Annotated in this window: 96 protein-coding genes, 6 tRNA genes and 2 pseudogenes (1 of these 104 only partly in view); 50 read left to right on the top strand and 54 right to left on the bottom strand. The window is 71.4% G+C overall.

Going from position 1 to position 114549, the window contains the following annotated elements:
- Together AC2CHG_RS00005 and AC2CHG_RS00010 are read right to left on the bottom strand one after the other, a co-directional pair.
- Window positions 1-650, bottom strand: a 650-nt coding sequence (locus AC2CHG_RS00005; protein WP_484523894.1) for a cytochrome P450 family protein, incomplete at its 3' end; no start/stop codon positions are given.
- Window positions 651-659: 9 nt separating this feature from the next.
- Window positions 660-1328, bottom strand: coding sequence for a class I SAM-dependent methyltransferase (locus AC2CHG_RS00010; RefSeq protein WP_135239016.1), 669 nt, complete (start codon window positions 1326-1328; stop codon window positions 660-662).
- 189 nt (window positions 1329-1517) lie between these two features.
- Here AC2CHG_RS00010 and AC2CHG_RS00015 point away from each other — a divergent pair, with 189 nt between their 5' ends.
- Window positions 1518-2360, top strand: a complete 843-nt coding sequence (locus tag AC2CHG_RS00015) for a hypothetical protein (protein WP_484523895.1) — start codon at window positions 1518-1520, stop codon at window positions 2358-2360.
- Between the two features lie 17 nt (window positions 2361-2377).
- Here AC2CHG_RS00015 and AC2CHG_RS00020 read toward each other — a convergent pair whose 3' ends face one another.
- A complete protein-coding gene (locus AC2CHG_RS00020; RefSeq protein WP_194803241.1) occupies window positions 2378-2980 on the bottom strand; it encodes a TetR/AcrR family transcriptional regulator in 603 nt (200 codons plus the stop codon).
- 274 nt (window positions 2981-3254) lie between these two features.
- Between AC2CHG_RS00020 and AC2CHG_RS00025 the strand changes: the two genes are divergently transcribed.
- The 6 genes from AC2CHG_RS00025 to AC2CHG_RS00050 all read left to right on the top strand — a co-directional run bounded on the left by AC2CHG_RS00025 (window position 3255) and on the right by AC2CHG_RS00050 (window position 6796).
- A tRNA-Gly gene (locus AC2CHG_RS00025) sits at window positions 3255-3327 on the top strand.
- A 34-nt stretch (window positions 3328-3361) separates the two neighbouring features.
- Window positions 3362-3432, top strand: a tRNA-Cys gene (locus AC2CHG_RS00030).
- 12 nt (window positions 3433-3444) lie between these two features.
- Window positions 3445-3519, top strand: a tRNA-Val gene (locus AC2CHG_RS00035).
- Between the two features lie 112 nt (window positions 3520-3631).
- Entirely contained in the window at window positions 3632-4450 is an 819-nt protein-coding gene (locus tag AC2CHG_RS00040) for an isocitrate lyase/PEP mutase family protein (RefSeq protein WP_484523896.1), read from the top strand.
- Between the two features lie 177 nt (window positions 4451-4627).
- The gene (locus AC2CHG_RS00045; protein ID WP_484523897.1) at window positions 4628-5971 is read left to right on the top strand and encodes a response regulator transcription factor; all 1344 of its coding nucleotides are present in this window, start codon (window positions 4628-4630) and stop codon (window positions 5969-5971) included.
- Between the two features lie 96 nt (window positions 5972-6067).
- A complete protein-coding gene (locus AC2CHG_RS00050) occupies window positions 6068-6796 on the top strand; it encodes a hypothetical protein (RefSeq protein ID WP_484523898.1) in 729 nt (242 codons plus the stop codon).
- A 76-nt stretch (window positions 6797-6872) separates the two neighbouring features.
- Here AC2CHG_RS00050 and AC2CHG_RS00055 read toward each other — a convergent pair whose 3' ends face one another.
- Window positions 6873-7118, bottom strand: a complete 246-nt coding sequence (locus tag AC2CHG_RS00055; protein ID WP_013284878.1) for a DUF6458 family protein — start codon at window positions 7116-7118, stop codon at window positions 6873-6875.
- Between the two features lie 159 nt (window positions 7119-7277).
- Here AC2CHG_RS00055 and AC2CHG_RS00060 point away from each other — a divergent pair.
- The 3 genes from AC2CHG_RS00060 to AC2CHG_RS00070 all read left to right on the top strand — a co-directional run bounded on the left by AC2CHG_RS00060 (window position 7278) and on the right by AC2CHG_RS00070 (window position 9251).
- Window positions 7278-7350: transfer RNA gene (locus AC2CHG_RS00060), tRNA-Gly, on the top strand.
- 12 nt (window positions 7351-7362) lie between these two features.
- Window positions 7363-7434 (top strand) — tRNA-Val (locus tag AC2CHG_RS00065).
- A gap of 167 nt (window positions 7435-7601) precedes the next feature.
- Window positions 7602-9251: a PKD domain-containing protein gene (locus AC2CHG_RS00070; RefSeq protein WP_484523899.1), complete on the top strand. Its 1650-nt coding sequence runs from the start codon at window positions 7602-7604 to the stop codon at window positions 9249-9251.
- A gap of 76 nt (window positions 9252-9327) precedes the next feature.
- On the opposite strand, the gene AC2CHG_RS00075 is transcribed toward AC2CHG_RS00070, so the two are convergent.
- Entirely contained in the window at window positions 9328-9903 is a 576-nt protein-coding gene (locus AC2CHG_RS00075) for a hypothetical protein (RefSeq protein ID WP_484523900.1), read from the bottom strand.
- Between the two features lie 1130 nt (window positions 9904-11033).
- Between AC2CHG_RS00075 and AC2CHG_RS00080 the strand changes: the two genes are divergently transcribed.
- Window positions 11034-12035, top strand: a complete 1002-nt coding sequence (locus tag AC2CHG_RS00080; protein WP_484523901.1) for an NAD-dependent epimerase/dehydratase family protein — start codon at window positions 11034-11036, stop codon at window positions 12033-12035.
- 48 nt (window positions 12036-12083) lie between these two features.
- On the opposite strand, the gene AC2CHG_RS00085 is transcribed toward AC2CHG_RS00080, so the two are convergent.
- Window positions 12084-13058, bottom strand: a complete 975-nt coding sequence (locus tag AC2CHG_RS00085) for an Acg family FMN-binding oxidoreductase (RefSeq protein ID WP_355513175.1) — start codon at window positions 13056-13058, stop codon at window positions 12084-12086.
- 187 nt (window positions 13059-13245) lie between these two features.
- Between AC2CHG_RS00085 and AC2CHG_RS00090 the strand changes: the two genes are divergently transcribed.
- Window positions 13246-13884 carry a response regulator gene (locus AC2CHG_RS00090; protein ID WP_013284884.1) on the top strand — a complete coding sequence of 213 codons (639 nt, stop codon included), beginning with the start codon at window positions 13246-13248 and terminating at the stop codon, window positions 13882-13884.
- 6 nt (window positions 13885-13890) lie between these two features.
- On the opposite strand, the gene AC2CHG_RS00095 is transcribed toward AC2CHG_RS00090, so the two are convergent.
- Window positions 13891-15558, bottom strand: coding sequence for a sensor histidine kinase (locus AC2CHG_RS00095; RefSeq protein WP_484523953.1), 1668 nt, complete (start codon window positions 15556-15558; stop codon window positions 13891-13893).
- Between the two features lie 93 nt (window positions 15559-15651).
- The gene (locus AC2CHG_RS00100; protein ID WP_484523902.1) at window positions 15652-16662 is read right to left on the bottom strand and encodes an Acg family FMN-binding oxidoreductase; all 1011 of its coding nucleotides are present in this window, start codon (window positions 16660-16662) and stop codon (window positions 15652-15654) included.
- 119 nt (window positions 16663-16781) lie between these two features.
- Between AC2CHG_RS00100 and AC2CHG_RS00105 the strand changes: the two genes are divergently transcribed.
- The gene (locus AC2CHG_RS00105) at window positions 16782-19130 is read left to right on the top strand and encodes a heavy metal translocating P-type ATPase (RefSeq protein WP_194802573.1); all 2349 of its coding nucleotides are present in this window, start codon (window positions 16782-16784) and stop codon (window positions 19128-19130) included.
- A 1-nt stretch (window position 19131) separates the two neighbouring features.
- Here the strand turns inward: AC2CHG_RS00105 and AC2CHG_RS00110 are convergent, their stop codons facing one another.
- The 4 genes from AC2CHG_RS00110 to AC2CHG_RS00125 all read right to left on the bottom strand — a co-directional run bounded on the left by AC2CHG_RS00110 (window position 19132) and on the right by AC2CHG_RS00125 (window position 24239).
- Window positions 19132-19998: a universal stress protein gene (locus AC2CHG_RS00110; protein ID WP_194802574.1), complete on the bottom strand. Its 867-nt coding sequence runs from the start codon at window positions 19996-19998 to the stop codon at window positions 19132-19134.
- Complete coding sequence (locus AC2CHG_RS00115) at window positions 19995-22397, bottom strand: phosphoketolase family protein (protein WP_484523903.1); 2403 nt, start codon at window positions 22395-22397, stop codon at window positions 19995-19997. Before AC2CHG_RS00115 ends, AC2CHG_RS00110 begins: the two co-directional genes overlap by 4 nt.
- A gap of 127 nt (window positions 22398-22524) precedes the next feature.
- Entirely contained in the window at window positions 22525-23355 is an 831-nt protein-coding gene (locus AC2CHG_RS00120) for a universal stress protein (RefSeq protein WP_194802576.1), read from the bottom strand.
- Window positions 23356-23438: 83 nt separating this feature from the next.
- Window positions 23439-24239 carry a PP2C family protein-serine/threonine phosphatase gene (locus AC2CHG_RS00125; RefSeq protein ID WP_194802577.1) on the bottom strand — a complete coding sequence of 267 codons (801 nt, stop codon included), beginning with the start codon at window positions 24237-24239 and terminating at the stop codon, window positions 23439-23441.
- Window positions 24240-24336: 97 nt separating this feature from the next.
- Here AC2CHG_RS00125 and AC2CHG_RS00130 point away from each other — a divergent pair, with 97 nt between their 5' ends.
- The 6 genes from AC2CHG_RS00130 to AC2CHG_RS00155 all read left to right on the top strand — a co-directional run bounded on the left by AC2CHG_RS00130 (window position 24337) and on the right by AC2CHG_RS00155 (window position 29634).
- On the top strand, window positions 24337-24573 hold the full coding sequence (locus AC2CHG_RS00130) for an HTH domain-containing protein (protein ID WP_030275209.1): 237 nt from the start codon (window positions 24337-24339) through the stop codon (window positions 24571-24573).
- Window positions 24573-25148 (top strand): Clp protease N-terminal domain-containing protein, encoded by a 576-nt coding sequence (locus AC2CHG_RS00135; RefSeq protein WP_194802578.1) that lies wholly within the window; start codon window positions 24573-24575, stop codon window positions 25146-25148. The genes AC2CHG_RS00130 and AC2CHG_RS00135 overlap by 1 nt, the downstream gene beginning before the upstream one ends.
- A 91-nt stretch (window positions 25149-25239) precedes the next feature.
- Window positions 25240-26247, top strand: coding sequence for a diacylglycerol/lipid kinase family protein (locus AC2CHG_RS00140; protein ID WP_269696397.1), 1008 nt, complete (start codon window positions 25240-25242; stop codon window positions 26245-26247).
- Window positions 26240-27241 carry a YihY/virulence factor BrkB family protein gene (locus AC2CHG_RS00145; RefSeq protein WP_194802580.1) on the top strand — a complete coding sequence of 334 codons (1002 nt, stop codon included), beginning with the start codon at window positions 26240-26242 and terminating at the stop codon, window positions 27239-27241. Before AC2CHG_RS00140 ends, AC2CHG_RS00145 begins: the two co-directional genes overlap by 8 nt.
- 100 nt (window positions 27242-27341) lie before the next feature.
- The gene (locus tag AC2CHG_RS00150) at window positions 27342-28832 is read left to right on the top strand and encodes a phosphatase PAP2 family protein (protein WP_484523904.1); all 1491 of its coding nucleotides are present in this window, start codon (window positions 27342-27344) and stop codon (window positions 28830-28832) included.
- A gap of 4 nt (window positions 28833-28836) precedes the next feature.
- The gene (locus AC2CHG_RS00155) at window positions 28837-29634 is read left to right on the top strand and encodes an endonuclease/exonuclease/phosphatase family protein (RefSeq protein ID WP_269696399.1); all 798 of its coding nucleotides are present in this window, start codon (window positions 28837-28839) and stop codon (window positions 29632-29634) included.
- On the opposite strand, the gene AC2CHG_RS00160 is transcribed toward AC2CHG_RS00155, so the two are convergent.
- Together AC2CHG_RS00160 and AC2CHG_RS00165 are read right to left on the bottom strand one after the other, a co-directional pair.
- Complete coding sequence (locus tag AC2CHG_RS00160) at window positions 29621-30277, bottom strand: GAP family protein (RefSeq protein WP_194802583.1); 657 nt, start codon at window positions 30275-30277, stop codon at window positions 29621-29623. The genes AC2CHG_RS00155 and AC2CHG_RS00160 overlap by 14 nt on opposite strands.
- 180 nt (window positions 30278-30457) lie before the next feature.
- Window positions 30458-31420 (bottom strand): TIGR03557 family F420-dependent LLM class oxidoreductase, encoded by a 963-nt coding sequence (locus AC2CHG_RS00165; protein ID WP_121683197.1) that lies wholly within the window; start codon window positions 31418-31420, stop codon window positions 30458-30460.
- 306 nt (window positions 31421-31726) lie between these two features.
- Here AC2CHG_RS00165 and AC2CHG_RS00170 point away from each other — a divergent pair, with 306 nt between their 5' ends.
- Window positions 31727-33115 carry a cellulase family glycosylhydrolase gene (locus AC2CHG_RS00170; protein WP_281600621.1) on the top strand — a complete coding sequence of 463 codons (1389 nt, stop codon included), beginning with the start codon at window positions 31727-31729 and terminating at the stop codon, window positions 33113-33115.
- Between the two features lie 148 nt (window positions 33116-33263).
- A complete protein-coding gene (locus AC2CHG_RS00175) occupies window positions 33264-33830 on the top strand; it encodes a hypothetical protein (protein WP_484523905.1) in 567 nt (188 codons plus the stop codon).
- Between the two features lie 7 nt (window positions 33831-33837).
- Here the strand turns inward: AC2CHG_RS00175 and AC2CHG_RS00180 are convergent, their stop codons facing one another.
- Genes AC2CHG_RS00180 through AC2CHG_RS00195 form a run of 4 tightly spaced genes read right to left on the bottom strand, consistent with a single transcriptional unit; the run spans window position 33838 to window position 39266 of the window.
- Complete coding sequence (locus AC2CHG_RS00180) at window positions 33838-36045, bottom strand: alpha-galactosidase (RefSeq protein WP_484523906.1); 2208 nt, start codon at window positions 36043-36045, stop codon at window positions 33838-33840.
- The gene (locus tag AC2CHG_RS00185) at window positions 36042-36923 is read right to left on the bottom strand and encodes a carbohydrate ABC transporter permease (RefSeq protein WP_262012020.1); all 882 of its coding nucleotides are present in this window, start codon (window positions 36921-36923) and stop codon (window positions 36042-36044) included. Before AC2CHG_RS00185 ends, AC2CHG_RS00180 begins: the two co-directional genes overlap by 4 nt.
- Entirely contained in the window at window positions 36920-37876 is a 957-nt protein-coding gene (locus tag AC2CHG_RS00190; RefSeq protein WP_262012021.1) for a carbohydrate ABC transporter permease, read from the bottom strand. The genes AC2CHG_RS00185 and AC2CHG_RS00190 overlap by 4 nt, the downstream gene beginning before the upstream one ends.
- Before the next feature lie 22 nt (window positions 37877-37898).
- Window positions 37899-39266: an ABC transporter substrate-binding protein gene (locus AC2CHG_RS00195; RefSeq protein ID WP_463841025.1), complete on the bottom strand. Its 1368-nt coding sequence runs from the start codon at window positions 39264-39266 to the stop codon at window positions 37899-37901.
- Window positions 39267-39510: 244 nt separating this feature from the next.
- Between AC2CHG_RS00195 and AC2CHG_RS00200 the strand changes: the two genes are divergently transcribed.
- From AC2CHG_RS00200 to AC2CHG_RS00210, 3 genes are all read left to right on the top strand, one after another.
- Window positions 39511-41520 carry a beta-galactosidase gene (locus AC2CHG_RS00200; RefSeq protein ID WP_262012023.1) on the top strand — a complete coding sequence of 670 codons (2010 nt, stop codon included), beginning with the start codon at window positions 39511-39513 and terminating at the stop codon, window positions 41518-41520.
- 35 nt (window positions 41521-41555) lie between these two features.
- The gene (locus AC2CHG_RS00205) at window positions 41556-42332 is read left to right on the top strand and encodes a DeoR/GlpR family DNA-binding transcription regulator (RefSeq protein WP_194802589.1); all 777 of its coding nucleotides are present in this window, start codon (window positions 41556-41558) and stop codon (window positions 42330-42332) included.
- 103 nt (window positions 42333-42435) lie between these two features.
- A complete protein-coding gene (locus tag AC2CHG_RS00210; RefSeq protein WP_463841027.1) occupies window positions 42436-43422 on the top strand; it encodes a sporulation protein in 987 nt (328 codons plus the stop codon).
- Window positions 43423-43483: 61 nt separating this feature from the next.
- On the opposite strand, the gene AC2CHG_RS00215 is transcribed toward AC2CHG_RS00210, so the two are convergent.
- Window positions 43484-43858 (bottom strand): hypothetical protein, encoded by a 375-nt coding sequence (locus tag AC2CHG_RS00215; protein ID WP_036343163.1) that lies wholly within the window; start codon window positions 43856-43858, stop codon window positions 43484-43486.
- A gap of 284 nt (window positions 43859-44142) precedes the next feature.
- Between AC2CHG_RS00215 and AC2CHG_RS00220 the strand changes: the two genes are divergently transcribed.
- Complete coding sequence (locus AC2CHG_RS00220; RefSeq protein WP_262012025.1) at window positions 44143-44565, top strand: hypothetical protein; 423 nt, start codon at window positions 44143-44145, stop codon at window positions 44563-44565.
- Window positions 44566-44874: 309 nt separating this feature from the next.
- Here AC2CHG_RS00220 and AC2CHG_RS00225 read toward each other — a convergent pair whose 3' ends face one another.
- Both AC2CHG_RS00225 and AC2CHG_RS00230 read right to left on the bottom strand, forming a co-directional pair.
- Window positions 44875-47094: a HelD family protein gene (locus AC2CHG_RS00225; protein WP_484523954.1), complete on the bottom strand. Its 2220-nt coding sequence runs from the start codon at window positions 47092-47094 to the stop codon at window positions 44875-44877.
- 241 nt (window positions 47095-47335) lie between these two features.
- The gene (locus tag AC2CHG_RS00230) at window positions 47336-48445 is read right to left on the bottom strand and encodes a LolA family protein (protein WP_484523907.1); all 1110 of its coding nucleotides are present in this window, start codon (window positions 48443-48445) and stop codon (window positions 47336-47338) included.
- A gap of 95 nt (window positions 48446-48540) precedes the next feature.
- Between AC2CHG_RS00230 and AC2CHG_RS00235 the strand changes: the two genes are divergently transcribed.
- Entirely contained in the window at window positions 48541-49197 is a 657-nt protein-coding gene (locus AC2CHG_RS00235) for a response regulator transcription factor (RefSeq protein ID WP_262012027.1), read from the top strand.
- Entirely contained in the window at window positions 49194-50597 is a 1404-nt protein-coding gene (locus AC2CHG_RS00240) for a sensor histidine kinase (RefSeq protein ID WP_484523908.1), read from the top strand. Before AC2CHG_RS00235 ends, AC2CHG_RS00240 begins: the two co-directional genes overlap by 4 nt.
- A 4-nt stretch (window positions 50598-50601) precedes the next feature.
- Here AC2CHG_RS00240 and AC2CHG_RS00245 read toward each other — a convergent pair whose 3' ends face one another.
- Together AC2CHG_RS00245 and AC2CHG_RS00250 are read right to left on the bottom strand one after the other, a co-directional pair.
- Window positions 50602-52164 (bottom strand): tetratricopeptide repeat protein, encoded by a 1563-nt coding sequence (locus AC2CHG_RS00245; protein WP_484523909.1) that lies wholly within the window; start codon window positions 52162-52164, stop codon window positions 50602-50604.
- Window positions 52165-52212: 48 nt separating this feature from the next.
- Window positions 52213-52683, bottom strand: a complete 471-nt coding sequence (locus tag AC2CHG_RS00250; protein ID WP_262012030.1) for a MarR family winged helix-turn-helix transcriptional regulator — start codon at window positions 52681-52683, stop codon at window positions 52213-52215.
- A 50-nt stretch (window positions 52684-52733) separates the two neighbouring features.
- Between AC2CHG_RS00250 and AC2CHG_RS00255 the strand changes: the two genes are divergently transcribed.
- Both AC2CHG_RS00255 and AC2CHG_RS00260 read left to right on the top strand, forming a co-directional pair.
- Window positions 52734-53255 carry a VOC family protein gene (locus tag AC2CHG_RS00255; RefSeq protein ID WP_355513230.1) on the top strand — a complete coding sequence of 174 codons (522 nt, stop codon included), beginning with the start codon at window positions 52734-52736 and terminating at the stop codon, window positions 53253-53255.
- 48 nt (window positions 53256-53303) lie between these two features.
- On the top strand, window positions 53304-54206 hold the full coding sequence (locus tag AC2CHG_RS00260) for a hypothetical protein (RefSeq protein ID WP_484523910.1): 903 nt from the start codon (window positions 53304-53306) through the stop codon (window positions 54204-54206).
- Here the strand turns inward: AC2CHG_RS00260 and AC2CHG_RS00265 are convergent.
- Window positions 54172-54690, bottom strand: a complete 519-nt coding sequence (locus AC2CHG_RS00265) for a potassium channel family protein (RefSeq protein ID WP_262012032.1) — start codon at window positions 54688-54690, stop codon at window positions 54172-54174. The two genes, AC2CHG_RS00260 and AC2CHG_RS00265, sit on opposite strands and share 35 nt — an antisense overlap.
- A 113-nt stretch (window positions 54691-54803) precedes the next feature.
- The gene (locus tag AC2CHG_RS00270; RefSeq protein WP_064498970.1) at window positions 54804-54977 is read right to left on the bottom strand and encodes a DUF4236 domain-containing protein; all 174 of its coding nucleotides are present in this window, start codon (window positions 54975-54977) and stop codon (window positions 54804-54806) included.
- Window positions 54978-55371: 394 nt separating this feature from the next.
- Between AC2CHG_RS00270 and AC2CHG_RS00275 the strand changes: the two genes are divergently transcribed.
- Together AC2CHG_RS00275 and AC2CHG_RS00280 are read left to right on the top strand one after the other, a co-directional pair.
- Window positions 55372-55935: a flavin reductase family protein gene (locus AC2CHG_RS00275; protein ID WP_484523911.1), complete on the top strand. Its 564-nt coding sequence runs from the start codon at window positions 55372-55374 to the stop codon at window positions 55933-55935.
- Window positions 55932-56543, top strand: a complete 612-nt coding sequence (locus tag AC2CHG_RS00280; RefSeq protein WP_484523912.1) for a malonic semialdehyde reductase — start codon at window positions 55932-55934, stop codon at window positions 56541-56543. The genes AC2CHG_RS00275 and AC2CHG_RS00280 overlap by 4 nt, the downstream gene beginning before the upstream one ends.
- A gap of 1 nt (window position 56544) precedes the next feature.
- Here the strand turns inward: AC2CHG_RS00280 and AC2CHG_RS00285 are convergent, their stop codons facing one another.
- Complete coding sequence (locus tag AC2CHG_RS00285; RefSeq protein WP_104114498.1) at window positions 56545-57000, bottom strand: RrF2 family transcriptional regulator; 456 nt, start codon at window positions 56998-57000, stop codon at window positions 56545-56547.
- A 7-nt stretch (window positions 57001-57007) separates the two neighbouring features.
- Window positions 57008-57925, bottom strand: coding sequence for a helix-turn-helix transcriptional regulator (locus AC2CHG_RS00290; protein WP_194802603.1), 918 nt, complete (start codon window positions 57923-57925; stop codon window positions 57008-57010).
- Window positions 57926-58113: 188 nt separating this feature from the next.
- Between AC2CHG_RS00290 and AC2CHG_RS00295 the strand changes: the two genes are divergently transcribed.
- Window positions 58114-58890, top strand: a complete 777-nt coding sequence (locus AC2CHG_RS00295) for a glucose 1-dehydrogenase (protein WP_091427952.1) — start codon at window positions 58114-58116, stop codon at window positions 58888-58890.
- Between the two features lie 74 nt (window positions 58891-58964).
- On the opposite strand, the gene AC2CHG_RS00300 is transcribed toward AC2CHG_RS00295, so the two are convergent.
- Window positions 58965-59396: an SsgA family sporulation/cell division regulator gene (locus tag AC2CHG_RS00300; protein WP_007457244.1), complete on the bottom strand. Its 432-nt coding sequence runs from the start codon at window positions 59394-59396 to the stop codon at window positions 58965-58967.
- A gap of 273 nt (window positions 59397-59669) precedes the next feature.
- Between AC2CHG_RS00300 and AC2CHG_RS00305 the strand changes: the two genes are divergently transcribed.
- Window positions 59670-60209: a TIGR02611 family protein gene (locus AC2CHG_RS00305; RefSeq protein WP_194802604.1), complete on the top strand. Its 540-nt coding sequence runs from the start codon at window positions 59670-59672 to the stop codon at window positions 60207-60209.
- Window positions 60210-60259: 50 nt separating this feature from the next.
- Window positions 60260-60334: transfer RNA gene (locus AC2CHG_RS00310), tRNA-Val, on the top strand.
- Between the two features lie 316 nt (window positions 60335-60650).
- Here the strand turns inward: AC2CHG_RS00310 and AC2CHG_RS00315 are convergent.
- Window positions 60651-61391, bottom strand: a complete 741-nt coding sequence (locus AC2CHG_RS00315) for a 5-formyltetrahydrofolate cyclo-ligase (RefSeq protein WP_051611175.1) — start codon at window positions 61389-61391, stop codon at window positions 60651-60653.
- Between AC2CHG_RS00315 and AC2CHG_RS00320 the strand changes: the two genes are divergently transcribed.
- The 4 genes from AC2CHG_RS00320 to AC2CHG_RS00335 all read left to right on the top strand — a co-directional run bounded on the left by AC2CHG_RS00320 (window position 61381) and on the right by AC2CHG_RS00335 (window position 63236).
- A complete protein-coding gene (locus AC2CHG_RS00320; RefSeq protein WP_043325511.1) occupies window positions 61381-61665 on the top strand; it encodes a hypothetical protein in 285 nt (94 codons plus the stop codon). The two genes, AC2CHG_RS00315 and AC2CHG_RS00320, sit on opposite strands and share 11 nt — an antisense overlap.
- A gap of 61 nt (window positions 61666-61726) precedes the next feature.
- Window positions 61727-61960, top strand: a complete 234-nt coding sequence (locus AC2CHG_RS00325; protein ID WP_124779044.1) for a hypothetical protein — start codon at window positions 61727-61729, stop codon at window positions 61958-61960.
- Window positions 61961-62049: 89 nt separating this feature from the next.
- On the top strand, window positions 62050-62349 hold the full coding sequence (locus tag AC2CHG_RS00330; protein WP_043325510.1) for a transposase: 300 nt from the start codon (window positions 62050-62052) through the stop codon (window positions 62347-62349).
- 2 nt (window positions 62350-62351) lie between these two features.
- Entirely contained in the window at window positions 62352-63236 is an 885-nt protein-coding gene (locus AC2CHG_RS00335) for an IS3 family transposase (RefSeq protein WP_223201435.1), read from the top strand.
- Here AC2CHG_RS00335 and AC2CHG_RS00340 read toward each other — a convergent pair.
- On the bottom strand, window positions 63201-63878 hold the full coding sequence (locus AC2CHG_RS00340) for a helix-turn-helix transcriptional regulator (RefSeq protein ID WP_198033296.1): 678 nt from the start codon (window positions 63876-63878) through the stop codon (window positions 63201-63203). The two genes, AC2CHG_RS00335 and AC2CHG_RS00340, sit on opposite strands and share 36 nt — an antisense overlap.
- Window positions 63879-64246: 368 nt before the next feature.
- Between AC2CHG_RS00340 and amcA the strand changes: the two genes are divergently transcribed.
- The gene (gene amcA, locus AC2CHG_RS00345; protein WP_282596412.1) at window positions 64247-64414 is read left to right on the top strand and encodes a multiple cyclophane-containing RiPP AmcA; all 168 of its coding nucleotides are present in this window, start codon (window positions 64247-64249) and stop codon (window positions 64412-64414) included.
- Window positions 64411-64710, top strand: a complete 300-nt coding sequence (locus AC2CHG_RS00350; RefSeq protein WP_043325509.1) for a hypothetical protein — start codon at window positions 64411-64413, stop codon at window positions 64708-64710. Before amcA ends, AC2CHG_RS00350 begins: the two co-directional genes overlap by 4 nt.
- Window positions 64711-65353: 643 nt before the next feature.
- On the opposite strand, the gene AC2CHG_RS00355 is transcribed toward AC2CHG_RS00350, so the two are convergent.
- The 5 genes from AC2CHG_RS00355 to AC2CHG_RS00375 form a co-directional block, all read right to left on the bottom strand.
- On the bottom strand, window positions 65354-65896 hold the full coding sequence (locus tag AC2CHG_RS00355; RefSeq protein WP_140946607.1) for a hypothetical protein: 543 nt from the start codon (window positions 65894-65896) through the stop codon (window positions 65354-65356).
- A gap of 274 nt (window positions 65897-66170) precedes the next feature.
- Window positions 66171-67304 carry a Wadjet anti-phage system protein JetD domain-containing protein gene (locus tag AC2CHG_RS00360; protein ID WP_043325504.1) on the bottom strand — a complete coding sequence of 378 codons (1134 nt, stop codon included), beginning with the start codon at window positions 67302-67304 and terminating at the stop codon, window positions 66171-66173.
- Window positions 67304-71593, bottom strand: coding sequence for a hypothetical protein (locus tag AC2CHG_RS00365; protein WP_187693965.1), 4290 nt, complete (start codon window positions 71591-71593; stop codon window positions 67304-67306). The genes AC2CHG_RS00360 and AC2CHG_RS00365 overlap by 1 nt, the downstream gene beginning before the upstream one ends.
- Before the next feature lie 98 nt (window positions 71594-71691).
- Window positions 71692-72474, bottom strand: coding sequence for a hypothetical protein (locus AC2CHG_RS00370; RefSeq protein WP_219996754.1), 783 nt, complete (start codon window positions 72472-72474; stop codon window positions 71692-71694).
- A complete protein-coding gene (locus AC2CHG_RS00375) occupies window positions 72471-73943 on the bottom strand; it encodes a hypothetical protein (protein ID WP_043325499.1) in 1473 nt (490 codons plus the stop codon). Before AC2CHG_RS00375 ends, AC2CHG_RS00370 begins: the two co-directional genes overlap by 4 nt.
- A gap of 499 nt (window positions 73944-74442) precedes the next feature.
- Between AC2CHG_RS00375 and AC2CHG_RS00380 the strand changes: the two genes are divergently transcribed.
- Window positions 74443-79104 carry an NACHT domain-containing protein gene (locus AC2CHG_RS00380; RefSeq protein ID WP_140946510.1) on the top strand — a complete coding sequence of 1554 codons (4662 nt, stop codon included), beginning with the start codon at window positions 74443-74445 and terminating at the stop codon, window positions 79102-79104.
- A gap of 110 nt (window positions 79105-79214) precedes the next feature.
- On the opposite strand, the gene AC2CHG_RS00385 is transcribed toward AC2CHG_RS00380, so the two are convergent.
- The gene (locus AC2CHG_RS00385) at window positions 79215-79370 is read right to left on the bottom strand and encodes a hypothetical protein (RefSeq protein WP_210868716.1); all 156 of its coding nucleotides are present in this window, start codon (window positions 79368-79370) and stop codon (window positions 79215-79217) included.
- A 462-nt stretch (window positions 79371-79832) separates the two neighbouring features.
- Window positions 79833-80576: an 8-oxoguanine DNA glycosylase OGG fold protein gene (locus AC2CHG_RS00390; RefSeq protein WP_043325497.1), complete on the bottom strand. Its 744-nt coding sequence runs from the start codon at window positions 80574-80576 to the stop codon at window positions 79833-79835.
- A gap of 512 nt (window positions 80577-81088) precedes the next feature.
- Between AC2CHG_RS00390 and AC2CHG_RS00395 the strand changes: the two genes are divergently transcribed.
- A complete protein-coding gene (locus tag AC2CHG_RS00395; RefSeq protein WP_223201434.1) occupies window positions 81089-81208 on the top strand; it encodes an IS3 family transposase in 120 nt (39 codons plus the stop codon).
- Here the strand turns inward: AC2CHG_RS00395 and AC2CHG_RS00400 are convergent.
- Window positions 81194-84025, bottom strand: a pseudogene (locus AC2CHG_RS00400) (helix-turn-helix transcriptional regulator); the annotation flags it as partial. The gene AC2CHG_RS00395 and the pseudogene AC2CHG_RS00400 sit on opposite strands and share 15 nt — an antisense overlap.
- Window positions 84026-84096: 71 nt before the next feature.
- On the opposite strand from AC2CHG_RS00400, the gene AC2CHG_RS00405 reads away from it, so the two are divergent.
- On the top strand, window positions 84097-87588 hold the full coding sequence (locus tag AC2CHG_RS00405; protein WP_047893052.1) for a M28 family peptidase: 3492 nt from the start codon (window positions 84097-84099) through the stop codon (window positions 87586-87588).
- Window positions 87589-88010: 422 nt separating this feature from the next.
- Here the strand turns inward: AC2CHG_RS00405 and AC2CHG_RS00410 are convergent, their stop codons facing one another.
- Together AC2CHG_RS00410 and AC2CHG_RS00415 are read right to left on the bottom strand one after the other, a co-directional pair.
- Window positions 88011-88460: a hypothetical protein gene (locus AC2CHG_RS00410; RefSeq protein ID WP_124778772.1), complete on the bottom strand. Its 450-nt coding sequence runs from the start codon at window positions 88458-88460 to the stop codon at window positions 88011-88013.
- A gap of 5 nt (window positions 88461-88465) precedes the next feature.
- On the bottom strand, window positions 88466-88813 hold the full coding sequence (locus tag AC2CHG_RS00415; protein WP_091113588.1) for a hypothetical protein: 348 nt from the start codon (window positions 88811-88813) through the stop codon (window positions 88466-88468).
- Between the two features lie 351 nt (window positions 88814-89164).
- Here AC2CHG_RS00415 and AC2CHG_RS00420 point away from each other — a divergent pair, with 351 nt between their 5' ends.
- Window positions 89165-90637 (top strand): helix-turn-helix transcriptional regulator, encoded by a 1473-nt coding sequence (locus tag AC2CHG_RS00420; protein ID WP_051611166.1) that lies wholly within the window; start codon window positions 89165-89167, stop codon window positions 90635-90637.
- 183 nt (window positions 90638-90820) lie between these two features.
- Here the strand turns inward: AC2CHG_RS00420 and AC2CHG_RS00425 are convergent, their stop codons facing one another.
- Both AC2CHG_RS00425 and AC2CHG_RS00430 read right to left on the bottom strand, forming a co-directional pair.
- On the bottom strand, window positions 90821-91498 hold the full coding sequence (locus AC2CHG_RS00425; protein ID WP_484523913.1) for a response regulator: 678 nt from the start codon (window positions 91496-91498) through the stop codon (window positions 90821-90823).
- On the bottom strand, window positions 91495-92541 hold the full coding sequence (locus AC2CHG_RS00430) for a sensor histidine kinase (RefSeq protein WP_484523914.1): 1047 nt from the start codon (window positions 92539-92541) through the stop codon (window positions 91495-91497). Before AC2CHG_RS00430 ends, AC2CHG_RS00425 begins: the two co-directional genes overlap by 4 nt.
- 274 nt (window positions 92542-92815) lie before the next feature.
- Here AC2CHG_RS00430 and AC2CHG_RS00435 point away from each other — a divergent pair, with 274 nt between their 5' ends.
- From AC2CHG_RS00435 to AC2CHG_RS00445, 3 genes are all read left to right on the top strand, one after another.
- Window positions 92816-93286: a DUF6326 family protein gene (locus AC2CHG_RS00435; protein ID WP_194803503.1), complete on the top strand. Its 471-nt coding sequence runs from the start codon at window positions 92816-92818 to the stop codon at window positions 93284-93286.
- A gap of 368 nt (window positions 93287-93654) precedes the next feature.
- A complete protein-coding gene (locus AC2CHG_RS00440) occupies window positions 93655-95388 on the top strand; it encodes a hypothetical protein (protein ID WP_194800741.1) in 1734 nt (577 codons plus the stop codon).
- Between the two features lie 321 nt (window positions 95389-95709).
- On the top strand, window positions 95710-95841 hold the full coding sequence (locus AC2CHG_RS00445; RefSeq protein ID WP_269700997.1) for a hypothetical protein: 132 nt from the start codon (window positions 95710-95712) through the stop codon (window positions 95839-95841).
- 122 nt (window positions 95842-95963) lie between these two features.
- On the opposite strand, the gene AC2CHG_RS00450 is transcribed toward AC2CHG_RS00445, so the two are convergent.
- The 4 genes from AC2CHG_RS00450 to AC2CHG_RS00465 form a co-directional block, all read right to left on the bottom strand.
- Window positions 95964-97703: a PQQ-dependent sugar dehydrogenase gene (locus tag AC2CHG_RS00450; RefSeq protein WP_484523915.1), complete on the bottom strand. Its 1740-nt coding sequence runs from the start codon at window positions 97701-97703 to the stop codon at window positions 95964-95966.
- Between the two features lie 27 nt (window positions 97704-97730).
- Window positions 97731-98792, bottom strand: coding sequence for an SMP-30/gluconolactonase/LRE family protein (locus AC2CHG_RS00455; protein WP_484523916.1), 1062 nt, complete (start codon window positions 98790-98792; stop codon window positions 97731-97733).
- Between the two features lie 332 nt (window positions 98793-99124).
- On the bottom strand, window positions 99125-99766 hold the full coding sequence (gene wrbA / locus AC2CHG_RS00460) for an NAD(P)H:quinone oxidoreductase (protein ID WP_194800745.1): 642 nt from the start codon (window positions 99764-99766) through the stop codon (window positions 99125-99127).
- Between the two features lie 48 nt (window positions 99767-99814).
- Window positions 99815-103090, bottom strand: coding sequence for an AfsR/SARP family transcriptional regulator (locus AC2CHG_RS00465; protein WP_484523917.1), 3276 nt, complete (start codon window positions 103088-103090; stop codon window positions 99815-99817).
- A 225-nt stretch (window positions 103091-103315) separates the two neighbouring features.
- On the opposite strand from AC2CHG_RS00465, the gene AC2CHG_RS00470 reads away from it, so the two are divergent.
- Window positions 103316-104479, top strand: a complete 1164-nt coding sequence (locus AC2CHG_RS00470; protein ID WP_484523918.1) for an MFS transporter — start codon at window positions 103316-103318, stop codon at window positions 104477-104479.
- Between the two features lie 79 nt (window positions 104480-104558).
- On the opposite strand, the gene AC2CHG_RS00475 is transcribed toward AC2CHG_RS00470, so the two are convergent.
- Entirely contained in the window at window positions 104559-105647 is a 1089-nt protein-coding gene (locus AC2CHG_RS00475; RefSeq protein ID WP_484523919.1) for an epoxide hydrolase family protein, read from the bottom strand.
- Between the two features lie 157 nt (window positions 105648-105804).
- On the opposite strand from AC2CHG_RS00475, the gene ygiD reads away from it, so the two are divergent.
- Window positions 105805-106650, top strand: a complete 846-nt coding sequence (ygiD, locus tag AC2CHG_RS00480; protein ID WP_484523920.1) for a 4,5-DOPA-extradiol-dioxygenase — start codon at window positions 105805-105807, stop codon at window positions 106648-106650.
- A gap of 146 nt (window positions 106651-106796) precedes the next feature.
- On the opposite strand, the gene AC2CHG_RS00485 is transcribed toward ygiD, so the two are convergent.
- From AC2CHG_RS00485 to AC2CHG_RS00495, 3 genes are all read right to left on the bottom strand, one after another.
- Window positions 106797-107756 carry a hypothetical protein gene (locus AC2CHG_RS00485; RefSeq protein ID WP_484523921.1) on the bottom strand — a complete coding sequence of 320 codons (960 nt, stop codon included), beginning with the start codon at window positions 107754-107756 and terminating at the stop codon, window positions 106797-106799.
- A gap of 44 nt (window positions 107757-107800) precedes the next feature.
- Window positions 107801-108322 (bottom strand): SigE family RNA polymerase sigma factor, encoded by a 522-nt coding sequence (locus AC2CHG_RS00490; protein ID WP_484523922.1) that lies wholly within the window; start codon window positions 108320-108322, stop codon window positions 107801-107803.
- A gap of 86 nt (window positions 108323-108408) precedes the next feature.
- Window positions 108409-109152 (bottom strand): alpha/beta fold hydrolase, encoded by a 744-nt coding sequence (locus tag AC2CHG_RS00495; RefSeq protein ID WP_194800752.1) that lies wholly within the window; start codon window positions 109150-109152, stop codon window positions 108409-108411.
- 58 nt (window positions 109153-109210) lie between these two features.
- Here AC2CHG_RS00495 and AC2CHG_RS00500 point away from each other — a divergent pair, with 58 nt between their 5' ends.
- The gene (locus tag AC2CHG_RS00500) at window positions 109211-110161 is read left to right on the top strand and encodes a helix-turn-helix transcriptional regulator (protein WP_281600642.1); all 951 of its coding nucleotides are present in this window, start codon (window positions 109211-109213) and stop codon (window positions 110159-110161) included.
- Window positions 110162-110192: 31 nt separating this feature from the next.
- On the opposite strand, the gene AC2CHG_RS00505 is transcribed toward AC2CHG_RS00500, so the two are convergent.
- The 4 genes and pseudogenes from AC2CHG_RS00505 to AC2CHG_RS00520 form a co-directional block, all read right to left on the bottom strand.
- The gene (locus tag AC2CHG_RS00505; RefSeq protein ID WP_366623820.1) at window positions 110193-110762 is read right to left on the bottom strand and encodes a hypothetical protein; all 570 of its coding nucleotides are present in this window, start codon (window positions 110760-110762) and stop codon (window positions 110193-110195) included.
- Window positions 110723-111594, bottom strand: a pseudogene (locus AC2CHG_RS00510) (IS701 family transposase). Before AC2CHG_RS00510 ends, AC2CHG_RS00505 begins: the two are co-directional and overlap by 40 nt.
- Window positions 111595-112855: 1261 nt before the next feature.
- Complete coding sequence (locus AC2CHG_RS00515) at window positions 112856-113959, bottom strand: FUSC family protein (RefSeq protein ID WP_194800756.1); 1104 nt, start codon at window positions 113957-113959, stop codon at window positions 112856-112858.
- 140 nt (window positions 113960-114099) lie between these two features.
- Window positions 114100-114549, bottom strand: the 3' portion of a protein-coding gene (locus tag AC2CHG_RS00520; RefSeq protein ID WP_194800757.1) for a response regulator. 189 nt of this gene lie beyond the right edge of the window; only the last 450 of its 639 coding nucleotides appear in the window; its start codon lies off the right edge, out of view; its stop codon occupies window positions 114100-114102.

The following is a 114549-nucleotide window of genomic DNA, read 5'->3' on the forward strand; positions in this document are numbered from 1 at the left end:
ACCACGTCGGGGGAGTGCCCGGCGTCGCGCAGCCGCGCGGCGAGCCCGCCCCCGGTGGCGGCGAACTCGCGCAGCACGGTGTGGAACCGGCCCACCTCGGCTGCGAGCGTGAGCTGCCGGGAGGAGTCGAGCGGCGCCCAGAACAGCTCCAGCGCGGCCCGGGCGAAGTCCTTGACCGCGCCGACCGGGGCGTCCGGCAGCTCGACCAGCCGGGCCAGTACCAGCAGCGGCAGGTCGGCGGCGAGGCCCGCGTACAGGTCGACCGCGCGGCCCGCGTCCAGCGCCGCCGCCAGCCCGGTCACCCGCTCCCGGACCAGCCCGGTCAGCCACCGGCGCTGGGCGTCCACCCGGTGCGGGTGCAGCGCGTCGGCGACGATGCCGCGGATCTCCGGGTGACTGGCGCTGCCGTTGTTCGCCAGCGTCGGCGGCAGCCGGAACCGGTGCCCTGCGAGGATCCGCAGCGCGGCCACCGGGATCGGCGTGACCGCGTCGAGCGCGTTGTCCGGCCGGAACGTCACCGGGTCGGTGAGCAGCTTGCGGACGAGCGCGTGCCGGGTCACCACCAGGTGCGGCACGCCGACGTGGTCGACCACCGTGGCCGCGTCGGGCCACTGTTCGTCGACGGACTCCCCCCAGCCCCGGAACAGCACGCGGTAACGCTAGCGGCGTGCACCAGGCGGGTTCGGGTCCAGCTCCCAGACGGTGGTGTGCTTCACCCGTACGCTCTCCAGCGCCTCGGACACCGGCACGTCGTACGCGGCCAGCTCGTGGAAGCGCTCGCGCGGAAGGAACGCCCGCCCCGGGTCGCCCACCAGCACCCGGGCGCCGGAACGGGCGGCCTTGAGCAGGAAGCGCAGCATCCGGCGGGCCATCGCCTCGCTGTAGAAGACGTCCCCGGCCAGCACCACCTCCGCGTCGCCCGCGTCGGAGTCGAGGATGTCGCCGAGTTCGGCGTCGACGCGTACCCCGTTGGCCTCGGCGTTGAGCGCGACGGCGGCCACGGCCCGCTCGTCCACCTCGACCGCCCGGACGGCGGCGGCGCCGGCGCGGGCGGCGGCGATGGCGACCAGACCGGAGCCGGAGGCCAGGTCGAGCACCCGGCGGCCGGCGACCACGTCGGGGTGGTCGGTCACGTAGCGGGCCAGGCCCTGCCCGCCGGCCCAGGCGAACGCCCAGAACGGCGGCGGCTGGGAGCTGCGGAACTCGCCCTCGGTCAGCTCCCACAGACCGATCGGCTCGTCGGCCTGGTGCAGCCGCACCTCGGGTACGAACGCCACGGGGGCGAGGCGGGCGTGCAGCCGGACGAACGCGGCGGACAGCTCGGACACCGGAGAATTGTGTCCCACCGCCCGGCCGGGCCCGATCCCGGGCGTGTCGCGGCGAGGTCGTGACCGGTTCACCACGCTCGGTGAAACAGCCCTCGTCTCTTGGCGTTGGATGCGAACACGCCCGTCTACCGGCGTGCCCGGCGCGCTCCTAGCGTTGCCTGTGGACACGACCGAGGGTGAGGAGGCGTGGTGAGCGGCTGGCGGCACGCGCTGCGGATCGGACTGGTACTGACCTTCGTGGCCGGGACCGGGTACGGCGGTGCCCTGCCGGCGCGGGCGGCGGCGGCGGCCTTCTCCACGGAGTTGAGCGGCCTGCCGGACGAGTTCACCGCCGGGAACCGGGTGGAGACGTTGTCCGCCGTGGTGTCCCGCTCCGACGGGGGCGGCTGTGTCAAGGTGCGCTGGTCGATGCTGGTGCGGGTGCAGGGCCTGCGGCTGGACCAGCTCAAGGTGGACCGGGTGGAGGACAGCGGATCGTTCCCGCTGGAGATCCGCACCGAGGGAGACACCGCCCGGCTCACCGACCGGCAGCTGGACCCGGGTGTGCTCTGTCCCGGCCGTACCGTGACCGCCCGCTACCGGGTGGCGTTCGCCGAGGACGTCGGGCGTGGCCGGGTGAGTTTCGCCGCCGAGGCGTACGACCCGCAGTTGCGGCTGCTGGCCCGGCGGACCGCCTCCCGTGAGGTGGTGGGGGAGGAGGCGGCGTCGCCGACGCCGGCGACCACCAGCGCGGAGCCCACCGAAACTCCGACCGACGAGCCGTCTTCCGAGGCACCCGTCGAGGAGCCCACTGACGAACCGACCGACGCCGCGGTGGTGGAACCGCCGGCGCCCGGTGGCGTGGCCGGGCGGCCGGTGGCGGACAGCGGCGGATTCGGCCTGGTGCAGGCCGCGTTCCTGCTCGGCGGTCTGCTGCTGTTCCTCGGCGCTGGTCTGCTGCTGCGGATGCGTCGCCTGCTGCGCCCGTCCGCGCAGGCCGAACCGGAGACGCTCCCGCCCCCCTTCGAACGCCCCCGCCCCCGCTGGCACTGACCCGCCGCGGGCAGGGGTCAGTCGAGCTGGCTGGGTTCCAGGCCCAGTTCCCGGGCTGCCACCAGGCGGATCCACTCGGCGATCTGCCGGCGGGTGATCACCCGCTCGTGCACCGCGAGCTGGACCGCCAGCCCGTCCATCACCGCGCTGATCCGCCAGGCCGCGCCGGCCGGGTCGGGGCAGTCGAACGTGCCCTCGGTGACCCCGGCGCTGATCACCGCGGCCAGATCCTGCCGCCACCGCAGGTCGAGGCGGCGGGAGAGCTTCTCCAGCTCCGGCGTACGCAGCGACTCCGCCCAGCCGTCGATCCACATCGACCAGGACGTGGCGCGGCCGGTCGGCGCGTAGAGGCGCAGCATCCGGCGCAGCTTCGCCAGCGGCGGGGCGGAGGAGCGCAGTACCGCGTCGAGGCGGGCCAGGTCCTGCTCGACCGCGTACGCGAAGGCCTGCGCGAGCAGCCGGTCCTTCGTCGCGAAGTGGTAGAAGACGAGCGCCTGGCTGACCCCGGCGGCCTCGGCCACGTCCGCGGTGCGGGTGTTGGCGAGCCCTCGTTCCGCGATCACCTCGCAGGCCGTACGCAGCAGCGCGTCCAGGCGGATCTCGGCGGCTCGTCTCGTCACGGCGTTACGGTAACCCATCCGTATGACCACAGGGAGTTACCGAAGCGGCCGGTCGGCGGCGGAACAGTCGGATGCCGGACACTCGCCTCGCCGAGCGGATTCCGCAGGTCGCGGCCCTGCCTGTCGGCTTCCGACGGCAACCACCCAGGCTCCTAGGAAGCCTGCGCCACGCGTCGCCGGCAACACCCGGACGCGCCGGAAGGGACCCCGATTTGGCAACCGTTCCCGGGCTCGGCTAAAGTTCTCATCCGTCACCGGATAACACCGGGGGCGTGCGGACGTAGCGCAGCTGGTAGCGCATCACCTTGCCAAGGTGAGGGTCGCGGGTTCGAATCCCGTCGTCCGCTCGGAGATGCCGCCACGCAGTTCGGGGGCAACCTCGGTGGAGTGGCCGAGAGGCGAGGCAACGGCCTGCAAAGCCGTGTACACGGGTTCAAATCCCGTCTCCACCTCGCAGTAGACGAGGGCGATTGGCGCAGTGGGAGCGCGCTTCCTTGACACGGAAGAGGTCACTGGTTCAAACCCAGTATCGCCCACCAGCGGAAAGGCCGTGTCGATCAATCGACACGGCCTTTCTCGTCGCCGTCGATCAGTCCAGTACCGCGCCGCCGGCCATTGCCGCGACCGGACCGCCCCACCCAGACTGGCCCGGTGGACGATCAACAGACCCGAGCCCAGCGGTTCCGCGCCCTGCACCAGCCCGGTGACCCACTGATCCTCGTCAACGCCTGGGACGCGCTGAGCGCCCGGATCGTCGCCGCGGCCGGCGCCCGCGCCGTGGCCACCACGAGCGCCGCTGTCGCGTGGAGCCGCGGTGCCCCGGACGGCGACGTGCTCGCCCGGGACACCGCCGTCGACGTGATCCGCCGGGTGGCGGACGCGGTCCGCGTACCGGTCACCGCCGACATCGAATCCGGGTACGGCGACAGTCCCGCCGAGGTCGCCGAGACGATCATCGCGGTGCTCGCCGCCGGGGCCGTCGGCGTCAACGTGGAGGACTCCCGGCACGACGGCGGCGGCCCGCTGCGCCCTGTCGACGAGCAGGTCGCCCGGCTCGCCGCCGTCCGGGCCGCCGCCGACCGCGCCGGCATCCCGCTGTACGTCAACGCGCGGGTGGACACCTGTCTGCGCCGGGTCGGCGGCGTACCCGAGACCGTCGCGCGCGCCGAGGCGTACCTGGCGGCCGGCGCGGACGGGATCTTCGTACCCGGAACCGTGGAGCCGGAGACGGTGGCCGCGCTGGCGGCGGCGATCCCGGCGCCGCTGAACGTGCTGGCCGGACCGGGCGCGCCGCCGATCGCCGAGCTGGCGCGGCTCGGCGTGGCCCGGGTGAGCATCGGACCGGCCGTGGCCGAGGCCGCGTACGCGGTGGCGCAGCGGGCGGCCGCGGAGGTGCTCGGCGCCGGGACGTACGGCGCGCTCGCCGGTGGGCTCGACTTCGACGCGCGGAACGAGCTGATGCGGGGCTGACCCGGACGGCGCGGCATCGACCGCGCGGCGGGGTACCGGGTTGAATGTGGCGGTGGCCGCGCATCCGATCCGCAGAGCCGCCGCCCGGCGGGGGCGCCGCCGGTGACCGCCTCCGTCCGCCCGGTGCCCGCGTTGCTGGGCCCGCCCGTGGTCACGGGGGCCGCCGCGGGGGCGTGTGTGGCAGCGCTGGCCGCCCTCGGGGCGGCGGGTCACGGCGGGTTCGCTACCGATCCGGCCGGCGCCCTCGCCCTGGCCGGGGCCGCCGTGGCCGCGGCGGTCGCCGCGTCCCGTCTCGCCCGCTCGGGCCACCGCGCCGCCGGCCGGCTGGCGACCGGGCTCGCCGCGTCGCTGCTGGTGTACCTGGGGCTCGCCGTCCTGGCCGTCGCCACCGTCGCGGCCGACCACCGGTGGGCCGGGCCGGCCGTCGCGGCGTGGAACTCGGCGTGGATCCCACCGCTCGCGCTCCTGCAACTGACCGCCTCGGCCGCCGTCCGCACCGGCGCGGCCACCCCGAGAACCCATCGGTACGTGGTTCTCGCCCTCGGCGCGGCCACGCTCGTCAACGCGCTGTTGACGACGGCGAGCGAGCCGTTCGACGGGTTGCCGACGATCGCGGGGGAGTCATGGCGTACCGCGCTCGCGCCGGTCGGCGCCGCCGTCACCCTGCTCGGCGTGGCGGCGCTGCTCCTGCTGCCGGTGACGCTGTGGCGGGCCGCCCTCGGCTCGCACCACACCGTGCGGGCACGGCTCGGCGTGGCCGCCGCGGCCACCACCGCGGCGCCGCTGACTGTCGTCTTCTGCCTGCTCCTCGCGGTCGCCCGCGCGCCCGGTGACGTCGAGCCGGCGCTGGGCTCGGTCGCGTTCCTGGTGGCCCTGTCCGGCGCCGCCGTGTTCGCCGCCGCCTGCGCGGTCACCGCAGCCCGGGGCGCCACCGAGGCCCGCCGGGTCGGCACTGTGGTGCGCGCCGCCGGCCTGGCCGCCGCGGCCCTGCTGGTGGTCGGCGCCGGCACGCTCGTGGCCGCTCCCGGCTCGTCCCTCGGCCCGACATCGGTCGCCCTGGTCGTGTCGGCGCTGACAGTGGTCGTCGGCGGCGGGGCGTGGGCCGGTACCGGCCGGCTGGCGGCGCTGCTCACCGCCGCACCCACAGCGCCGCCGGTGACGCCGCACGGCGGAGCAGAGGGTACGGAGACAGGCAGCGCGGCGGGCACGGCGGACGTCGCCGAGCCGGCGGACCCGGCCGGTGGGGCAGCCTCGCCGGAGGTGTCCGGCACGAAGGTGTCCGCCGGGGCGGGCGCGGCATCGGTCGGCGGGCTGACGGCACGCGAGCGCGAGGTGCTCGCCGCGCTCGCCGAAGGCGCCAGCAACGCGGGGATCGCGGCGCAGCTCGTGGTCTCCGAGCGGACCGTCGACGCCCACCTGCGCGCCATCTTCGTCAAGCTCGGCCTGACCCCGGGCGGCGACACGAACCGGCGGGTACGGGCGGCGCGGATCTGGCTGGAGCACGCGCGACAGCCGCGCTGAGCAGGGACTTTCCGAAGATAGGTGCTGAGGCCGATGCCCGTGCGGACGGTACCTCGGCACGGTGGGGCGACACCTGAATCGACGGAGGCTCCCACAGTGCCCGTACCGAAGTTGCGCCGCGCCGCGCTCGTCGCCCTTTTCGTCCTGCTCCTGGTGGCCCTGGCCGGCCGTACCCTGTTCATGTTGTGGGAGCCGCCGTTCGACGGCGCGATCCACTACGACGACGTCCGTGAGCTGGGGTCCGCGTACTGGCCGATGAACCTCTACCTGGGCGGGCCCGCGTACGCCGTGTCGTGGATCGCCGCGGCGGTGTTCATCGTCGGGCTGGCCCGGGGCCGCGCGGGCGTGCTGAACCTGGTGGGGGCCTTCCTGGCCGGCCTCGGCGGGGTGGTGTTCGCGCTGGCGATCACCGCCGAGGTGCTGCCGTTCGCCTACGCCGCCGACCCGGCCGTCCTGCCGGAGCAGCAGGGACGCGCGTTGTTCGACGCTTTCAACGATCAGTTGGACGGGCTGCTCCCGGCCATCCTCGGCAGTCAGGTGGCGATCGTCCTCGGCATGGTCCTGGCGCTCGTCGGCGTCCTGATCGGCCGGACCATGCCGCGCCCGCTGGTCGTCGCCGGGCTCGTCTACGTCGTGGCGTTCGTCCTGGTGCCGCAGGACGCCGGTCGGGCGGTGGTCGTCGCGAGCTACCTGGTGCAGGTGGCGCTGGTGGCAGCGATCGGCTGGTACGGGCTGCGGGCCGCCACCGACGGCGCCGCCACCGGCCGCGCCGCCACCGACCTCGCCGCTGTCGACCTCGCCGTGACCGACGGCGAGCGGCCGTAGCAGAGCGGGGCGGCCGCATCGGGTGATCCGGCCGGCCCGATCCGGGACCGATCAGCTCCGTCGGCCCCGGTCACTGTCACATCGGCGGGGCGACGTCCCGGCGCTCCTCGACGCGGCGGTACTCCACCGGCTGCTCGGCGGTGGTCGTGACCACCTGGCGACGGCGGCCCCACACCAGCGTGGTCATGATGAGGCCGAGGACGCCGGCCGCCATCAGGATCCAGCCGACGACGTCGAGGTCGACCCCGCCGACGCTGGCGTTGAGCGCGAACGTGAGGATCGCGCCGACCGCGATCAGGAAAATGCTCGTACCGATACCCACGACAGCCTCCTTCGGGGGGATGGTTGTGCTGTCACCGGCCTCAGTACCCCGGCGGCGAGCAGCGCAACCACACGGCCACCCGGTGCGGCGGGGGTCTGCCGCAGGGCGATCTTGGCATCGGGTAGAGTTCACCCCGTCGCCGGCGCGAACCGGCGGCACGCGGACGTAGCGCAGCTGGTAGCGCATCACCTTGCCAAGGTGAGGGTCGCGGGTTCGAATCCCGTCGTCCGCTCGCGATCACCCCGGGCGATTGGCGCAGTGGGAGCGCGCTTCCTTGACACGGAAGAGGTCACTGGTTCAAACCCAGTATCGCCCACCGAGAGTCACCCTCCCCGCCCGCCGGCGCCGCCGGTCGATCGGCGGACGTATCCCACCGGACGGTTCGTACCGGCCACATCGGTCACCCGGCTCCACCGTGCGGGTTATTCAGCCGCTGCCACCACGCGTGTCACTGTGATGCCCGATACGCAGGGAGGCGGTCACATGGCAACGATCGAGCGGGGACGGTGGCGGCGGACGGCCGCCCGATTAGGGGTGGCGACTGTCGTCGCGGCGGCCGGGGTGACGGTCTCGGCCGCGCCCGCGCAGGCCACCGCGACGCGGACGGTGGCGTTCTACAGCATGGACGAACCGGCGTCGTCGTCGACGGTGCTGACCGACTACAGCGGCAACGGCCGCCACGGCACGATCGGCGGTGAGGTGGTCACCGGCGCGCTCTACGCCGGGGCGACCGGCCACCGCTTCGCCACCCACCTGCCCACCGACAAGGAGTACGTCCCGGGCCACGTCGACCTGGTGCCGCACACCACCGACTTCAACCCGGACGCCGGGGACTTCTCGCTGACCATCCGCTACCGGACCACGTACTCCTTCGGGAACATCCTCCAGAAGGGACAGGGCAACACGGCGGGCGGCTACTGGAAGTTCGAGGCGCCGAACGGCAAGCCGAAGTGCCTGTTCCGGGGCGCGGACGGCGCCTCCCGTACCGGCTACACGGACGTGCCGATCTCCGACGGCCAGTGGCACACGGTCACCTGCAACCGCACCTCCGCGTACGTGGAGATGTACGTCGACGGCGTGCGGACGAGCCGCCTCAACGGGCCGACCGGCGCCATCGCCAACACCTGGCCGCTGTCCGTCGGCGGCAAGAGCCAGTGCGACGGTACGAAGGTCACCTGCGACTACTTCGCCGGCGACATCGACTACGTGAAGATCCTGAAGGGATCGGGCGGCCCGGCCAACCAGGCGCCGCTGGCGGCGCTGACGCCCACCTGCTCCGGACTGGTGTGCACGTTCTCCGGCGCGGCCTCGACCGACGTCGACGGCGCGATCCAGGACCACAGCTGGTCGTTCGGCGACGGAGACACCACCGGCACCGCATCCGTACCGGCCACGTCGCACACGTACGCGGCCGCCGGCACCTACCCGGTCACGCTCACCGTCACCGACGACCGGGGCGCCACCGGCACCGCGACAGTCGACGTGACCGTCGCGCCCGTACCGGAGCGGATCTCGTTCGTCGGCCAGGCCACCGCGAACGCCAACTGGACCAGCCACACGGTCACCGTCCCGGCGGGCGTGCAGGCCGGTGACACGCTGCTGCTCGTGCTCAGCCAGAACACGCACACCGGTACCGGCGAGCCGACCGGGGTGACCGGCTGGACCCGGCTCGACCGCCTCGACGGCGGCTTCGCCACCACCACCGCCTGGTGGAAGACCGCGAGCGCCGGTGACGCCGGCAGTGCGGTCCGGGTGACGCTGGACAGTCAGGCGAAGGGCAACCTGGTGCTGGCCGCGTACCGGGGGGTCGCACCGGGCGCGCCCGTCTTCACCAGGGCCACCGACCCGGCGAGCACCGCTACCCGGATCACCCCGTACGCGCCGGTGAGCACGGCGCAGAGCTGGGCCGTGTCGTACTGGCTGCACGGCGACAGCACCTCCACCGAACTCACCCCGCCGTCCGGCGTGGCGGTGCGCAGCAACTCCTCGCAGACCGGCGGCGGCCGGGTGACCGGCCTGCTCGCCGACTCGGCGAGCAGCGTGCCGACCGGCAGCTACGGCGGCCTCACCGCCACCGGCGCCGCGGCCAGCACGACCACCACCACGTGGACGTTCGTGCTGCCCCCGGCCTGACCCATCGGGTACGCGAAAAGGCCGGCACCCCGTTGTTCGGGGTGCCGGCCCTTTCGCTGTGTCTTGCTTGTTCGTCTTAGCTGTTCCAGTGCTGGGCGACGAGGTCGGCGGCCTGCTGTTCCCACTGGGCGTAGTGGTCGGGGTAGGCCGACACCTGGACGGTCTGGGCGGCCTTGGTCAGCGGCATGTCCTTCCAGCCGTCGACCTGCTTCAGACCCTTCAGGAACGCCGTCGTGGAGTACTCGGGGTCGGTGATCTGCTCCACCGTGCCCCAACCACTGGAGGGGCGCTGCTGGAACAGGCCCTGCGAGTCGTGGTCGTTACGGTCACCCAGGTGGCCGAGGTTCTCCAGCTTCGACTCCTGCAGCGCGGTGGCGATGGAGACGACCGCGGCACGCTCGTCCATGCCGGCCTTCTTCGTCGCCGCGATGATCGCCTTGACGTTCTTGGTCTGCTCGTCGTTCAACTCGATACGCGACTGCTCACCCTGCACACCGTGCGGGATCAGCTTGTCACCCTGCACCGTCACCGCAACCGGCTTCGTGTGCGCGGTGGTGTCGACCGCGTGGGCGGCGACCGGACCGGCGAACACGCCACCGGTGAAAGCCAGACCAGCAATACCCAGAACGCTCTTACGCAGAATCGTGTTCATCACGTGTGCTCCATTCGGGGGTCGACGCACCCGCCGGGGGGCGGGATGCGTGGGCACCGTCAGGCGCTCAAAGTCTTGGGGGGTTCTCGGCTGCTCGCGGGGGCGGGGGGCCTCTACGCGGCGCCGGAAGCATGTCCAACGACCAGCGGTCCGGCATCATTCCCGGGGCCTTCACGCCAACACCGGGGGTGCGGCGCGGAGAGTTCACGTCGTCGGAACCGTGTTCAACGACCCGCCGGCCGGGATGATTCCCGGGGCCCTGACGCGTCGTCGCAACCATCGTCAACGACCAGCCGGGCGGGATGATCCCTGCGGCTCACGCCGTCGGAGACGTACTCAACGACCGCGGCCCTGGGCCTGGTGCCCACAGCCGGCACCGCCTCGCTCGGCGGCGGCCGGTGCTCGGTCGTTCACCCGGTTACAACGCCATCCGCCCGCCCACGATTCCGCCACCAGCGTGCCGCCCACCACCCCCAACCCGGACACCCACCCCACACACGCCAAACCCTCACCGAGCCCAGCCGAGCACCTCGCCCTGCACCCTGTGATCAAGGAGTTCGCGGCGCTTTCCGGCCCCCTTGAGCCCACAAACTCCTTGATCACCCGGAGAAGCCCTTCCCGGGCATCCCTCCCGCAGCGTTGATCATGAGGTTAGCGGCGACAAAACGGACACCAGGCGCCGTCAAGTTCATGATCGACGCCTCGGGGGAGGGGAGGAGCGAGGGGTGGACAGAGGCGCCGCGAGGGCCGCGCCGATCTTGCAGGTTGGGCCCTACCGTCGTCCCTTTTGGGCGTTATACGGGGTACCTAAGTGCAAGATCGCGGGTGACCCTGGCGAGCGGCGTTCAGGGGCGCCGGGAAGTGCCGTGATCTTGCTCAGCTTGGCGATCTTGGAGTTGTGGCACCTCGCGAAGGGGGCTGAACGGGGCAATTCGTGGCACCACAACTCCAAGATCGGCGGGGCAGGGGTGCGGGTGCGCGGGGGCGGACGGCGCGGCAGATCTCCCGCTCGCCGCGCGCAGCGCGGCGCGCCCGTCTGCGCCGGGCTGACCCGTGGTTCTGCCGTTGGCAGATCCGCTTACCGTGAACGGGGGGCCTGCCGGGCGGCGCGGGGCGGCACGCTGGGACGCATGCGACTCCTGATGCTTGGTGGTACGGGCTTTGTCGGCGGTGCCGTGGTGACCGAGGCGGTACGCCGCGACTGGCAGGTGACAGTGTTCAACCGGGGTGTGCACGGTCGGGTGCCGGACGGCGTACACCGGTTGCGGGGTGACCGGACCGCGCCGGACGGGCTGGCCGCGCTCACCGGCGGCGAGTGGGACCTGGTGGTGGACACGTGGGACGGCGCGCCCCGGGCGGTACGGGACGCGGCGGCGGCGCTCGTCGACGCGGTGCCGCACTACGTCTACGTGTCCAGCGGATCCGTGTACGCGCCACCCGTCGCGCCCGGCAGCGGCGAGGAGGCGCCGACAGTCGCGGCCGACGCGGACGCCGACGACGGTGACTACCCGGCGAACAAGGCCGGCGGGGAACTCGCCGCGACGCGGGTGTTCGGCGACCGGGCGCTGCTGGCACGCGCCGGGCTGATCCTCGGGCCGGGGGAGGACATCGGGCGGCTGCCGTGGTGGCTGAACCGGGTCGCCCGGGGCGGGGACGTGCTGGCGCCGGGGCCGCGTGACCTGCCGATCCAGTACGTGGACGTCCGGGACCTGGCCGCCTGGCTGCTGGACCGGGGTGCCGAGGGCGTCGGCGGGGCGTACAACGTGGTGGGTCGCACCGGGCACGCGACGATGGGTGACCTGCTCGACGCGGCGGTGACGGTGACCGGGTCGGACGCGACGCTGCGGTGGACCGCGCCGGAGCCGATCCTGGCGGCCGGGGTGGTGCCGTGGAACGACCTGCCGGTGTGGATTCCGCGCGGGCACGAGTACCGCTGGATGCAGGAGCGGGACGTGGAACGCGCGTACGCGGCGGGGCTGGTCTGCCGGCCGGTGACCGAGACGGTCGCCGACACCTGGCGGTGGCTGCGCGAGGTGGGGCGCGTGCCGGACCGGGCCGGGCGGCCGGCGCGCGCCCCGGTCGGCCTGGCGCCGGAGCGGGAAGCCGCCCTGCTGGCCGCGCTCCCGGCCTGACCCAGAGAGGCAGGGCCGTGGCCGACCTGACCCGCGGAGGGGTACGGGTCAGGCCGGCACGACCGGCAGGTCGAGCACTTCCTCGACCGAGCGGCGCGGGGTGGCGTGGCCCGGCTGGCCGTATCCGATCCGCATCACCATCTGCGGGGTGCCGAACCGGCCCAGCGACATCCGCAGCGCCTCCCGTGCGGCGGGCACCTCGATCGGCTGGGACAGCATCGACACGCTCAGCCCGGCGTCGGTGGCGGTGAGCAGCACCCGCTGCAGCGCCTGTCCGGCCAGGATCTGGTCGGCCGAGGTGTTGCCGGCCGAGCCGAGCACCGCGACCAGCGGCTCCGGCTCGAAGTCGCGACCGGGGGCGCGGTTGCGTCCGCCGAAGCCGCGTTGCGGCAGCAGGTCCTGCGGTTCGCTCTGCGGCCCGCCGGCGCCGGTCGGCACGCCGTCCGGGGCCGGCTCGGAGCGGATCCACTCGGCCCGCTCGGCCACGTAAGCGGGGTCGCGTTCCAGCACGCGGTGGGCGCTGCGGGCGACCTCGGCGACCGCGTTGACGGCGCTGGTGCCGATCACCAGCTCCAGCCAGCACTGCTCGGCGCGGGCCGCCTCGCCGAGCCGCCAGCGGGCCTCGGCCGGCACCGGGTCGGGCCAGAACGGTGCGCGGTTGCTGAACCGGTGGCCGATCGCCCCGTACAGGCTCTGCTCGACCGGGGTGGGACGGCGCGGCACGTCCGGCACCAGCCGGGCCACGACGTCCGGGTCGGCGGGGTACGGGCGCAGCCGCACAGTGGCCGGGGTGCCCGCCACGGCGAGCGCCAGGCGCAGGTTGAACAGGGCCGCACCGGCGGCGATCCGCGCGCCCCAGCCGGTCGGGTCGGTGGCGGGCAGGCCGCGCAGCGGGTCGACGGAAACCTCGATGCCGCCGTCGACGAGCCGGAACCGCCACGGCTGGGTGTTGTGCAGTGACGGGGCCCGGACCGCGTCGGCGACCGCGGCCCGCAGTTGCTCGGCGGTGTATTCGGTCGTCATGGTGCTGCTCCCTCTCGTGCGGCGCCGGCTCCCCCGGCCGGGTACACCACTACGGTGCGTCAGGGGACGGCGCGGTGAGCAGGGCCGGAGGTCCCCACCTGGGCCCGGCCGTCGGTCCCGGCCGGCGCGCGCAGGACGGGACTTTCGACCCGTGCTACGGGGGCGGGAAAGCGGGTAGAAAGGACTGATGATCCGGGTGTTCCTGCTCGACGACCACGAGGTCGTCCGTCGTGGCCTTGCCGACCTGCTCCAGAGCAGCGGCGACATCGAGGTGGTCGGTGAGTCCGGCCTGGCCCAGGAGGCGGCGCGCCGCATTCCGGCGCTGCGCCCCGACGTGGCGATCCTCGACGCCCGGCTGCCCGACGGCAACGGCATCGACGTCTGCCGGGACGTCCGCGCGGTGGACTCCTCGATCAAGGGCCTGATCCTCACCTCGTACGAGGACGACGAGGCGCTGTTCGCCGCGATCATGGCGGGCGCCGCCGGGTACGTGCTCAAGCAGATCCGCGGCACCGACCTGGTGGACGCGGTCCGCCGGGTGGCGGCCGGGCAGTCGCTGCTCGACCCGGCGATCACCACCCGTGTGCTGGAGCGCATCCGCAGCGGTGTGGAGCAGCCGCGGGAGCTGAAGTCGCTCACCGAGCAGGAGCGGCGGATCCTGGAGTACGTGGCGGAGGGGCTCACCAACCGGGAGATCGCCGGGAAGATGTTCCTGGCCGAGAAGACGGTGAAGAACTACGTCTCCAGCGTGCTCGCGAAGCTCGGCCTGGAGCGGCGTACCCAGGCGGCGGTGCTGGCCACCCGCCTGCTCGGCAAGAACACCTGACGGCTGTCAGTCGAGCGGGGCGCTCCAGCGCACCTCGGTGCCGCGCGGCTCGGCCCGGCGCAGCGAGAACTCGCCGCCGAGCCGCTCGGCCCGTTCCCGCAGGTTGACCAGCCCGCTGCGGGCCGCCTCCGGGTCGCAGCCGATCCCGTCGTCGGTGACGGTGATCTCGACCCGGCCGGAGTCGACGCGGACGCGCACCGACACCCGGTCGGCCTGCGCGTGGCGTACCGCGTTGGAGAGCGCCTCGCGCAGCACGGCGGTGAGTTCTCCGCGCAGGTCGTCCGGGACGGCGCTGTCGATCGGGCCGATCAGTTCCAGCTCGGGCCGGTAGCCGAGCGACTCGGCGGCCACCTCGATCGCCTCGCGGATCTCGGTGCGCAGCGCCGCGCTCATCGGGGTGCGCAGCTCGAAGATGGTGCGGCGGATGTCGCGGATGGTGGCGTCCAGGTCGTCGACGGCCTGATTGATCCGCTTGGCGGCCTCGGGGCGGGCGTTCATCGCGCCGCTCTGCAGTTGCAGGCCGGTGGCGAACAGCCGCTGGATCACCACGTCGTGCAGGTCGCGGGCGATGCGTTCGCGGTCCTCCAGGACCACCAGCAGTTCCCGCTCCTCCTGCCCGCGGGCGCGTTCCATTGCGAGCGCGGCCTGCCCGGCGAAGCTGGCGAGCAGCGCGAGGTCGTCGTCGGCGGCGGGCCCGTGGTCGGGCCGGTAGCCGATCACCAGGACACCGTGCAGCGTGTCCGCGGCGGCGAGCGGGGAGACGACTGCGGGCCCGGCGACCACCGGCCGGGGCCAGGGCGCCGCGGCGGCGAGGTCCTCGACCTGGTCGTGGCGGCCCTGCGTGACTGATGCGGCGAAGCTGGTCTCGGCGGCCGGCAGCACCGCGCCGACCAGTTCCCGGGTGACCGGGTCGGCGCCGTCGACGACCTCGACGGTGAACTGCGCCTCGTCCTCGTCGTAGAGCAGCACCAGCGCCAGTTCGGCCTCGGCGACCTCGCGGGCACGGCGGGCCACGAGCGTCAGCGCGTCGGTACGGCGTACCTCGCCGAGCAGCACCGAGGTGATCTCCGCGGCGGCGGCGAGCCAGCGTTCCCGCCGGTGCGCCAGCGCGTAGAGGCGGGCGTTCTCGATCGCCACGCCGGCCGCGGCGGCCAGCGCCACCACGATCTCCTCGTCGTCCTCGGTGAACTCGGCCGCGCCCTGCTTCTCGGCCAGGTAGAGGTTGCCCCAGACGTGGTCGCGGATGCGCACCGGCACGCCGAGGAAGCTGTGCATGGGCGGGTGGTTCGGCGGGAAGCCGTACGACTTCGGGTGCTTGGTGATGTCCGGCATGCGTACCGGCTTCGGCTCGTCGATGAGCAGACCGAGCACGCCGCGGCCGTGCGGCAGCTCGCCGATCTTCGCGTGCAGCTCGGGACTGATGCCGTGGACGATGAAGTCGTGCAGCATGCGGTCGGGACCGATCACGCCGAGCGCGCCGTAGCGGGCGCCGGCCAGCTCGCACGCCGACTGCACGATCCGCTGCAGCGTGCTGCGCAGATCGAGGTCGGACCCGATGCCGACGACCGCGTCCAGCAGGGCCCGTAGCCGCTCGCGGCTGGTCACCACCTCGCCGACGCGGTCGAGCATCTCCTGGAGCAGTTCGTCCAGACGGACACGGGACAGCGGGGTCAGCCCGAGCGACGGCGCGACGTGCTCGTGCGAGGGCTGGGGTGCGGCGGCCACCGGGCGATGGTATCGCCCGGTGGCCGCCCTGATCGAGACCGGTCAGGCGAGCCGGTCGCGGACCGCCGAGGTGTCGACCGTCTGCGTGACGTCCAGCCGGGGCGTGTGCGGCGGCCCGGCGTGCGTCGGGTCGGCCAGGCCGAGCCGCATGCTGATGTACGGGAACCCCAGGCCGGAGAGCATCTGCCGCAGCACCTCGCGGGTGCCCTCGACCTCCACCACGCCGGACAGCGGCACCAGCGACACCCCGTGCCGGGTGGCGGTGAGCCAGGCGGCGGAGAGCCCTTCGCCGGCGCGCAGCCAGCTCATCAGCTCGTCGTCTGAGCCCCACAGGATCCCGTACACGGCGGCCTTGTCGTGGCCGGGCCCGACCGGCAGCGAGCCGGCGCGGCCGAAGTCGCGGGCCGGAACGGTCGTCTGCGGGGCCTGCTCGGGCAGCACCTCCGGCGGCAGCCCGGTGCCGGTGCCGGCCCGGCTGGTCCAGTACGCCAGTTCCTCGCGCAGCTCCGGGCTGTCCGCCTCGACGGCGGCGGCCTGCTGCGCGGCGGCGGCGAGCTGGATCTTCTGGGTGTCGTCGAGCAGTTGCAGGTTCACGCCTTCCAGCGTGGCCGCCCGCTCGATGTCGTCGAGCGCGGCGGTGGGGATCGGCTCGTCGCTGACCGGCCGCCGGTCGGTGTGCCGCACCTGCATGCACTGCACGACGCGCATGGCGTCGGGGTCGGCGCCGGTGTGCTTCAGGCTGGTGATCCGGGCCAGCAGGTCGGGTTCGGCCGGGTCGGGCAGCCGTTCCACCACCGGGGTCCAGCCCTCGGCGGCCAGCGCCACCCGGGCGTGGTGCAGCGCGGCGCCGCAGCTCACCACCAGCAGGTGCCCTTCCGGGTCCAAGGCGCTGAGGTGCCGTTCGCGGACCACCCGCAGCTCCAGCGCGTCGGGCAGGACCGTCCAGTGCCACGGCTGCGTGTTGTGCACCGAGGGGGCGTGGCCGGCCATTCCGGCGGCCTCCGCGAGCGCGGTGGTCAACGGGCGATCGCCGGCCGGCGTCTCGTGGCTCATCGTCACGACCTTTCCTGTTTTCCCCATCGTGCCCCACGGGCGGGTGGGGACGCCGTTCCATCCCCCGGATTACCCGCATCGCCCTGCCCGTCCCACGTCGGGGCTGAGACGATCCACACGTGGGAACCGAGCCACGCGAGTGCGTACCCGAGCAGCCGGCCCGCGCCCGGCGGTGGGCCCGGGCCGAGTGGGCGCCGCTGGTGCTGCTCACCGTGGCCGTGCTGGCCGGTGCGGCGCTGTGGTTGGCCGGCGCGCACGACGCCGCCCGGCTGGTCTGGGCGGCTGTCACGGTGGTCGCTCTGGTGCCGGCGGCCTGGACGACGCTGCGCCAGCTCTGGCTGCGGCAGTTCGGGGTGGACGTCATCGCGGTGCTGGCGCTGCTCGGCGCGCTGCTGGTGCGGGAGTTCCTGGCCGGCGCCGTGATCGCGGTGATGGTCGCGACCGGGCGGGCGCTGGAGGAGTACGCCCAGCGCCGCGCCACCCGTGACCTGCGGGCGCTGCTGGAACGCGCGCCCCGGCAGGCTCGGCGGCGTACCCCGGACGGCGGGATCGAGGTGGTGCCGCTGGACCGCGTCGAGGCGGGGGACCGCCTCGTGGTCGGGCCGGGCGACGTGGTGCCTGTGGACGGCGTGGTCGAGGAGGCGGCGACGCTCGACGAGTCGGTGGTCACAGGCGAGTCGCAGCTGGTCACCCGCGCGGCAGGGGAGCAGGTCGCCAGCGGCGTCGTCAACGCGGGCGCCGGCTTCGGGCTGCGGGCCAGCCGCAACGCGGCGGAGAGCACCTACGCCGGCATCGTCCGCCTGGCCGGCGAGGCCACCGCCCGCAAGGCCCCGATGGTACGGCTGGCCGACCGGTACGCCGCCGCGTTCGTGCCGTTCACGCTGGTGCTGGCCGGGCTGGCGTGGCTGCTGTCCGGCGAGTTCACCCGGGCGGTCGCGGTGCTCGTGGTAGCCACCCCGTGCCCGCTGCTGCTGGCGACCCCGATCGCCGTGGTCTCCGGGCTGTCCCGGGTGGCCCGGCGCGGCGTACTGGTCCGCGACGGCGGGTCGCTGGAACAGCTCGGCCGCGCCCGTACCCTGCTGCTGGACAAGACCGGGACCCTCACCGCCGGGCGGCCCCGGGCGGCCGAAGTGGTGGTGGCGCCGGGCGGCGACCGGGACGAGCTGCTGCGGCTGGCCGCCTCGGTCGAGCAGCTCTCCCCGCACGTGCTGGCCGCCGCGCTGGTCCGGCAGGCCCGCGAGCGCGGGCTGGCGCTGGCCGAGCCGACGCAGGTCACCGAGGAACCGGGGCACGGGGTGAGCGGCCGCGTCGACGGACGGATGGTGCACGTCGGGCAGCTCGCCGGGGAACCGCCCGAGTGGGCGGACCGGCTCGGTGAACGCGCCGAACGGGCCGGGCGTTCCGCGGTCTGGGTCAGCGACGACCAGGGGCCGCTCGGCGCGATCCTGCTGGAGGACCCGGTCCGCCCGGACGCCCGCCGGACTGTGCGGCGGCTGCGCGAGGCGGGCCTGGAGCGCCTGGTCATGGTGACCGGCGACCGCCCGGGCACGGCCCGGCAGGTGGCGCAGATCGTGGGCGTGGACGACGTGATCGCGCGGTGTTCGCCGCAGGAGAAGGCCGATCGGGTACGCGAGGAGTCGGCGCACGCGGTGACCGTGATGGTCGGCGACGGCGTGAACGACGCGCCCGCGCTGGCCGAGGCGCACGTCGGTGTGGCGATGGGCGCGACCGGGGCGACCGCCTCGGCGGACGTGGCCGACGCGGTGCTCACCGTGGACCGGCTGGACCGGCTCGCCGACGCCGTCGAGATCGCCCGGTACGCCCGCCGCATCGCGGTGCAGAGCGCGACCGTCGGCATGGGACTGGCGGTGCTGGCGATGCTGGTGGCCGCGGCGGGCCGGCTGCCCCCGGTGGCCGGCGCGTTCCTCCAGGAGGGCATCGACGTCCTGGTGATCCTCAACGCGTTGCGCGCGCTCGGCGGCGGCCTGCGGCGGCGGGACCTGCCGGCGCACACCCGCGAACTGCTCGACCGGTACGCGGGCGAGCACGGCGGCGTCCGCGACGTGCTCGCAGGGCTGCGGGACACCGCCGACATGGTGGCGACCCGCCCGGACGACCCGGCGTGCCTGCCGGCGCTGCGCGAGGTGCACCGGCGCCTGGTCGACGAGGTGCTGCCGCACGAGGCGGCCGAGGACCGGCAGCTCTACCCGGCGCTGGCCGGGCCGCTCGGCAGCGACGAGGCGACCTCAACGATGAGCCGGGCGCACGTGGAGATCGTGCGGCTGGTGGAGCGGATCGGCGGGCACCTCACGGCGCAGCCGGACGGCCGGCTGCGCCGTGACGAGGTGCCCGATCTGCTGGCTGCGCTCTACGGCCTGGACGCGGTGCTGCGCCTGCACCTGGCTCAGGAGGAGGAGGACTACTTCTCGCTCAACCCGGAGGACGGCTCGACCGCGTCCGGCCGCTGAGTCAGCGCTCGCGTACCACGGCGACCGGGCAGTGCGAGTGCTGGATGAGCTGCTGGCTGACCGAGCCGAGCAGCATGCCGCGCAAGCCGCCCCGGCCCCGGCTGCCGACCACCACGAGTTGCGCGGACCGGCTCGCCTCCACCAGCAGCGCGGACGCGCTGCCGGGTACCGCCTCGATCTCGACCGGCACGTCGGGGAAGCTCTCCCGCCACGGCGCCAGTTCCGCCTCGGCGGCGGCCCGCTCGCTCGCGGCGACCTGCTCCGGGTCGAAGTCCGGCGGCACCCACCTGTCACCAGGCGGCTCCCAGGCCCGCAGCACCCGTAGCGGCACGTCCCGCTGCGCGGCCCGCTCGACGGCGAAGCCGAGCGCCCGCAGCGCCGACTCCGAGCCGTCCGATCCGACCACCACCGGCCCGGACGTGGCGGCCTGGCCGTCGCGGACCACCACCACCGGGCAGTGGGCGTGCGCGGCGACCGAGACCGCCGTGGAGCCGGCCAGCAGCCCGCCGAAGCCGCCGTGGCCCCGGCTGCCGAGCACCAGCATCCCGGCGTCGGCGGACCGCTCCTGGAGCACCAGCGCGGGCGGCCCGTCGAACACCTCGCCGTGCACGGTCAGGCCGGGCCGGTCGGCGGCGGCGTCCGCCGCCGCCTTGCGGACCAGTTCGTCGACCTGCTGCCGGGCCGCCTCGTCCGGCCACACGCCGGGTGCCACGCCGGGGCCGATCCAGCCGGTCACGGTCAGCCACTCGAAGACGTACGCCAGGCGTACCGGCCGCCCCGACCGGCCCGCCTCGTCCAGCGCCCAGTTCAGGGCCACCGACGCGTCGGCGGACCCGTCGTAGCCGACCAGGATCTCCTCGCCGCTCATTCGCCACTCCTCAGGGCCGGGTCGTTCTCGCGGATCCAGCGCCACTCGGCGACCCGGGGGTCGTCCTCGCCGTAGCGCCGGGTGTAGTCGCGGCAGGACTGGCGGGCGTCCACCATGTCCTGGCGCAGGTGCGCGGCGCGCGACCGCAGCCCCGGCACCCGGTCGATCACGTCGATGACCAGGTGGAAGCGGTCCAGGTCGTTGAGCATCACCATGTCGAACGGCGTCGTGGTGGTGCCCTCCTCCTTGTAGCCGCGCACGTGGAGGTTCTCGTGGTTGGTCCGGCGGTAGGTGAGCCGGTGGATCAGCCACGGGTAGCCGTGGTAGGCGAAGATGACCGGCTTGTCGCGGGTGAAGATGGTGTCGAACTCGTTGTCCGGCAGGCCGTGCGGATGCTCCGACGGCGGTTGCAGGCGCATCAGGTCGACCACGTTGACGACCCGCACCCTCAGGTCCGGCAGGTGCCGGCGCAGCAGGTCGACGGCGGCGAGCGTCTCCAGCGTCGGCACGTCGCCGGCGCAGGCGAGCACCACGTCCGGCTCGGTGCCGTCGTCGCTGCTGGCCCAGTCCCAGATGCCCAGGCCGCGGCGGCAGTGCTGGATCGCCTCGTCCATGGTCAGCCAGTTCGGCGCGGGCTGCTTGCCGGCCACCACCACGTTGATGTACTGCCGGCTGCGCAGGCAGTGGTCCATCGTGGACAGCAGGGTGTTGCCGTCCGGCGGCAGGTAGACCCGGACCACCTCGGCCTTCTTGTTCATCACGTGGTCGATGAAGCCCGGGTCCTGGTGCGAGAAGCCGTTGTGGTCCTGGCGCCACACGTGGCTGGACAGCAGGTAGTTCAGCGACGCCACCGGCTCCCGCCACGGGATGTTCCGGGTCACCTTCAGCCACTTGGCGTGCTGGTTGACCATCGAGTCGACGATGTGGATGAACGCCTCGTAGCTGGTGAAGATGCCGTGCCGGCCGGTCAGCAGGTAGCCCTCCAGCCAGCCCTGGCACAGGTGCTCGGAGAGCACCTCCATCACCCGGCCGTCGGGGGAGAGGTGGTCGTCGCCGGGCACCTCGGCACCCACGAACGCGCGGTCGGTCACCTCGAACGCCGCGCCGAGCCGGTTCGAGGCCACCTCGTCCGGGCCGAACAGGCGGAACGTCTCCGGGTTGCGGGCGATCACGTCGCGGACCCAGGGGCCGAGCACACCGGTCGCGCCGGCCATCGGCTCACCCGGCGTCGGTACGTCGACCGCGTAGTCGCGGAAGTCCGGCAGTTCCAGGTTGCGCAGCAGCCGGCCGCCGTTGGCGACCGGGTTGGCGCTCATCCGGTGGTCACCTGTGGGCGGCAGGCCGGCCACCTCGGCGACCGGGCCGCCGGTGGCGTCGAACAGCTCCTCCGGCCGGTAGCTGCGCAGCCAGCGCTCCAGCTCGGCCAGGTGCTCCGGGTTGTCCCGGACCTCGGAGATCGGCACCTGGTGGGCGCGGAACGTGCCCTCGACCTGCTTGCCGTCGACCCGGTTGGGACCGGTCCAGCCCTTCGGCGTGCGCAGGATGATCATCGGCCAGCGGGGACGCTCGACGTGCTCGCCGGAGCGGGCCCGGCGCTGGATCGCGGCGATCTCGTCGAGCGCGCGGTCGAGCGTGCCGGCCAGCAACTGGTGCACCGTCGCCGGGTCGTCGCCCTCGACCACGTACGGCTCGTAGCCGAAGCCGCGCATCATGTCCCGCAGGTCCTCGGCGGGGATCCGGTCCAGCACCGTCGGGTTGGCGATCTTGTAGCCGTTGAGGTGCAGGATCGGCAGCACCGCGCCGTCGCGGGCCGGGTTGAGGAACACGTTCGACAGCCAGCTCCCGGCCAGCGGGCCGGTCTCCGCCTCGCCGTCACCGATCACGCAGGCCACGAGCAGGTCCGGGTTGTCGAACGCGGCGCCGTACGCGTGGCTCAGCGCGTACCCCAGCTCGCCGCCCTCGTGGATCGAACCCGGCACCTCCGGCGCCACGTGGCTCGGGATGCCCCCGGGGAAGGAGAACTGCCGGAACAGCCGCTGCATGCCGGTCTCGTCCCGGGGGATGTGGTGGTACAGCTCGCTGTAGGTGCCCTCCAGCCAGGTGTTCGCCACCAGTGCCGGGCCGCCGTGGCCGGGGCCGGTGACGAAGATGGCGGACAGGTCCCGGTTCACGATGACCCGGTTGAGGTGCGTGTAGAGCAGGTTGAGCCCGGGGCTGGTACCCCAGTGGCCCAGCAGGCGAGGCTTGACGTGCTCGGGCCTGAGCGGTTCGCGCAGCAGCGGATTGTCGAGCAGGTAGATCTGGCCGACGGTCAGGTAGTTCGCCGCGCGCCAGTAGGCGTCCAGCCGGCGCAACTCGGCTTCGGTCAGGGCGCTGTGCAGGTTCACCGCGGTGTCCATGCTGCCTTAGCCTCTCGTGGCTCGGGGTCGGCTGCCACTCGGGGACCACGTCTTCTCCCCGGCGCGTCCAGCGTCGTCCCCATCGGGGGTCGCCGGTCAGGGCCGTAGGTCCCGCCTCGCGCGGGCGTCATGACCCGTCCTCCGCACCTGCGGCGACTCCCCGCACCACGATCAGCGGAGCCGGCGAGTGGTAGAGCAGGGACTGGCTGACCGCGCCCAGAGTGGACCCTACCGGCCCGTCTCCCCAGGCGGCGACCACCGCGAGCTGCGCGGCGCGGGACCGGTCGAGCAGGACGGACTTCGGGTCACCGTGGACGGTCTCGCAGTCGGCGGCGACCCGGGGGTACCGCCGGGCCGTCCGGGTGACCGCCTCCTCCAGCCGCCCGTCGACGCGGTCGCCGGACTCCGGCTCGATCACCCGGACGGCGAGCAGGCGGGCACCACGGTGCTGCGCGCAGTCGAAGGCGTACCCGAGGGCGGCCTGCGAGCTGGGTGATCCGTCGAAGCCGACGAGCAGCGGCCCTGGTGGGGCCGGCTGGGTGCGCCCGACCAGCACCGGGCAACCGGCCCGGGCGGCCACGTCCACCGCAGGCGTGTCGGCCGGTACGCGGTCCGGGTGGGCGGACATGCCGCCGTCACCGAGCGCGATCAGGAACGCGGTGTCGGCGACCCGCAGCAGCGCCTCGACCGGCGAGCCCTCGACGATCCGGCCGCTGACCGGCACCCGCGGCGCGCACTCGGCAACGACCTGCCCGGCGTGCTCCAGCACGTTCTCCGCGTCCGTGCGGGTGCCACCGGCCGGGGCCGGGCCGGGCGTGGCGGCCCAGTTGAACGCGTGCAGCAGGTGCAGCGGCCGGTCGTGGGCGGCGGCCTCGGCGGCGGCCGTGCGGACCACCGTCAGGTCGGCCTCGGACCGGCTGACGCCGACCACCACCGCGCCGTGGCTGGGTGCGGCCACCCCGGCTCACCTCCCGACCCGTGCTTTTCACTCACCGTAGTCGCGGGACCGGGTGCGCCGGAGCGGGTCGGCGGAACTGGCGGTCAGCGCGGGGCGGGCAGCGCCGGGTGGACGCGCAGTACGACGGCTGTGGCGTTGTCCTCACCGCCCTCGTCCAGGCTGGCGGCGAGCAGGGCCTCGACGGTGCGCGCCGGGTCGCGCCGCGCGGCGAGCAGGTCGCGCAGCCGGTGGTAGCCGAGCTGGTCGCTGATGCCGTCGGTGCACAGCAGCCAGGTGTCGCCACGGCGCAGTGGCACGGCGAGCAGGTCCGGTTCGGGGCGGTCCGGGTGGCCGACGTAGCGCAGCAGCTGGTAGCGCGCCCGGGCCGCCTCCGGCGAGTCGGCCGGCCACCAGCCGTGCAGCAGGCCGAGCCAGGCCATCGTGTGGTCGACGGTGACCAGTTCGAGCAGCCCGTCGCGCAGCCGGTACGCCCGCGAGTCGCCGAGCTGCACCAGCCAGCCCTGCTCGCCGTCCGGCTCGACCACGAGCGCGGTGAGCGTGCACCCGGTCAGGCCCGGGTGCGCCGCGCCGGCCTGGCGTACCCGCCGTTGGGTATCGGCCACGGCGGCGCGCAGCGCGGCGGCGCCGACGGCGGGCCAGTCGGCGCGGACCCGCGCGGTGAACGTCCGGGCCGCCGTCGTGCCCGCCACGCGGCTGCCTTCGCCGTCGCCCATCCCGTCGCAGACCACCGCGAACGGCAGCTCGGGGTCGACGTGCAGCACGTCGTAGTTCTCCGGGTAGCGGTGCCCGACCACGCTGCCCCCGGCGATCTCCAGGGTGAGGCGGCCGGCGGTGAGCCGGCGCGCGGACTCGACCGGCCGGTCCAGCGGACGGCGGCGGAACACCAGCGGACCGTAACACCGGGACGGGCCGGGCAGCGGCAGGCCGGGTCGCCTGTCAACCAAGGTTGACAGTTGGGTGCTGTCAACCTATATTGACAGCATGAGTCAGGCGACGGAACTCGCGGCGGCGGCCGGCAGCACCGACCCCAAGGTCGGCCTGCGTGCCGTACTCGCCCTGCGCCGGCTGCTGGAGCGGCTCGAGGTGATCCAGGTCGACAACGCCCGCCGGCAGGGCTGGTCGTGGCAGGAGATCGCCGACGCCCTCGAGGTCAGCCGGCAGGCGGTCCACAAGAAGCACGCCGGACGACCGGCGGTGCGCGAGAGCTGGGAGGCGTGATGTTCGAACGATTCACCGACCGGGCCCGCAGCGTGGTGCACCACGCGCTCGACGAGGCCCGCACCGAGGGACGGCGGCCGGTCGGCACCGAGCACCTGCTGCTGGGCGTGCTCGCCGACCGCGACAACCTGGCGGTACGGCTGCTCGCGGCCGGCGGCGTCGAGGCCGACGCGCTGCGTGCCGCGGTGGCCCGCCACACCGCGCAGGGCGTGGACGGGCTCGGCGCGGCGGACGCCGCGGCGCTGCGCGAGATCGGCATCGACCTCGCCGCGATAGTGGCCCGGATCGAGGAGTCCTTCGGCCCCGACGCGCTGCGCGAGGCGACCCCGCGTCCGCGCCGGTGGTGGCGTCGCGGGCCGCACCACGGCACGTTCTCGCCCCGCGCCAAGAAGGTGCTTGAGCTGTCGCTGCGCGAGGCGCTGCGGCTGCGTCACCGGCACATCGGCACCGAACACATCCTGCTCGGCCTGCTGCGCGAGGGGAACGGCCCGGCCGCCGTGGTGCTCACCGAGGCCGGGGTGGACATCGACGACCTGCGGCGGCGCGTCGACGCGGCGCTGCGCGAGGCGGCCTGACCCGCACCCGGATTTCAAACCTGTTTGCGGTCCTCGCAACGTCCCGCTGCGCCGGGTCGCCGTCACGCCCCGTGTCCTGCACACTGACGCCGTGGACGGTGCAGACGACAAGCGCCCGGTGAACGCGGAGAACCGCACCCCGCGCTCGGCAGTGGTGGTCAACCCGGTGAAGGTGGCCGACCTGGACGAGTTCCGCCGCACCGTGGACGGCGCGCTCGCCGCCGCCGGGTGGCCGGCCCCGACCTGGTACGAGACGACGGTCGAGGACCCGGGCCGCGGGCAGGCGGAACAGGCCGTGAAGGCGGGCGCGGAGGTAGTCTTCGCCTGCGGCGGCGACGGCACGGTGATGGCCTGCGTGACCGCGCTGGCCGGCACCGACGTGGCGCTGGCCGTGCTGCCCCAGGGCACCGGCAACCTGCTGGCCGCCAACCTCGGCCTCTCGAACGACCTGGCCGCCGGGCTGGAGGTCGCCGTCGAGCGCGGGATGCGCCGCCTCGACGTCGGCGTGGTCGGCGACAAGTGCTTCGCGGTGATGGCCGGGATGGGCTTCGACGCCCAGATGCTCGACTCCACCTCCGAGACCACGAAGAAGCGGATCGGCTGGCCCGCGTACGTGGTGGGCGCCGCCCGCCACCTGCGCGACCGGCCGATGCGGGTCTCGGTGCGCATCGACGGCAAGCCGCCGCTGCGCCGCCGGGCCCGCTCGGTCCTGGTCGCCAACGTCGGGCGCCTGCAGGGCGGGGTACGCCTGCTCACCGAGGCCGAACCGGACGACGGCTGGCTCGACGTGGCGGTGCTGACGCCGCGTACGCTGCGCCACTGGCTCGCGATGGGCTGGGCGGTGCTGCGCCGCCGCGACAGGGTGCCGGGGATGGAGGTGTTCCGGGCCCGCTCGGTCGAGATCACCAGCACCCGGGCGCAGCCCCGGCAACTCGACGGCGACCTGATCGAGCCGGGCCGCTCGCTCAAGGCCACCATCCGGCCCGAGTCGCTCTGGCTCTGCGTACCGCGCCCGGAGGAGCACCCCGACCTGGCGGTGGACGCCGACGCGGCCGGTGAGCGCGGAGAGCACCTGGTCGAGGAGGCCCGCCGTGAGTAGCACCAAGCTGGTCCCCGAGACCCGGTTGATGACCGAGAACGAGCTGTCCGCCGACGACGCCTGGCACACACTGCGCCGGCACGGCGGCTGGTGCCTGCTGCGGGACGCGTTCATCCGGTTCCGCTACGGCGACGGGTTCAGCCACTCGCGGGCGCTGGCGTTGCAGCTCTGCCTGGCCGTGGTGCCGTTCCTGATCGCGCTCACCGGCCTGATCACCGACCTCGGCGTGGACGAGGGCGGCAAGGTCGTCGCCGACACGGTGCTGGCCATCACGCCCGGCCAGAGCGAAGCCATGGTGCAGGACCTGCTGACCGACAGCGAGCGCACCGAGGACGCCGGCGAGCTGGCGCTGACCCTCGGTCTGCTCACCGGGCTGGTCGCGCTGACCACCACGATGGCGCAGATCGAGCGAGGCGCCAACCGGATCTACGGCGTCGAGCGGGACCGCCCGGCGCTGGCGAAGTACCTGCGCGCCGCGATCCTCGCGGTGGTCGCCGGCGTGCCCGCGCTTGCGGGCTTCCTGATCCTGGTCGGCGGCCGGGCAATGGGCGAGTCGGTACGGCGGCACTACGAGTGGGGCGACCTCGCCATGGCCGGGTGGGACGTGATCCGCTGGCCGCTGAGCCTCGGCCTCACCGTGCTCGCCGTCGCGGTGCTGTTCCGGCACGCGCCCCGGCGTCGCCAGCCCGGCCTGTCCTGGCTCTTCTTCGGCGCGTCCATCGCCATCGCGATCTGGTGGCTGGCCAGCCTGCTGCTCGCCGCCTACGTGAAGTACAGCGGCGGATTCGGCCAGACCTACGGCGCGCTGACCGGCATGATGGCCCTGTTGCTCTGGGCCAACCTCACCGGGATCGCGCTGTTCGGCGGGCTGGCGTTCGCCGCGCAGCTCGAAGCGATGCGCATCGGCGTGGAGGAGCCCGCCAAGCCGGACCTGTGGGAGCCGGAGGCGCAACGCGAGGAACTTTTCGACACCGGTGAGATGACCTCGCTCTGACGCCGCGCCGGTACGGCGTGAGACGCCGCGCCGGTGCGGCGTGTACGGGACACGCCGATCGGGTACAGCGCGCCTCGCAGAAGAACGAGGGAGGTGCGGTGTGACCGCGGTCAAGGAAGCCGGGCGCCGGCCGCTGGGCCATTTCGCCGAACGGAGCCTCGCGGGCCTGCTCGCCGTGGCCGGCGCGGGAGTCGGGTTCGGCGTGCTGCTCATGCTGGTCCGGTTCCGGTGGAGCCCGCTGGGCGACGCCGACCACGCGGTGGCCGAGTGGTTCAACAACCTGGTGGCGCCGCACGGCCCGCTGGTCACAGTGCTCCAGGCGATCACCGACCTGGGCGGACGGCCGGTGCTGATCTGGCTGGTCACCATCGCGGTGGTGGGCCTGCTGATCCGCCGCCAGTCCCGGCTGGCGGTCTACCTGATCGTCACCGGCGCCGGCGGGCTGATCCTCGACCCGTCGCTCAAGGCGCTGGTCGGGCGGCTGCGCCCGGTGGTGGACGTGCCGATCGCCAGCGCGCCGGGGAACAGCTTCCCCAGTGGCCACGCGCTCGGCTCGTTCGTCGCGTACGGGGCGCTGCTGCTGGTGTTCCTGCCGGCCATGTCGCCGCGCTGGCGCAAGCCGGCCATCGCCGTCGCCGGCGTGCTGATCTTCCTGGTCGGGCTGACCCGGATCGCGCTGGGCGTGCACTTCGTGTCCGACGTGATCGGCGGCTGGCTGCTCGGCGCGGCCTGGCTCGGCGTCACCGCGTACGCCTTCCGGCTGTGGCGGCGCGAGCGCGGCCGGCCGGTGCCGCCGCTGCGCGAGGGACTGGAGCCGGAGGCGGGCGAGGACCTTGCGCTCGCGCCGGACGAGGAGAAGGTGCTGGAGCACCCGCGCTCGGCGGTGGCCGAGCTGCTGGTCGGCTGGGTGCTCGTCTTCGGTGTGCTCTACGCGTTCGGCATGTTCGTCAGCTACCACGCCAAGGGCACGTTCTTCGACACGCTCGACACCGAGGTGCCGCGCTGGTTCGCCGAGCGGCACACCGACGCGCTCACGGAGCTGAGCTGGTGGTGGAGCAAGTTCGGCGACACCCACGCGATCCTGCTGGTGTCGCTGGTGTTCTGCCCGATCGTGCTGGCCGTGTGGCGGCGCTGGCGGCCGGTGCTGTACGTGGTGCTGGCGATGTTCGGCGAGCTGAGCCTGTTCCTGGCCAGCGCCCGCGTGGTGGACCGGCCCCGGCCGCCGGTGGAGAACCTGGACGGGCAGATGCCCACCTCGTCCTTCCCGTCCGGCCACATCGCGGCGACCATCTGCCTCTGGGTGGCCATTGCGGTCATCGTGTTCCCGCGTACCGACAGGTGGTGGCGGTGGCTGTTCGTGGGCATGGCCGTGCTGATGCCGGTCGGCGTGGCGACCTCCCGGATGTACCGGGGCATGCACCACCCGACCGACTTCATGGGCGCGATCCTGCTCGGCGCGCTCTGGCTGTCGCTGCTGTACTGGGTGATCAAGCCCAACGCCGACGTCCACGAGGGCAACCGGCCGGCGATCGAGTCCGAACAGGTCGACGAGCTGGACGACGAGCTGGCCAAGGCCGCGCGGCCGGACTGAGCCGATGCTGCGGGTGATGACCTGGAACATCCGGACCGGCGGGCGGGACGGTGGCGGCGCCGACCGCCGGGACCGGATCGTCTCGGTCGTCACCGCGCAGCGTCCCGACGTGCTGGCCCTGCAGGAGCTGCGCGGCATGGACGCCACCCTGGACGGCCTGGCCGACCGGCTCGGGATGGCGGCGTACCCGGCCCGGTCCTGCTTCGGTCAGCCGGTGGCGGTGCTGGTCCGCCCGCCGCTGCGGGTGCTGCGTGCCGGCCGGGTCCGCCGCCCGTTCCACCACGCCGCCGCCCGGGTGCAGGTCGCCACCGGCGCGGGACCGCTGACCGTGCTGAGCACGCACCTCTACCCCTACTCGGGTGGGCGGCGGCGGATGGAGGCGGACTGGCTGGCCGCCGCGCTGCGGCGTACCGGGGGAGACCTGGCCCTGCTCGCCGGGGACATGAACACGCTGGAGCCCGCCGTGGACCACACCGCCCGGCTGGCCGGGCTGGCGACGGCGTACCGGCGGCGGCACCTGCGCCGTGACGGCCGTACGGTGGACACCCGCGCGGTGGCCCGGCTGCTCGACGCCGGCCTGGTGGACCTTTGGCCGCGGTCCGGTGGCGACGAATCCGGCGGCCTGACCGTGCCGACCCGGCACGGCGGCGTCGAGTTCGCCGGGATGCGGCTGGACTACCTGCTCGCCACCCCGGCGCTGGCCGACCGGGTACGCGCGGTGCGGGTGGTCCGCGACGGTGACGCGGACACGGCGTCGGACCACTATCCGGTGCTGGCCGACGTGGACGTCACGGCCGGCTGAACGACCCGGACGCCAGGTCGGCCACCACGAAGGCCACGAAGATCAGAATGACCGCCTCGCTGACCAGCCAGGAGTGCCTGTCGGTCCAGGAGCGGAACACGGGCAGAAGCCGGTCCGCGCGCTCGCCGAACAGCAGCAGCGCCAGCAGCGGAAGCGCCAGCAGCAGCACGGTGAGCGCCGTGAACGGCAGCAGATGCCACCACGGGCGGCCGTGCCCGGCCATGCTGCCCGCGACCGACGCCATGACCAGCTCGTCGCTCGGCACCGCGACGGCGAGCACCAGCCCCAGACCGAAGGCGTAGGTGGGCCGCGGGTCCTGCAACCGGCGCAGCCACCCGGGCGGCCGGTCGCGCCGCCGCCTGCGGAACGTGACGACCATGAGGACGGCCAGCAGGCCCAGCACGATCCAGTCGATGAGCCGGCGGCTGCCGCCCACCCCGATGCCGTGCACGGCGGTGTGCCGTACCACCCGGAACGCCGCGTACCAGAGCGTCAGCGGCCCGAGGACGCCGATCGCCACGCCGCCCAGGAAGGCCGCCGAGCTGCGCCGCGGATGGTGGCCGCCGGCGAGGACGACGGCGCTGACGAGCTTCGACCCGGCGACCATCTCCAGCGCCAGCGGCAGCGTGGTCAGCAGGGGCATGCCCCATTCTGGTGCCGCCGTCGCGCGCGCCGGGCCGGGTTCTACAGGACCAGGTTGAGCAGCACGGTGAGCACCACCGAGGCGACGATCGAGAAGAGGATCATCAGCAGGCAGCCGAGCCCGCCTCCGGCGGGACGGATCTCGGTGTTCCCGATACGCATGGCGTCAACTCCTCAGCGGTCACAGCTCGCGCAGCCGGGGCAGCAGCTCCTCCTGGGCCCAGTCGAGGAACATCGGCTGGGTGTCACCGCCCACCTGGACCAGCGCGACGTGGGTGAAGCCCGCGTCGACGAACTTCTTGAACGCCTCGACGTGCCGGTCCGTGTCCGGGCCGCAGGAGATGCCCTCGGCCACGTCCTCCTCGCGGACGAACTGGGTGGCCGCCTCGAACGACTCCGGGCCGGGCAGGTCGGCGTTGACCTTCCAGCCCAGGCCGAACCAGCGGAACTGGTCGTGCACGATCTTGCGGCACTCGTCCTCGTCCGGGCCGTAGCAGATGGCCACCTGACCGTAGCGGGGCCGGCCCGCGCCGCCCGCCTCCTCGTACATGTCGATCAGGTGGGACAGCGGGTCGGTGGCGATCATGGCGTCGGCGTACTCGGCGGCCAGCGTGGCCGACTGCCGCCCGGACGCGGCCACCGCCATCGGCACCGGCCGTTCCGGGCGGTCCCAGACGTACGCGTCCGGCACGTCGAAGTGGTTGCCGGAGAACGTCAGCGTCTCGCCGTTGAGCAGCGGCCGGATGATCTGCAGCGCCTCCTCGAACATCTCGTGCCGCTGCTGCACGTGCGGCCATCCGCCCACCACGTGCTCGTTGAGGTTCTCCCCGGCGCCGAGACCGAGCGTGAACCGCCCGTCCGAGAGCACCCCGATGGTGCTGGCCTTCTGCGCCACGACCGCCGGATGGTACCGCCGGATCGGGCAGGTCACGAACGACATCAGCTCGGCCCGGCTGGTGGCGTGGGCGACCGCGCCGAGCACCGACCAGGCGTACGGGGAGTGGCCCTGGGACTCCAGCCAGGGGTAGTAGTGGTCGGACATGACCAGATGGTCGAAGCCGGCGGCCTCGGCGCGTACGGCGTGGTCGACCAGTTCCTTCGGGCCGGCCTGCTCGCACATGAGGGTGTAACCGACGTTGACCATGACACGTCTCCTTCCCGGGCGGATCGTCCCCGGATACCCCGCCCCGCGCGGGTCAACCCTGCTGTCCGCTTCGCCGCCCGCGTCCGGTCGATTGTCTTAACCGGTTCAGCACGTGTGGCCGGTCAAACCCCGTCGCCCACCGGCGCGTTCCGCTTAACCGGTTGCCTAAAGTCTTCCATCGCCCTACGCTGATGCCTGCGTCCGTTCGGGAACCGGGCGGCGGCTACCGGGCTCAGTCGCCACCACCCTCTCACCGTCACCGCACCCCCGCTCGGGCGCGGGGGAGACCTTCCCCTGAGGACAGCCATGAAGAAACTGCTCTCCGTCGCGGGCGCCGCCCTGCTGACGGCCCTCGCCGCCGTCTTCGCCCTCGGGCAGCCGGCCCAAGCCGCCACCGGGTTCACCGTCTCCAACGGGCGGCTCTACGACGCCGGTGGCGTCGAGTTCGTGATGCGCGGCGTCAACCACGCGCACACCTGGTACCCGCAGCAGACCAGCTCCTTCGCCAACATCAAGGCGCTCGGCGCGAACACCGTCCGGGTGGTGCTGTCCAGCGGCGACCGCTGGACGAAGAACAGCGCCGCCGACGTGGCGAACGTGATCTCACTGTGCAAGGCCAACCGGATGATCTGCGTGCTGGAGGTGCACGACACCACCGGGTACGGCGAGGACGGCGCCGCCACCACGCTGGCGAAGGCCACCGACTACTGGCTGAGCATCGCCGACGTGCTCAAGGGCCAGGAGAAGTACGTCATCGTCAACATCGGCAACGAGCCGTTCGGCAACCAGGGCTACAGCGCCTGGACCACCGACACCTCGAACGCGATCAAGCGGCTGCGCGCCGCCGGCCTGACCCACACGATCATGGTGGACGCGCCGAACTGGGGCCAGGACTGGTCGTTCACCATGCGCGACAACGCCGGCACCGTGTTCGCCGCCGACCCCCAGCGCAACACCGTCTTCTCCATCCACATGTACGGCGTGTTCGACACCGCCGCCGAGATCAGCGACTACCTCGGCCGGTTCCGCACCGCCGGGCTGCCCATCGTGGTCGGCGAGTTCGGCTTCAACCACTCCGACGGCAACCCCGACGAGGACGCCATCATGGCGTACGCGCAGGCCAACGGCATCGGCTACCTCGGCTGGTCGTGGAGCGGCAACGGCGGCGGCGTGGAGTACCTCGACATGACCACCGCGTTCAACCCGGCCCAGCTCACCAGCTGGGGTCAGCGGATCTTCAACGGAGCCAACGGCATCGCCGCCACCTCCCGCGAGGCGTCGGTGTACGCGAGCACCACCCCGACCGCCAGCCCGACGGTCAGCCCCACCGTGAGCCCGACGACCAGCCCGACCGTCAGCCCGACCCCGCCGCCGCCCACCACGCCCCCGCCGGCCGGTGGCTGCACCGCCACCTACACCGTCGCGAACTCGTGGCAGGGCGGCTTCCAGGGCGAGGTCAAGGTGACCGCCGGAGCCGCCGCGATCACCGGCTGGACGGTGCGCTGGACGTTCGCCAACGGCCAGTCCGTCACCCAGGCGTGGAACGCGAGCGTCAGCAACAGCGGGTCGGCGTACACCGCCCGCAACGTCGACTACAACGGCCGCCTCGGCGCCGGCGCGAGCACCACGTTCGGCTTCATCGGCAGCTGGACCGGCACCAACTCCACCCCCGCGACTACCTGCACCGCGAGCTGATCCACCGGGTGGCCGGGTCCCGTGCGGGCCCGGCCACCGCTCTCCGACATAGTGATCAAGGAGTTTGCGCCGCGTCCGGACGCGGGTACAGACGCCACGCCCTTGATCGCGGGTCGAGGCGCGAGCGCGAGGGACCGGAGGCGACGTCATGAGCACGGGAACCAGGGGACGACCGTCGGGGCTGGTGATCGGCTCGCTCGTGGCCATCTCGTTCGGCACCGTGTTCGTGCTGGTCAACAGCGGCGGTCTGGACGCGCCCTGGCCGCTGGTGCTGCGCGTCGCCGGCCTGCTGGTGGCCGCGCTGCTCCTGGTCACGCTGTTCCGGGTGGCCGGCCGGGAGACGCCCGCGCCGCAGCGGGAGGCCGCCGGGTTCATGGACCGCCGCTACTGGCTGGTGGTGGCGCTGGAGGCGGTCGCGCTCTTCGGCGGCCTATTCGTGATCAACAACGTGCTGGACCGACCCGCCGTCGGTGTCGCCTGGGTCGCGGTGGTCGTCGGCGTGCACTTCTTCGGCCTCGCCCACGTCTGGCGGATGCCGCTTTACCACTGGCTGGGCGCCGTGATGACAGCGCTCGGCCTGGCCGGGTTCCTCGCCCACGCGCTCGGCGCGGGCGCCGGCACCGTCGGCCTGATCTCCGGTGTGGGGTGCGGCGCGGCCCTGTTCGCCGCAGTGGCCCTGGCCCTGCGGGACACCGTCCGTCGCGCCGTCGCCTGAGGGCGGATCAGGCCGCGACCACCTCCAGCAGCAACGCCTGCTCGGGGTGCAGAGCCGGCAGTTGCAGGCCGACCGACCCCAGCACCGAACCGGTCACCGTGATGCCGTCGCCCGGCCAGGCCAGCCAGCCGGGCGGGGACATCTCCAGCGCCGCGGGCTCCGGCACCCCGGCGGGCGGGCGGACCCGGTAGCGCCGCTGCGGGTCCAGCCCCGGCAGCCGTACCGCGCCCGGCACCTGCGCCGCGGAGGTGGCGAGCCGGCTGACCGCGTACACCGCATGGGAGCTGTCGTGGGCGACCACGCCGTGGGCCTGCACGGCCGGGTCCTGGTGGTCGACCCGGACCACCCGGCCGGTGTGCAGCAGCGGGCGCAGCCGCTTGTGCAGCGCCACCCAGGCGGCGAGTTCGGCCCGCTCGCCGGCGTCGATCGCGCTGATGTCCCACTCGATGCCGTGGTGGCCGAACAGCGCGGTGACCGCCCGGAAGCTCAGGTCGTGTACGCGGTGCGTGGTGTGCGAGCGTTCCGGGCCGATGTGCGTGCCGATCAGTTCCGGCGGCAGCAGCAGGCCGGTCCAGCGCTGGATGGACAGCCGTTCCAGCGCGTCGTTGCAGTCGCTGGCCCAGACCCGGTCGGTGCGGCGCAGGATCTCCAGGTCGACCCGGGCGCCGCCGGAGGAGCAGCTCTCGATCTCGACGTCCGGGTGCCGGGCACGCAGCTCGTCCAGCAGCCGGTAGACCGCGAGGGTCTGCGCGTGCACCCCCGGTCGTCCGGCGTGCCCGGCCTCGGTGAGGTCGCGGTTGTGGTCCCACTTCAGGTACGCGAGCCCGTCGTGCCCGCTCAGCACCGCGTCGAGTCGTTCGAGCAGGTACGCGTACGCGTCCGGGTGGGCCAGGTCGAGCACCTGCTGGTGCCGCCACGGTGGCGGCAGCCGGCCCGGCGCCTGGAGCACCCAGTCCGGGTGGGCGCGGAACAGGTCGGAGTCGGGGTTGACCATCTCCGGTTCGACCCACAGCCCGAACTGCATGCCGTGCCCGCGAACGTGGTCGATCAGCGGCTGCAACCCGTCCGGCCAGACCTCGCCGTCGACCCACCAGTCGCCGAGCCCGGCCTGGTCGTGCCGCCGGCCGCGGAACCAGCCGTCGTCGAGCACGAAGCGTTCCACCCCGACCTCGGCGGCCCGGTCGGCCAGTGTCCGCAGCCGGTCCAGGTCGTGGTCGAAGTAGACCGCCTCCCACACGTTCAGCGTCACCGGCCGGGGCGTGCGCGGGTGCGACGTGCGTGCTCGCAGGTGCGTATGCAGCGCGTCGCTGAGCCCGTCCAGCCCGTCGGCCGAGTGGGCCGCGTAGAGCAGGGGAGTGGCGTACTCCTCGCCCGGCCCCAGCACGACCTCGCCGGGTGCGAGCAGCTCACCGCCGCCGAGCGTGGACTCACCTGTGGGGCGGCGTTCGGCGGCGGTGACGTGGTCGCCGCTCCACGCGGTGTGCACCGCCCACACCTCGCCGTGCCGGAAGCCGAACCCGGCGGTGCCCGCGACCAGCAGCAGCGTGGCGTCGTGGCCGGTGCGGCCGTGCCGTCCCTCGCGTACCCAGGTGCCCATCGGCCACGGGTGCCGCTGCGGCGCGCGTTCCCGGCACCACCGGCCGGTCAGGTCGAGCAGTTCGGTGGCGACCGCCGGCACCGGCAGCACCGGCGTCAGCTCCCGGACCTCGTACCGGCCGTCGCCGTCGTTGCGCAGCCGGTGCCGCAGCGTCAGCACGCCCGCCGCGTCCAGCGTGATCTCGACGGTCAGGCTCAGCCCCGCGCCCGGGTCCGCTGCCCGCACCACCACCCGCCCGGAGGAAAGGAAGGGCCCCTTGTTAACGCCTGGTGCAGGTAAAGGGTCCCCTCCTAACAGGTCAGGCGGTGCCGCGGGATCGTCGTGCACGTCCAGGCCGGTGAGGCGGAACGCGGTCGACCAGTCCCGGCCGTCGCGATGACCGGCGAGACCGGGCCGCCCGCTCCACCCGGCGCTCGCCTCGGGCAGCAGCGACAGCACAGTCGGCGCGTCGAAGCTGCTCGGCACCACCGGCGGCACCGTGGCGTCGACGACTGCGGGCAGGTCCTCGTCGGGCAGCGGGCCGAGATCGGTGCCCCAGTGCACGACCCGGGGCAGCCCCGGGCCGCGGGCGTCGAGCACCAGGCTGGTCCGCGCGCGGCGCAGGTGGACGATCGTCATCCCTTGGAGGCTCCCAGCGTCAGACCCCGGACGAACTGCTTCTGGAGCAGGAAGAAGATCACCAGGGTGGGGATCGCGACCAGCACCGAGCCGGCCGAGACCAGGTTGTTGTCGGTGAAGAACTCGCCGCGCAGGTTGTTCAGCGAGCTGGTGACCGGGAACTTGTCGCCGGTACGCATGAGCACTGTGGCCCAGAAGAACTCGTTGTAGATCCAGGTGACCTCGAGCGTGGCGAGGGCGGCGAGCGCCGGGCGGCACAGCGGCAGCGTGACCTGCCAGTACTGCCGCCACACGTTCGCCCCGTCGACCATCGCGGCCTCGTACAGCTCGTGCGGCAGCGCCTTCATGTAGTTGCTGAGCACGAACACGCAGAAGCCGCACTGGAACGCGACGTTGACCAGGATCAGCCCCCAGTAGCTGTCGTACAGCAGCTCCGAGTCGCTCATCCAGGTCGGCAGCGGGATCTCGGTGAACATCCGGAACAGCGGGATGAGCAGCGCCTGCTGCGGCAACAGGTTCGCCGCGGTGAACAGGCCGAGCAGCGCGATGTTGAGCTTCCAGCTGAACCGGGCGATCACGAACGCCACGCAGGAGGCGAGGAACAGCGTGAGCAGCACCGCCGGGACGGTGATGTACGCGGAGTTGAGGAAGTGCTTGCCGAACTCGGCGGTACGCCAGGCGGTGACGTAGTTGTCGACCGTCCAGCCGCCGAGCGACACGTAGCCGTTGGCGGCGGTGTACTCGTAGGAGCGGAACGAGGTGAGCACCGCCCAGAGGATGGGGAACAGCCAGCCCACGGCGACCGTACCCAGGAACAGGTGCAGGACGACCCGGGCGGGCCGCACCGGGCGGCGGCGGCCGGCGGAGACGGCGGTCATCGCTTGTCCTCCCGCATCACGGTCCAGAGGTAGATGGTGATGAAGACCAGCGAGACGGCCAGCATGATGGTCGCCAGCGCGGAGCCGAAGCCGATCCGGCTCGCCTCGCCCACCACGTTCTGGGTGACCAGCGCGGAGATCAGTTCCAGCCCGTTGCGGCCCTTGTTGATGACCCAGACCAGGTCGAACGCGCGCAGCGACTCGATCACCGTCACCACCAGCACGATGATGTTGATCGGGCGCATCACCGGGAAGACGACCCGGAAGAACGTGCTGGTCTCCGAGGAGCCGTCGACCGCGGCGGCCTCCCGCAACGACGGGTCGACGCCCTTCAGGCCGGCCAGGTAGAGCAACATGATGTAGCCGACGTGCCGCCAGCCGGCCGCCACAAGCACGGCCCAGATGTTGACGTTCGGGTCGCCGTACCAGTCGGTCTCGCCGCCGAACACGCCGTTGAGCAGCCCCTGGTCGCGGCTGTAGATGAGCTGCCAGACGAAGCCGATGAGCGCCAGCGACAGCACCACAGGCAGGTAGAGCGCGGTCTGGTAGAAGCGACTGCCGCGAATCTCCTTGTCGAGCAGCACGGCGAGGAACATGCCGAACGGGGTGGCCACCACGAACAGCGCGGCCAGCCAGAGCAGGTTGTTCTGCACGGCGGGGACGAACGGCGGGTAGATGTTCACCACGTCGTCGTAGTTCTTGGCCCCGACCCACTCGATCTCGCTGATCGGGCCGATGCCGTCCCAGTTCGTGCCGGAGAGCAGCACCGTCGCCACCGCGGGCAGCCAGACCAGCCCGGTGACGAGCAACAGGGGTACCAGCACCATCAGCGTGATCACCACGCGGTCGGTGCGGGACAGGAGCCGTAGCCGGCGGCCGCGACCACCGTTGGTGGTGGTCGCGGCCGGCGGCGGCACGGCGCGATCCGCTTGGATCAGGGGCAGGTCGGACATGATGTCCTTCCCCCTTCCGCCGTCAGCTGGTGAAGATCGACTTCTTCTGGTTCTCGATGCTGGTGAGCAGCCCGCTGATGTCCTTCGGGTCCTTGATGAACTGCTGCAACGCCGGGATCATCACGGTGGAGGCGAAGTCCGGCCGGGTGTCGCGGTCGAGGAACTGGGCGATCTCGGTGGCGGAGCCGACCAGCTCGGCCGCCTTCTTCTGCAGCGCGGTGTAGGCGCCGGTGTCCGCGCCGCTGTTGGCCACGAGCGTGCTCGGGTCGTTCTTGACCGTGATGTCCGCCGCCTCCTTCGAGCCGAGGTACGTCAGCAGCTTCTGCGCCGCGTCCTTGGACTTCGGCTTGCGGGCCATCATGTAGCCGTCGATCGGGGCGTCCAGCGCCTTCGCGCCGATGGTCGAGTCGATCTCGGGGAACGTGAAGAAGTCCAGGTCCTCCAGGTCGGCGCCGCTGAACTGCTGGCCGACGAACAGGCCGAGCAGGTACATGCCGCTCTTCTTCTGCTGCAGCGACTGCGCGGCCTCCTGCCAGGTGCGGCCGAGCGAGTCCGGCTGGTGCAGGGGGAGCAGCCCGGCCCAGGTGTCGAAGACCTTCTTCACCTTGTCGGAGGTCCACGCCTCCTTGCCGGCCATCAGGTCGATGTGGAACTGGTAGCCGTTGATCCGCAGGTTGAGGATGTCGAACGTGCCCATCGCGGGCCAGCCGTCCTTGTCCGCGAACGCGATCGGGTTCAGGCCGTCCTTCTTCATCTGCGCGCCGAGCGTGTTGAGGTCGTCCAGCGTCTTCGGCACCTCGTAGCCGCGCTGCTGCCACACCGACTTGCGGTAGAAGACGGCCCACGGGTAGTACGACGCCGGTACGAAGTACTGCTTGCCGTCGTCGCCTGTGGACGCCTTCTTGAACGCGTCGGAGTAGCCGTCGAGCTTGCCCCACACGTCGCTGAGGTCACCGGCCAGGCCCTTGGCGGCGAAGAAGCGCATCCGGTAGCCGGCGAACCAGGTGAACACGTCGTCCGGCTTGCCCTGCAGGTAGTTGTTGATGTTCTCCTGGAACGTGTTGTGGTCGACCGTGTTGATGTCGACGGTCACGCCGGAGGACGTCTTGAAGCCGTCCATCACCTTGGCGACGACGTCCTTGGGCTTCGGGTCCGACTGGTTCGAGCCGAGCGAGACGCTCTTGGCGTCGCCGCCGGACCCGGAGTCGGAGTCGCCGCAGCCGGCGAGCAGCCCGGTGCCGAGCAGCGCCCCCGCGCCGGCCGCGCCGGCGAGCAGCGAGCGCCGGTTCAGGCCGGCGACGGACGGGGGTACGAGCCGGGCGAGGTATTCGGCTTGCGAGCGGGGACGGGACATGGTGCCTCCTGCGTGGAAGAGGTGCGCTGCGCTCATGGACCGTGATCGTTGGCGGTGAGCGGTGTTCGTGTCGGCCGTGGCAGATCCACCGAGAATCCACACGTCCGAACACAAACAGCCGGTGGCGCTTGAAGCTACCCCTTGGCGCGGCGCTGTCAAGAGGGCAAAAAGACGACGCCGTCAGCGGTAGGGCAGGGCAAAGAGCCGGTAAACGTTGGAACTTCAGTCGATGTTGGAAAGTGTTGACTTGGGGTGCTGTTCGGGGGCAACCTCTGCTGTCATGCGGAACTGGCACGGCGAGGGCATCTGGTACGGCGCCGACTACAACCCGGAGCAGTGGCCCGAGCAGACGTGGGCCGAGGACGTCGACCTCATGCGACGCGCCGGGGTCAACCTGGTCTCGGTCGGCATCTTCTCCTGGGCCCTGATCGAACCCACCCCGGGGCGGTACGTCTTCGACTGGCTGGACCGTGCGATCGACCTGCTGCACGACGGCGGCATCAGCGTCGACCTGGCCACCGCCACCGCCAGCCCACCACCGTGGCTGGCACACCGGCACCCGGAGACGCTGCCCCGCCGGGCCGACGGCACGGTGCTCTGGCCCGGCGGCCGGCAGGCGTACTGCCCCAGCTCGCCGGTGTTCCGGGACCACTCGCTCGCCCTGGTCGAGGCCGTCGCCCGCCGGTACGCGCGACACCCCGCCGTGGTGCTCTGGCACGTCTCGAACGAACTCGGCTGCCACAACGTGCACTGCTACTGCGACGTCAGCGCCGAGGCGTTCCGCGGCTGGCTGCGCGAGCGCTACGGCGACCTGGACTCGCTCAACGCCGCCTGGGGCACCGCGTTCTGGAGCCAGCGCTACCACGACTGGGCCGAGATCAACCCGCCGCGTACCGCGCCGACGTTCGCCAACCCGACCCAGCAACTGGACTTCCTGCGGTTCTCCTCCGACGAGCAGCGCGCCCAGCTGCGCGCCGAACGGGAGCTGCTGAACCGGCTCGTCCCGCAGCCGGTCACCACGAACTTCATGATCGGCACCGGCATCAAGTATCTGGACTACCACTCCTGGGCCTCCGACGTGGACGTGGTCGCCAACGACCACTACCTCACCGCAGCCGACCCGCAGCCGCAGGTCAACCTGGCGCTGGCCGCCGACCACACCCGGGGCGTCGCCGGTGGTGCGCCGTGGCTGCTGATGGAGCACTCCACCAGCGCCGTCAACTGGCAGCCCCGCAACGTGGCGAAGACGCCCGGCCAGATGCGCCGCAACAGCCTCGCCCACGTCGCGCGCGGCGCCGACGGGGTGCTGTTCTTCCAGTGGCGGGCCTCCCGGGCCGGCGCGGAGAAGTTCCACTCGGCGCTGGTGCCGCACGCCGGGCCGGACACCAAGGTGTTCCGCGAGGTCTGCCGGCTCGGTGCCGACCTGCGCGCGCTCGCCGAGGTACGCGGCAGCCGCGTCGACGCCGACGTGGCGATCCTGTTCGACTACGAGGCCTGGTGGGGCGCCGAACTCGACTCCCACCCGAGCGTCGACGTCACCTACACCGACCGGCTGTCCGCGCTGCACGCCGCGCTCTGGCGGGCCGGGGTCACCGCCGACGTGGTGCACCCGTCGGCCGACCTGTCCCGCTACCGGCTCGTCCTGGTGCCCACGCTCTACCTCGTCCGCGACGCCGACGCCGACGCGCTGCGCCGGTTCGTGGAAGCCGGCGGCACGGCTGTGGTCACCTACTTCAGCGGCATCGTCGACGAGCACGACCACATCCGGCTCGGCGGCTACCCCGGCGCGTTCCGCGACCTGCTCGGCGTACGCGTCGAGGAGTTCTTCCCGCTGCGGGCCGGCGAGACGGTACGCCTCGACGACGGCGCGCGCGCCGACGTGTGGACCGAGTGGCTGCACGCCGAGGGCGCGGACGTGCTGGCCGCGTACACCGACGGGCCGCTGCCCGGCGTGCCGGCGCTGACCCGCAACGCCGTCGGCGCGGGCGCCGCCTGGTACGTCGGCACCCGGCTCGACGACGAGGCCACCGACCGGCTGGTGGCCCGGCTGCTCGACGAGACGGGTGTCCGTCCGCCGGTGGGCGCGCCGCCCGGAGTGGAGGTGGTCCGCCGTCGCTCGGCGGACCGGAGCTGGCTGTTCGTGGTCAACCACACCACCGGGCCGGCCCGGCTGGCGGTCACCGGCACCGAGCTGCTCGGCGGCGTCCGGTGCGACGGCGATCTGGAGGTGCCGGCGGGTGAGGTGGCGGTGGTCCGCGAGGAGCCCGCGCCGGTGCCCGCGACCGCCTGACCGGTACGTGGCCGTTCGCGCCGAGGAGGTCCCCCATGCTCGCCCAGCAACGGCAGAGCGCCATCCTGGAGTTGATCCGCCAGAGCGGCGGCGTCCGGGTCAGTCACCTGGTCAGCCGCTTCGGTGTGTCCGACATGACGATCCGCCGCGACCTGGAGGTGCTGGCCGACCGCGGCCTGATCGACAAGGTGCACGGCGGCGCCACGCTGGCCGGACCGGGCTCCACCGAGGAGCCCGGCTTCGCCGCCAAGTCGGTACGCCAGCAGGCCGAGAAACGCGCCATCGTGGAGCGGGCCGCCGGCCTGGTCGAGCCCGGGATGGCGGTGGCGCTGTCCGCCGGCACCACCACCGCCGCGCTGGCCGCCCGGCTGGCCGAGGTACGCGGGCTGACTGTGGTCACCAACTCGATTCCGGTGGCCGACGCGCTCTACCAGAATCCCCGCGCCGACCAGACGGTGGTGCTGACCGGTGGCATCCGTACCCCGTCGGACGCGCTGACCGGCCCGGTCGCCGAGGCGGCCATCGCCGCCCTCAACGTCGACCTGCTGTTCCTGGGCGTGCACGGGATGAGCCCGCGTACCGGGTTCACCACGCCGAACCTGCTGGAGGCGGCGGTGAACCGGCGGCTCATCGGGTCCGCGCGCCGGCTGGTGGTGCTCGCCGACCACACCAAGTGGGAGACCATCGGCATCGCCACCATCGCGCCGCTGGAGGAGGCGGACGTGCTGATCACCGACGGCGGCCTGCCGCCGGAGGCCCGCCGGCAGCTCGGCGAGCAGGTCGGCGAGCTGGTGGTGGTACGCGCCGACTGAGGCCACGGCGTGCCTCACAGCCACTTCTCAGCCCCGCCGTTTAGGGTGCCCTGACGAAGCGTCCGACGGTCCATGTCGGAGTGCCGTTCAGCGGGAGTGACCGATGGTCTTCAAGAAGATGTTGAGCGCGTTCGGCGTGGGTGGCCCGAGCGTCGACACGGTGCTCACCAACCCGAACACCCGGCCCGGGCTGACCCTGGACGGTCACGTCAACCTGGTCGGCGGCGACAGCCCGGCGCGGATCGAGCAGATCAACCTCGGCCTGGTCACCCGCGTCGAGATCGAGAGCGGCGACCACGAGTACGCGGGCGTGATGGAGTTCCACCGGATGCCGGTCAGCGGCGCGTTCGAGCTGGCGCCGAAGCAGCAGCTCTCCATCCCGTTCCAGATGCCGGTGCCGTGGGAGACCCCGATCACCGACGTGTACGGCCAGCGCCTGCACGGCATGACGATGGGCCTGCGTACCGAGCTGGCGGTGGCCCGCGCCGTCGACAAGTCCGACCTGGACCAGGTGTCGGTGCACCCGCTGCCGATCCACGAGCGGATCCTGGAGGCGTTCCAGGCGCTCGGCTTCCGGTTCAAGCACGCCGACCTGGAGCGCGGCCACATCTACGGCGTGCCGCAGACGCTGCCGTTCTACCAGGAGATCGAGTTCTTCGCCGCGCCGCAGTACGCGCAGACGGTCACCGAGGTCGAGCTGACGTTCGTGACCAGCCAGCAGGGCGTCGAGGTGATCCTGGAGTGCGACAAGCGCGGCGGCTTCCTCAGCCCCGGGCACGACGTCATCGGCCGCTACTCGGTCCCGCACAGCGACGCCACCCGTACCGACTGGGTGCAGGTCGTCGACGGCTGGCTGCGGGAGACCACCGGCCGCTACGGCAGCATGCGGGCCCAGGGCTTCGGCATGCCGCACGGCGGCCACGGCTACCCGGGTCACCACGGCTACGCCGGCCACGGGCGGCGCGGCCCGGGCATGGGCGGCGTGGTCGCGGGCGCCGCGCTGGGTGTCGCCGGCGGCATGATCGCCGGGGAGATGCTCGACGACGCGTTCGACGGCGGCGACGACTTCGGGGACTTCGGCGAGGAGTGAGCAGACGCGACGACGCCCCCGGGACGGATCCCGGGGGCGTCGCCGTTCGCGCGGCGTGCGGTCAACGTCCGCGGCGCTCCTTGCCGGAGCGGCGCGCGCTGCCCGCCTTCGACAGGCCACGGCTGACCAGGTACGCGCCGGTCAGCGCGGTCAGGTACCACCACGCCTGGTTCGGGTTGTTGATGTTCAGGCCGTTGGTGGCGGCGCCTCGCCAGAACGCGGCGATCACGACGACCGCGACCGCTGCGGCGTACACCCAGAACTCGGTGGTCAGGAACGCCTGCTTCGTCTCCGTACCCGGGGACGGCATGTTCTCCCGGTGACCGTCGTGCATCGACGGCATGTGCCGGGTCGACGTGTCCTGCATGCTCGACCGGTTCTGGACGTCGGACATCGGCCGGTTCATCGGCCTGGTGGATGCAGCCTGCGTGCTCATCTGGTCCTCCTCAGGATTTGATGAGTCGTTAACCTGCACACCCTCGCCCCGCTACCGCAGGTCGGCCACGGCGCGGTTCGCGCTCTGTGGCGGGGGCACCCTGGGTCTACCCGGGCCCGGAGACAAGGTAACCGCCGGTCATCGTCGAATGGCCCTGCGCTCGGCTCACGGCCGGAACCGGACACCCGGGCGCACACCGGGCCTCCCGCCGCCGGTTCCGGTTTCAGCCACCCGCCCTCGGGCACGCACCACCGATACCCCGAGAGAGCTGCGAGGTGGTTGACGTGCGTGAGGACGACATGCGGCAGGACGCCGCCCGGCGGGCCGAGCAGCGGGTCGCCGGAGGCGTGTACGGCGAGGGCGCGCTGGACGAGGTCACGGTGCCGCAGACCGACGTCGAGCGGATGCGGCAGGAACTCGACCCGGACGACCCGGCGGACGTACCCGTCGACCCGACGGTGCTGCGCGACGGCGGACCGACCCGGGGTCAGGGCGCGGTGACCACGACCGGCGGTACCGCGGGTCCGGCGAGTGTGCGCCGGGTGGCCCGCCAGCCCGAGAAGCACCCGGGCAAGGTGGCCCCGACGACGACCGGCGACGCGAGTACGGGTGGCCTGAGCACCCCGGCCGGCGGTTCCACGAGCGACAACTCGGCCACCGGTGCCCAGGTGGGCAACTTCACCGACAACCGCCCCAACCCGGGCTGACCGAGGCAGCACGGCAAGGGCGGGACGGCCTCCGGCCGCCCCGCCCTTGCGCACCCGCCACTTCGCCGAAGTGGCGCAGTCAGGGCGGCCATGATGTAGCCGTTTCCCCGATCTGGTGCCCGCCCCGCCACTCCGGCGAACTGGCGCGAACAGGCCGCCCGGACACGTCCCCGCCGCCCCGCAAAGCCGGCACTCGTCGATCTTGCGCTTCCGCCCCCAAGATTGTCCGTTTGATGGAGTTTTCCGGGGCCGCAACTCCATGATCGCGGAGCGAGGGCGAGGGGGCACGGGCGGGCGGGACAGGGGGAGTCAGGGGGTGCGGAGGATGCCTAGGCGCTGGGTGGCTCTGGTCAGGGCCACGTAGAGGTCGCTGTGGCCCCTGGGGGACTCGGAGACGATGCGGGCCGGGTCGACCACCAGCACCGAGTCGAACTCCAGGCCCTTTGCCTGCTCGGTGGTCAGCACCACGATCCGGTTCGCCAGCTCCGGCTGCTCGCCCACCGTCGCCTCCGGCAGTGCCGTCACCACCGCGCCGCCCAGCTCGTCCACCCGGCCGGTCGGCACCAGCACGCCGAGCCGCCCGTCGCCGAGCGACGCGGCCTCCCGGGCCGTGGCCTCGACCAGCTCCGCCACGAGCCGGTCCGCCGGTACGGTCCGGTCCCACGGCGGTACGCCGGTGGCGCGTACCGAGCGGGGTGGCCGCAGCGCCGGGTCGATAGCGCCCAGCACGTCGGCGGCGACCGCCATGATCTCGGCCGGGGTGCGGTAGCTGACCGTCAGCTCCTCCAGCCGCCACCGGTCCGCCACGTACGGCGCCAGCGCCTCACCCCACGACGGCGTGCCCGCGAGCGCGCCGGTCTGCGCCACGTCGCCGACGATCGTCATGGACCGGCTCGGGCAGCGGCGCATCAGCAGTCGCCACGCCATCGGCGACAGCTCCTGCGCCTCGTCGACGATGACGTGCCCGAACGCCCAGGTCCGGTCGGCGGCGGCGCGCTGGGCGGTGGTGAGCCGGTCGGACTCCTCCTGCCGCTCGGAGAGCCGGTCGGCGTCGATCAGGTCGGTGACGCCGAGGATCTCACCGCCGTCGGCCTCGTCCTCGACGTCGATGGAGCGGGAGCCGCGCCAGATCTCCAGCACGCCCTCGGCGTACTCGCGTTCCAGCGCCCGGATACGCTCCCGGCGGGCCACGGCGGCGCGCTCGTCCTCGCCGAGCAGTTCGGCGGCCTCGTCCAGCAGCGGCACGTCGGCGGGCGTCCAGCCGCCCGGCTCGCGGTGCAGCGCGGCCCGCTCGTCGTCGGTGAGCACCGGCGCGGCGGTGGCGATCCGCTCCGGCGAGGCGTACAGGTCGGCGAGCAGGCGCTGCGGGGTCAGCACCGGCCACAGCTCGTCCAGCGCGGCCCGGATCTCCGGCTCCTCGCGCAGCTCGCGGCGGATCTCCGCGCGGTCGGCCTCGGAGAGCAGGTTCTCCCCGCCCAGCGGGTCGGCGCCGATCCGCTCGGCCACCTGGTCGGCGAGCGCGTGCACGATCTCCACGTCGAACAGGGCGCGGGCCAGGTTGTGCGGGCGGCCGGTGCGGCGTACCCGGTCGCGGGCCTGCCGCACGGTCTCCGGGTCGAGCGTCAGCACCTCCCGCTGCGGCAGCTCGATGGTGACCGGCTCGTCGGGCACCCACTGCCGGTCGCGGACGGCGGCGGCGAGCACGTCGGCCAGCACCGCGCGGCCCTTGAGCGCCGCGGTGGTGGCCGGCTCCGCGCGGCGGGCGTGTACGCCGGGGAACAGGTCGGCCTGGGTACGCAGCAGCACGCCGGTCTCGGCCAGCGTGGGCAGCACCTGGGAGATGTAGCGCAGGAACGTGGCGTTCGGGCCGACCAGCAGCACGCCCCGGGTGGAGAGCTGCTGGCGGTGGGTGTAGAGCAGGTACGCGGCCCGGTGCAGCGCCACGGCCGTCTTGCCGGTGCCGGGCCCGCCCTGCACCACCATCACGCCGGGCAGGTCGGCCCGGATGATCCGGTCCTGCTCGGCCTGGATGGTCTCGACGATGTCGCGCATCCGGCCGGTGCGCCCGGCGTTGAGCGCGGCGAGCAGCGACGCCTCGCCGGTCAGCTCCTCGTGCGCGGTGGGGGAGGCGGCGGTGATGTCCAGCACCTCGTCGTTGAGGCCGGTCACCTTGCGGTCGCGGGTGCGCAGATGGCGCCGGCGGCGTACGCCCTGCGGGTTGGCGGCGGTGGCCAGGTAGAACGGCCGGGCGGCGGGGGCGCGCCAGTCCATCAGCAGCGGGTCGTAGTCGCCGGACGAGTCGAAGATCCCGATCCGGCCGATGTAGCGGACCGCGCCGTCGTCGCCGTCGAGGCGGCCGAAGCACAGGCCACTCTCCACCGCGGAGAACTGCTCGACCTGGTCGGCGTACATCGCCACTGTCGAGTCGCGCTGCGAGCGGGCCTGCTGCGTGCCACCGGTGTGGCGCAACTCCTCGTCGAGCCGCCGGGCGGCCTGTTCCCGCATGCCGTCCAGCCGGTCGTACAGCATCGAGACGTATTCCTGTTCCCGGCCGATCTCGTCGTCCTGGCGCAGGTCAGCCGACACGTCGGAGTGCGTTGACAATCCGGCTCCTCATTGACTAGAATTGCCGCAGGAATGGCATTCAGAAGCCATTCCTTTTTTGTGCCTGAACTGAGAAAGATAGCGCGTCGGCAGCCACCCGACCAAGCCCGGACACGACTCGGGGCCCGGCCGGCGTCAGCCGACCGAGCCCCGGGCACGGCGATTCTCAGCCCTTTGCCGCCTCGTAGAGCCGCTCCGGCGTGACCAGACCGGCGATCACCCGGCCGTCGTCGGTCAGCAGCACGCTGAACAGCTTGCCGCTGAGCAGCCGGCCGCTGCCCCAGTCGCCGCTGACCTTCGGCAGGTCACCGAGCACGCCGGCCAGCATCTGGGCATCCGGCGCGTCCGCGCCGGGCTTCGCGCCGCCGCCGGTCGCCGCGTCGCCGATCTTGGCGACCACCACCGTGGTCCAGCCGGTGCCGACGGTACGGACGTCCGGCTTCTCGGCGTCCTTCTTCTCGAACCGCTTGCCCGCCGGTCCGGGCCGCTCGCCCTCGGTCGCCTCGGTGACCTTCACGCCGGGCGGCGGGTTGAACCGGAACTGGTCGGCCTCCGGCGTGCGGAAGTCGACCTGGGTGAACGCCACCTGGAACGCCGGCTCGTCCTGCCCGTCGGCGAGCACCTGCAGGCGCAGCGGCACGTGCTCCTTCGCGTCCAGCGCGATCCGGACCTGGTGGACCAGGGACGCCTTGTCGCGCGGCGTGAGCACCAGCTCGTACGCGTCCCGCCCGGCGACTGTGGCGGTGCGGCCGACGGTGACCGCAGTGGTCGGGTCGATCGCCTCCAGCGCCCGGTCCGCGGCGTCGGCCGGGGTGGCCGGCACGGTGGCCCGGTCCGGCGCGTCGGCCGGCAACGTCCGGTGGGTGGCGGTGTTCTCCCGGCTGTTCCAGGTCCAGACGTCCCGCCCGTTGCGCACGATGTCCTGCTCGCCGAGCGTGTCGACGAGCGCGAGCCGCTGCCGGTCCTCGCCGCCGTACCAGACGCGCAGCGTGTGCGTACCGGAGACCAGGCCGGCCAGGTCGTTGCCGGTGGCCTGGCCGGCGAGCGCGGCGATCGGCGGCAGGCCCAGGTCGGCGCGCTGCACCACGGTGCCGGAGAGCCCGTCCAGGCGGGACGTGCGCAGGTCTTCCAGGAGCTGGGCGGCGCTGCGCGGCGGCAGCGCCGGGTCGGCGCCGGCGGCGAACGTGCCGACGGCGGCGCCACCGCCGATCACGGCGACCCCCGCGGTCACCGGGACCAGCCAGCGCAGCACGGCGCGGTTCTTCATCACTGACATAGTGTGCACCTCCTGCGCTCCATGCTGCGCGACCGTGGCTGTGACCACGCTGAGGAGATCCCCTACGGGCGAGCCCGTGGTGGCACCCTGGACCGGTGCGGTTGCTGGTGGTGGAGGACGAGACGCGGCTCGCGGCGGCGCTGCGCCGGGGCCTGTCGGCGGAGGGTTTCGTGGTCGACGTGGCTGCCACCGGCCCGGAGGGGCTGGACGCGGCCCGGCACGGCGAGTACGACGCGATGATCCTCGACGTGATGCTGCCGGGCCTGTCCGGCTACGAGGTGGTGCGCCGCCTGCGCGCCGAGCAGCGCTGGCTGCCGGTGCTGATGCTGTCGGCCAAGGACGGCGAGTACGACCAGGCCGACGGCCTGGACTGCGGCGCCGACGACTACCTCACCAAGCCCTTCTCGTACGTGGTGCTGCTGGCCCGCCTGCGGGCGCTGCTGCGCCGTGGCGCGCCCCGGCGGCCGACCGTGCTCACCGTCGGCGACCTGCGCCTGGACCCGGCCCGCCGCCGGGTCACCCGGGCCGACACCGAGGTGGTGCTGACCAGCCGGGAGTACGCGCTGCTGGACTACCTGATGCGCCGCCCCGGCGAGGTGGTCTCCAAGACCGAGCTGCTGGACCACGTCTGGGACGCCTCTGTCGACACCGCGCCGAACGCGGTGGAGGTCTACGTCGGCTACCTGCGCCGCAAGATCGGCCGGGAGCGGCTGGAGACGGTACGCGGCGCCGGTTACCGGCTGGCCACATGAGCCGGTGGATACGTGGCCCGCTGCCGCGACTGGGCCTGCGGGCCCGGCTGCTCGCGCTGGGCGTGCTGGGCCTCGTGGTCGGGTTCGCGTTCGGCGGGGCGCTGCTGCTCGGCGCGCTGGGCTGGACGCTGCAACGCTCGGTCGACGAGGAGGCGCTGCGCACCGCCGACGCGGTCGCGCTGCTGACCGCCGAGGACGCGCTGCCGGACCCGCTGCCGGTCGCGGGCGGGCAGTTGCGGGTGCAGGTGGTCGACGCGCAGGGCCGGATCCGGGCCGCTTCGATCGACGCGGACCGCCTGGTGCCGATGCTCGGCCCGGACGAGCTGCGTCCCGGGCAGCGGCAGCGGCTGGTGGTGGACGGGCGGCGCGCCGGCATGCCCGGCCCGGTCCGGGTGGTCACGGTGCCGGCCGGCACACCGCAGGAGCCGCGGACGGTGCTCGTGGCCAAGTCGCTCACCGACGTGCGGCACAGCCTGCACGTGGTCCGCAACCTGCTGCTCGTCGGCTTCCCGCTGCTGGTGGCGGGGCTCGGCGTGGTGGCCTGGCGGGTGGTGGGCGCGACGCTCCGGCCGGTCGAGCAGTTGCGCAGCGGCGCCGCCGAGATCACCGGCCGGGCCGGGGCGGAGCGGCTTCCCGTACCGGCGGGGCAGGACGAGATCCACCGGCTCGCGGTCACGCTCAACGACATGCTGGACCGGCTGGCCGCGTCCCGGGACCGGCAGCGGGCGTTCGTCGCCGACGCCGCGCACGAGCTACGCAGCCCGCTGACGAACATGCGTACCGAGCTGGAGGTGGCCCGGCGTCTCGGCGACGACACGGACTGGCCGGCGGTCGCCGACGACCTGCTCGCCGACACCGAGCGGCTGAGCCGCCTGGTGGACGACCTGTTGCTGCTTGCCCGCCTCGACGAGCAGGACGCCCGGCCGTCCCCGGTCGGCCCGGTGGAGCTGGGGGAGCTGCTGCGTACGGTGGCCGCCCGCTACCCGTCGCCGCCGCTGCGCCTGACGCCGCCGCACGCGCCCCGGTGGGTCGAGGGGGACGCGGGGGAGCTGCGCCGGGTGCTGGTGAACCTGGTGGACAACGCGCTGCGGCACGCGTACACCGGTGTGGAACTGGCGGTGAGCGGGCCGGACGGTGCGTACCACCTGGTCACGGTGACCGACGACGGGCCGGGCGTCCCGGCGGCGGACCGGGAGCGGGTGTTCGCCCGGTTCACCCGGCTCGACGACGCGCGGGCCCGCGACGCGGGCGGCGCCGGCCTGGGCCTGGCCATCGTGCGCGAGCTGGTGCGCCGGGCCGGCGGCACGGTGGAGCTGGCCGACGCGACGCCCGGCGCGGCCGCGCCGGGGCTGCGCGCGACGGTACGGCTGCCCGCGCTGGCCGAGCCCGAGCCGGAGTGAGCGGTCAGCGGCGTTTCGTGCAGACCGGCCCGGTGCGGGCGACGCTGTCGGTGGACCAGACGAGCGCCACGGTGAAGCAGTAGTCGGTGGTGCGGTCGAGCCCGTAGGCGATGTAGTCGGCCGACCCGGCGGGCAGCGTCGCGAACGTGCCCTGCGGCTGCCCGGCCCGGCCCCCGGCGACCACCACCGGTCCTTCCGCGCCGGCCGGGTAGTTCCAGCTCAGCACGATGCTGTCGCGCCGGTCGGTGAGGGTGAGTCGTCCGGGTGGCGTACCGGGCTCGGCGGCGGCGGGGGTGGACGGCGCGGGAGCGGCGGAGGTCGGTGGCGGCGCGCTGGAGGCCGGCGGCGGGGTGCCGCGGCCGTCGTCGACCCGGGACACGCCGGCGATCACCGCGATGGTGCCGAGCAGCAGCGCCACCGCCACGCCGAGCACCACGAGCGGCAGCCAGGGACGGGCGCGCCGCTCGGCCGCGGGTGGCCGGGGCACGTGCACCGGCAGGTAGCGCGACGGCGGCTCGGGCGGTGGCGGTGGCACGCGGCGTACCCCGTCGGGCTGGTCGTCGGCGAGCCCGACCACAGTGGGCGGCAGCGGGTCCGCGCCCGGTCGCCACGGTTGCTCGGCCGGCTCGTCGGGCGGCCACGGGTAGTCGTCGAGCCCGTCGGCCTCCGGTGCGGTACGCGGTGTCGGCACGTGCGCGGTCTCGGCGGCGCGTCCGGGCGGGTGGTAGAGCGGCGTCTCGACCGGTTCGTCGAGCGCGGGCGGACTGTAGGGCGGCAGGTCGTGCGGCCCTTCGGCGGGCGGGGGGACCCGGGCGGCGGGCACCACAGGCGTGGTCCGCGCGGGCGGCGGCTCGGGAGCGGGGGCGGGGGCGGGGCAGACGTGGTCCGGGTCGGCGGCGGCGCGGGCGAGCGCCGCCACCTGGGCGGCGAGCGGGTCGTCGAAGTCCAGGTGCAGGCGGCACAGCTCCTCGGCGAGCGTCAGGTGCTCGTGCGAGTCGGCGTACCGGCCGCAGTCGCGTTCCATCGCGCCGAGCTTCGCCAGCATCTTGATGCCGCTGGGGTGGCCGTCGCCGTACACCTCGCGGTGCAGCTCCCAGGCGTCCTGCAACCGGTCGCGGGCCACCTCGCACTGGCCGCGCGCGTACTCCACGGTGGCCAGATCGGCGTGCGCGGCCAGCACCTGCTGCGACTCCGGGCCGTTGCGGGCGGTCAGCTCGATGATGACGTCGGAGTAGAGCCGGGCGGCCCGGGCGTCGCTGCCGACCCGGTGCAGCACCGCGGCGAGCGTCGCGGCGGCGGTGACGGTGCGCTCGTCGGAGCGGCCGTACAGCCGGGTGGCGGCCGCGTACGCGAACGCGGCCCAGCCGCGGGCGGAGTGCGGCTCGCCGAGCGCGACGAGCACCTTGGCCTGGAGCCCGGCCGCCTCGGCCAGCTCGGGGGAGGCGTTGCCGGGTCGGGGATCGGCGTCGCTGAGCGCGTCGGCGAGCAGCCGGTGCGCGCCGTCGAGGTCGCCTTCGGACACCAGATGGTGCGCCTGGACGGTCAGGTCAGCGAAGCCGGAGGACACGCCCCATCGTGCTCGTCCGGCGACGGTATGTACAAGACCCGGAGTGGATCAGTTTGGTCCCGAATCCGTCAGGTGGTCGGCGAGTGTCTCGCTGATCCGGCGGAGCTGGTCGACCTGGGCCGGGCTGAGCGCGTCGAACAGGTGCCGGCGTACCCCCTCGACGTGGCCGGGCGCGGCGGCGGCCAGGGTGGCGAAGCCCTCGTCGGTGAGCACGGCGACCTGCCCGCGCCGGTCGGTGGGGCAGTCCTCCCGGCGGATCCACCCGGACGCCTCCAGCCGGGCGGCGGCGTGCGAGAGCCGGCTGCGCGACGAGCCGGTCAGCTCGGCCAGCTCGCTCATCCGCAGCCGCCGGTCGGGGGCCTCGGAGAGGCGGACCAGGATCTCGTAGTACGCGTGCGGCATGCCCGCGTCGCGTTGCAGCTCGCGGTCGAGCGTCTCCATCAGCCCTCGGGAGGCGGTCAGGAAGGCCCGCCAGGTCCGCTGTTCGTCGGGGTCCAGCCACCGGGTCATGACGCCCATCATACCGTCGATAGTTGAACGCTCAACAAAACCGGGGTACGGTCGGTGACATGGGCATCCACCGACTCAACCACGCCGTCCTCTACGTCAGTGACCTGGAACGCAGCGTCGCCTTCTACGGCGACGTGCTGGGCTTCCGCCGGGTGCCGATGACGCCCGAGGGCTTCCGCGGCGCCGCCTTCCTCCAGGCGCCCGACTCCACCAACGACCACGACCTCGGCCTGTTCTCCATCGGCGCGGCGGCCGGGGCGTCCCAGGCCGGCCGGGCCACCGTCGGCCTCTACCACCTGGCCTGGGAGCTGGACACGCTCGACGAGCTGGCCGCCACCGCCGAACGGCTCTCCGCCGCCGGAGCGCTGGTCGGCGCGTCCGACCACGGCACCACCAAGAGCCTCTACGGCCGCGACCCGGACGGGCTGGAGTTCGAGATCGTCTGGATCGTCCCGGCCGACCTGCTCGACGACGCCGCGCTCGCCGCGCGTACCCGCATCGGGCGGCTCGACCTCGACCGCGAGCGGCAGCGCTACGGCGGGCAGACCCGCGGCGGCGTGGGCATCTCCGTGCCGGTCTGAGCGGGGTTCGCGGCCGGGCCCGCCGCGCCGTGCGGTAGAAACGGCACCATGCCGACCGACGCCGTCCTGCGCGAGCTGCTCGTCCGCCAGCTCGACCACTGGCTCCCCGCCGCGCTGCACCGGGCGCGGCGGGCCACGCTCGCGCTCGCGTACGCCGGAGGTGACGCCACCGGCGCGGAGGATGCGCTGCGGGTGGTGGCCGAGTTCGCCGACCGGCTGCGCGGACGGCGGCTGACCGTGCTGGTGGTCGCCGACGACGGCACCGACCTGCCGGTACGCCTCGGCGCCGCCGAGGCCACCCTGCCCGCCGACGTCGCCGTGCACCTGGTGCCCGGCGGCCCGGACCGGCTGCCGGTGGCGCTCAAGGCCGCCGGTGCGGCCGGCGCTCCGCTGCTCGTCGTGGCCGACGGCGCCGACCCGGATCCGGCCCTGCTGGCCGCCGCCGCGTCCGGGCGCCCGGCCGAGCTGCTGCTCGTCACCACGCCCGGCCGGTCGCTGCGCCCGGCGCTCACCGGCGCCGGGTTCCCGCTCGTCACCGAGGTCGAGCTGGTGCCCGACGGGGACGGCCCGGCGCGGCTGCTCGGCTACGGCACCGGCTCCGACCGCGGGCTGGAGGCGGTCAAGGAGGCGCTCTGGGCGGTCGACGAGTACGCCGGCGTGCGCTACCGCGACCCGGCCGACCCGCAGGGCCGGCTGCTCGACATCTCGCTCGACCCCGAACCCGGCCCGCTGCGCCGGGAACTGCTGGCCGAACTGGCCCGCTCCGGCCCGCAGACGGTCACCGATCTGCGCCGCTTCGCCACCACGGCGACCGTTTACCGGGCCGCCGACGCCAATCGGGCGCTGGCCTCGCTGCTCGCCTCGGGCGCGGTGACGCGCGACCCGGAGCACGGCCGGCTCGGCGGGGACGTGACGATCAGCGCCGTGGAGAACGCTGGGTCATCTGCTTGACCACTATCGACGCCCCGGTCGCGACCACTCCGATGCTGAACACCATCTGCGCGCACACCGCCACCCGGGCGATCTGCCCCTGGGCGTGCACGTCGCCGTAGCCGACAGTGGTGAGCGTCGCGAGCGCGAAGTAGAGCGCGTCCACCCGGGTGCGCAGGCCGACGAACTCGCCGGGCCGGGTGTTCGCCACCACGTAATCGCCGAGCGCGAAGACCAGCAGCCCGGCGATCAGCGCGACCGCGAGCCGGGTCAGCGCCCGGTCCTCGTCCCGGCCGGTCGGCTGGTCCTTGACGAGCTGGCGGCGGACCTGACCGGTGACCAGGAACGCGATCACTGCCACCAGGACCAGCGTGCCGGCCGAGCGCAGGACCAGCCGCAGGCCGTTCGGGTCGGCCTCGACCGGCACCAGGAAGTAGCCGACGAGCATGAGCAGGCAGGCCGCCACGGCCCGCCGTCGTATCCGCCGCAGCAACAGGTCCGCCATGTGGCGATTCTCCGGCCACCGCAACGCCGTGACGGGCGGAACCGCGATCCCGGTCCGCAAGCGACGAGCGGGGTGCCGGCGAATCGCCGGCACCCCGCTCGTCGCCTGGAAGGTCAGGCCTTGTCCTGCTTCCAGGACAGCGGCCCCGGAAGATCCACGCGGTGGGCGCGGGTGTTCGAGTTCCAGGACCAGCGGCCGATCTTGATGCTCCACGACGAGAAGCCGTTCTGGGTGAAGTGGAGGATCAGCGGCCCGTACTTCTTACGCTTGCGGAACTGGACGCCCATCGGGGGTGCCTCCTTCGTCTCCCTGCCTCTGCAGTCGTCTGCATGCCTTCGCGGCATCGAACATGCCCGGATCGACGATTCGCGAAACCCTGCCCGATCCGCTCTGGACGGTGGGACCGGCGCCCGGCAGAATCTCTATCCAACGGGTAGGTGTTAAGGAGTAGTAAATGCTGGTGGATACGCGCCGTAACAAAGCCAGCGATGAAAGTCTCACTGACTGGAAGGGCGTTGACCGGCGCAGTGGGTGGTCGGCAGCATGAGTGCCGGGTCGCCCCGCATCGCCTCCCTCATCCGGGGGTACCGAGAGAGAACACAGCGCCGCCGCTGCTACCCCTGGACTGGAGGCTCTCGTGGACCACGTGCATGCACCGTCACGTCGTGAGCTGGTGGCGTCGTGACCACCGTGGACCGGCCCGGCGCCACCACCGTCGAGCTGCGCCCGGTCGACGTCGACTCGTTCCGCGGCCTGCTGCGCCGCCAGGCGTCCACCGTCACCGTGGTCACCACGCCCGGCCTGCGCGGCAACCGGATGCGGCCGGACCTGCCGCCGGCCGGCTTCACCGCCACCTCGTTCACGTCGGTGTCGCTCGACCCGCCGCTGGTCTCGGTCTGCCTGGGCCACGCGTCGTCGAGCTGGCCCACAGTCGAGCGGGCCGAGCACGTCGCGGTGCACCTGCTCGCCTCCGGCCAGCAGGAGATCGCCCAGATCTTCGCCACCAGCGGCATCGACCGGTTCAGCGCCCACCCGGGCTGGACCACCGGGCCGTTCGGGGTGCCGCTGATCGGCGACGCGCTCGCCGTGCTGCTGTGCCGCGTGGTGCGCCGGATCGAGGCGGGTGACCACACCATCCTGCTCGGCGAGCCGCTCGCGCTCGGCGCGGGCGAGGACGGCGACCCGCTGCTGCACCACCGGGGCACCTACACCACCACACTCGGCGACTGGCCCGAGGCGTGGTGACCACCGCCGCCGAGGAGCTGATCGCGCTCGACCGGGCCGCCCAGGACCTGCTGTTCCGGGCGGCCCGCACGGCCAACGCGTTCACCGACGAGCCGGTCGGCGACGAGCAGGTCCGCGCCATCCACGACCTGGTCCGGTACGGCCCGACCGCGATGAACGCCCAGCCGCTGCGGGTGCTGCTGCTGCGCTCCGCGGCGGCCCGGGCGCGGCTGCTGCCGTACGTCAGCGCCGGCAACCGGGACAAGACGGCCACCGCGCCGCTGACCGCTGTGCTCGCCGCCGACGTGGACTGGCACGACCGGCTGCCCGAGCTGTTCCCGCACCGCCCCGGCGCCCGCGACTGGTTGACCGGCGACCCGGCCGGCCGGGAGGCGCAGGCCCGGTTCAACGCCGCGCTCCAGATCGGCTACCTGCTGGTCGGCGTACGCGCCGCCGGGCTGGCCGCCGGACCGATGGCCGGGTTCGACGCGGCAGGCGCGGAACGGGAGTTCTTCCCCGGCGGCCGGCACCGGGTACTGCTGCTGATGAACATCGGCCGCCCGGCACCGGACGCCTGGCGGGAACGGCTGCCGCGCCTGCCCTACGAGGAGGTGGTCGGCACGCTGTGAGTCAGCGGGGCTCCCACGCGTCCGGCTGCGCGGTCAGCTTGCGTACGTGGGCCGGCAGCCGGCCGCTGACCAGCTCGTCCAGGCTCACCTCGTCGACGACGCGGCGCACCGAGGCGCGCACCGCCACCCAGAGCCGGGGCAGGTTCTCCGCCGCCCCCTCGTACTGCGTCTCCTCGGGGCGTAGCCCGCGTACCCCGGCGAGCGGACCGTCGACGGCGCGCAACACGTGCCCGATGGTGATCTCCCGCGGCGGCCGGGCCAGCGTGTAGCCGCCCTCGGCGCCGCGCTGGGCCCGGACCACGCCGGCCCGGCGCAGGTCCGCCAGGACCGCCTCGAGGAACTTGCGCGGCATGTCCTGCTCCGCCGCGATGGCCTGGGTGGACAGCAGGGTGGGGTACGCGGTGGCCAGGCTCAGGGCTGCCCGGACCGCGTAGTCGCCGCGCGCGGAGATCTGCACAGTGCCATCATGCCTGGCCGCCGGGTACGGGGGAGTCGGCGGGCGGCCGGGGTCGCACCAGACGGACTGGCAACGGGCGTTCCCGCTCGGCCCGGAACGTCCCCGGGCTCACCCCGACCTCCCGGGTGAAGAAGCGGCCGAAGTTCGTCGGCTCGGGAAAACCCAGCTCCCGGCCGATCGCGGCGATCGACTCGTCGGTGGCGGCGAGCAGCCGGCACGCCTGCAACGCCACCCGCTCGTCGATCACCTGCTTGGCGCTGCGGCCGGTCACCGCCAGGCAGGCCCGGGTCAGGGTACGCACCGAACAGCCGAGCTGGGCGGCGTAGTCCTCCACCCGGCGGGTGTGCCGGTAGCCGCGTTCCACCTCGCGGCACAGCCGCCGGAACGTCTCCGTCTCGGCCCGGGGCGTCGCGCCGTCGCGCGGGTGCGGCAGCAGGCTCAGCCGCAGCAGCAGGACGGCGAGCTGGTGGCGCAGCAGCGCCGCGGCGGCCGGCACCAGCGCGTGGCGCTCGGCGTCCACTGCCAGCTGGCTCACCTCGCTGATCACCGCGTCCTCGTCCTCGCCGGCGAGCTGGCGGTGGGCCGGCACCGCGTCCGGGTCGACGTCGAGGCCGCGCAGCGCGTCCGGCCGCCAGCTCACCACAGTCGCGTCGAGCTGCGCGCCGACGAACCGCAGCGCCTGGCCGGGACGGGCGCGCAGCAGCGTGCCCGGACGGCAGGGGACCGGACGGAAGTCCAGCTCGGCGGTGCCGTGCCCGTGGGTGACCAGGATCAGCAGATCACGGTCGAGCAGGACCGGGCGGGGCCAGCCGGGCTCGGCGGCGAGGTCGCCGAGCACACCGGTGACGATCTCGTCGGTGCCGGGGCGGAGCTCCGGCAGGCCGGTGCGGGTGGCCGGGGAGGGCTGACCGGTAGTGACCATCATCCCGACGGTAACCGGAGCGCCCGCACGTTGCATCTCGACGGTTTCACCCGCTCGGGCCGCTCTTGTCGGCACCCGAGCCGGACGGTTAGGTTACCGATCGGTAAGACCCGGGCCGGAGTGCGTCGCGCACCCGGCCGACGCGGCCCCGGCCGACCGGCCCGCGGCCGGGCGACGGCGATGGGATGGGCATGACGGATCTGTTCTCGGTCGACGGCAAGACGGTCCTGGTCACCGGCGGCTCACGCGGGATCGGGCTGATGATCGCGCGCGGCTTCGTCCGGGCCGGCGCCAAGGTGATCATCTCGTCGCGCAAGGCCGACGTGTGCGAGTCGGTCGCCAAGGAACTGTCCGCCGAGGGGCACTGCGAGGCGATCCCGGCCGACCTGGGCAGCGACGCGGGCGCGCTGGCGCTCGCCGAGGCCGTGCGGGAGCGCCACGACCGGCTGCACGTGCTCGTCAACAACGCGGGCGCCACCTGGGGCGCGCCACTGGAGGAGTACCCGGAGGGCGCCTTCGACAAGCTCTGGGCGGTCAACGTCAAGGCCGTCTTCCGGCTGACCACCGCGCTGCTGCCGCAACTGCGCGCCGCGGCCGGCGCCGACGACCCGGCCCGCGTGATCAACATCGGGTCGATCGACGGCATCCGGGTGCCGTGGATGGAGGTGTACGCGTACTCGGCCACCAAGGCAGCGGTGCACATGCTCACCCGCGGTCTCGCGCACCAGCTCGCCGGTGAGCAGATCACCGTCAACGCGATCGCGCCCGGACCGTTCGAGAGCAAGATGATGGCGTTCGCGCTGGACGACCCCGAGTCGCGCGCGGCCATCGAGCAGCAGGTGCCGCTGGGCCGGATCGGCCGCCCCGAGGACATGGCGGGCACGGCGATCTACCTGGCGTCCCGCGCCGGCGCGTACCTGACCGGAGCGGTCATCCCGGTCGACGGCGGGATCACCACGCGCGGCTGACGCGTACCCCCGGTTGGAGACGGCCCGGGGCCGCGCGGACTCGGCAGATCCGCGCGGCCCCGGGTGTCGCCGTGTCAGCGACCGGCCAGCAGCCGGTTCACCGCGGTGTCGACGTCCAGGTGCTCGGCCTCGCGGCCGCGCGGGACGACGACGTAGGTCCGGCGCAGGAAGCGCACCAGCACGCTGCGCGGAACCTCGAACAGGGCGTTGCCGTCCGGCGACGACAGCGCCAGCGCGACGAAGTCGCCGCGCGGGGTGGCCCACGGCCAGACCCGCACATCACCGATGCCGGCCGGTTCGTCGAGCCCGGTGACCAGCAGTTCGCGTGCGAACGACCAGCTCACCGCCTCGCCGCCGGCGGACTCGGCGTGGAACAGGACATGGACCGCATACGGGTCAGCAGGGTCGTAACGCAGACTGGCACGCACCGGCAAGGCGGTGGCGTCAGGCGCGACGAGCCTTAGCGACGTCTCGACCTCTACGGTCGTCGGTCGGATGACACTCATGGACGTTCTCCCCCCGGCACCGCTGCGGAACGCGCGTGTCCCGCTTTTCCCATACTCAGGTGCTGCTCCTGGCTACGCTCCGCCATACGCTGACTTCACCCAGTGGTGGGAAGGGGTTCCGAAAGCCCCCGGGACCGCCTGGCCCCGCGTAGAATTTCCGGTTCCGCCCACTCCGTCGTTCCGCCCGGCAACGGGTGGTTCAGTCGTCGACTTACTCCGGTAACGTCCAGTCGTGAGCAGGGGTGACGGTCCCGCGCGACACTGGGGGTGGAAATGGTCACGAGGGGCTCCTCGGTGACGTCGCGGGCCACGGCCGAATCGCCGAAAGGTGCGGCCCGAGCAGCCAAAAGTCGGGGGTACGAGGTGCCGGTGGAAGGGCGGTCGCAAGGCGCTCTCATGGAGCAGCGCCGGCGGCGACGGGGCTGGCGCGGGCGCCTGCACACCACGCTCGACCTGATCCGCGCCAACCCCACCGGCCGCGTCGCCCTGAAGATCTTCATCGGCATCCTCGGCGCCATCGTCGTCACAGTCGGCATCGCGCTGATCCCGCTACCAGGGCCCGGCTGGCTGCTGGTCATCGCCGGCCTCGGCGTCTGGGCGGTCGAGTTCCACTGGGCGCGACGGCTGCTCGCGTTCACCCGCCGGCACGTCAACTCCTGGACGCGCTGGGTGAAGATGCGGTCGCTGGGTGTGCGGTTCGTGCTCGGCGCGGTCGGGCTCGCGTTCGTGTCCGTGGTGGTGTGGCTGTCGCTCAAGTACAGCTTCGGCATCGACGTGGTGGCGGAGGCGCTGCACTACCTCGCGACGCACTGAGGCCCGGTTTTTGGTCCGGGCGGGTGATCGGGTAGAGTCATGCGCGCTGAGGGCGATTAGCTCAGCGGGAGAGCGCTTCGTTCACACCGAAGAGGTCACTGGTTCGATCCCAGTATCGCCCACCATGAATATAGGCAGGTAGGAAGCCCGTCACCGGGATCACCGGTAACGGGCTTCTCCGCTGTTGCCCCTTAAGTTGGGAGCAGATTGGGAGCACGGCGCTCCCGCCCTTGGTTGGCCTGGCATTCCCAAGGCCCTGGGCGGACGTTCATCGGCGTGCTGCGGCTCGGACCGTCGGTTGGCAAAGTCCACTTGCGACCGGCCTGATCGCATCTCCCGCCGCCCGCAGCAACTTGAGTTCCACCAGCAGGCCTGCTCGACCTATGGGTTCGACGGCCGAGCCAGCATTCATGCCCAGGAACGCTCGCTCCGGCGGCCTTGCTAGGGGTTGTGCCGGGTATCTTGCCCCCTTGTGCCGCCCAGAATTGGGATGCTGTCTAGCTGATCTTGACGGAGGTCTTTGGCGATGATGCCTGCCGGTCGATCTCGGTCCGCCGTGCAGGTAAGCACCTCGGTGGGGGTGATCGCAAGATCGACGTTGAAGTCGTGGCTTGCGTGGGGGAGTTCCTCGTCGAGGAGTTGGATCTGGTGGATGGTGGTGGCGATGGCGGTGCCCTTGGACACGAGTCCAGCCTCGGTGAGGAGCGCGATCTCTAGGTCGGAGTAGCCGGCGCCCTTGCCGACTCGTACGCCGTTTCGCCGGCTGACGGCGACGCTGCCGCAGACGATCAGGTCCACCGGGCGCATGTCGTCGGGGCCGATTGTAGGGGCGACGTCCGGTGCGCCGGTGCTGGTGACGGCAGCCTCGAACGGAGCGGTCAGAACGGTCGGGTCGAGCAGGTAGAAGGGCTTCGGCGTGGCGAGTCGCGGGACCGCCACGTAGAGCAGCTTGCCCTCTTGAAGAGCGCGTACTCGTACGGGCAGTTGGGCCCGGTCGGGATTGCACTTGATGACCCGTGCCTGCTTCCAGACATCCAGCTCGGCGAGTCGGGCAGCGGCGTCTTCTTTGCCGGTGAAGTCAGGGATGTGACCGTGAACGCCGATGGGTGCGGCGCCTTCGCGTTCAAGGAGATCCCAGACCCGTCGCCGAACGGACTGCTTGGCATCGCCAATGCTGGTCACGCTGCTCCTCCTACCGGGTCATGAGGGTGAACAGTCGGTCGTTGACGTCCTCGACCGAGGGCAGGTCGCGCCAGGGACGCAGTTGACGGGCTGCGGCGAAGGCGAGGTTGAGACCACCGCCGGCGCGGGTCCGCTCGATGACCTCGATGGTCTGGCGCAGGTGGGACGTGGCTGCATCGACGTCACGATGAAGGATGCTGGCAAGGGCAAGATTGCCGAGGACAACGGCGGTCGACTTGCGGCGTGCGGCGATGAGTTGCCGAGCCTCCTCTAAAGGCTGTGATGGCGTCGGCCGGCTTGCTCAGCGACAGCCAGCAAGACCCCGCGAGTCGCGCGTGATGGCTGGGACAGAAAAGGGCAGCGGCTGGATCTCGACGATCTATCGAAGCGAAGTGATCTTCAGCGATGCCAAGGGCATCGAAGCAGTCCCGGGCCTGGCCAAGCATCGCGTGCGCCTCGGCACGGTGCAGTTGGGCGAGGCCCGTGATCACATGGCTGTCGTTGCGGCTTACGGCGGCGGCGCGCGCCGTCAATCCAACGCCAGCGGTCGGCTGCTTGGTGCCGTATAGAGCGAGGTAGCTCTTGCGAAGCAGCGCGTTGGCCTCGGTATGCCCTTCCCCTCGTAGCGTGGAGGCCAGAGCTTGAGGGATAGAGGTTCATGGCTGAGATGAGACGCCAGTTCGATCCGGAGTTCCGGGCGGGCGCGGTGCGCATCGTGCGTGAGACGGGTAAGTCGATCGCGCAGGTCGCCCGTGACCTGGGGATTAACAGCGGGACCCTGGCCAACTGGGTGAAGAGGGACCGCGAGACTCGCGGTGAGGCCGCTGCCGGGAAGTTGGCCGAGGACGAGCGGGCGGAGCTGGCCCGGTTGCGGCGGGAGAATGCCGAGCTGGCGATGGAGCGTGATGTTCTCAAGCGATCGGTGGTCCTGTGGGTCAAGGAAGCGACGGGCCGGTGAGCGTGGCCGGGTTCATCGCTTCCCAGAGGACCGAGCATTCCGTGCCGCACGCGGTGGCCTGTCGGGCGTTGGGGGTGTCCGAGTCGTGGTTCTGCAAGTGGCGTGACCGGCCGCCAACGCGCCGCGATGACCAGCGTGTCCGGCTGACGGCCGCGGTCCAGAAGGTGTTCGACGACTCGGGCGGCACCTACGGCAGCCCTCGCATTGGCATCGAGCTGCGCGAGTCCGGCTGGCAGGTCTCCGACAACACGATCGCGCAGCTCATGGCCGAGCTGGGCTTGGCCGCGCGGGTCAAGCGCCGCCGACGCGGCCTGACCCGCCAAGGTAAGCGTCCGGCCGCACCGGACCTGGTCAAGCGGGTGTTCACCGCACCGGCGCCGGATGTCGCCTGGTGCGGCGACATGACCGAGATCCGTACCGACGAGGGCAAGCTCTACCTGGCCACCGTCATCGACCTGTACTCCCGTCGGAATCTCGGCTACGCGATGAGCGCCCACCACGACGCCGGGCTGGTCGTCGCCGCGCTGAACATGGCCGCCGTCACCCGCGGCGGCAACGTCGAAGGAGTGATCTTCCACAGCGACAGGGGCAGCGAGTACACCTCGGCCGACTTCGCCCGGGCCTGCAACCGGTGGAACGTACGCCAGTCGATGGGCCGGGTCGGGTCATGCTTCGACAACGCCGTCGCCGAGGCCACCTTCTCCACCATCAAGGTCGAGTACGTGCACCGCCGTCACTTCCGCACCCGTACCGAGGCCCGCCTGAAGATCGCCACCTGGATCACCGACTTCTACAACCGGCGCCGCCGGCACTCCGTCTGCAACTGGCGCTCACCCATCGACTACGAACGATCAGAAACCCGCGCCCTGGAGGCCCAGGCCGCATAACGGAGCCCTCCACGATTCCAGGGGATTGACAGTAACCGCGTCGCGGGTGTCCTGTGCGGCGCGGATCGCCTCGTCGAAATATGCGGCGCTGGCGGCGTGGTCGTGACGTTGGGAGGCGTCCCACACGAGCTGACCCATCAGCGTGGCGGACTCGGCGACGGCTGCGGCCAGTTCACGCTGAACCAAGCCGTCGCTGGCGTGCTGGCGGAGGAAGGTCGCCTGGCCGTGTAGCTGCCCCGCCTCGACGAGCAGAAGCGTCGAAGGCGTCCGGTCGTAGCGCTCGTCAAGGTGCTGCACCCGCTCCCGTAGGTAGGCAACGGTGACCAGGTCGACCCGGCGGGGGTGCCGCAGCACATAGTTGAGACGCTCGTTGGGCGGCGACGGTGGCTGGCCGACCTCGACCAGCAGGTCGGCCAGCTCCTCGACCGACAGCTTGAGAGCTGCAGCCAAACGCGGTCGATGCCACGGCTGTGGATCAGTCTCTGCCCGCTCCCACCGCACGACGGTGGAGCGGTCGACACCAAGAACTTCGGCAAGGCGTTCCTGACTCAAGCCGAACGCCTTGCGGCGCTCGGCCAGCCGATGCCGACGCTTGCCCGCGCGCCGCCCTCCTCCGCCGCTGACCATCACCGATCCATTCATCCAGCTAACGCCGTGTAGCGCAATGAGGATGCATCAGTTCTGCGTCATCGCCGCCCTGGGAACCACATGTCCTCCGCGATTAGGTGAAGACACGGGCGGCGATCAAGCCCGACCTAACGAGCGGGGGCGCGAGGTGAGCTCCGAAGAGCTAGATCCAACTGAGACAGCTGCCGAGGACAACCTTGATCATGGGTTGCTAACGCCGCATCGCACTTCCGCTCGCTTGTTGGTGATGCCCCATCTGCGTACTGCCATGAGGGCTGCGTGGGTGGGTGACCGGCGGCCTGCTCCTAGCCGCTGTAGTGCAGCGGTGGGTTCGCCTTTCCCCGGCGAGCCCACCACTCACAGACTTGGAAGGGGGCGGCGGCATGACGGTGTATGTCTCGCGTAACGCGAGGGACGACCAGACCTGGCGATCCGAAACCCTGACGCACGTTCCCGCGCGGCGGCAGAAGCATCCCCCTGATCCGCCGTTGCTCACCCATGTGTGGCGTCGGCTCTTTGAGCAGCAGGCCCGGGAGGGCGATCGCCGATGACTGGAGAGCCGCGCCGCGTCTTGGGGCGCCCGATCGCGAGGGAGCCCGTGGAGCACCTGCCGCTGCGACCGCTATGGCTGTGCCGCCGGTGCGGGCAGCCGTGGCCCTGCGGGGCGGCGAAACTCGCTCTCCTCGCCGAGTACCAGGACAACCGGGTGAGCCTGTTCCTCTACCTGGCCGGATGCCTGCACGAGGCGATCGACGATCTGCACCGGCTCAACCCCGCTGAGACGGGCACCGCTGCTGGCATGTTCGACCGGTTCCTCGGCTGGCCCGTCCGCCACACCAACTCCTAAGCCTGACCACAACCAGAGCCATCGGAATCGAGGAAACCTGACCCCAGCGGCATCGGCCGCATCAACGCGATTGGCCGGCCGGCGATCATCGCGGGTGGCGGCCCAGACTGGGATTTCGAATGGGCACACTTACCGGCAAAGGGCTTGCGCCGGTGCCCGCACGCCGGGACGTCACCGTGACTGGACACGGACGGCGACCACGACACCCAGGAGCGGGAGGACCGCGTCGGTGTAGGTCAGCGCTCTGGTACGTGGGCGTGGTTGTGATCAGCGGCCCGGTAGGCGGTGGTCGGATCGGGCGGTGCGGGCGCTGCCGTCACCATGCCTACGAACGACGGCGTCACCACTATGGTCCTGGGCCATTACCTCCGCGACGGGGCCGGTCCAGCCTGCGACCTGACCGGCGCCGAGCCGATCCGCCCGGCACAGCCTGTTCGTCCCGACCGACGTGATCACGATGAAGCTCTATGCCGCCGCCCAGCACGACGGCTGCGACTTCGACCCCGACGATTTCGCCACCAGATCCCGCTACGCGACGCCGACCGGTCCCAGGCCGGCCGGCGCTCCTCCGCCGCCGGTGGCTACCCCCTCCTTGGCTATCACCTGGCCCACCACGAGAAGGCTGCCGCTGCGGCACCGCTAGTTACCGATGCTCGCGGACTTTTTCGACCGACCAGCCGATGAACTGTGCGATTTCCTCGTCGGAGGTGCTCAGCTGCGCGACCCAGTCGTCGATTGCCTGCCCCAGCGTCGGCGGCATCCCCAAGGTGGTAACCGTCTGCAGCGGCTCTTCGTCGTCCAAGAAGTCTTCGTGGTACCACATGTCGTCGGGATCCAGCCGCTTCACCGTAGCGGCGTACCCGTCGTGCCCGTCGTCGCCCTCGGCGAGCAGCTCGTCGGTGAGCCAGTCCCTGATCTCCCAGCCGTCGCCAGAGGTTCGCCGCTCGAAGATGACACGGTGCCCCCGCCGGTTGAGATCCACGGCGAGGTCGTAGCGGGCCTCATCAACGCGCACCCGCTCCTGCAAGATGCGGACTATGTGCTCCTTGACCACGTCGGTGCTGCTGCGGTCACCGCGCCAGGTAGATGAGCCTCCCACCGCAGCGGCGACCCGGGTGTAGTTCTCCCCGGTCTTCGCCATCTCGGCGCGGATGGCCCGGGTACGTGCACGATTTCGCTTGCCCATGATGTTCCTCCGACGAAGGCCCACGCCCCTTCCAAGAAAGGGTCTGCCGGACATTCACGCTGCGTCGGCGACGGCTTGTCCTCGATCGCGGCCTGCGGCGTGGGCGCCGGCAGCTCGGAGACGGGCGGGCGTGACCGCCGCCCAGAGTCTACGGGTCTCGGCGCGACGCGGAGCACGACATACGGCGACCGCACGTCAGCCGGAACAGCGGCCGTCTCCTGTCTCAGTCGGCGTTGATGGACGCAGTCGAGCCGTACTGTCCAAAGAAGGGGTGTCAGGCCCAGGCGGCGATGCGGACGTCGGCGTGCCAACTCGCGTCTGTGCGCAGGTGCCGGAAGCCAACCCACTCCTGGGCCAAGCGCTCGCCGCGGGTGAGCAGGGCGGCGACCTGGCCCATATTCTCGCCGAGCCAGCCGGCCAGCCGGGCGGCGTCCGCCGGTGCCGCGGCCTTCTCCTTCGCCGCGATGGGCAGCCCGAGCTGCAGTAGGGCGCGGTAGAGGTGCATCGCGGGCCGCACCTGCGGTAGCCCGTTGTGCACGGCGGTCGCCGAGGCTGAGAGCGGGATCCGCAGCCCGCTCAGGTCCAGGTCGCCGAAGTACCGGATCTCGGCGACGGCGTGGCGGGCTCTAATCGTGTTCACCGACGCCGTGAACGTGTTGCCCAGGCCCCAAGCGACGTAGCCCAGGTCGTGCCGCTCCGGCAGGCTGTTCACCACCGACCACCACGTCGTCGCGTTCTCGATGACCAGCAGCATCCGCCCGGCGCCGACCCGCTGGTAATATCCGTCGCCGATCGCCTCGGTGAAGCGCTCCGCCAGCAGCGGCGGGTGCACCATGAACGCCCCGATGAGCCGCAGCAGCTCGTCGCGGTCAGAGAAGAGCGGTCCCGAACGGAGGGTGTCGAGCACCTTTTCCGGCATCGGGAAGTCCGCCGCCGACCCGTGCCGGCCGAAGATCTCCAATGATCGTTCGCGGATGGGCACCGGCGAGCGGTCCGGATTGGTCATCAGCCACCGGTTGACCGCTGTGTAGGCCGCCCGCTGCTTCGGGGTTGCCACCGGCCAGTGGGTGGCTAGCCCGCGCACCTCCGGATGCCACGGCGGCATGGGTGCCGGCCGCGCCGTAGCGCTGCGGGTCGGCAGCAGCCAGATCGCCGCAGGCAATGCCACCTTCTCGCGGTCGTCGGCGCGTAGGAGCCGGATCCGGCCTGAGTCTTCCAGCTCTAGCAGCAACCGCCGCAGCACCGCACGCTCGTACTCGTCGTCGGCGTTAGCCGCGGGGATGCGGTGGTAGGCCTCCCAGACGCGGCCGATCGGGACCCGCCTCCGGGCGGTCCGCTTCCAACCGCCGCGCTCCGCCGCCGCGCAGAGCTCGTCTAGCAGGTCACTGGCAGGACGGGAGGCGGCCATCAGTGCTCGGCGCGTACGAAGGTCCGGATCGCGGTGAGCTCGCCGCCGGCGTCCTCGGGACCCAGCTCGTCCAGCCGCTTGCGAAAGACGTGATCGACCGCCAGGTATTTGCGCCCGGCCCTCAGGTCGGAGTCGTTACGCAGCCGGATGATTAGCGGGAAGGCGCTCAGCGCGTTGGCGTCGAAGAGTCCGGTCGTGTAGATCAGCTGCACGCCCAGCGTCGCGGCGACCGACCGCTGCAGCTCGAGCAGGTAACCGGCCGAGGCTCGCCCGATCGGGTTGTCGAGGAACAGCACTCCGGAGTGCCGGTTTCCGATCCGGCCACGGTTGTTGGCCCGCAGCGCCGCCATCGTGCAGTACAGGATGATGGCGGCGGTCAACTGCTGCCCGCCGGAGAAGACGTCTTTGATCTCCGAGACCCGCTGCCGCTCAGGCCGCAGCGCCGAGTCCGGCTTCAGGACGTCGACGCGGAAGCCGCGCGGCACCGCCCGCCGGACACAGCGCAGCAGCAGGGTCATCCCATCGACGCCGCCGCCGTCGACTACCTCGTCGACAACCTCACCGATCGCCTCGAGCAGGGCCGCCTCCTCGAGTGGTTGGTACGCGACGCGCAGGAACTCCTGGCCCGACCAGCCGTCCAGGCCCTCTGGCAGCCGGGAAAGCCGCTGCGCGTTGCGCAGGGTACGGAAGGCGGCGCCAACCATGCCGTGCAGCCGCACATTGATCATGTCCCGGTGCCGGTCGATGCTGGTGAGCTCGTCAGTCAGCGACCGAAGCCGCGGCCGGAGCGCGGTGATCCACTCATCGGCGTGCCCTGCCAGGCTCGCACTGTCGAGCGCGGACATCTGCTGGCGGATGGTCGACTGGAGGAGCCGGAACCGGGAGTCCACGGCGTGCCGCCGCAGCGCCTCCGTGGTGCGGGTCAGTCGGGCGCGCTCGGTCGCGGCGCTGTCGTTCGCCGCGTTCAGGGCGGTGCGGAGGCTCCGCTTGCGCGCCCGCGCCGTGTCGAGGTCGTCGGAGAAGGCTGATGCGCTCTCGCCGGCGCTGACGTCGAGATCCTCGGCGAGGTCGGCGAAGCCGCGGGCGATTCCCCTGGCAGCCTCTAGCTCGGCGCCCGCCTTCTCGGCGACCTCACCAAGCTCAGCGTGGCGTCGGTCGGCCCGCGCCGCCGCACGTTCGGCCGCGTTGAGCAGGGCGGCAGCGTTGTCCTCGTCGGCCGGGGCGATGAAATCGGCGGGGAGAGCCCGTTGCTCGGTGAGTTCGCTGAGTCGCGCGTTGATCGCCGCCGTCGCGGCAACGGCGGTCCTCAGGTTCTCGCTGGCCCGGACGACCCGGTCGGTGCTCCGCCGCCGGGCGGCGCTCCGGCTGCCGAAGTCGGCGCCCTCGGGCGTGTCCAGCAGTTCCAGGGCCCGCTGCCGCACGGCCGGGGTCAGCTCCTCGAACCGGGACCGTGCCCGGGCCTGCTCGCGTTCCGCCTGGTCGAGGCGGACCCGCAACTCGGCGCCGACCTCCCCCCGCGTGTACGCGTCCGACGCGGCAATGAAGCGCGCCCGGAGCACCTCGACGGGCTCGGCGGGCACGGGCGCGTCCGGCGAGACGTCCCCGCCGCCGGGCACTTGGGCGAGCTCCCGGCGGGCCCTGACGGCGACGTCGCTTAGGCCGTCGGCGTGGCGCTGATGACCCGTGGCCTCCTCGCGTCGAGTTTGAGCCAGCTCCCGCGCCGCCGTGGCCAGCCGGGCGTGCGTTGCCGCGTCGGCGAGCGCCTGCCGGCGTGACTCGTCCAGCGTCCGGCGCTCGGCCTCGTGCCGGGCGAGCGCCTGCAGGTCGCGGTCGCGTTGCTCGGCGGCGAGCAGTTCGGCGCGCAGACCGGGAAGCGAATCGCGCACCGCGGTCCGCCGGTCGGTCACGTCCCGGGTCGCTTCGGCCGCGAGGATGTGCGCGCTCTCTGCCTGTTCCAGGCCGGCCGTGAGGTCGGCGCAGTGCTCCTCCATCTCGGTCAACCGCCCCGGCGGGAAGTCTCGTCGCCAGTCGCGCAGGTCGCGGATCAGCTCCTGGTCCACGACGAGCGACCGGGCGATCGTCGCGAGCTGCTCGCGGCGCTCCTCGTCGCGTCGCTCGACGGCGGCTCGGGCAGCCTCGGCGGCCTCCTGGTCGTACAGCGCCGGGTTCAGCGGCACGAATGCCTCTGCACCCGCCGGTTCCGCCTGGTGCAACGCCTCGGTCGTGCCGATCCCGACGAAGAACACCGGGTAGATTTCGCGCGACGCGAGGACGGCGCCGGCGTCGGCGAGTTGGGCTGGATCGTTGAGCACGACGCCTGACACCAGCTGCGGGGCACCGCGCAGCAGCTCGCGGCGCCGCTCGAGGTTGTCGATCTGGGTCAAGTGGTCCCAGCCGCTCCACGCCACAATCCCTGCGTCGTTCAGCGCCTCGCACGCGGCGGTCACTTCGGCCGGCGGCGGCAGTAGGCCGTCGGCCTCGAGCGCGGTCCGGATGCGCTCGTCGGCGGTGGCCTCGGCCTGGAGCCGGGCCCGGGCGCTCTCCGCTTGGGCGACGGCGGCGGCCAGCCGCTCGGCGAGCGGTTCGGCGTCCGTGGCGAGCCGCACCTCCTCGCTGTCGATCAGCTCGGCGAGCCGCGGGCGGCCGGCCAGCTCGGCGGCGCGGGCGGCCGCCGCCTCGTATGCCTCCATGGCGCGGAGGCGTGCCTCGTTGGCCTGAACCACCGCGGTCGCCGCGTCGTTCTCGACGCGCACCGCCGCGACCCGTTCCTCGTCGAACTCGGCGGCCTTCTCTTCGGCTGCGGTCAACCGGCGTCCCACTTCGGTGGCCGCCTCCGTGGCGAGCGCCGCCGCCGCCGCCGCGGACGGCCCGGCCGGCAGCAGCCCGCTCGCCGCGGCGTCGGAGAGCATCATGTCGATCTCGCCGATGCGCTTCGCAGCGACGGCCGCCCCGGCATCGAGCCTCGCCGCCTCTTGCGTCTCGCGCACCAGCGCGTCCTCGGCGGCGGCGGCCCCGGCGGTGCAGTCCGTTGCCAGCCTCCCGGCCTCTTTAGCGGCGTCCGCGGCCTTGTTGGCGACTTGGAGGAGCCCGCGGGCCAGTTGTGCGGCTGCGGCCTTCTTTGCGTCCAGGATCGGGCGGGCGGACTCCTCGGCGTCCTCGACCAGGGCCGCCGTCTCGGCGGCGGCCGCGTCCGCCGCCCGTAGCTCGGCGGCCTTCTCAGTCTCCCGCCAGGACTCCGCGAGCGCGTCGGCGTCCTCGTGGTCCTGCTTGGCGACCGCCTCGGTGGCCCGTGCCGTGCTCAGCTGCAGGACCAGCGCTAGGCGCTTCAGCTCTTTGACCGCGGCCTGCCGGTGCTCCGCGTCGGTGCGGGCCGCGGCCAATGCCTCGGCGGTCTCGCGCGCATACTGTTCCCGGACGGCGAGCAACTCCTGCTCCGCCCGGCTGCGGGCGGCCACGCTCTGGGCGAACCGGTCGATCGCTGCCTGCGCGCCGACTGCGGTCACCTCGGTGGCGCGCGCCGCCTTGTGCGCATCGGCAAGCGGCACCAGCCGGTCCAGCGCGCCCGCGACGAACTCGCACTCCAGCAGGAGGCCGTCGCGCTGCGCCAGGTCGCGGCTGTGCTGCGCTACGAGGTCGGCGATCTCGCCGGGGTCCTCCTCGGCGACCACGGCCCGCAGTAGAAACTCGACGAACGCCTCGTCTGTGGCGAAGGTGAACGTCCCGGCGGCCTCGCCTTCGTCCGCGTTCATCTCGCGCTGGTAGCGGAACAGCTCGGGGTCGAGGCCGAGCTGGTCGAGCTGCCGGGTCCATTCGCCGGGCTGGCGGCTGGCGAAGAACTCCAGGCGCGGATCCGAGGCGAACTTCTCGGCCAGCCGCTGCCGGAATGCGACGCGGCTGACCAGGCGCCGGTCGGCCGCGAACGGCAGCGTGTCTAGCCGCACCGCTTCGGTCGGCCTCAAGCAGTACCAGAAGGTGGCGAGGTTCTCGGGATCGCCCGACACGGTGTTGTTGCGCCACTCTGACACCTTGCCGGTCAGTAGCAGCCGGCCTGTCTCGGCGTGCATCCACTCGAGGACCACGTGCGCGACGTCGCCGGCGAGGACGAAGTTTTCCAGCACCCGGGTGCTGGTTGTGCCGACGATTTGGCGCCGCTTGGGCAGCATGACCGAGAAGATCAGCTTGAGCAGGACGGACTTGCCGCCGCCGTTCTCGAGGAACAGCACGCTCGCGGGCGACGGGCGGCGGTGCGGCTGGTGCGGCTCCAGCAGGGTGTCGGCCTGGAACCGCACCGGGCGGCCGATGTCGCTGAAGTCCAGGGTGACATCTTGGTAACGGGCCGGCTCCGGGCCGACCGAGTAGAGGCGTACCCGGACAGCTCGTACATCGGTCAGCCCTCGCCTTCCGCGCCGCCGGACATCGCGCGCAGCGATCCGCCGGGTTTAAAGACCGGGACGACGCCGATTCTTAGCAGCTCGTCCATGGTGCGCTCCACGGCCAGTTCCCGGACCTGGATCAGGAAGCGGCGGGTGGTGCGGTACAGGCCGTCGATGTCACCCGGAACTGGCACGAGCAGCCCTTGGTCGGCGAGATAGCGCAGCGCTCGGGCGACCATGCCCCGGGTGCTGTCCGGGGCGACCCGGCCGTCCTTGGTGGACTGACTTTCTGGCCGACGGGCATACGCGCGCCATACCCGTTCGAGCCGGGGCGCGTCGGCCTCTGGGTCGGTCCCGTTCGCGCGTTCGCGCAGGACACGAGCGACCTCGCGGGCCATCGTGTCGACCTCGGCAACCGAGACACGGCCGGTGTACTGGTCGTTGGCAAGGTCGGCTGGGCGGGGGAAGGCCAAAGCCGCGGCGGCGAGGAAAATGACGCCGTGCAGCACCTTCTCGACGTCGCGGCGCTCGCCCGTCCGGGTCTGCCGGGCGTACTGGTCGAGCCGGAGTTCGAAGACCGAGCCGTGCAGCGCCGACAGCACGATGCCCGACTCGGCGTCGACGTCGAGCACCCGCAGGCCCAGCCCTTCGGCGACCGCGGTCACCAGGGCGGCGAACGCGTCGTCGTCCCGGTGCCGGGTTACCAGGCTCCGGTAGGCGGGCTCACGACCGGGCAGCGTTTTCGGGCGGAGGCCGAACGCGACCAGCGAGGCTGCGGCAGTGACGTCGTCAATCACCGTGATGCCTCATCGTCGAGCAGCGCGACCGTACTGAGTAGAAGGTCGTCGCCGTTGACACCGCCCACCCCGGCCGGCGGGAGCGGGCCGCCGGCCGGCAGAGCCAGCAGGACGTGCAGCTGTCCGCGCCGCATCGCCGAGCCGAGCTCGGGCGCGTAGGCGTGCGTTGCGAGCAGGCTGACCAGCGCGGGGAGGTCCTCGTCGAGCTCGGCGGCCTCTACGAGCAGCTCGGACAGCGGCCGCGTGTTTTCTTGCAGGTCGAGCAGGAGGCCCGCCATCTGCCAGTGCTCGTCGGAGAACCGGTCCGTGCTTGTCACCGGGACCAACTCCGGCTCGGGTAGTTCCCGGCCGAGGTCGCCCGGCTCGGGCGGCACCCGCAGCAGGAGGTCGACCAGCGAGCTCAGCGTCACGACGGGCGGCCGGGCGAGGCCCGCCGACGAGCGGAAGTACGACTCGAGGGGGTCGAGGGCGTCGGCGGCCGGGAGGTCCATGATCGGGCGCAGGAGCTGGCCGTGTAGGTCGGCGGCCTCCCGGCGCGGCGGATCGGCGAACAGCTGTCGGTCCTGCTCCGCGCGAAACAGCGCCCGGGCCCGTTGCAGCCGCATCAGCAGCTGGCTGTGCCGGCGCATGCAGTCCTCGACGATGGCGACCAGGTCGGCAGCCTGGCGCTTGTGCCGGGGGTCGGTCGCCTCGTCGCGGGCGTCGGCAATGTGTCGCAGGATCACGTTCTCGTTGGTGAACCGGTCTTGGACGTGGTCGAGCGCAGAGTCGAGCAGCGCGGGGGCGGCCTCGTCCCAGTCCACCGCCCGCACGTCGCGCCGGGTCGCCTCCAGCATGGTGCGCAGTGTCTCGCCGAGCTGGACGGTGCGGTAGCGGGCCTGCTCGGCGGCGAGCTTCGCGTCGGCCAGCCGGCCCCGCCTGATCAGGTTGTCGAGCTTCACCTCGGCGGCGACTTGGGCGGACTCAATGTCGGTGTCGAGCGCGCCGACGAGCACGTTGATCGCTTCGTCGGTGGCCCTCAGGTAGATCTCGCCGCCCGCGCCGGATAGCTCGACGAGGAGCTTGAAGTCGAACCGGCGACGGACGTAGACGCCCACGTCGTCCACCTCGCCATACACGCGCTGGAATCCCCTGTCGACGGTGCCGACGTTGATCAAGCTGTCAAGCACCCACCGGGCAACCCGGCCGTGTTCCTCGTTGGTACGGGCGGGACCCTGCATCGCCACGAGCGGGACCGTGCGGGCGATGATCTGTTCGGCGTCAGCGCCCGCGTCGAAATCCATGGCGATGGTGACCTGGTCGATGACGTGCAATCCGATTTCGGCCATCTGGTAGATCGAGCCGTCGACCCACTCCAGGTGCGACTTGCGGGAATCGAGATCATTCAGCGGTGCCGTGCAGGCTAGCGCCTTCAGCCGGCGGATGAGCCCGTCGTCGGGGACGACGTCGCTGTCCCCGTATTCCCCCATGTGAACCCCCGCGCCCTCCCCGTGAAGATGAATGATAAGGCAACACTTGAGCGCGAGCTGTCCCCTTTCCTGCTCTTTTTTAGTGCGGCTTTCGTCTGTTCTCGACCGGTATTGATCAGAAACAACGGCATTCCGGCCAGCGCTCGCGACAGTGGTCCGGCCACCCGCAAAACCTTCGATGGGGGCTCGCCGCGAACGCTGATGCCTGCGCCGTACAGGGGCAGGGGTCGCCCCAACACTCGGGCGACCTCAGCGGCGAAGACGCTCCGGGCGGGTGGCAGCCCGATCTGGCCAAAGGTGCGCCTGGCGGAACCGTAACCGTGTCGACGAACGGCTGTTGGTCGTCTACCACCAGCGGCACGTTGCTGTCATCGCAGGCGGCTATATCCCCGTCCCCCGCCTCCCGGCCCGCTGACGGCCTCGTTGTCGGAACGAAGCGCTACGCTTCGACGGCCGTCCACGCCGGGTGGTCGAGATCTGAGTTGGCGGGTGTGGAGACATGGAAGAGAACGGGATCTTCACAACCACGGTCAAACGGTTGTGCCGCATCCGATCGGGCACGGTGGAGGACGAGCTGCCGTTCCCTCTCGACGGTGACGGCTTCCTCGATCCGTCCGCCGTTCAAAACGGGCCCGTAGTGGAGTTGGTGCCTGGGGCCCTGGTCGCAACGGAAACCGCGGCAAGAGCAGGGTCCCTCGTCTTGCTAGGTGAGCCCGGCGTGGGCAAAACGACTGAGTTTGCGGCTCTCGTGCGCAACTGGAATCAGCAGCCCACCGCTCTCTCGCCTTCTCCTATCGTCGAGGTGGATGCGGCTGACCTATCGGATGCAACGTTCGATGAGCTGCTAGGCCGTCATCTGCGCCGTCTTCCCGAGCGCCACCTGATGTCGGGTGGCGACACGCCCGTGGTCGGGCTGACCACCGGGCGCACCGCTGCCGACTTGATCGTCGTCATCGACCAGATCGACGAAAGTCCACTGGTTCGGCATCTTGCAGCCAGGCTACGGCTCGCGCTCAGAGGTCGTGACACGTCTCGTGCCCGCTTCATCTTCGGTTGCCGAACCGCCGACTACCCGCCAGACCTGACAAACGTTTTGACATCACACTTTGGCCCATGCATCGTGGCCGACCTAGCGCCATTGACGAGGCAGGAAGCGGTTCGGCTGGCGGCTAGCGCTGATCAGATCGACGGTGAGTCGCTGGTGGCGTCGGCAGTCGCTGCCGGCGCGGGAGTCCTGGCAAGCGTTCCGTTGACGCTCGGGCTCTTGATTCGCACTTACCGACGGACCGGTCATCTGAATGCCCGGCCGACGGAGCTGTTCGCGCTTGGAGTTACTCAACTGCTTAGCGAGCACGACGATGAGCGGCGCACCCAGGACGACGAGTCAACCCTGGATCAGCGGCTTGCTATCGCCGAACGGATCGCCGCGCGCTTGCTTCTGTCCAATCGGCGAACCATATGGCGCGGAGCGGTGCTGGAGTCCGGCGAACAGGACCTTAACGCTGAGTCCATCGCTGGGGGGCAGGAGAGCGTCGACAACGCAGCCTTTGTCGTCACGAAGAGGGCCGTTTCAGCAACGCTGGCGACTGCGCTCTTCACCGGCCGCGGCCGCAACAGGCTGGCCTTCCGTCACGGCTCCTTTGCCGGATTCCTCACCGCACGACATCTCATAGGCCGGGCCGTTCCGGTAATTCAATTGCAGCGGTTGTTCCTGGTTGCCGGCAGCGATGACAGCCGGAGCGTGCCGATTCAGCTACGCGAAGCGGCAGCCTGGCTAGTCACTCTCGACCCGAGCCATGCCCAGTGGCTGGCGGACGCGGATCCGGAAAGCCTGGTGGCGCACAGCTCGATTGTCGACTCACCGGAGGTCCGGTCGCTGGTCGTTGATGCGTTGCTACGCCGTGCCGGCGAGGTCGAGCTGGGGGATGTCCCATGGGCCCGCGCACCTCGCCGCCTTAAACATCCCGGACTCGGCGCTCAGCTACTTACAGTCCTGAACGAGGCAGGCGATCGCGAGCCCCAGGACTGGCCCTCACTTGCGCGGCTGCGGTTGGCGGTCCGTCTAGCCCGAGAGGCGGGGGTCCCGGAACTGGTCGGCCCGCTGCTCGACTTGGCGGCGAAGGACGGATGGAGTAGTCACCTACGTCTTCTGGCGGCTATGACAGCGTTTGAGACGAGTCCCACAGATGCCGCGCCGCAACTGGCGCAGGTTGCCAGCAGCCTCGTGGACGCCAGCTACGCCTCACGGGTCGATCCAGACGACGAGCTACGGGGGGCACTGCTAGACATGCTGTGGCCCGCTTACATCTCTGTTGAGGACGTGCTCCAACACCTTCGACCTCGGCGAAACCGCAACCTCGTCGGCTCCTACCTGGGCTTTGAGATGCGCTTCGCATCAGAGCTGTCGGAAGAGGACCTGCCTGCCGTACTCGAGTGGGCTATCGGGCAGCTCCACAACGGTCGCAGCCCCTCCGAACTGCGATCCTCGACGGCGGATGTACAAGGAAGCGACGAAGAGCCTCCTGACGAACGTCCGGTCGGCCGGTTGGACATTGAACTCATTGACGGGATCGTAGAGCGGGCATTATCCGGTGACGGTGCCTTAAGCCGAGCGCGCGAGGTTGCTCTGATCTTGCGACCGCGACTTGAGCGGTTCGACCATCCACCGTTACCCACAGCGGTAGATGCTGAGGACGAGGATGGCCGAGAGCCACCACGCTTCCGCGACCTCCGTCATGCCCTCGCGCACTCGTTGGTCGAGTTAGCGGCGACCACCGATACGTTCGATCGCGCCAAGATCTGGGCGATTGCTGACGGCTGGGGCACGAGAGACCGCTCCTGGCGCGTCCGAAAACCCGTTCTTCCTGACGGGCTGCGTCGAGCCAACCGTGGCTACCTTCTAACGGGTGCCGACTTTCCATGGGCATACGAGCGGGCGTCCGAGGCACTAGGTGTCGGCAACAGAATTCTTGCGGAAGCGCTTGCACAGGTGGCTGGCTACCTCTTCGACCTATCCGATGCCGCATCGGGCGAACTTGCCTACTCGAACCCGGACCATCCAGTCTGGCCACACGTCAAATGGTGGTTTGAGCCCGTCCCGCTTGACAGCGACCTCGCGAATCTGTGGCGACAGGCCCACGGCAGGAGGCGGGATCGAGTAGATGATGGTTTGCCGTCAGTCGAGCGAGAGGAATTTGTCGCAAAGCTCAACCAACTGCTTGCCGATGCCGCAGCCGGCAATGTCGACGCCTTTTGGCGCCTGGCCTGGCAGCTTCAGGCCGATCCCAACAGTGGCGAGGGGACACTCCGTCTCGATGACGACATCCTAGACTTCCCCGGTCTAGCCGCACTCGATGGGAGCGGGGTGGACGTGCTGATCGAAGCAGCGGTCCATTTCATCGCCAACGAGCACGACCACTCGGACGAATGGCTCGGCACCAACCGATACGACAAGCGTGGATGGGCCGGGTATCTGGCGCTGGCACTCCTCGAAAGGAAAGACCGCCTTTCGGAAGTGCCGAACGCAGCCTGGTCGTCCTGGGCAGGGGCGCTGATTTGGTTCCACACCGTGCCCAGCAACGCCGGTGATAGGGAAATCAAGTTGAGACTCCTGTCGCGAGCCGTCGAGCACTCGGCGTCACAGCTCGCAGCGGCGGTCGACGCTTATGTGCGTGGGGAACTGATGCAGGGACATCTGGCATCTGAGACGGAACTTGTAGACCCGGCATGGCACGTTGAACTGGCCGACACGTTTGCGGCACTACTCACCGAACTTGCTGACGCTATCACCCGAACGAGAGGAGACGACGGACCAAGCGACGCCGCGGGTCAGCAAGCCCCTCACCCGGCACCCGACGAGCCGCCCAACGGCCGGAAGGCGGACCAGGCCGCGCTTTCGCTTACGACGGACGAGAGTCGAACGCATGCCCTGCAACGGTGGGAGGAGATGCTCGTCGCTCTCTTACAAGCACAGGACCAGCGAGCAGTCGACACCGCACACCATGCGCTGGAGGCAGATGTCTCAAGCGGATGGCAACGGCAGCTCGCGGCGCGAGCAGCCAGAGCGCTGCTCACCGTGGATTCTCACCAGTACCTCGCCACCGTGCTATCGGCCGTAGGCAAAGATGCTGCCCTAGGTCGGGACGTAGCTCTGTGCCTCGGCGCCAGCTACAGCGACTTTCTCGCTGACCTAGAGGAAGAACAACTGGCGGAGCTTTATCGGTGGCTTTCGGGACTATTTCCGCCCGAAGATGACGTCCCCATCGAAGGAGTACACTTCGTTGGCCCCGAGGAACAAACTCGGGAGTGGCGGGATCGCGTCCTTCAGAGCATCAGCAGCCGCGGCAGCGAGCAAGCCTTGCGCGCGCTCACAAAGCTTCGCGACGAGTACCCCAGCCGCGTCATCATAACCTCTCATATTCTTCGGGCTCGGACCAACCTATTCGCTTCGGCCTGGTCCCCACCGACCCCCGTCGAACTGGCAGCGTTGTTTGAGGACGCCAACCGGCGACTTGTTCGGTCCGAACGCGAATTGGCCGATCTGCTTGTGGAGGTCCTCGAAGCCATCGGCAACGATCTGCCGACGCACGGAGAATTGTTGTGGGACCGCTTACCCGCACGCGTTCTGCCCAAGTCATACCAACTGAAGGAAGCCTGGCTCCCGAAACCCGAACCTGCACTCTCGGCGTACATCTCACACGAACTCACCAAGAGGCTCGAGCGGCGCGGATTAGCTGTCAACCGCGAAGTCCTAGTCCGCCCAACTGACGCCTACGGTGCTGGAGACCGCACTGACATCCAGATCGAGGCGACAATGCGCGACGATCCGGTGAAAGGACCAACGCCGGACCGCATCGTTGTCGTCATCGAGGTGAAGGGACCTTGGAATAGAGAGTTGCTGAGCGCTCAGCAGCAGCAACTAGCCCAGCGCTACCTTCCGGAAGCCGGCACACGAACTGGCATCTATCTCGTGGGCTGGTATCCGCTCGAACAATGGACCTACAAGGGTGACTACCGCAGGAGGCGCGTCGCGCAACTCAGCGAGCATGCCCTTCTCGCGAGCCTCGAAACGCAGGCGGCCAGCATCACCCGATTGGACGCGCTCACCGTACCATTCCTGCTGACAATACCTAGACCTCACCGCAATAGTGACGGCACCTGACTCGATTTCCATTAGTTGATTCGTACCGCAGGGCGCCGCCGCCTGCCCGTCCTGCTGGTTGATCGGTGGGTTGCGGCGCCGGTGTGTATTGGCAAGTGGGATGAGGCCGGTCAGGCACTGCGCGCGTAGCCGGCGAAGCGGTCTTCGGCTTCGTCGAGGATCAGCGGCACGTCGTACACCGACAGATCCGGCCTGGGCCGCGCGTACCGCACCCGGTGGCGCCACCGGTGGTGCTCGTACGCCGTGTCCACCTGAATCTCAGCCACCACGGTCGCCTCGACCTGCGCGTAGTTCAGCCGCTCAGGCCGCTCGAACTGGCCCGACCAGGCAGCCGGGTAACGGATCGGGCCAGGGGTGTGTGGATGACAACACGGCGCTCGGTCGGACGTGGCGGGGAAAGCAGTCTCGCCAGCTGCTGGCGCTGCGGCGTGGCCAGCGGATGCGTGCGGCCGGTGTGCCGGCAGCCGGCCGCGCCGGTCGAATCGGCCGAGGAGAAGCTTCTCGGGGTTGCGGATGCTGCTAGGCGAGAGAACTGGTCGAGGTGACCCTGTCACTATGTTGATTACCACGATGCTGGTCGTTCCGTCAGCTGCTCGGCTGTGGGCTTCAGCTCTGTGGGGCGGCGACAACCGCGACTCTATGCTCATCCTTCGCGACGAACTGCTGCTGGCGCCAAGATTGGGGCCCGCCATGCTGATCCGGCAGAGCGACGATGATGGCGTCAGGAGTCACGGTTGCCGGCGCGCGGCGCGGGCGGCAGCTATACGCGCCTGGTAGATTGCCCAGCCTTTTCTGAACATCGCCGCCTCGATAGCATCCGGGCGCACGGCCGCTTGGTTAGTGGACTCAGTTCTGGCATGGTTGTGGGCGAATTCGAGCCACCGCTGGTATTGATCTGGGCCCCAAGGGCCGCGTTCCGTAATGTCCCAGTGTTCGACTTCCTTCAAAGCTATGGCAACGAACTGGTCGAGGATCAGCGCGCGACCAGGTTGTGCGTCGGGCCGGGCATCCGCGAAGTACAGCAGCTTGGTGTAGAACGAGGGCCCGAGGTAGGGAAGCTTCTGCTCGCCGCCCAGGGCCAGCATCTCGTACGCCTTCGCCGGTCCCTGATCACGAAGGACGGTCAAAGCCTTAACGAGCTTGGCCGTGGTGGACTCAGTCGTGTTCTTAGTGAAGACCTGAGCTCGACGACCGACGAGGAATGCTCGGTCGCCGGTGCCCCAGGCGTAGCTGCCGACCAGCAGTCGCCCGACGTCGTCTGGACCGCCATTCGCTGCGGTGAGGAGGTCGCTACGCGTGATATGTCGGTACTGCCGACCCCTGTTGGCCTCGGGCAGGTCGGATAGCCATGCCGTCCACCCTTCGGCGGGGACGCGTTGCTGCCACCAGCGTGGACGAAAGTCGAACCCGTGTGTGAGAACCTCACCAGGGGTCCAGAACGCGTCGACGCCAAGTCGGTCTCTGAGCCCCATCGTCGTCTCCTGCCCGGTGTGGGCAGACTGTACCGGCGGGCATCGACCGGAAACGACCCATGCTGCGTAAGCCCGGCCCAGGACGCCGAACTAGAAGGACTCTTATACCACGGTACTCGGACTTCTCCACTCGGGCCGTAAGGCGTTGGCCGCGAGGTATGGGGCCAGTCGTCCGTCCGCTCGCCGGGGCCGCGCCGCGCTCGGCGTGCTCCTGAGGACGGCCAACAGAGCACCGGTTTCCTAAGACCGTCATCTATGCATGTCGGTAGGCCGACTGCCTGCGATTCAGCCGTTCATTACCTCTGTTTGTTGGTCGCATTGGATAGCTGCTGCGCTCCGTTGCTGGCGGTTACAGTAGCAAACCGGCCGCCTCTGTTGCTTTTTGTGTCAACTTTCTCGATTCTAAATCCTCGTCACGGCATTTTGCGACTTGACGTAGCGAGGATGCTGTCCGGGGAAGCACGTGCGATCCTCGCCCAACCCGCTCCTTTACGCCGCACGCCGAGTTACGCCTGGGCACCGGAGTCGGAAGTGGGCGCAAACGCGTTGCCAGGCTGATGCGCCAGGCCGGGCTGCAGGGCTTCTGCCGGCGCTGCCGTCAGGGCTGCAAGGTGCGCGAGTTGGACGCGTGAGTGGATGCCGAGCTTCCGGTAGACGCGGGTGAGGTTTGCTTCGACTGTTTTGACACTGATGGTGAGGGCGGTGGCGATGTCGCGGTTGGTCGCTCCGCTGGCGGCGAGCTCGACGCAGCGCTGTTCGGCGGAGGTGAGGCAGGGGAGCGTACTGCTGTGCGCGGGGACGGGCTCCAGTTGGTGGAGGGTGCGGGTGGCGGCTTCGATCCAGGGGTGTGCCTGGTGCGTGCTGAAGAGGTCGGCGGCGCTCTGCGCCGCGGTGCGGGCGCTGGCGCGTCGGCGTCCGCGTCGTTCGGTGTGGCTGAGGGCCAGGAGGGTTCGACCGTGTTCGATGGGCAGGTGGCGGAGGTGGTCGGCTGCTGCGGTGAGGAGGTCGGCGGCCGCATCGTAGTTGCCCAGGGTGGCTTCCAGGAGTGCCTGGGAGCGGTCGAGCACGGGGAGGACGCAGCTTCTATCTAGATCAGTCGCGGTGCGACGGGTATCGGTCAGCAGTTTGCGGGCTTGGTCGAGGTAGCCGAGGGAGATGAGGGCTTGGGCGAGGTCGGCGTGCCAGCGCAGGACGGACGGGTCGCGGACCTGCTGGCGCTTCTCAAGCGTACGGACCTCTTCCAGCGCCTCCAGGGCTTCTTTCGGACGCCCGGTGACCAGGAGAAGATGTCCGAGGACGAAGAGGTTTCGGGAGAGGAAGACTTTGTTGTCCTCCCGGCGGGAGGTGTCCGCCCCGCGGCGTGCGTGAGCGAGGGCGGAGTCGGTGCACGAGGCGGTGCCCTCGACCAGGGCGGAGGTGTAGCACGTTGGTGCGGGGTCCAAGGCGGCTCTGTCGGTAAGCGACAGGGCGCGGCCGGCGTAGTCGAGGGCCAGTCCGCACCGTCCGGCGCGGATCTCGACTTCGGCGAGGCTGCGCAGGACATCCACGGTGGCTTCGGCGTCTCCGGTCCGCTCGGCTTCGACGAGCAGAGGCAGCAGTGCGCTGCGGGCTTCGTCCAGACGGTCGTCGAAGATGGCGTGCCGGGCGGAGAGCTGTTCGGGCCTGGCGTTGACGGGGATGTGAGTGCTGCGTGGCAGGGACAGGGCGTGGCCGAGCGTGGTCTCGGCTTGGGGGCGGCCGAGGATGCGTTGGATGCGGGCCTGCATCGTGAGGGCCATGGCGGTGGTGGCGGTGTCGCCAGCGCTCCGGGCGAGGCTGGCGGCCCGGGCAGCCTGGGCGCACGCCCGGTCGGGATCGCCGTTGACGTTGGCCCAGATCGCCTGGCGGACGAGGATCTGCGCGGTCAGGTCCGGATGTCCGGCCGCTTCGTGAAGTGCGTCGGCGAACAGCTTGTCGCCGTTGTACAGGTGCTGTCCGCCTGAGTCGATCAGGGCGATGAGGGCGTTGACGCGGTTGGCGGGGCTGCTGTCGTGGTTCAGGACGAGGCGGACGGCAGCCTGGCCGCGGGGCAGGTCGCCGTTGTGGGCGGCGTCGCGTACGGCGGTCAGCGCCCGTTCGGTGAGCAGGTCGGCGTCGGTCTCCGGGGTACGTTCGGCGGCGAGCAGGGAGAGCTCGGCCGCTAGTGCGGGTTCTCCGCGCAGCCGGGCGCGGGCGGCGGCGCGGTCGGCGCAGTCGGCCGACTGCGGGTCGTTGGTGTCGGCCGCCAGCGTGGTGTGACGGTCGCGGCGGATGCTGTCGCGGCTGGCTTCGGCCAGGCGGGCGTGCAGGAGCCTGCGTGTGGCGACCGGCGGTCGGGCCGCGAGTTCGGCACCGATCGCGGCGGCGGCGAACCGGATCTTCCCGTCGACCTGCCCGATGTTGATCAGTCCGGCTGCCTCGGCCTCTGCGAGAAGGTTTTCGGCGGGCGGGCCGGCGAGGCGGCTCAGCAGTTCGCGGTCGGGCCGGTCGTCGAGTGCGGCGACCGTCAACAGTTCCTGAACTTCGGCCGACACAGTGCCCAGCCATTCGTTCACCAGTCGGCGGGCGGCCGGCGGCAGGACCAGGTCGTCTACGAGACCCTGAGCGGCCGGCAGGTCGGTGGCGCGGCTGCGGGCCCCGGCGAATGCGAGGGCTAGGGCCGGGTTCCCTCCGCTGCGGATGTGGGTCTGCGTGACCTCGTAGGGGGTTAGCCGGTACGGCGACAGCAGGGTTGCGACCTGATCGGGTGTCAGCGCCGGGATGCGTACCGCACAGGGGTCCTCGCCGCACCAGTGGCCTTCGCTCCCCGGGCGCCAGATTCGCTCTGCGGCTATGACGGGAAGGTCGGGAGCCAGGCGCAGTGCCCAACGCAAGACGGCCGCGCTGGCCGTATCCAGCCACTGGGCGTTGTCCACCACCAGTGTCAGAGGCGGGGTGTCCAGCAGCAGGGTGGCGGTCAACCGGCGCAGCCGTAGAGCGGTCCCGGCGGGATCGGCAGAGCCCGGCACTCCGACGGCCTTGTCGATTCCGGTCGCGAGTTCCCGCGCGGCCGGCAGCGGTTGGAGGGCCAGTGCGAGTTCGAGCAGTCCGGTGTAGGGGACCTGGGCGTCCTGTGGGCTCGGAGCCAGCCTTAGGACAGGCATGCCCAGCTGCTGCCCGAGTACACCGGCCGCAGCGGTCTTGCCGATCCCGGGCGGACCGAACAGCACCACCCGACGGGCGCCGCGCACGACGCCCGGTACCACCGGCAGCATGGTGCCGGTGGCCCCCTGATGCGCATTCACTGCCGTCGCAGAATCTGGCACCGGATCATAGTGCGCCCGACGGTCCTTCGCGCACCAGAGCAAGGGGTTGCCCTGATTTCGGCCAGCCTCCGCCGTTCCTAGTGTCATCGCCAAAGCCGAGCTGTCACCGGTTGCCGGAGATCCCATCAACACGGGCCCTGCTGCCACACCCCTCAACCCATCTCGGCGGGAGGATTGCGATGTATCGAAGAACTGCCATGGCGGCCGCTGTCGCGGTTGCGCTTACCCTGGGCACCGTGACCGGGGTGGCCACCCAGTCGACCGCAGCCACCCCGCCCCCTACACCCACGGTTGCGCAGAGCCCGCTGTCGCTGGCGATCTCTGCAGCCGACCGCGCTGCCGACGGCGGTCACGACGCGCTGGCGAAAGGCCCCTTCGAGCAGTACGACCGTCGCATGGTGATCCCGTGGGTGGACGGCCTGTTCTCCATTGCCTACGAGCGCACCTACCGGGGCCTGCCGGTGGTCGGCGGCGACGCCGCCGTACTCGCCGACGGCCGGGGCGCCATCCGGGCGATCTCGGCCGCCACCAAGACGAAGATCAACGTCTCCGTCGTGCCGACGGTCGCCGCCGACCGCGCCGAGCAGACCGCCAAGGGCCTGCTCACCAAGGTCGACCAGGTCGAGTCGCGCACCCTCGTGGTGCACGTCAAGGACAGCACCGCGCGACTCGCGTGGGAGGTCGTCGTCGCCGGGCGCACCGCCTCGGCGCCCAGCCACCTGCATGTCTTCGTGGACGCGCGCAACGGCCAGGTGCTGGCCAAGCAGGAGGACGCCGCGGCCGGTTCCGGCACCGGCAAGTGGAACGGGCCCAGCCCACTGTCGATCACCACGTCGCAGTCGGGCAGCACGTACTACCTGCGCGACACCACGCGCACCGGCCTGAACTGCCAGGACTACAGCACCAGCACCGTCTTCTCCGGCGCCGACGACAGCTGGGGCAACGGAGTGGGCACAAGCAAGGAGACCGGCTGCGTCGACGCACTGTACTCGGCGCAGAAGGAATGGGACATGCTGTCGGCCTGGCTGGGCCGCAACGGGCACAACGGCAACGGCGGCAGCTGGCCGATCAAGGTCGGCCTGAACGAGCAGAACGCCTACTGGGACGGCTCGACGATCACGATCGGCAAGAACTCGGCAGGCAACTGGATCTCCTCGATGGATGTGGTGGGTCACGAGTTCGGCCACGGCATGGACCAGAACACCCCCGGCGGCACCAGCTCCGAAGCCGGCCTCGGCGAAGCCACCGGCGACATCTTCGGCGCCCTGACCGAGGCATACGCCAACCAGTCCAGCGCCTACGACGAACCCGACTACCTGGTCGGTGAGGAGATCGACCTCGTCGGCGACGGCCCGATCCGCAACATGTACAACCCCTCGCTGGTCGGCGGCCACCCGAACTGCTACTCCTCGTCGATCCCGAACACGGAGGTACACGCGGCCGCAGGTCCGCTCAACCACTGGTTCTACCTGCTCGCCGAGGGCAGCGCGCCGGGCGGCGGCAAGCCGAACAGCCCCATCTGCTCGGGCGGCCCGTCGTCGGTCACCGGCGTGGGCATCCAGTCCGCCGGAAAGATCTTCTACGGCGGCATGCTGCTGAAGACCTCCGGCATGACCCACAAGAAGTACCGCACCGCGACCCTGACCGCCGCGAAGAACCTGGACTCCTCGTGCGTCCTGTTCAACCGGACCAAGGACGCGTGGAACGCGGTCGCGGTCCCGGCCCAGACCGGCGACCCGACCTGCACCGGTTCCAGCACCGACTTCTCCGTCTCGGTCAGCCCCACCTCGGGCAGCGTCAACGCGGGCTCCTCGGTCACCGCGACGGTCAACACCGCGACCGTCTCCGGCAGCGCGCAGACCGTGTCGCTGACCTCCTCGGGTGCCCCGTCGGGGGTCACCGTGTCGTTCAGCCCGACGTCGGTGACGTCGGGCAACAGCTCCACGATGACGGTGGCGACCACCTCCAGTGCGGCTGCGGGCACGTACACCATCACCGTGACCGGCACCGGTTCGATCACCCACACCGCGCAGTACACGCTCACGGTCAACGGCGGCACCCCCGGTGGCACCGCGCCGGACATCGACGTCGCCAACGTGCAGGCGCACCTGACACAGCTCAGCACCATCGCCACCAACAACGGCGGCACCCGCCGCTCGACCGGCCAGGGCTACCTGCAGTCGGTGGCGTACGTCAAGGGCAAGCTGCAGGCCGCCGGCTTCACCGTCACCGAGCAGCCCTGCACCTCCGGCTGCACCAGCGGTGCAGGCCCGAACCTGATCGCCGAGTGGCCGGGCGGTAACGCGAGCAACGTCTACATGTTCGGCGCCCACCTGGACGGCGTCTCGGTCGGTCCGGGCATCAACGACAACGGCTCCGGCTCGGCGGCGCTGCTCGAGGTCGCCCTCGCGCTGGCCGCGCAGAACCCGACCATGCTGAACAAGGTCCGCTTCGGCTGGTGGACCGACGAGGAACAGGGCCTCAACGGCTCCAAGTTCTACGTCAACTCGCTGACCAGTACCCAGCGAACGGCGATCAAGGCCTACTACAACTTCGACATGATCGCGTCGAAGAACGGCGGCTACTTCATCAACAACATCACCTCGACCGCGTCGCAGCCGATGAAGGCGTACTGGGACTCCCTCAGCCTGCAGCCGGAGGAGAACGTCGAGGGCCAGGGCCGTTCCGACGACTACTCGTTCCAGAACGCGGGCATCCCGACCTCCGGTTACGCGATGGGCGCCAGCGCCACCAAGACGTCGGCCCAGGCGTCGAAGTGGGGCGGCACGGCCGGTCAGTCCTACGACTCCTGCTACCACTCCTCGTGCGACACCCTCAGCAACATCGACGCCACCGCGCTGAACCGGGCTGCCGACGGCATCGCCTACACGCTGTGGAACCGGGCGGTCGGCACCTCGACGCCGACCAACGACTTCTCGATCTCGGCCAGCCCCTCGTCGGGCACCGTGAACGCGGGGTCCAGCACCACGACCACCGTCGGCACCGCCACCACCTCGGGCAGCGCCCAGACGGTGACCCTGACCGCCAGCGGCGCCCCCACGGGCGTAACGGTCTCGTTCAGCCCGTCGTCGGTCACCTCCGGCAGCTCGTCGACCGCCACCATCGCGGTCGGCTCGTCGGTGGCCGGCGGCACCTACACCATCACCATCACCGGCACGGGGTCGGTGTCGCACAGCACCACGTACACGCTGACCGTGACCGGCGGACCGGGCGGCTGCACCGCCGCCCAGCTGATCCTCAACGGCGGGTTCGAAAGCGGCACCTCGCCGTGGACCGGCTCCACCGGCGCGATCGGCACCTCTATCGGGCAGGTGCCGCGCAGCGGCACCCGGTACGCGTGGCTCGGCGGATACGGCTACACCGCGACCGAGGCCATCAGCCAGACCGTCACCATCCCGTCGGGCTGCACCAGTGCGGTACTGACCTACTGGCTGCACATCGACACGAACGAGTACGGGGCGCTCGCCTACGACGTGTTCACGATCAAGGCCAACGGCACCACCGTGGCGTCGCTGTCCAACATGAACGCTGCCACGGGCTACACGCAGCGCACCGTCAACCTCGGCGCGTACGCCGGCCAGACGGTCACGCTGACCTTCACCGGCACCGAGGACGCCTACCTGCAGACCAGCTTCGTGCTGGACGACGTGACCCTGCAGATCGGCTGAGTTCAACGGCAGGGTGGGGCGCTCGCCCCACCCTGCCGCAGGTCCTGCGCCCCTGTTCCGCTGCCGGACCGGACCTTAGCCTGAATCCGTGGATTGGATTCTGGGTGCGTTGTCGGGTTGATCTAGCCGATTGGGGGTGTGATGGATCCGCTGGCCCTGGTCTCCGTAGAACGCCAAGTAACCCGGCTCCGCCTTGACCTGGCGAGAGGCGAAGTCCATCGCCTCCGGGCGCAGATCTGCCCAACCTCGCGGGAAGCGGCCGTACCGGTCGTAGAACCTCCGCAACAGCGCGAACCCGGCCGTATCTCGCCATGCTTGGACGCAACCAGGTCCAGCTCAGCAGGGACAAGGGTCCAGTGCTCGACCAGCTCGCCGATGCTCAGAGGAGATCGACTCACAGCGGTCAACCACCGTGGTAGCGATCAGGGACCGCGCAGACCCCCAAAAAGATCAACTATTTGGCCCCTGGTCGCAAGATCGGCGTGGTTGGTCGTGAAGGGCCCGTCGGCGTGTGACCAGGTCCAGCGAAGCCGTCGGTGGGTCAGCCACGCACTAGCCTGGCCGGCGAGGTCGCGGTGCCGGCGCTGGGTCCTGTTGGTGTCGCCGCCGTCGGTGGTGAAGGCGAGCAGGGCGTAGCCGCCGGGGATGCCGGCGTGGGGCTCGCCGGGGTGCCGGCTGCCGTCGACGGGGAGGTGCACGCTGGCCAGGGCCGGTGCGCCCTGTCCGGGCAGGGTTTGCAGCATGTGGACGCGGCCGTGGTCGACCAGGTGCCATCGGCCGTCCAGGGGCAGCCTGAGCACGGTGCGGGCGTGGGCGAACAGTTCGTAGGCGTCGACGGGGTCCTGCACGACGAGGGTGGTGGTCGCGGTCATCGTGGTCACCGGGCCCAGATCGCCAGGGCTGCGGTGGTGGCGGCGCCGGCGTACCCGGCGAGCAGCAGCGGCACGGCGCGGGAGATGGCGGTGTACTTGGCCCGTACGGCGCGGGAGAGCCACCACAACTCGCGGGCGCGTGCGAGGGGGGCGGTCTGGGCTCCCGGGTCGGTGTCGCCACCGACAACGCGGACCAGGACGTCCTGGGCGGTGTCGGTGTCGGCGTAGGCGACGAACCCGAAGTCCCCACCCCGAAATCCCGGTACGCGAAACCCGCGTCCGGCACCGGTGGGGCTACTGAACCGCCGAAAGCCCTTGCGGCAGGGCTGGCGCCGCGCGCCCTTTATGGGCATCACCGAACGCTCTTCCGCGCTCGTCGAAGAGGGCCGATGCCCACCGAACTCGCACATCGTGTCCGGGGTGTCTGTCGGTGACGGCGGCAGGCTGAGGTTGCCGTGCCCGTTGGGCCGGGAGTGGGGATGGCTGAAGTGTGTTCCGCCGTGATCGTGGCTGACGTTCGAGGTGCCAACCCCGCTCCCCCCGCCGGTTTTTTCGACACAGGCGCCCTCTCTGCCAGGCCAGCACGCCATTCGCACCAGCTCCACGCCCAGGTCGCGTGCGATCCGCTAACGTCGAATCGCCGTGCGTCGGGGCGCCGCAACAGTCGGCTCGACGCAGGTCGATGCGAACGGAAAGGCGAGCCCATGATTGATCGCCAGGATCTTCAACAGGCCAGGGACGATCTCGGCCGTAAGCTCGCCGCCCTGCGTAGGTCGAGGGGACTCATTCAGGAAGCCCTCGCACGCCAGGTGCACACGACGCGCAGCACCCTGGGAATGGTCGAGCGGGGCCGGCAGGTCGTGGACCGGATCTTCTGGCTGCAGTGCGACACCCTGCTGGACGCCCAGGGCGAGCTACTCGCCGCCTACGACGCCTACCGACACCTCCAGTCCCGGTTCCAGGCACAGCAGGCCGAGGCGGCACAGCGGGCGCGGTGGGGAGCGGTACCCGAGGCGGTGATGGCAGCCGGCGAGGCCACAGGCGAAAGGTACGGCGAAGTCGGCGACAATCGACGCCCGCCGGACCGGTTCCACGGCGAGCGCCCGGAGGCGGGCCGCACCACACGAACCGGGCAGGTCTCAGTCGTCAACGCGGTAGCAGGCCGTGGCGAGGAAGCCGACCACGATGCCAGGTCGCGACTGCTGGCCGAGCTGCGCCGGCACCTGCTCGCACCTGCCGCACCGAAACAGCCGGTCGAGCCTCTCACGCTTTCGGAGGTCCGTCAGCGGGTGGCCCATCTCCATAGCCTTTACCAGCGTGGCAACTATGCCGAGGCGGTCCGGGCGTTGCCCGACACGTTCGAGCAGGCGAACCTGTTGACCCGGACCTGCACCGGCACGCAGCGCGCCCTGGCCGTCGGGTCGCTGGCGGCGGCGAATCTCGCCGCCGCCAAACTCACCGTGAAACTCGGCGATCCCAGCCTTGCCTGGGTGGCGGCGGACCGTGCCGCTCGTGTCGCCGCCGAGCAGGCCGAGGATGTTGCGCTCGTCGCTGCGGCGGCGTTCTCGGTGGGTACTGCGCTGCTGGCGATGCCGGACCGCGTCGGCGATGCCGAGGAGGTGGTGCTGGCCGCTCTCGATGGTGTGACGGACACGAGGGACTCCGCGTCGACGGGTCCGCGTGTCCTGTCGGCCCACGGGGCGTTGACTCTGCTCGCGGCGCTGATCGCCGCCCGGCAGGCCCAGCCCGCCGCTGTCGAGCGGCACCTCGACGACGCGAACGCCCTGGCCCGGCGGCTCGGCGCCGATCGTAACGACCTGTGGACCGGGTTCGGTCCGACGAACGTGATGATCCACCGCATCAGCATCGCCGCCCGAACGGACCAGCCTCAGCTGGCGATCCACCTTGGAGAACAGCTCGACACCTCGTCGCTGCCGGCGGCCCTGGTGAGCCGCCGCGCCCGGGTCCACCTCGACCTCGCCGCCGCCTACGCCTGCTCGCCCGGCAACGATCCCGCAGCCGTGCTGCACCTGCTCGAAGCCGAACGCATCGCGCCGCAGACGGTGCACGTGCACGGCCGGACGCGCCATCTGATCGGCGACCTGCTCACCCGTGAGCGGCGCGCCGTCACCCCCGGCCTGCGGGCACTCGCCGAACGCGCCGGAATCGCCGCGTGACGTCCGGATCCGCGAATGCCCGTCTGCTCTACCTGGTGGTCTGTGCCGCGCCACCGGCCCGCCGCATCGTCGAGCTGGTCGAGGCGGTGCGGCGCGACGGCTGGGATGTGTACGTCATCGCGACCGAAACCGCGCACACCTGGCTTCCCAACGATCGGCTGGCCGCCGTTACGGGCAGGCCCGTCAGCTACCGGCAGCGGCATCCTGACGAACCGAGCGTCCTGCCACGTAGGCCCACATCACGATCTCGACGCGGTTGCGGGCGTTGAGCTTGCGCATCAGGGCGGCGATGTGGGTCTTGACGGTGCTGAGGCTGATGGACAGCTCATCGCCGATCTCGCTGTTGGTCCGGCCGCGAGCGGCAGCCAGCAGGACCTGTTCCTCGCGAGCGGTCAGCGGCTCGACAGGTTCAGGTGGCACCGAGCGCGGGCGGCTGTTCGCGAAGGAGGACAGGAGCCTCGCGGTGATGTTCGGTGCGATGAGGGCGTCACCTCGGGCGGCGGCATGGACGGCCTGGGCGAGCATCTCGGCGCCGGCGTCCTTGAGGAGGAAGCCTCGGGCGCCCGCCTTGAGCGCCCCGTAGACGTACTCGTCGAGGTCGAAGGTGGTGATGACGACGACGGCCAGAGGGTCGGCGACGTCGGCCCCGGCGAGCTGGCGGGTGGCTTCGATTCCGTCGACCTCGGGCATGCGGATGTCCAGCAGGCACACATGGGGACGCAGCGCACGGGCCATGGAGATCGCCCGGCGGCCGTCGGCGGCGTCGCCGACGACGGCGATGCCCGGTTGGGCGTTCAGGATCATGCAGAGCCCTGCTCTGACGATGTCCTGGTCGTCAGCGACAAGCACGCGGATGGTCATGACGTCAGCGCTGTCCGAGGCAGCGAGGCGTCGACGCTCCAGCCGCCGTCCGGGGCAGGTCCCGCCCGGAGGGTGCCGCCGAGCAGGCTCGCCCGCTCGGCCATGCCGCGCAGCCCGTAGCCGGCGTGCGGGGAGCTGGTCGTGGTCGCCTCGCCGTCATCGTGCACCCGCAGGTGCACCTGGTCGCGGGATGCGGTGACGTCGACGGTGACTCCGGTGGCGCCGCGGGCGTGGCGGGTCGCGTTGGTGACCGCCTCGGCGGCGATCAGGTAGAGGGCGGTGCCGACTGCCGGCTCAACGGCCTCGACGTCACCGGAGACCTGCACGCGGACGCCCAGCACCTCGCCGCCGGGACGAGCGAGTCGTTCGATGTCCGCCACCCCTCGCCGAGGGGCGAGATCGGCGTCCGTACCGTCGCGCAGCACGCCCACGAGGGCTCGCATCTCCCTGAGCGTCCGGGACGCCTCCTCCTCGATGGTGACCAGGGTGGCCAGCGCGCGCTCCGGATCTGCGGCGGCCAGCGCGCGACCTGCCTGTGCCTGGACGGCGATGGCCGAGACGTGATGGCCGACCGTGTCGTGCAGCTCGCGGGCGAGTTCGTTGCGCTGATGGAGCCGGACCTGCTCGACGTCGCGGTCGTGGCTCCTGGTGCGGTAGCGCACTGCCGCTCCGAGCGCGGCCGAGCACAGGAAGAAGCCGTAACCGGCGACCCTCTCCGCGGGTGAGGTCTGCTCCGCGACGAGGGTGACGGGCAGCCAGACGAGGATGATGCCGAGTCCGAAGGCAGCCTCGCGCCCTGCCCCCCAGCGCAGCAGGGCGTAGGGCAACACGAGCAGCCCTGCGATGCCCAGCAGGCCGGTGGCGTCGATTACCGCGATCCTCGCGATGTCGAAGGCGAGAACGGTTCCGAAGGCAACGGCTACTGCGGCCAGCGGTCGCGTGCGTCGATACAGCAGGCACGCCGCGACCACGACGCTGACACCGACCAGCAGCAGCGCCCATGCCCTGTGGTCGCGCAGCAGCACCTCGACGACCGAGATCACGACAAGAGCCGAGGACAGCGCCCAGTCCCGCCACACCCGCACCGGCGCACCTGTGGGGCGAGGCTCAGCCCAGATCCCAGCAAGCATGCTTCCCCCTTTCCGCAGAACGTAAGGGGGCCGCCCCTCGGGCGGATCAGCCGAAAGTACGGCGAGTGTCCCGCGCCTGGGACCAGGACAGCCCGAGCCCGCAAGCGGATGTGGCGCCTGCCAACGCTGGTCAGTGTTGAGACATCGAGTGAGCCGACCCGGCTGACGCCAGCAAACAGGAGACGTGATGACCAGAACCGACAGATCAGCCGGTGCGCTCCGGGAGGCGCACATCCCGGTCCAGGCGAAGCTTGCCGCGGCCTGGGCCAGCTTCATGTTCCTCTACATCTACGTCGACTACCTCGCCCTGTACAAGCCCGGCTTCATCGACGACATCCTGGCCGGCACGGTGCACGAGTTCGACACCGGCCCAACCTTCGTCGCCCTCGCGCTCACACTCATGGCCGTCCCGATCCTCATGATCCTGCTCTCCGCGACACTCCCCGCCCGCGTCAACCGCGCCACCAACCTCGTCGTGGCAACGCTCTACATCCCCGTCACGGTGTACAACGCGGCCGGCGAGTCCTGGAGCTACCTCTACTTCTACGGCTTCTCCATCGGGCTCGAGCTGCTGCTCCTGGCCTTCATCCTGCGCACCGCATGGACCTGGCCCCGGGCCGTTCGAGCCCGCCGAGACCTCGCCCAGGCCCCGCTGTGACGCTCGATGCACGCCCCGTCTGCGGGGTCGGTTGCAGCTGCTCCGGCAGCAGTGACCGCGAGCAGCCGGTTGCGTCGAATGTCGTTATATCTGCGTCTTCGCAGAACTTCATGGCATCCGCGAGACCGCATTGACCTTCTTCTTCTTTCCTCTGGCTCCTGGTAGAAGTGCGACATGCCCTCACGGCGTATCACGTCACTGGTGGATGAGCGCGGATCGCGACGTGCTGGCTCGCCGCCGTTGCGCGGGGTTTGCCTCGCCGGGGCGGGCGGTGCCTCGGGTTTCATGATCGGTCGACTGCTGCTCGCGGTGCTCAGTGCGGGCACGCAGCTGGTCACGGCAACTCGTCGTCCAGCACTGGAGGTGTGATGAGCGAACCTGCCGAGGTCGACCGCCTGCTCAGCGCCGCCGACGAGATCACCGCGCGGGCCGGTCTCGGCCCGGACACCCGGGCGGCCGTTGAGCAGGCGGTTGCCGCTGCCCGTGGTCTGGGCGATCCGGGGCGTCTGCTGCACGCTCTGGGCCGCGCCACTCTGAACCTCTCTCAGGAACGGCTCGCCGATGGCGGTGACGTCACTGAGCTGCGGGGACAGGCCGAGGAGGTCATCGCGCTCGCCGGCGATCTGCTCTCCGATCCGGACTGGCATGCCGATGCCGTGGTCCGCACCGTGCAGGCGGGCCAGATCCTGGCCGGCATCGGGCTCGTCGATCGCGGGCGCGATGTCGTCGAACGGGTGTGGCGGTTGGTCGCGCCCCGGCCCGCCGACGGCCTCGACGCCTGCCGCGCTCGGACCGCAGCACTGACTGGGCTGGTCACCCTGAGACTCGGGACGGACCCCTCCGTCCTGGGACCGTTGGCCGCAGAGATGGTCGACCTGCAGCGTGGGCTCGCCCGCGACACGGGCGAGGCGGCCGCCGTGATCGACCTGGCGGATGCCCTTGGAATCTTCGCGCGGGTCGCCAGCAGTCTGGGGCGGCCGGACCTGATGCGGGTGGCGCTGACCGAACAGTACTCAGTGGAACAGATGTTCCAGGGTTCCGGAGCGCAGAAGCGACTAGAGCGGATCGAGGCGTCGCTGGCGCAGCTGCGACAAGCCGCGCCGGCAAACCTCGTGGTGCCCGACTCGGGCGCATGGCGGATCCGCCGCTCCTACCTGGACCTGCTGGCCCAGCCCGCACCATCCGGCGTTACCGCCGGCGGGTTCGCGGCTCGGCTGGCGGCGGAGTCGCGGGTGACCGGCCGTGCACCCGGCAACCGCCCGCCCGCTGACCCGTCGGTGATCGCCGATTGTGCCTCCCGGCTCGATCAAGGGATCTCTCTGGCCGACGCAGATCAGATCATTGAGGCCGACCGCGTCCTCGCCGAGCTCGCCGACGAGTTGAGCCTGTACGACGGGGCGACGTCGGACCCGGCCCGGCGGGACGTCCGGCGCCTCTGGTCCGCGGCCCTCTACCAGCGGGCGATGCTCCGGCACCGGATCGGCCACTGCGACGACGCCTGGGACCTTGCCTGGCTGTCCGTGGTCGTTGCCGTCCGGCGGCACGAGGGCCTGCTACGCGGGACTGCCACCGAGCGGGAGGCGCTGGCCGACGCGGTCACTCACATGGTCGACGCCGCCGTGGTCGCGGAAGCCACCGGACGTGACGAAGACCAGATCATGCTGCTGTCCGAGGTCATCGACCGCTGCGCGGACGCGGACGCGGCCTACCCAAGGTTGCGTCGAATCCTCGGCACGGCCCTGCACAATCTCGCCGCCGCGATGCTCGAACGCCAGCAGACAGCGACCGCGGCGCCCTTGGCCGAACATGCCTACGCTATCCGTCATGAGCTGGCCGTGCTGGACCAGCGCGCAGCCTGGGAGTATGCGAACACACTGCTGCTCACCGCCGCCCTCGCCGTCGACCGTCAGGACTGGCGAATCGCCGTCGAACGTCTCAGCGCAGTTGGGCGACTGCTGGTTGCCTTGCGGACGTACCCGGAAGCGATGGCCGGGTATGCAGGACAGCTCGCCATCGAGGTCACCACCCGGGCGCCCGAGCTGGTGGACCGGGCTCGTGCCGCCGGCACCTGGCCGTATCAGACTTGGACCCCTCAGGCGTAGCGCCGCCCGTTCGGCGTGAGACCTCGCCCACGCGCGGGATGCCAAGCCAGGGGTGTCCGGTCGGCGGCTGCCAGCCGGTTACCGGATCTGGCAGGTCCCGGCCGGGCCGATGGTCAGCTGCTCCGCCCCCAGTTTGACGCGAGCCTCGGTAGGGAAGTTTCGCGGACACCTCGATGAAGGAGGGGGTATGGAGACGTCCGCTAGCGTCGGGCGCAGTTATCAACAGCCGACAAGGCCATGCGTGGCGGCGCCTGCTGCAGCGCCAACGCCGAGGGGGCGAGCCTAATGGCTCGCGTCGGTCGCTACGGGATCCCAAGGTTCGTGTGGTCCCTGATCTGGCTCGTCGTCTGCATCTTGATCGTCATCCTGTTGGCCCTGGTCATCCACCACTTCGGAGGCGCCTCTCTGTCGCTCAAGCTCGGCCACTTCTACCTGAACATCGGCGTCACCTGACTTGCCACCTCGTCGACACTCCGGCGGTGGTCAGCTGCAGTATTGGCCCGGACCGCTCGGAGGGTGCCCGCGTCGCGCGGGCACCCTCCGACGGCTGGCGGTGCCGGATTCCCGGCCCGCCCTCAGCTTGTGGAGCCGGACGCCGCCCCGCCGAGGGTCACCTTGAGGATCTTCTCGTTGCTGTTGTTCGGGGTGCTGTCCTTGTCCCCGCCGGTGCTCGTGGTCAGCCACAGGTTGCCGTCGAGGGTCGGTTCGACGGTACGCAGCCGGAAGTACGTCCCGACGAAGTACTGCTGGACGTTGGTGAGCGTGTTGCCGCTGATCTCCGCACGGTACATCCGGTTGCCGCGCAGGCAGGCGATGTAGAGCACGTCCCGGACGATCGCGATGCCGCTGCACGAGGCCTCGGCCACCGGGTACGTCCGGATCGGGGCCCTGAAGTTCGGGTTGGCGCAGTCGCCGGAGGTGCCCTCACAGGCGGGCCAGCCGTAGTTGCCCCCCTTGACGATGATGTTGGTCTCGTCCATGACGTTGTTGCCGAACTCCTGCTCGAAGAGCCGGCCCTGGGAGTCGAAGGCGAGTCCCTGCGGGTTGCGGTGGCCGTAGCTCCACACGTGGTTGCCGAAGGGGTTGTCCGCCGGGACGGTGCCGTCGGGGTTGAGCCGCAGCACCTTGCCGCCCAGGTTGCTGGTGTCCTGGGCCACGTCCGGGTCCTGTCCGTCGCCGGTGGCGGCGTAGAGCTTGCCGTCGGGGCCGAAGCGCAGCCGGCCGCCGTTGTGGTACTTGTTGCGCGGGATCCCGGTGACGAGCACCTGCCGGGTGTCGGTCTGCAGCGTGCCGTCGTAGCGGATGCGCACGATCCGGTTGTCGGTCGTGGTGGTGTGGTAGATGTACAGCCAGCGGTCGGTGGTGAAGGTGGCCGAGACCGCCAGCCCGAGCACGCCGCCCTCGCCGCTGGTGCCTGCCACGTTCGGCACGGTGCCGATGCTGCGCTTGTCGGTGCCGTCCGGGTTCATGGCGACGATGTCGAACAGGTCGCGCCGGCCGTAAAGGACCGTGCCGTCGGGCAGTTGCACCAGGCCCCAGGGCAGGTCCTTCTCAGTGGTGATCGTCGTGGCGCCGCAGACCGGGCTCGTGCAGCCCGAGCCGGTGTGCGCGGTGACCGCGGCGCTCGCCCCCGAGACGTTGCCCTGGGCGTCCCGGGCGGTCACGGTGTACCGGTAGTCGGTGTCGGGCGTCAGCCCGGTGTCGGTGAACGTGATCGCCGGTGGGTTGCCTGCGGTGCCGGTGGTGGAGCCGACCGCCGTACCGTTGCGCAGGATCGTGTAGCCGGTGACCGCGACGTTGTCGGTGGAGGCCGACCAGGTGAGGGTCACGGCCGTGCCGTTCACCGTCGCGGCCAGGTCGGTCGGCGTGCTGGGCGGCGACGTGTCCTGCTGGCAGAACGGCGGGGTGACCGAGAGCGTGGAGCTGGCCTGCGAGACGTTGCCGGCGGCGTCGCGGGCGTTGACGTACCAGCCCCAGGTGACACCCTGCACGACGCTGAGCGTGGCGGTCAGCGTCCGTCCCGAGACCGAGGTGACGAGCTGGCCGTCGTGGTAGATGTCGTAGAAGGCGACGCCGACGTTGTCCCGGGAGGCGTACCAGGCGAGCGTGACGGACTGGCAGGTCAGCCGGGTGCGGCGCAGGCCGGTCGGCCGGGTGGGCGGGCTGGTGTCGGCGGCGAGCTGGGCCACCTGCCGGCTCCCGGTCGCCGGTGCGGCCGGCGCGGCGTTGGCGGGTACGCCGGTCACGATGACGCCGGCGCAGACCAGCAGGGCGAGCGGGACGCGGTGTCGGAAGTGGTGAGGATTGATCCGCACGGGTGTTTTCCTTCCCGGGGTTCTTGGTCAGTACGGGTAGCCGGGGACGTTGAGCCACACGCTGTACAGGCCCGAGTCGTTCGTCCGGCCGGAGGTGATGTAGAGGGTCTGCCGGTCGGGTCCGCCGAACGCCACGTTCGTGGTGCCGGCGCCGCCGGAGCGGATCGTGCCGAGCTGCGCGCCGGCGGGCGAGTAGACGTGGACCAGCCCGTCCGAGCCGGAGGCCCAGTACACGTAGCCGGCGCAGTCGACGGTGACGCCGTCGGGACCGCCGAGGTAGTTCACGAAGACGCTGCGGGTGCCGGTGGTGCCATCGGGCTGGACGACGTACTTGTAGATCTTGTTCTCGGAGTAGGCGCCCACGTAGAGCGTGCCGCCGTCCGGGGAGAGCGCGATGCCGTTGGGTTGCCGCAGCCGGTCGTCCACCAGCGACACCTGGCCGCCGGAGACGCGGAAGACGCTGGTACGTCCGCTCATCTGGTCGGGCCGGTTGCCGCGCTGGAAGCTGGGGTCGGTGAAGTAGACGACGCCGTCGGACCGGACCGCGACGTCGTTCGGTGAGTTGAACGCCCGGCCCTGGTGGTCGGCGGCGACGGTGCTGCGGGTCCGGTCGCTGAGCCGGTATGCGGAGACGCTCCGCTGGTCGTGGGTGGCGGCGATGATCTGCTGGGCGTCGGGGCTGAGCGCCAGGCCGTTGCTGCCGGCGTCGGCGATGAAGGTGTCGAAGGTCGCCGGCGGCGTGAACCGGCGGATCGTGGAGGGCTGCACGTTGTTCGGCCCAGTGCCCGCGGCCATGTCGGACATCAGCAGGTAGCCGCCGTCGGCGACCCAGACCGGTCCTTCGAGGAACGAGAACCCGCTCTGGATCTTCGTCGCGGACACGGAGCCGGCCGGCAGCGGCGGGCCGTACGCGGCGCCCTCCGGGCAGACCCCGGGGGGCGCGCCGGGTGGGCCGGCGAACAGGCTGGTGTGAACGTTCACATCAGAGGCGTCCCGAGATGCTGGGGGCGCGGCACCGGCGGGGCCTGGTGCGGTGGTCAGCACCAGGCACAGGCCGGTGAGTGCGGCGATGGTTGGACGCCAGGTCATCCGGTACTCCCATCGGAGTCGGTGAATGCTTGGTTGGGTCGGCCTCGACCCCACCATCACCTACCATTGATCAGTGTCGATGCGTATGGAACGCAGCTTAGGCGAGGAAGCGGCGCCCCGCATCAGTTGTCCACGATCACCTTCGGCGCATGCCCCGACAGGCACCCGATGACCTGGCCGGTCGAGCGCTGACACTCCGTACACCTTCGTGGTGACCGCCCGCGAGGCGGCGGGCGACGGGTCCGCGGCCCCACCCGGGTCCTTGACTTCCCGCATCCGCACCGCTTCCACGCCGATGGATTCCGCCGGCATCGGCGAAGGCCGCCTGGCTCCTACCCGAGCCTGCTGTCCGTGCGGGCGGCGGCGAGAGCGGCTGCCATCCGGGTCAGGCGTGCGCCCTGGAAGCAGGCCGTCTCGAGGACAGCTCTGGCGTACTCCGGATCCCGGCCGGCGCGGCTCTCCACCTGGCTGACGCCGTACGGGTTTCCGCCGGCGGCGTGAGCGGTGTCGTAGTTCAGGTAGCCCGTGGGCAGGATGATCGACCCCCAGTGGTGGAAGGTCTGGTAGAGGCTGAGCAGGGTCGCCTCCTGGCCGCCGTGTTCCTCGTAGGTGGCGGTGAAGCCGGTCGCCGGCTTGTCGGCCAGTTCCTCCGCCTGCCACGGGACGGTCGTGGTGTCGAGAAACTGGCGCAGCTGGGAGCAGATGTTCCCGAAACGGGTCGGCGTGCCGAAGGCGTACCCGTTGGCCCACCGGAGGTCGTCCAGGGTGGCGACCGGAATGTCGGCAGTGGCGTCGAGGTGGGCTCGCCACTGCGGCTTGGCATCGATGACGTGCTCCGGCGCCAACTCTGCCACCCGGCGCAGGCGGACCTCCGCGCCGGCGTCCGCGGCGCCGTCGACAAATGCCTGCGCGAGCCGGTGCACGGTGCCGGTGGCGGAGTAGTAGATGACGGCGATCCTGGCATCGGTCTGCATGGTGCCTCCTGGGTCGGCTCGGTTCTCGGTCAACCGTGCCGAGCAGGCTTACCGTTCGCTGACCATCCCCTTACCGACGCCGCTGAACGGCTGTCCGACCAGGTCGAGCTGTGCGCCGCGGCTCATCTCGGCAGTGAGTTCGTCGCTGCCGAGCGCCTCCCGGAGGCGGACCGTGATGCGCTGGACGTCATGTTGCTCGCCGGGAGGCAGCGGCGCTCCGGCGGCCTCGCGCAGCGTCCGCGCCGCGGCGAGCAGCCCCGCGGCGGGGCGACTGTCACCGCCGAGGCTGATGGCACCGGCCAGGCCCTCGAGAGCCAGGGCGACCGCCCGTTGGTCCCCGGTGGCGCGCGCCGCGTCGAGCGACTCACGGTGGCGGCGCTCGGCGAGGACAGCATCACCGCGGTGCTCCGCGATGAACCCCAACTCGGCCAGCGCGAGCGCGCAGCCCGGCAGGAAGCCGGCGCGGCGGTTCCAGTCGAGCAGGTCCCGCTGCTGGGTCTCGGCCGCGTCGAGGTCGCCCCGCCGTCGCGCGATCATTGCCAGGCCCGTGCCGGCGAAGGCGACGGCGGAGGGGCTCGACTGTTCCCGGGCCACCTGTAGCGCGCGGTCGTGACTGACGGCGGCCTCGTCGAGGTCGCCCCTCAAGATGGCCAGCCGGCCGATGCATGCCAGCTGCCGGGACACCGACGTCCACAGCCGCAGGTGTTCGGCGATGCGCAGCGCCTCCCGGTAGCGGGTGGCGGCGCGATCGTAGTCGCCGTGGATCTCGGCCAGGGTTCCCAACAGGCTCGTCGGATGCACTTGGCCCCAGCGGTCACCCAGCTGCTCGAACAGCGCCCGGCTGGTCTCGCAGTCACGCTGCGCCGCGGGCAGGTCGCTGCGGAGTACGAGCGCGAGGTCCGCTCGGATGGCGCAGGCGGCAGCGATGCCCCACCGGTCCCCGCCAGCGCGGAACGCCGCCAGCGCCGCGTCGACCAGGACGGCGGCCTCGCCCGGATCTCCGGAGCCGAGCATCATGGAGGCGAACAACCACTGCGCGAACGCCTTCTCCGGCCCCTCGGTGTCCTGGTAGCTCTCCAGGATCCGCTGCCGGGGAGCGGTCGGATCGCCGTCCCGGGTGGCGAGAGCGGCCAGCCACATCTCCGCATGTCGCCGCAGGCCGTCCGGCGCGACGTCGTCCTCACTCCTCGGGACGATGTCCAACGCCGTCCGCAGTGACCGGCTCACCTCTCCGAATCGACCCCGGAGCAGGCGGTACCAGGACAACGAGGTCGCGAGCGCCAAGCCCACGCGGGCCTGACCGTCGGTGGCGGCGACGTCGAGTGCCGCCCGGAGGTTGGCGCTCTCGGCGTCGAGCTCACGTAACGCACGACTCTGATCGTGCCCACGTAGCCGTCCGGCGGCCTGCTCGGCGAGACGGGCGAAACACGTAGCGTAACGGCGACGAGTCGCGGGCAGTTCGGCGGCGCTGTCGAGCTGTTCCAGACCGTAGGCAGCCACCGTCTCCGGCAGCCGAAAGCGTCGCGGAGTCTCGCCGCTCCGCACCATGACCAGCGATCGGTCGATCAGGCGTGCCAGCACGTCGAGGACCTCGTCCGATGCCACCTGCCCGCCCCCGCACACCTGCTCGGCGGCGGCCAGGGTGGCGCCGTCGGCGAAGACCGCGAGCCGGCGCAGCACCGCGCGTTCGGGAGGTGACAGCAACTCCCAACTCCAGTCGATCACGGCGCGAAGCCCTTGCTGACGCGGGGGCGCGGTGCGCCGGCCGGATGACAGCAGCCGGAAGCGATCGTCGAGCCGTGCCGCCAGCTCGCCCGGGTCGAGAACGGCCAGACGGGACGCGGCCAGTTCCAGCGCCAGCGGTACGCCGTCGAGACGCCGGCAGATGACGGCGACCGCGTCCGTGTTCCGCTGATCGACGGTGAACCCTGGCTCGGTGGCGCGGGCGCGGGCCACGAAGAGCCGAACCGCCGGAGCCTCGGCGATCTGCCGCGCGCCGGCTCCGGGCTCCGGCAGGGTCAGCGGCGGCACCGGAAAGACGGCTTCGCCGGGGATCCCGAGCGGCTCGCGGCTCGTCGCCAGGATGCGCAGGTCGGCCACGGCGCCGAGAAGCTTCTCGGTCAGTCGAGCGACCGGCGCCACCACGTGTTCGCAGTTGTCGAGCAGCAACAGCATCCGCCGACCTCGCAGCGCGGCGACCAACCGGTCCATCGGCTCGCGCGGTGGTCGATCACCGGGCAGGCCGGGCGGGCTGTCGTCCCGGATCTCGAGCATCGCCGCCACCATGTCGACGATCTCGGTGCAGGTCGCGTGGTCGCCGCAGTACGGCTGGCCGGCCAGCTCGACGAGCCACACGCCAGCGGGGAACGTGTCACCCAGCGCACGAGCGGCCTCGATCGCCAACCTGCTCTTTCCCACCCCACCCAGACCGGTCAGGGTCACCAGCCGCTCGTTCGTCAGCCGCTCCCGCACCGCCTCGACGGCCCCGTCGCGCCCGATCAGCCCGCCGTACGGACCAGGCGACAGAGGCGCCGGAAGATTGGTCCGGGCCGGAGTCGACGCCGGTGCCGGCGGCTGGAGGGCGGGATCCTGGCGCAGGATCGCCCCGTGCAGCTCGACCAACTCCCTGCCGGGATCGATGCCGAGTTCGTCGCGCGCCTGCCGACGGAACTGCTCGTAGGCGAACAGCGCCTCATGCTGGCGTCCCGAGCCGTACAGGGCGCGCAGGTGCGCGGCCCGTAGTCGCTCACGCCACGGATGGCGTGCGACCAGGTCGGTCAGTTCCCCGGCGAGCAGGTGGTGCTCACCGAGATCGAGCCGGGCCTCGGCCAGCTCCTCCAGCGCGGTCAGGCGCTGGTCGTCGAGCCGCTCGACCGCCTGGCGGACGAACCGCTCGTCGCTGAACTCGGCGTACGGGGAACCGCGCCACAGCGACAGGGCCTCCGTGAGCGTCGCCGCCCGCACAGCCGGCTCCCGCTGCGCGCCCGAACGTAGCAACAGAGCGGCGAAGCGACCGGCGTCGACCGATTCCGGCGGCGTCCGCAGCCGGTAGCCGGCTTCACCGGACTCGACCAGCGCACGGCCGCCCGCCTCGCCCGCCCCCAGTGCGCGGCGCAGCTGCGACACCTTGGTCTGGAGCGCCCCGAGCGCGTTGCCGGGTGCCTCGTCACCCCAGAGATCCTCGATCAGCCGGTCGGCGGTCACCGGGCGCCCCTCGTGAACCAGCAGGTCAGCCAGCAGACCACGCACTTTGAGGCCGGGCACGGCGACAGGTGTGCCGTCCGACGTCCACACCGCGACGTCGCCCAGCACTCCGAACCTCATCGCTTCACACTAGCCAGCCGGCTGTCCCGCCCCGCGAACGTCCGCCGACCGACGGTCTGCTCACCGGGAAGCGGCGCGGGGTCACCGACGCGTACGTCAGCCGGCCGTCAGCCGGTGGTAAGGAGCCCCGGGCAGGCTGAACCGAGCCGACACCGGAGGAACGACATGGATCAGCTACAGCGGCGCCGAGCCGCTTCCCGCCACAGGCCGCTCGCACCAGGGCGGGTGGCCACACCCTGGCTCGCCCTGCTGGCCGGTCCGCTGTCGTTCGGGATTGCCGCACCGGCACTGCTGCTCGACGACCTGGCGCGCGCGACGGGTAGCGGGGAACAGGCCGCGACCGCCGGTGTGACCGCCTTCGGCTGGGGGATCGCGTTGGGGACGCCGCTGCTGGCGGCGCTGCTCGCCCGTCGCGGCGTACGAGCGGTCCTGACCGTCGCGTCCGCGCTGGTGGCCGCGGGGACGCTCATCCTCGTGCTGATCCCGAGCGTGCCGGCGATGGTGGCCGGCGCGGCGGTGCAGGGACTCGGGTCCGCCGGCCTCACCGTGACCGCGATGAAACTGGCCGACTCGGCCCGGCAGATGGGCGTGGTCGCCGCGTCGCTGGCGGTCGTCGGGGCCACCGGTCCGCTGACCGGCGCACTGATCGCCGACGTCTCCTCGTGGCAGGCGGCACTGGCGTTGCCGCTGCTGGCGGTGCTCGCCGTGCCCGCGGCTCGCCGCGGCACCACCTCACCGGACGCGGTGCCGGCGCCGTTCGATTTCTTCGGGATGACCATCCTGGCGATGCTGGTCACCGCAGCCGTCCTCATTCCGCACCGGCCGCTGGTGGCCGGCCCGGCCACCGTTGTGCTGCTGCCTCTGCTGGTGTTCCGGACCAAGGTCCGTCCGGACGGCTTCCTGCCTGCTGTGATGGCACGGAACGGCCGGTTCCTCGCGGCGTGCGCGCTGGCCTTCGCGCTGGGAGTGGGGAACTTCGCCCTGCTCTACGCCGCGCCGGACCTGCTGCGACAGCACGCGGGATGGGCAGGCACCCGGAGCGGGATCGTGCTGCTGGCGCCGTACCTGATCGGCGGCATCTGCTCCGGGTTCCTGGTCGCGGCATCCGTGCGAGTGTCACGCCGCGTCGCGGCCGCCACGTTGCTCGTCACCGGCGCCGCCGCGCTGCTGCTGGCGGCGATCACCACCGCCGTACCGCTGCTGCTCGCGGCGATGACGCTCGGCTCCTTGGCGGCCGCGACCGGCCAAGGCGTACTCGCCCTGCACGCGGCCGGCGTCGTATCCGCCTCCCACCGGGCCGAAGCACTGGGTCTGTTCAACCTCGCCTACCTGCTCAGCGTTGCGATCGGACCAGTGGTTGCCGTGACGCTCTCGCACCCAACCACTTGAGGGCCCCGACGCGCAGTTCACCGTCGGCCGCCTCGGGCGTCGTGGCCTGCGTGGCGCGGCGTTCGGTTGGGCTTCTGGATCACCGCAGCGCGCGGAAGAAGGCGCGCAGGTCGGCGGCGAGCAGATCGGGCTCTTCCTGGGCGAGGAAGTGGCCGCCGACGCTGGGCTCGCGCCAGTGGGTGAGGTTGGCGTAGGTGCGTTCGGCGAACGACCGGGGCAGGCCGGCGTCCTCCACGCTGACCGTGATGCCGGCGGGCACGTCGACCATTGGCAGATGTGGGGCCAGGTGGTCGTCCCGGTAGGGCCGGAAGGACGTGCCGATGCAGTTGGTGACCCAGTACAGCATCACGGTGGTCAGCAGCTCGTCGAAGCCGAACCGGCGGGAGATGTCACCGCCACAGTCGCTCCAGCGCTGGTACTTCTCGATGATCCATGCGGCCAGTCCGGCCGGCGAGTCGCTCAGCGCTGCCGCAAGGGTGTCGGGCCGTGTCTCCTGGATGATTCCGTAGCCCCAGTCATCCTGGGCCTTCGCGTCGAGCATCGCGACGAACGCCTCCTCGGCCGCGCTGAGGTCGCCCCTGCGGTCCGCTGGCGGGAACTTGATGTGCTGCGAGAAGACCCCGATGACCCGATCTGCGTGGCGGGCGCCGAGCCACGTCGACACGCCGGACCCGATATCGCCGCCGTAGGCGCCGAAGCGGTCGTAGCCCAAACGGGTCATCAGCTCGGCCCACACGTCCGCGACAGCCGCCTCGGTCGTGGGGCCCTCGGCGAGTGGTCCGGAGAAGACGAAGCCGGGCAGGCTCGGTATGACGAGGTCGAAGTCTGCGAGCCGGGAGGCCAGGGGCAGCATCTCCGTGTACGTGCTGGGCCAGCCGTGGGTGAGGATCAGCGCCGTGGCATCGGGCGATGCCGAGCGGACATGAACGAAGTGGACCGGCGTTCCGCGGATCGTGGTGACGAACTGAGGGTGCCGATTGAGGGCACGCTCGACCGCACGCCAGTCGAATCCGTCGAGCCAGTACCGCACCAGACCTGCCAGGTACCCGGGGTCGGTGCCGGCAGCCCACGGCTGTCCCGGGGCGGCCGGCGCGAGCCTCGTCCGCGAGAGCCGAGCCCGCAGGTCGTCCAGGACGGCTTCGGGCACATCGATGTGGAAGGGCGTCACCCGATCATGGTCCCATCGTCAGGAGTCACTCGGCAGCCACGATCCGGCAGACTTGATATCCGATCCGCCGAGGAGCGTGATTCAGGCCGGAACCGCTGCGAGGCGGCACTATCGTGTCCACGTGCCTTCAGACGTACATCCGGCCCTGGATGTCTTGATGCCCGCGGCGTTCCTGGGCCACGGCAACCCGATGAACGCCCTCGAGGTGAACCGGTACACCTCCGCGTGGAGAGCCTTCGGCGCCGCGGTGCCGCGTCCCCGCGCGATCCTGGTGGTCAGCGCCCATTGGTACATCAACGCCACGGCCGTCACCGCGATGCCCCGGCCGAGGACCATCCACGACTTCTACGGGTTTCCGCAGGAGCTGTTCGAGGTGCAGTACCCGGCGCCGGGGCTGCCCGAGCTGGCCGAGGAGGTCAGTGACGTCGTCCATCCGACCTGGGTCGGGGCGGACGTCGACAGCTGGGGCATCGACCACGGCACCTGGTCGGTGCTGATGCACGCCTTTCCGGACGCGACGATTCCCGTCGTCCAGCTCAGCATCAACGCCGACAAGCCGATGGACTACCACCTTCAACTCGGCGCCCGGCTCGCTCCACTGCGCCGGCGCGGTGTGCTGATCGTGTCGAGCGGCAACGTCGTGCACAACCTGCGCGGCATGGACTGGGCGCTGACCGACGACGGCTTCGACTGGGCGCGACGCTTCGACGAGGACGCCAAGGCCCGGATGCTGACCGACCCGGGCGAGTACGGGACCCTCGACGCCCACCGGGACTTCCGCCTTGCGGTACCGACACCGGATCACTTCATCCCCGCGTTGTACCTCGCCGGTCTGGCCGCGGCCACGGACACCCCCGACACCGAGGTCCTCGTCGACGGCTACGCCTACGGCTCACTGTCGATGACGGCCTACACCCTGGGCATGTCCTGTCCACCGGCCGCCGGCCGGGGCGGATCCCCCCAGCCACCGCCCGGCCTGCCGCCGGACGGCTCCAACATCTGAGGGGGCACCGGCTGGTCGGATGCTCCCATGGATCAAGGTGCGGTCGCGGTCGGTCCGGTGCTCGCCGCCGTACTCGTCGCTCTCGTGCTCGTCGCCGTGGCGACGGTGCGGGCCGGAAACCCCCGCCGCAGGCGGGAGTGGTTCGGTCAATCCTTTGTGGCCCGCTCGGTCGCGGCACGGTCGCTCGCCACGATGAGGTCCAGCAGTTCCTTGCCCAGCCCGGCCGCGATCCGGACGCGACCGCCGCCGGTCGAGATCGCCTGCGGGCATGTCGCGTCACCCAGCATCACTGTGACTTCGCCGAGGTTGATTCCGACCGCGCCGGGCTTCTGCAGTGTGCATTCCTCTCCTGCGGGCACGGGGTCGCGCAGCGCGGCGAGGGATGTCCGGATCTGGTTCAGCGTCTTGGCGTCCGTCGCGACGACCATGCCGTTTGTGGGCGGCGCCTCGGTGGTGGCGTTGGTGATGCGGTCGGGCAGCACCAGGCCGCCGGAGGCCGGGGCCGCCGGGCCGGCGGGCCAGGTGACGTGCTTGAGCAGCTGCTCGCGGCCCTTCTCGTCCCCGGAGATGAAGGCCGTCGTCGCCTGAATCTCGTCGTTGAAGGCGCGGTAGGTCCACACGGACGGGATTGCGTACTGGTTGGGCTGATCGACTTGGATCAGCTGCCCGTCCTTGACGACCAGCCGGTTCGGGCTGACGGCCGCGGCGACGCCCTGCTGCACGACAGCCATCCACGCCTGACCATCCGACTTGCACCTGAAGGGTGCGGCCCCGGGCGGGACAGACGTCGGTCGCGTGGCCCGGGGATCCCACTGTGCGGCGAGGTAGACGGTGTGCGGCTCGGCGGTGCAGGGATCGAGGGTGGTGACCTCGCTCGTCCGCCAGCCCTCCGGAACGGCGACGGACAGGCCACCCAGGCTCACCGTGGCCCCCGCGGTCTCGGACCCCTTCGGGGGCGCACTCACCTGGGGCAGGGCCACGACGGCCGCGACCGCGGCCGCGACGGCGACGGAGCCGGCAGTTCCGAAGGCACGACGGCGGCGCTGCACGCTGCGCCGCCCGAGGCGGACCAGCCGGGAGGCGGGATCGGTCTCGGCCGGCGTCACGGAGGCGGCTGCGCGGTCGAGCAGTTCGCTGACGTGGGTGGGATTCACGGCGTCTCCTTGGAGGATTCGGCGAACAGACCGCTGGCGCGAAGCGCCGCAAGGGCACGGGACGTGCGGCTCTTGACCGTTCCCACCGCGACGCCGAGGGTCTGCGCCACCTCGGCCTCGGAGGCGTCGGCCCAGAACCGCAACACGAGCACCACCCGCTGGTCGGCAGGCAATCGCCGCAGACTGGCGAGCACCTGCACGCTGAGATCCGACTGATCCGCGAACCCACCACGGGACGCGTCCGGCAGCTCCCCGGTCGGCACCTCGTCGCGCCAACGCCGGCGCCTGGCCCGCATCGCGGCACGGATCATCACCTGGCGGACGTACGCCTCCGGCCGCCCCTCCGGCACGCCCAACCGGTGCCACGACCGGTAGGCCGCGATCAGACCCTCCTGGGCGAGGTCTTCACCCAGCCGTCCGTCACCGGTCAGCAGCACGCCGAAGCGAACGATCTCGCGATACCGGCCGGCGACGAATTCCTCGTAGCCGACAGGTTCCGCTCTGCGAAGCAAGCCCATACCTCATTAAGGGACCTGGACCCACCCGATGGTTCCCCCGTGTCGGTGCCCGGGTGACCCGGGTACGGTCGCCCGGGCACCGCGGGCTATGCCGTCGGCCTGGCTTCGTGCAGGATCCGGGCCAGCTCGTCCGGCCGGCTGAGCATCGGCCAGTGCCATGTCGGCAGTTCCTCGTACCGCCACGAATCGCCGGCCATGTGCCGGCACAGCGGCACGGTGGTGGCCATCTCGCGTGCCTGCTCGGCGGTGAAGCTCGACAGCACGCCGAGGCGGGGCAGCTTCTCCCACGCCCCGGTGAGCCGTACCGGGGTGGTGGCAGTCGCCCACGGTTGTGCCACCGACCGCTCATCGAGCAACGCGACGACCGAGTCATCCACGTCTGCTGCTCCCGCCGCCAGTTCGGCCCACGGCGGGGGCGGCAGCCGCCAGCCGTCGCCGTGTTCGGCGACCACCGCCGCGTTGCGTTCACGCTCCGGGGGCGGGCTGAAGTCCTCGTTCGCCGCCCCGTCGGGCAGCGGGCCGGTGTCGACGAACACCAGTTGGGCGATGCGGTCGGTCATGCGGTCGGCAACGGCTGGCGTCACGACCGCGCCGGCGTAGCTGTGCCCGACGAGAACCACGTCGTGCAGGTCCTCGTAGCGCAGCAGGTTGACCACGTCGGTGACGTGGACGTCGAGGTCGGTGTCCGGGCGGGCCAGGTGGGCGCGCTCGCCAAGGCCGGTCAGGCTCAGCGGGTACACCTCGTGGCCGTGCGCGCGCAGGGCGGCGGTGACGGGGCGCCAGGCCCATGCGCCGAGCCAGAACCCCGGAACCAGTACGAAGGTCGTCATGCCTGACACGCTACGATCAATACCGGACAGGTTCCGCCCGGATTGGAAGTAGGGATTTGTGACCCGGCCGACCGCGCGCGTACTGGCGTTGCTGGAGATCCTCCAGGCCGGCGGCGACTTCACCGTCACGGACCTGGCCGGTCGGCTGGGCGTCGACGAGCGCACGGTCCGCCGATACGCCGCGCATCTCGCCGACCTGGGCATCCCGGTCGAGGCCCGGCGCGGTCGCTACGGCGGATACCGGCTCGCGCCCGGATACAAGCTGCCGCCACTCATGCTCACCGACGAGGAGGCGGTCGCCGTCATGCTCGGGCTCGTGGCCGCCGGCCGGGCCGGGCTGGTCACCGCCGAAGGCGCGGCCGCCGACAGCGCGACCGCGAAGATCCGCCGGGTGCTGCCGGCCGTTCTCGCCCGGCGGATCGATTCGCTGCTGGAGACCGTGGACTTCACCGCACGGGTCCGGAAGTCCGCTCCGGCCGGCATCGAGGTGCTGCTGGTGCTCGCGGACGCAGCCCGACATCAGCAACCGGTGGACATCACCTACACCACCTGGCGCGGCGAGTCCGCCGAGCGTCGGCTCGACCCGTACGGGCTGGTCTTCCACGCCGGCCGGTGGTACGTCACCGGCCACGACCACAACCGCCGGGCCGTACGGACGTTCCGGCTCGACCGCATCGGGACCGCCCGCCCCACCCCGGGCAGGTTCGAGATCCCGGCCGGCTTCGATCCCACCACGCAGGTACTCACCGGTCTGGCAGCAGTGCCGTACGCGCACGACATCTCCGTGGTGCTGCACACCAGCCTGGAACAGGCGCAGCGACGGATCCCGCAGTCGGTCGGCACGCTCACCGAGGTGCCCGGCGGAGTGCGCCTCACCGCCCGAGCCGAACGGCTCGACGGTGCGGCGCAGATGCTCGCCGGGCTCGGCTGGTCGTTCACGATCGACCGACCGGACGAACTCAAGGACGAGGTACGGGCCCTGGCCAACCGGCTGCTCGCCGACGCCTGAGGGGCGGCAGAGGTGGTCAGGCGCGGCCGGGTCAGGCCGGCGGATCGTCCCGGAAGAGAGCGTCCCGCACGCCTCGGCCGCCCCAGCGGGTGGCGACGAGTTCGGGACGAGGGCGGGTCAGCTCGGGCATCCAGCGGTGTCGTCTGGTGTCGGGCGCGGGGCGGTCCCAGTCGGCGATCAGCGCGAAAGGGTCGACGCCCCGGCCGCCTGGGCCGTCGTCACACAGCTCGCGGACAACCATCGCTGGATGGAAGCGTAGTTCCTGGGCCATCCTGCAGTCGTCGGCCCGCGAGGCGACCACGGCCCCGCAGCCCTGACAGGCGACGCAGGGGATCCATCCCACCAGCGACCAGCAGCCCGTGCGGACACGGTCATGGACGAAGCGCGTCCCGCGTACGTCGCCGGGTGAGAGGACGAAGGTGCCGGTGAGCTGATCACGGCCGTAGGCGGCCTCGTCGATCGCGTACGCGCCGGGATCCAGGAGTGGTGGATTCACGTGGTGGCAGTCCAGGACCGACCAGTGCGGCGCCGCCGGCAGTTCCACCAACCGGACCGGGACGCTCAGCGTGTTCCCGCAGCCCGCACACCGAAAGCGCTCCACTGCGGCAGTGTGACATCGCAGCCGAGCCACGGTATCCGAGATCGATCGTGCGGTGGCCAGTGGTGCGTGCGCTTCCACGCCAGTGCCGGCGCGTTTGCGGCGAGGACGTCCGGACGGGAACTGCCCACCGTGGTCGGGACCCGCTGGTTGCAGGGCACGGCCAGCACGTAACCGATGCGCTGCTGCTGCAGCCATGTCCGGAACTTCGAGCCCTGCCCGTATGCCTCGTCAGCGGTCACCCATCTCGCCGACAGGCCGGCGGTGATGGCACGTTCGAGCATCCGCAGGCCCAGCGCGGGCTTCGTGGCGAACCCGACGCTGGCGGCGATGCCGGCTTCCTCGCGGCGGGCAGCGTCGTCGCACCAGCGGCGGGGTAGATGCAACTCCCGGTCGATCAGGGTGCGCCCGGCCGGGCTGGCGTAGGCCAGGAACACTCCGAGCTGGCAGTTCTCCGTCCGCCCGGCCGTGCCGGAGTACTGGCGCTGCACCCCCGCGGACTTGACCCCCTTCTTAGGAACCCGGTCTCGTCGACGATCAACACCCCGTCGTCATGGCCGGTGTGCTCGGACACGTAGGCGAACAAGTCGTCGCGAACAGCGTCCGGGTCCCACGCGGACCGGTTCAGTAGCCGTTGCATCCGATTCGGCGTGGTATCGCCGGCGGCCTCGGCGAGGGTCCAGCCGATCTTGCTCGCCAGCGGCGACAGCAACCCGACCAGGTACGCCAGCGCCTGCCGGCGCGGTTTCGCACGCCCGAACCGGTGCGCGAACCGCGCCAGCAGATCATCCAGACCCGCCCGCCAGCCCACGATCTCATCGATCAACACAAGCACGGGAGCCTGCCCGCCTTACGACCAACCACAACAGACAGACGGTGCGGCCGCATACCCGTCCGCCGGATAGCATCGACATCCGCAGCTACACGGCAGCCGCCACTCCGACGTCAGCCATCCCCGTGAGCTGCTGAAACGTTAGATCAGGCAACTGCGGCTGGAGTGCTAATCCTCCAAGCAGGTCGCATAGGTCCAGCCCACGAGGCCTGTCTCGATGGTATCGACGACATAGAGCCAGGCGTTTGCGTTGGTGGCCCCGCAACCGTTATACCGTGAGCCAAGGGTCATGGGGCGTTCGCAGGCGATTATCGTATGCCGCACAAGATACCCCCGAAGAACCTTGGTGCTGCTATAAGAACTGTAAACGGGGATCTTGTTATAGTTCTTCACGGCGACCCAATCGTTGTTGCAGCTGGCGTATGCTGTCGCGGCATGAGCGGGCATAGTGCGGATGGCGGTGGTTGCGAGGACTGAAGTCAGGGCCGCAACTGTTAGGGCAATGGCACGACGAATCAACGGAATTCCTCCCAACGGATCGATGCATTGCTATAAATCGTCCCAGCGTGCAGATCCCGTCGCAACCCCGGTGACTGATAACGGACCAAGTACCTGAAGGTGACGAACTTGCATGCCGACATGCCGAGGGCCCGGAGGAAAAGGATCTTGGGCGGCGGCACGCCGCCCAAGGCTGCCCGCGCCGCTGCTGCCTTGCGAGGGTACGAGCGGGCGTAGGACGGCTGTCAAAGGTGGCCGTGGCAGCTTCTGGCGTGGGTGTTCTCTCTGAGGGGCGCCTTCGTCGGCCACAGAGGGGCGGACCACGGGAGCGGCAGAGGCAACAACCTGACGGTAAACGATCGCACCAGGCTCGGCCGGAGCCCGATCAATCTGTATGGACTGAGACTTTCCGAGCGGCTGACTTGGTGGCAGCGAACAAAGTCGCCGTGTACAAGGCTGTCCCCAACCCGACAGGCAAAGGGGAGGCCGCTGACGCGGCCGTAGCTTGCTCCCACGTGGCCGCCAGGCTGCGGGACGGAGGATGGCCTTGCCAGGTGTAGACGACATCATCAGCGGTGCCGCCCAATCGTTGCCGGCTGTCGGCTCCGTCGAGCCGCTGCTGCTGACCCGGGCCGCGGACATCGCGATGGGGCCGCTGCCGCAGGTGCCGAACCGCGTCGCCCTGACCGCCGGGGGGCTCCGGGCGGCGGCTGACGGACCTCGACACACCGATCCACCACCGCTGAGCGGACCGGCGGCGTACGTGTCACCCCCGGCTCAGGCCGAGCGCCTCGTCCACCCGATCCAGCACCGTCACGTCGTCGTGGCCGACGCCGCGCAGCAGGTCGATCGCTGTCGCCCGGATCTGCCCGACGATCATGGTGACCGGCAGCGGCGGGTCGGTCCGCAGCAGGCCCGCGGCGATCCGGACCGCCTCCAGCGCCGCCGCGTCGGCCCGCTGCGCGTGCCGGTCGGCGTCGGCGCCGGTGAGGTCGTGGGCCATGGCCTCACCAGCCGACCGTACGGCGGAGGTCAGCGCGCCGATCGCGGCGGCCAGCTCCGGCGGCGTGGCGGTGTGCCGGCGGGTCAGGGTCACGCCGGCCCGGGCCAGCACGCGGATGTTGCGGGCGGCGTAGTCGAGCTGCCGCAGTGTGGCCTCCACCTCGGCGAGCTTGCCCAGGTGCCGGCGGCGCAGTCCCAGCCGCAGCGTCTCGCCGGTGGCGAGCACCGCGGCCTGCATCTCGGCGACGCAGTCGTCCACCTGCCGCGCCCGGTCCAGCGCGGCGCGGGCGGCGTCCTCGTCGCAGCCCTTCAGTGCCGCGTTGACCTGGTCGAGCAGGTCGGCCAGGTCGGTGTAGCTGCGCCGGGCCTGGGCCACCAGTGGTGCCAGCGGGTCACGGGCGGCCATCAGCTGGCTGGCGGCGAGCGCCACCGCGCCGCCGATGAGCGCGTCGACGAAGCGGAACGGCATCAGCGTCCCGTTCGGCGCGGAGACCACGACCAGGTACATGGCCGAGACGCTGGCCTGCACGACCAGGGCACGTCGGGCCCCGATCACCACGAGCGTCGTGGTGGTCAGCAGCAGCACCAGCAGGACCGTCTCGGTGCCCGGGCCCAGCGCGTACACCAGCAGCTCCGCGACGAGGACGGCGGCTGCCACGGCGAGCAGGATCTCGACGGTCTGCCGCAGCCGTCGCCCGCGGGACTCGCCGAGTACGACGAGCGCGGCGGTCGGTGCGAAGAACGGGTCCGGGTGACGGATCACCAGCGCCGCCACGATCCAGGCGACCACAGCGGCGGCGGTCAGCTCGACCACTGTCATCCCGTCGCCGCGCAACCGCCCGACGGCGTCGCGCACCCAGGTCCGCACCGGTCGTACCCCTCTCGCCGGACAGGCCGGGACCCGGCCGCCGATTGATCTTCCGCGAGGAGGGCCACTACCCCGGCCGTGACCTGCTCAATCGCTGACGCCGGCAGCCGGCCTGGCCGACGACCCGCACCTGCCCGGGGTCAGCGGCGGATGAGGCCGAGTTCGGTGGCGGTGGCGACGGCGGCGGTACGCGACTCGACGCCGAGCTTGGCGTAGATGCGGGCCAGGTGGGACTTGACGGTGCCTTCGGTCAGGTGGAGGCGGGTGCCGATGCTGTGGTTCGACAGACCGTCGGCGACCAGGGCGATGACCTCGGTCTCGCGCCGGGTCAGGGTGGTGGCCGGCGTACGCAGGCGGTTCATCAGCCGGTTCGCGACGGTGGGCGCCAGCGTGGTGCGTCCGGCGGCGGCGGTGCGGACGGCGGCGGCCAGGTCCTCGGGTGGGGCGTCCTTGAGGAGATAGCCGGTGGCGCCGGCCTCGATGGCGGGCAGGGTGTCGGCGTCGGAGTCGTACGTGGTGACGATCAGCACACGCGGCGCATCCGGGCGGGCGGTGATCCGGGCGGTGGCTTCGGCGCCACCCATGCCCTT

This window comes from Micromonospora sp. ATLC20, assembly GCF_057196585.1.

Bases quoted from the DNA above. Each gene is read 5' to 3' on its own strand.
- AC2CHG_RS00250 (WP_262012030.1), bottom strand. From the start codon at position 52,683: ATGGGCGTCATGACCCGGTGGCTGGACCCCGACGAACAGCGGACCTGG.
- AC2CHG_RS00420 (WP_051611166.1), top strand. From the start codon at position 89,165: ATGATTGATCGCCAGGATCTTCAACAGGCCAGGGACGATCTCGGCCGT.
- AC2CHG_RS00435 (WP_194803503.1), top strand. From the start codon at position 92,816: ATGACCAGAACCGACAGATCAGCCGGTGCGCTCCGGGAGGCGCACATC.
- ygiD (WP_484523920.1), top strand. From the start codon at position 105,805: ATGCCCGCGGCGTTCCTGGGCCACGGCAACCCGATGAACGCCCTCGAG.
- AC2CHG_RS00405 (WP_047893052.1), top strand. From the start codon at position 84,097: ATGGCGGCCGCTGTCGCGGTTGCGCTTACCCTGGGCACCGTGACCGGG.
- AC2CHG_RS00185 (WP_262012020.1), bottom strand. From the start codon at position 36,923: ATGACCGCCGTCTCCGCCGGCCGCCGCCGCCCGGTGCGGCCCGCCCGG.
- AC2CHG_RS00225 (WP_484523954.1), bottom strand. From the start codon at position 47,094: ATGCTGTACGACCGGCTGGACGGCATGCGGGAACAGGCCGCCCGGCGG.
- AC2CHG_RS00080 (WP_484523901.1), top strand. From the start codon at position 11,034: ATGCGACTCCTGATGCTTGGTGGTACGGGCTTTGTCGGCGGTGCCGTG.
- AC2CHG_RS00465 (WP_484523917.1), bottom strand. From the start codon at position 103,090: ATGAGGTTCGGAGTGCTGGGCGACGTCGCGGTGTGGACGTCGGACGGC.
- AC2CHG_RS00085 (WP_355513175.1), bottom strand. From the start codon at position 13,058: ATGACGACCGAATACACCGCCGAGCAACTGCGGGCCGCGGTCGCCGAC.
- AC2CHG_RS00210 (WP_463841027.1), top strand. From the start codon at position 42,436: ATGGTCTTCAAGAAGATGTTGAGCGCGTTCGGCGTGGGTGGCCCGAGC.
- AC2CHG_RS00455 (WP_484523916.1), bottom strand. From the start codon at position 98,792: ATGACCTGGCGTCCAACCATCGCCGCACTCACCGGCCTGTGCCTGGTG.
- AC2CHG_RS00415 (WP_091113588.1), bottom strand. From the start codon at position 88,813: ATGCCCATAAAGGGCGCGCGGCGCCAGCCCTGCCGCAAGGGCTTTCGG.
- AC2CHG_RS00265 (WP_262012032.1), bottom strand. From the start codon at position 54,690: ATGGCGGACCTGTTGCTGCGGCGGATACGACGGCGGGCCGTGGCGGCC.
- AC2CHG_RS00295 (WP_091427952.1), top strand. From the start codon at position 58,114: ATGACGGATCTGTTCTCGGTCGACGGCAAGACGGTCCTGGTCACCGGC.
- AC2CHG_RS00360 (WP_043325504.1), bottom strand. From the start codon at position 67,304: ATGGCCGCCTCCCGTCCTGCCAGTGACCTGCTAGACGAGCTCTGCGCG.
- AC2CHG_RS00200 (WP_262012023.1), top strand. From the start codon at position 39,511: ATGCGGAACTGGCACGGCGAGGGCATCTGGTACGGCGCCGACTACAAC.
- AC2CHG_RS00300 (WP_007457244.1), bottom strand. From the start codon at position 59,396: ATGAGTGTCATCCGACCGACGACCGTAGAGGTCGAGACGTCGCTAAGG.
- AC2CHG_RS00215 (WP_036343163.1), bottom strand. From the start codon at position 43,858: ATGAGCACGCAGGCTGCATCCACCAGGCCGATGAACCGGCCGATGTCC.
- AC2CHG_RS00115 (WP_484523903.1), bottom strand. From the start codon at position 22,397: ATGGACACCGCGGTGAACCTGCACAGCGCCCTGACCGAAGCCGAGTTG.
- AC2CHG_RS00255 (WP_355513230.1), top strand. From the start codon at position 52,734: ATGGGCATCCACCGACTCAACCACGCCGTCCTCTACGTCAGTGACCTG.
- AC2CHG_RS00260 (WP_484523910.1), top strand. From the start codon at position 53,304: ATGCCGACCGACGCCGTCCTGCGCGAGCTGCTCGTCCGCCAGCTCGAC.
- AC2CHG_RS00155 (WP_269696399.1), top strand. From the start codon at position 28,837: ATGCTGCGGGTGATGACCTGGAACATCCGGACCGGCGGGCGGGACGGT.
- AC2CHG_RS00440 (WP_194800741.1), top strand. From the start codon at position 93,655: ATGAGCGAACCTGCCGAGGTCGACCGCCTGCTCAGCGCCGCCGACGAG.
- AC2CHG_RS00130 (WP_030275209.1), top strand. From the start codon at position 24,337: ATGAGTCAGGCGACGGAACTCGCGGCGGCGGCCGGCAGCACCGACCCC.
- AC2CHG_RS00165 (WP_121683197.1), bottom strand. From the start codon at position 31,420: ATGGTCAACGTCGGTTACACCCTCATGTGCGAGCAGGCCGGCCCGAAG.
- AC2CHG_RS00070 (WP_484523899.1), top strand. From the start codon at position 7,602: ATGGCAACGATCGAGCGGGGACGGTGGCGGCGGACGGCCGCCCGATTA.
- AC2CHG_RS00350 (WP_043325509.1), top strand. From the start codon at position 64,411: ATGACTGGAGAGCCGCGCCGCGTCTTGGGGCGCCCGATCGCGAGGGAG.
- AC2CHG_RS00320 (WP_043325511.1), top strand. From the start codon at position 61,381: ATGCTGGTCACGCTGCTCCTCCTACCGGGTCATGAGGGTGAACAGTCG.
- AC2CHG_RS00190 (WP_262012021.1), bottom strand. From the start codon at position 37,876: ATGTCCGACCTGCCCCTGATCCAAGCGGATCGCGCCGTGCCGCCGCCG.
- AC2CHG_RS00355 (WP_140946607.1), bottom strand. From the start codon at position 65,896: ATGGGCAAGCGAAATCGTGCACGTACCCGGGCCATCCGCGCCGAGATG.
- AC2CHG_RS00490 (WP_484523922.1), bottom strand. From the start codon at position 108,322: ATGGGCTTGCTTCGCAGAGCGGAACCTGTCGGCTACGAGGAATTCGTC.
- wrbA (WP_194800745.1), bottom strand. From the start codon at position 99,766: ATGCAGACCGATGCCAGGATCGCCGTCATCTACTACTCCGCCACCGGC.
- AC2CHG_RS00090 (WP_013284884.1), top strand. From the start codon at position 13,246: ATGATCCGGGTGTTCCTGCTCGACGACCACGAGGTCGTCCGTCGTGGC.
- AC2CHG_RS00330 (WP_043325510.1), top strand. From the start codon at position 62,050: ATGGCTGAGATGAGACGCCAGTTCGATCCGGAGTTCCGGGCGGGCGCG.
- AC2CHG_RS00205 (WP_194802589.1), top strand. From the start codon at position 41,556: ATGCTCGCCCAGCAACGGCAGAGCGCCATCCTGGAGTTGATCCGCCAG.
- AC2CHG_RS00195 (WP_463841025.1), bottom strand. From the start codon at position 39,266: ATGAGCGCAGCGCACCTCTTCCACGCAGGAGGCACCATGTCCCGTCCC.
- AC2CHG_RS00075 (WP_484523900.1), bottom strand. From the start codon at position 9,903: ATGAACACGATTCTGCGTAAGAGCGTTCTGGGTATTGCTGGTCTGGCT.
- AC2CHG_RS00495 (WP_194800752.1), bottom strand. From the start codon at position 109,152: ATGACGACCTTCGTACTGGTTCCGGGGTTCTGGCTCGGCGCATGGGCC.
- AC2CHG_RS00380 (WP_140946510.1), top strand. From the start codon at position 74,443: ATGGAAGAGAACGGGATCTTCACAACCACGGTCAAACGGTTGTGCCGC.
- AC2CHG_RS00175 (WP_484523905.1), top strand. From the start codon at position 33,264: ATGAGCACGGGAACCAGGGGACGACCGTCGGGGCTGGTGATCGGCTCG.
- AC2CHG_RS00340 (WP_198033296.1), bottom strand. From the start codon at position 63,878: ATGAATGGATCGGTGATGGTCAGCGGCGGAGGAGGGCGGCGCGCGGGC.
- AC2CHG_RS00160 (WP_194802583.1), bottom strand. From the start codon at position 30,277: ATGCCCCTGCTGACCACGCTGCCGCTGGCGCTGGAGATGGTCGCCGGG.
- AC2CHG_RS00180 (WP_484523906.1), bottom strand. From the start codon at position 36,045: ATGACGATCGTCCACCTGCGCCGCGCGCGGACCAGCCTGGTGCTCGAC.
- AC2CHG_RS00240 (WP_484523908.1), top strand. From the start codon at position 49,194: ATGAGCCGGTGGATACGTGGCCCGCTGCCGCGACTGGGCCTGCGGGCC.
- AC2CHG_RS00390 (WP_043325497.1), bottom strand. From the start codon at position 80,576: ATGGGGCTCAGAGACCGACTTGGCGTCGACGCGTTCTGGACCCCTGGT.
- AC2CHG_RS00305 (WP_194802604.1), top strand. From the start codon at position 59,670: ATGGTCACGAGGGGCTCCTCGGTGACGTCGCGGGCCACGGCCGAATCG.
- AC2CHG_RS00425 (WP_484523913.1), bottom strand. From the start codon at position 91,498: ATGACCATCCGCGTGCTTGTCGCTGACGACCAGGACATCGTCAGAGCA.
- AC2CHG_RS00270 (WP_064498970.1), bottom strand. From the start codon at position 54,977: ATGGGCGTCCAGTTCCGCAAGCGTAAGAAGTACGGGCCGCTGATCCTC.
- AC2CHG_RS00375 (WP_043325499.1), bottom strand. From the start codon at position 73,943: ATGGGGGAATACGGGGACAGCGACGTCGTCCCCGACGACGGGCTCATC.
- AC2CHG_RS00135 (WP_194802578.1), top strand. From the start codon at position 24,573: ATGTTCGAACGATTCACCGACCGGGCCCGCAGCGTGGTGCACCACGCG.
- AC2CHG_RS00410 (WP_124778772.1), bottom strand. From the start codon at position 88,460: ATGACCGCGACCACCACCCTCGTCGTGCAGGACCCCGTCGACGCCTAC.
- amcA (WP_282596412.1), top strand. From the start codon at position 64,247: ATGACGGTGTATGTCTCGCGTAACGCGAGGGACGACCAGACCTGGCGA.
- AC2CHG_RS00100 (WP_484523902.1), bottom strand. From the start codon at position 16,662: ATGAGCCACGAGACGCCGGCCGGCGATCGCCCGTTGACCACCGCGCTC.
- AC2CHG_RS00290 (WP_194802603.1), bottom strand. From the start codon at position 57,925: ATGATGGTCACTACCGGTCAGCCCTCCCCGGCCACCCGCACCGGCCTG.
- AC2CHG_RS00170 (WP_281600621.1), top strand. From the start codon at position 31,727: ATGAAGAAACTGCTCTCCGTCGCGGGCGCCGCCCTGCTGACGGCCCTC.
- AC2CHG_RS00110 (WP_194802574.1), bottom strand. From the start codon at position 19,998: ATGAGCGGCGAGGAGATCCTGGTCGGCTACGACGGGTCCGCCGACGCG.
- AC2CHG_RS00230 (WP_484523907.1), bottom strand. From the start codon at position 48,445: ATGTCAGTGATGAAGAACCGCGCCGTGCTGCGCTGGCTGGTCCCGGTG.